This is a genomic window from Halorussus marinus (genome assembly GCF_004765795.1).
In the GTDB taxonomy this organism is placed as follows: Archaea; Halobacteriota; Halobacteria; order Halobacteriales; family Haladaptataceae; genus Halorussus; species Halorussus marinus.
On sequence record NZ_SBIV01000004.1, the window covers coordinates 1 to 108,457 of the forward strand.

At 68.5% G+C, this 108,457-nt stretch carries 120 protein-coding genes, 2 tRNA genes and 1 pseudogene; 62 read left to right on the forward strand and 61 right to left on the reverse strand.

What is annotated here, in order from left to right:
- The first annotated feature begins 175 nt into the window (after positions 1 to 175).
- Positions 176 to 466 carry a hypothetical protein gene (locus tag EPY72_RS09105; protein ID WP_135806235.1) on the forward strand — a complete coding sequence of 97 codons (291 nt, stop codon included), beginning with the start codon at positions 176 to 178 and terminating at the stop codon, positions 464 to 466.
- Here the strand turns inward: EPY72_RS09105 and EPY72_RS09110 are convergent, their stop codons facing one another.
- Positions 467 to 1,132: a hypothetical protein gene (locus EPY72_RS09110; protein WP_210423519.1), complete on the reverse strand. Its 666-nt coding sequence runs from the start codon at positions 1,130 to 1,132 to the stop codon at positions 467 to 469.
- 91 nt (positions 1,133 to 1,223) lie between these two features.
- Between EPY72_RS09110 and EPY72_RS09115 the strand changes: the two genes are divergently transcribed.
- Positions 1,224 to 1,538, forward strand: a complete 315-nt coding sequence (locus tag EPY72_RS09115; RefSeq protein ID WP_135806236.1) for a hypothetical protein — start codon at positions 1,224 to 1,226, stop codon at positions 1,536 to 1,538.
- Here EPY72_RS09115 and EPY72_RS09120 read toward each other — a convergent pair whose 3' ends face one another.
- Both EPY72_RS09120 and EPY72_RS09125 read right to left on the reverse strand, forming a co-directional pair.
- Positions 1,539 to 3,269, reverse strand: a complete 1,731-nt coding sequence (locus EPY72_RS09120) for an adenine deaminase C-terminal domain-containing protein (RefSeq protein WP_135806237.1) — start codon at positions 3,267 to 3,269, stop codon at positions 1,539 to 1,541.
- Positions 3,266 to 4,222, reverse strand: coding sequence for an MBL fold metallo-hydrolase (locus EPY72_RS09125; protein ID WP_134669794.1), 957 nt, complete (start codon positions 4,220 to 4,222; stop codon positions 3,266 to 3,268). The genes EPY72_RS09120 and EPY72_RS09125 overlap by 4 nt, the downstream gene beginning before the upstream one ends.
- 130 nt (positions 4,223 to 4,352) lie before the next feature.
- Here EPY72_RS09125 and EPY72_RS20160 point away from each other — a divergent pair, with 130 nt between their 5' ends.
- Positions 4,353 to 4,586 (forward strand): DUF7553 family protein, encoded by a 234-nt coding sequence (locus EPY72_RS20160; RefSeq protein WP_455429242.1) that lies wholly within the window; start codon positions 4,353 to 4,355, stop codon positions 4,584 to 4,586.
- An 82-nt stretch (positions 4,587 to 4,668) separates the two neighbouring features.
- Positions 4,669 to 4,743 (forward strand) — tRNA-Val (locus tag EPY72_RS09130).
- A gap of 43 nt (positions 4,744 to 4,786) precedes the next feature.
- Here the strand turns inward: EPY72_RS09130 and EPY72_RS09135 are convergent.
- Positions 4,787 to 5,377, reverse strand: a pseudogene (locus tag EPY72_RS09135) (proline iminopeptidase-family hydrolase); the annotation flags it as partial.
- Here EPY72_RS09135 and EPY72_RS20065 point away from each other — a divergent pair.
- On the forward strand, positions 5,309 to 5,536 hold the full coding sequence (locus EPY72_RS20065) for a sodium:solute symporter family transporter (protein ID WP_210423520.1): 228 nt from the start codon (positions 5,309 to 5,311) through the stop codon (positions 5,534 to 5,536). The pseudogene EPY72_RS09135 and the gene EPY72_RS20065 sit on opposite strands and share 69 nt — an antisense overlap.
- Positions 5,537 to 5,557: 21 nt before the next feature.
- The gene (locus EPY72_RS19685; RefSeq protein WP_210423521.1) at positions 5,558 to 5,728 is read left to right on the forward strand and encodes a hypothetical protein; all 171 of its coding nucleotides are present in this window, start codon (positions 5,558 to 5,560) and stop codon (positions 5,726 to 5,728) included.
- 98 nt (positions 5,729 to 5,826) lie between these two features.
- Here the strand turns inward: EPY72_RS19685 and EPY72_RS09145 are convergent, their stop codons facing one another.
- Together EPY72_RS09145 and EPY72_RS09150 are read right to left on the reverse strand one after the other, a co-directional pair.
- Complete coding sequence (locus EPY72_RS09145; RefSeq protein WP_168216017.1) at positions 5,827 to 6,258, reverse strand: DUF5518 domain-containing protein; 432 nt, start codon at positions 6,256 to 6,258, stop codon at positions 5,827 to 5,829.
- Positions 6,259 to 6,417: 159 nt separating this feature from the next.
- Positions 6,418 to 7,362, reverse strand: coding sequence for a CPBP family intramembrane glutamic endopeptidase (locus tag EPY72_RS09150; RefSeq protein ID WP_168216018.1), 945 nt, complete (start codon positions 7,360 to 7,362; stop codon positions 6,418 to 6,420).
- Between the two features lie 432 nt (positions 7,363 to 7,794).
- On the opposite strand from EPY72_RS09150, the gene EPY72_RS09155 reads away from it, so the two are divergent.
- From EPY72_RS09155 to EPY72_RS09165, 3 genes are all read left to right on the forward strand, one after another.
- Positions 7,795 to 8,679 (forward strand): alpha/beta fold hydrolase, encoded by an 885-nt coding sequence (locus EPY72_RS09155; RefSeq protein ID WP_135806240.1) that lies wholly within the window; start codon positions 7,795 to 7,797, stop codon positions 8,677 to 8,679.
- Between the two features lie 133 nt (positions 8,680 to 8,812).
- Positions 8,813 to 9,457, forward strand: coding sequence for a helix-turn-helix domain-containing protein (locus EPY72_RS09160; RefSeq protein WP_134670293.1), 645 nt, complete (start codon positions 8,813 to 8,815; stop codon positions 9,455 to 9,457).
- A gap of 111 nt (positions 9,458 to 9,568) precedes the next feature.
- Positions 9,569 to 10,075, forward strand: a complete 507-nt coding sequence (locus EPY72_RS09165) for a universal stress protein (RefSeq protein ID WP_134669802.1) — start codon at positions 9,569 to 9,571, stop codon at positions 10,073 to 10,075.
- 73 nt (positions 10,076 to 10,148) lie between these two features.
- Here the strand turns inward: EPY72_RS09165 and EPY72_RS09170 are convergent, their stop codons facing one another.
- Positions 10,149 to 11,096 (reverse strand): biotin--[acetyl-CoA-carboxylase] ligase, encoded by a 948-nt coding sequence (locus tag EPY72_RS09170; RefSeq protein WP_135806241.1) that lies wholly within the window; start codon positions 11,094 to 11,096, stop codon positions 10,149 to 10,151.
- Between the two features lie 403 nt (positions 11,097 to 11,499).
- The gene (gene eif1A, locus EPY72_RS09175; RefSeq protein ID WP_134669806.1) at positions 11,500 to 11,784 is read right to left on the reverse strand and encodes a translation initiation factor eIF-1A; all 285 of its coding nucleotides are present in this window, start codon (positions 11,782 to 11,784) and stop codon (positions 11,500 to 11,502) included.
- Positions 11,785 to 12,001: 217 nt separating this feature from the next.
- On the opposite strand from eif1A, the gene EPY72_RS09180 reads away from it, so the two are divergent.
- Positions 12,002 to 12,646 carry a hypothetical protein gene (locus tag EPY72_RS09180; RefSeq protein ID WP_135806242.1) on the forward strand — a complete coding sequence of 215 codons (645 nt, stop codon included), beginning with the start codon at positions 12,002 to 12,004 and terminating at the stop codon, positions 12,644 to 12,646.
- Between the two features lie 12 nt (positions 12,647 to 12,658).
- Here the strand turns inward: EPY72_RS09180 and EPY72_RS09185 are convergent, their stop codons facing one another.
- A complete protein-coding gene (locus EPY72_RS09185; RefSeq protein WP_134669809.1) occupies positions 12,659 to 14,488 on the reverse strand; it encodes an acetyl-CoA carboxylase biotin carboxylase subunit in 1,830 nt (609 codons plus the stop codon).
- Between the two features lie 138 nt (positions 14,489 to 14,626).
- Here EPY72_RS09185 and EPY72_RS09190 point away from each other — a divergent pair, with 138 nt between their 5' ends.
- On the forward strand, positions 14,627 to 15,454 hold the full coding sequence (locus EPY72_RS09190; protein ID WP_134669811.1) for a class I SAM-dependent methyltransferase: 828 nt from the start codon (positions 14,627 to 14,629) through the stop codon (positions 15,452 to 15,454).
- Between the two features lie 67 nt (positions 15,455 to 15,521).
- A complete protein-coding gene (locus EPY72_RS19360) occupies positions 15,522 to 15,680 on the forward strand; it encodes a DUF7987 family protein (protein ID WP_167599414.1) in 159 nt (52 codons plus the stop codon).
- A 15-nt stretch (positions 15,681 to 15,695) separates the two neighbouring features.
- On the opposite strand, the gene EPY72_RS09195 is transcribed toward EPY72_RS19360, so the two are convergent.
- From EPY72_RS09195 to EPY72_RS09220, 6 genes are all read right to left on the reverse strand, one after another.
- Positions 15,696 to 16,772: a S1C family serine protease gene (locus EPY72_RS09195; protein ID WP_135806243.1), complete on the reverse strand. Its 1,077-nt coding sequence runs from the start codon at positions 16,770 to 16,772 to the stop codon at positions 15,696 to 15,698.
- 55 nt (positions 16,773 to 16,827) lie between these two features.
- A complete protein-coding gene (locus EPY72_RS09200; RefSeq protein ID WP_244605554.1) occupies positions 16,828 to 17,157 on the reverse strand; it encodes a DUF8022 family protein in 330 nt (109 codons plus the stop codon).
- Positions 17,138 to 18,682, reverse strand: a complete 1,545-nt coding sequence (locus EPY72_RS09205; protein WP_135806425.1) for an acyl-CoA carboxylase subunit beta — start codon at positions 18,680 to 18,682, stop codon at positions 17,138 to 17,140. The genes EPY72_RS09200 and EPY72_RS09205 overlap by 20 nt, the downstream gene beginning before the upstream one ends.
- 123 nt (positions 18,683 to 18,805) lie before the next feature.
- On the reverse strand, positions 18,806 to 19,192 hold the full coding sequence (locus tag EPY72_RS09210; protein WP_134669815.1) for a DUF7522 family protein: 387 nt from the start codon (positions 19,190 to 19,192) through the stop codon (positions 18,806 to 18,808).
- Between the two features lie 97 nt (positions 19,193 to 19,289).
- Positions 19,290 to 20,258, reverse strand: a complete 969-nt coding sequence (locus EPY72_RS09215) for a sugar phosphate isomerase/epimerase family protein (protein WP_135806244.1) — start codon at positions 20,256 to 20,258, stop codon at positions 19,290 to 19,292.
- A 43-nt stretch (positions 20,259 to 20,301) separates the two neighbouring features.
- Positions 20,302 to 20,802 carry a helix-turn-helix domain-containing protein gene (locus EPY72_RS09220; protein ID WP_134669819.1) on the reverse strand — a complete coding sequence of 167 codons (501 nt, stop codon included), beginning with the start codon at positions 20,800 to 20,802 and terminating at the stop codon, positions 20,302 to 20,304.
- Between the two features lie 105 nt (positions 20,803 to 20,907).
- On the opposite strand from EPY72_RS09220, the gene EPY72_RS09225 reads away from it, so the two are divergent.
- The 3 genes from EPY72_RS09225 to EPY72_RS09235 are packed head-to-tail and all read left to right on the forward strand — an operon-like array spanning position 20,908 to position 22,505.
- Complete coding sequence (locus EPY72_RS09225) at positions 20,908 to 21,327, forward strand: DUF7344 domain-containing protein (RefSeq protein ID WP_134669821.1); 420 nt, start codon at positions 20,908 to 20,910, stop codon at positions 21,325 to 21,327.
- A gap of 12 nt (positions 21,328 to 21,339) precedes the next feature.
- Entirely contained in the window at positions 21,340 to 22,071 is a 732-nt protein-coding gene (locus EPY72_RS09230) for a DICT sensory domain-containing protein (RefSeq protein ID WP_135806245.1), read from the forward strand.
- A 32-nt stretch (positions 22,072 to 22,103) separates the two neighbouring features.
- Positions 22,104 to 22,505: an acyl-CoA thioesterase gene (locus EPY72_RS09235; RefSeq protein ID WP_134669825.1), complete on the forward strand. Its 402-nt coding sequence runs from the start codon at positions 22,104 to 22,106 to the stop codon at positions 22,503 to 22,505.
- A 163-nt stretch (positions 22,506 to 22,668) separates the two neighbouring features.
- Here the strand turns inward: EPY72_RS09235 and EPY72_RS09240 are convergent.
- Positions 22,669 to 22,753, reverse strand: a tRNA-Leu gene (locus EPY72_RS09240).
- Between the two features lie 140 nt (positions 22,754 to 22,893).
- On the opposite strand from EPY72_RS09240, the gene EPY72_RS09245 reads away from it, so the two are divergent.
- Complete coding sequence (locus tag EPY72_RS09245) at positions 22,894 to 23,448, forward strand: DUF420 domain-containing protein (RefSeq protein ID WP_135806246.1); 555 nt, start codon at positions 22,894 to 22,896, stop codon at positions 23,446 to 23,448.
- Positions 23,449 to 23,585: 137 nt separating this feature from the next.
- On the opposite strand, the gene purF is transcribed toward EPY72_RS09245, so the two are convergent.
- The 3 genes from purF to EPY72_RS09260 form a co-directional block, all read right to left on the reverse strand.
- Entirely contained in the window at positions 23,586 to 25,058 is a 1,473-nt protein-coding gene (gene purF, locus EPY72_RS09250) for an amidophosphoribosyltransferase (RefSeq protein WP_135806247.1), read from the reverse strand.
- Between the two features lie 190 nt (positions 25,059 to 25,248).
- Positions 25,249 to 25,422 (reverse strand): 50S ribosomal protein L37e, encoded by a 174-nt coding sequence (locus tag EPY72_RS09255; protein WP_134669831.1) that lies wholly within the window; start codon positions 25,420 to 25,422, stop codon positions 25,249 to 25,251.
- On the reverse strand, positions 25,419 to 25,610 hold the full coding sequence (locus tag EPY72_RS09260; RefSeq protein ID WP_134669833.1) for an LSM domain-containing protein: 192 nt from the start codon (positions 25,608 to 25,610) through the stop codon (positions 25,419 to 25,421). The genes EPY72_RS09255 and EPY72_RS09260 overlap by 4 nt, the downstream gene beginning before the upstream one ends.
- Before the next feature lie 153 nt (positions 25,611 to 25,763).
- On the opposite strand from EPY72_RS09260, the gene EPY72_RS09265 reads away from it, so the two are divergent.
- The 3 genes from EPY72_RS09265 (at position 25,764) to EPY72_RS09270 (ending at position 29,430) form a co-directional block, all read left to right on the forward strand.
- Positions 25,764 to 28,523 (forward strand): AAA domain-containing protein, encoded by a 2,760-nt coding sequence (locus EPY72_RS09265; RefSeq protein ID WP_135806248.1) that lies wholly within the window; start codon positions 25,764 to 25,766, stop codon positions 28,521 to 28,523.
- Between the two features lie 104 nt (positions 28,524 to 28,627).
- The gene (locus EPY72_RS19365) at positions 28,628 to 28,774 is read left to right on the forward strand and encodes a hypothetical protein (protein ID WP_167599415.1); all 147 of its coding nucleotides are present in this window, start codon (positions 28,628 to 28,630) and stop codon (positions 28,772 to 28,774) included.
- Between the two features lie 368 nt (positions 28,775 to 29,142).
- Positions 29,143 to 29,430: a PadR family transcriptional regulator gene (locus tag EPY72_RS09270; RefSeq protein ID WP_134669837.1), complete on the forward strand. Its 288-nt coding sequence runs from the start codon at positions 29,143 to 29,145 to the stop codon at positions 29,428 to 29,430.
- Between the two features lie 42 nt (positions 29,431 to 29,472).
- Here EPY72_RS09270 and EPY72_RS09275 read toward each other — a convergent pair whose 3' ends face one another.
- Positions 29,473 to 30,741, reverse strand: a complete 1,269-nt coding sequence (locus EPY72_RS09275; RefSeq protein ID WP_135806249.1) for an AI-2E family transporter — start codon at positions 30,739 to 30,741, stop codon at positions 29,473 to 29,475.
- A gap of 96 nt (positions 30,742 to 30,837) precedes the next feature.
- Between EPY72_RS09275 and EPY72_RS09280 the strand changes: the two genes are divergently transcribed.
- From EPY72_RS09280 to EPY72_RS09300, 5 genes are all read left to right on the forward strand, one after another.
- Positions 30,838 to 32,097: an MgtC/SapB family protein gene (locus EPY72_RS09280; protein WP_134669841.1), complete on the forward strand. Its 1,260-nt coding sequence runs from the start codon at positions 30,838 to 30,840 to the stop codon at positions 32,095 to 32,097.
- A 90-nt stretch (positions 32,098 to 32,187) separates the two neighbouring features.
- Positions 32,188 to 33,519, forward strand: coding sequence for a class-III pyridoxal-phosphate-dependent aminotransferase (locus EPY72_RS09285; RefSeq protein WP_134669843.1), 1,332 nt, complete (start codon positions 32,188 to 32,190; stop codon positions 33,517 to 33,519).
- 236 nt (positions 33,520 to 33,755) lie between these two features.
- Positions 33,756 to 35,486, forward strand: coding sequence for an ABC transporter substrate-binding protein (locus EPY72_RS09290; RefSeq protein WP_210423523.1), 1,731 nt, complete (start codon positions 33,756 to 33,758; stop codon positions 35,484 to 35,486).
- Positions 35,487 to 35,651: 165 nt separating this feature from the next.
- Positions 35,652 to 36,104, forward strand: a complete 453-nt coding sequence (locus EPY72_RS09295; RefSeq protein ID WP_135806250.1) for a hypothetical protein — start codon at positions 35,652 to 35,654, stop codon at positions 36,102 to 36,104.
- 87 nt (positions 36,105 to 36,191) lie between these two features.
- A complete protein-coding gene (locus tag EPY72_RS09300) occupies positions 36,192 to 37,445 on the forward strand; it encodes an alanyl-tRNA editing protein (protein WP_135806251.1) in 1,254 nt (417 codons plus the stop codon).
- 76 nt (positions 37,446 to 37,521) lie between these two features.
- Here the strand turns inward: EPY72_RS09300 and EPY72_RS09305 are convergent, their stop codons facing one another.
- Complete coding sequence (locus EPY72_RS09305; RefSeq protein WP_135806252.1) at positions 37,522 to 38,751, reverse strand: Cdc6/Cdc18 family protein; 1,230 nt, start codon at positions 38,749 to 38,751, stop codon at positions 37,522 to 37,524.
- Positions 38,752 to 39,629: 878 nt separating this feature from the next.
- On the opposite strand from EPY72_RS09305, the gene EPY72_RS09310 reads away from it, so the two are divergent.
- Positions 39,630 to 40,583: a zinc-dependent metalloprotease gene (locus tag EPY72_RS09310; protein ID WP_135806253.1), complete on the forward strand. Its 954-nt coding sequence runs from the start codon at positions 39,630 to 39,632 to the stop codon at positions 40,581 to 40,583.
- Here the strand turns inward: EPY72_RS09310 and EPY72_RS09315 are convergent.
- The 5 genes from EPY72_RS09315 to EPY72_RS09335 all read right to left on the reverse strand — a co-directional run bounded on the left by EPY72_RS09315 (position 40,580) and on the right by EPY72_RS09335 (position 42,708).
- Complete coding sequence (locus EPY72_RS09315; protein WP_134669855.1) at positions 40,580 to 40,783, reverse strand: hypothetical protein; 204 nt, start codon at positions 40,781 to 40,783, stop codon at positions 40,580 to 40,582. The two genes, EPY72_RS09310 and EPY72_RS09315, sit on opposite strands and share 4 nt — an antisense overlap.
- A 2-nt stretch (positions 40,784 to 40,785) precedes the next feature.
- Positions 40,786 to 41,157, reverse strand: a complete 372-nt coding sequence (locus EPY72_RS09320) for a nuclear transport factor 2 family protein (protein WP_134669857.1) — start codon at positions 41,155 to 41,157, stop codon at positions 40,786 to 40,788.
- Positions 41,158 to 41,232: 75 nt separating this feature from the next.
- On the reverse strand, positions 41,233 to 41,784 hold the full coding sequence (locus tag EPY72_RS09325) for a hypothetical protein (RefSeq protein WP_134669859.1): 552 nt from the start codon (positions 41,782 to 41,784) through the stop codon (positions 41,233 to 41,235).
- Between the two features lie 89 nt (positions 41,785 to 41,873).
- Positions 41,874 to 42,407, reverse strand: a complete 534-nt coding sequence (locus tag EPY72_RS09330) for a cob(I)yrinic acid a,c-diamide adenosyltransferase (RefSeq protein WP_135806254.1) — start codon at positions 42,405 to 42,407, stop codon at positions 41,874 to 41,876.
- A gap of 58 nt (positions 42,408 to 42,465) precedes the next feature.
- Positions 42,466 to 42,708 (reverse strand): glutaredoxin family protein, encoded by a 243-nt coding sequence (locus tag EPY72_RS09335; protein WP_134669863.1) that lies wholly within the window; start codon positions 42,706 to 42,708, stop codon positions 42,466 to 42,468.
- 311 nt (positions 42,709 to 43,019) lie between these two features.
- Here EPY72_RS09335 and EPY72_RS19370 point away from each other — a divergent pair, with 311 nt between their 5' ends.
- Positions 43,020 to 43,187: a DUF7838 family putative zinc beta-ribbon protein gene (locus EPY72_RS19370; RefSeq protein ID WP_167599416.1), complete on the forward strand. Its 168-nt coding sequence runs from the start codon at positions 43,020 to 43,022 to the stop codon at positions 43,185 to 43,187.
- A 309-nt stretch (positions 43,188 to 43,496) separates the two neighbouring features.
- Here EPY72_RS19370 and EPY72_RS09340 read toward each other — a convergent pair whose 3' ends face one another.
- Positions 43,497 to 43,841: a DUF6176 family protein gene (locus EPY72_RS09340; RefSeq protein WP_135806255.1), complete on the reverse strand. Its 345-nt coding sequence runs from the start codon at positions 43,839 to 43,841 to the stop codon at positions 43,497 to 43,499.
- A 397-nt stretch (positions 43,842 to 44,238) separates the two neighbouring features.
- Here EPY72_RS09340 and thrS point away from each other — a divergent pair, with 397 nt between their 5' ends.
- Positions 44,239 to 46,167, forward strand: coding sequence for a threonine--tRNA ligase (gene thrS, locus EPY72_RS09345; RefSeq protein ID WP_134669867.1), 1,929 nt, complete (start codon positions 44,239 to 44,241; stop codon positions 46,165 to 46,167).
- 54 nt (positions 46,168 to 46,221) lie between these two features.
- Positions 46,222 to 46,578, forward strand: coding sequence for a response regulator (locus tag EPY72_RS09350; RefSeq protein WP_134669869.1), 357 nt, complete (start codon positions 46,222 to 46,224; stop codon positions 46,576 to 46,578).
- A 12-nt stretch (positions 46,579 to 46,590) separates the two neighbouring features.
- Here EPY72_RS09350 and gcvPB read toward each other — a convergent pair whose 3' ends face one another.
- The 7 genes from gcvPB to EPY72_RS09380 all read right to left on the reverse strand — a co-directional run bounded on the left by gcvPB (position 46,591) and on the right by EPY72_RS09380 (position 53,446).
- Positions 46,591 to 48,045 (reverse strand): aminomethyl-transferring glycine dehydrogenase subunit GcvPB, encoded by a 1,455-nt coding sequence (gene gcvPB / locus EPY72_RS09355; protein ID WP_134669871.1) that lies wholly within the window; start codon positions 48,043 to 48,045, stop codon positions 46,591 to 46,593.
- A 114-nt stretch (positions 48,046 to 48,159) separates the two neighbouring features.
- On the reverse strand, positions 48,160 to 49,494 hold the full coding sequence (gene gcvPA, locus EPY72_RS09360; RefSeq protein ID WP_135806256.1) for an aminomethyl-transferring glycine dehydrogenase subunit GcvPA: 1,335 nt from the start codon (positions 49,492 to 49,494) through the stop codon (positions 48,160 to 48,162).
- A 127-nt stretch (positions 49,495 to 49,621) separates the two neighbouring features.
- Complete coding sequence (gcvH, locus tag EPY72_RS09365; RefSeq protein WP_134669874.1) at positions 49,622 to 49,999, reverse strand: glycine cleavage system protein GcvH; 378 nt, start codon at positions 49,997 to 49,999, stop codon at positions 49,622 to 49,624.
- A complete protein-coding gene (gene gcvT / locus EPY72_RS09370; protein WP_134669876.1) occupies positions 49,996 to 51,093 on the reverse strand; it encodes a glycine cleavage system aminomethyltransferase GcvT in 1,098 nt (365 codons plus the stop codon). Before gcvT ends, gcvH begins: the two co-directional genes overlap by 4 nt.
- Before the next feature lie 63 nt (positions 51,094 to 51,156).
- Positions 51,157 to 51,333, reverse strand: a complete 177-nt coding sequence (locus EPY72_RS19375; protein WP_167599417.1) for a hypothetical protein — start codon at positions 51,331 to 51,333, stop codon at positions 51,157 to 51,159.
- Positions 51,334 to 51,497: 164 nt separating this feature from the next.
- Positions 51,498 to 51,734: a hypothetical protein gene (locus EPY72_RS09375; protein WP_135806257.1), complete on the reverse strand. Its 237-nt coding sequence runs from the start codon at positions 51,732 to 51,734 to the stop codon at positions 51,498 to 51,500.
- A gap of 122 nt (positions 51,735 to 51,856) precedes the next feature.
- On the reverse strand, positions 51,857 to 53,446 hold the full coding sequence (locus EPY72_RS09380) for a S8 family serine peptidase (RefSeq protein ID WP_134669880.1): 1,590 nt from the start codon (positions 53,444 to 53,446) through the stop codon (positions 51,857 to 51,859).
- Between the two features lie 164 nt (positions 53,447 to 53,610).
- Between EPY72_RS09380 and EPY72_RS09385 the strand changes: the two genes are divergently transcribed.
- Complete coding sequence (locus EPY72_RS09385; RefSeq protein WP_210423524.1) at positions 53,611 to 54,054, forward strand: NYN domain-containing protein; 444 nt, start codon at positions 53,611 to 53,613, stop codon at positions 54,052 to 54,054.
- Here the strand turns inward: EPY72_RS09385 and EPY72_RS09390 are convergent, their stop codons facing one another.
- Entirely contained in the window at positions 54,055 to 54,483 is a 429-nt protein-coding gene (locus tag EPY72_RS09390) for a DUF8009 family protein (protein ID WP_135806259.1), read from the reverse strand.
- A 101-nt stretch (positions 54,484 to 54,584) separates the two neighbouring features.
- On the opposite strand from EPY72_RS09390, the gene EPY72_RS09395 reads away from it, so the two are divergent.
- Both EPY72_RS09395 and EPY72_RS09400 read left to right on the forward strand, forming a co-directional pair.
- Positions 54,585 to 55,436, forward strand: coding sequence for a TatD family hydrolase (locus tag EPY72_RS09395; protein ID WP_135806260.1), 852 nt, complete (start codon positions 54,585 to 54,587; stop codon positions 55,434 to 55,436).
- A 49-nt stretch (positions 55,437 to 55,485) separates the two neighbouring features.
- Positions 55,486 to 56,070, forward strand: coding sequence for a DUF2150 family protein (locus EPY72_RS09400; RefSeq protein ID WP_134669887.1), 585 nt, complete (start codon positions 55,486 to 55,488; stop codon positions 56,068 to 56,070).
- Between the two features lie 36 nt (positions 56,071 to 56,106).
- Here EPY72_RS09400 and EPY72_RS09405 read toward each other — a convergent pair whose 3' ends face one another.
- Entirely contained in the window at positions 56,107 to 56,814 is a 708-nt protein-coding gene (locus tag EPY72_RS09405) for a class I SAM-dependent methyltransferase (RefSeq protein WP_135806261.1), read from the reverse strand.
- A 132-nt stretch (positions 56,815 to 56,946) separates the two neighbouring features.
- Between EPY72_RS09405 and EPY72_RS09410 the strand changes: the two genes are divergently transcribed.
- Positions 56,947 to 59,703, forward strand: a complete 2,757-nt coding sequence (locus EPY72_RS09410; protein ID WP_135806262.1) for a hypothetical protein — start codon at positions 56,947 to 56,949, stop codon at positions 59,701 to 59,703.
- Positions 59,704 to 59,765: 62 nt separating this feature from the next.
- Positions 59,766 to 61,103 (forward strand): hydroxymethylglutaryl-CoA synthase, encoded by a 1,338-nt coding sequence (gene hmgB / locus EPY72_RS09415; RefSeq protein WP_134669892.1) that lies wholly within the window; start codon positions 59,766 to 59,768, stop codon positions 61,101 to 61,103.
- A 43-nt stretch (positions 61,104 to 61,146) separates the two neighbouring features.
- Here the strand turns inward: hmgB and EPY72_RS09420 are convergent, their stop codons facing one another.
- Positions 61,147 to 61,860 (reverse strand): helix-turn-helix domain-containing protein, encoded by a 714-nt coding sequence (locus EPY72_RS09420; protein WP_135806263.1) that lies wholly within the window; start codon positions 61,858 to 61,860, stop codon positions 61,147 to 61,149.
- 106 nt (positions 61,861 to 61,966) lie between these two features.
- Between EPY72_RS09420 and EPY72_RS09425 the strand changes: the two genes are divergently transcribed.
- The 9 genes from EPY72_RS09425 (at position 61,967) to EPY72_RS09465 (ending at position 71,530) form a co-directional block, all read left to right on the forward strand.
- Positions 61,967 to 62,626: a metal-dependent hydrolase gene (locus tag EPY72_RS09425; RefSeq protein ID WP_135806264.1), complete on the forward strand. Its 660-nt coding sequence runs from the start codon at positions 61,967 to 61,969 to the stop codon at positions 62,624 to 62,626.
- Positions 62,627 to 62,651: 25 nt separating this feature from the next.
- Positions 62,652 to 63,191, forward strand: coding sequence for a GNAT family N-acetyltransferase (locus EPY72_RS09430; RefSeq protein WP_368280794.1), 540 nt, complete (start codon positions 62,652 to 62,654; stop codon positions 63,189 to 63,191).
- 174 nt (positions 63,192 to 63,365) lie between these two features.
- On the forward strand, positions 63,366 to 64,247 hold the full coding sequence (locus EPY72_RS09435; protein ID WP_135806265.1) for a glycerophosphodiester phosphodiesterase: 882 nt from the start codon (positions 63,366 to 63,368) through the stop codon (positions 64,245 to 64,247).
- A gap of 65 nt (positions 64,248 to 64,312) precedes the next feature.
- Complete coding sequence (locus EPY72_RS09440) at positions 64,313 to 65,899, forward strand: HAD-IIA family hydrolase (protein WP_210423525.1); 1,587 nt, start codon at positions 64,313 to 64,315, stop codon at positions 65,897 to 65,899.
- Positions 65,892 to 66,680 carry a sugar phosphate isomerase/epimerase family protein gene (locus tag EPY72_RS09445; RefSeq protein ID WP_135806266.1) on the forward strand — a complete coding sequence of 263 codons (789 nt, stop codon included), beginning with the start codon at positions 65,892 to 65,894 and terminating at the stop codon, positions 66,678 to 66,680. Before EPY72_RS09440 ends, EPY72_RS09445 begins: the two co-directional genes overlap by 8 nt.
- A gap of 53 nt (positions 66,681 to 66,733) precedes the next feature.
- A complete protein-coding gene (locus EPY72_RS09450) occupies positions 66,734 to 67,690 on the forward strand; it encodes an NADPH:quinone reductase (RefSeq protein WP_135806267.1) in 957 nt (318 codons plus the stop codon).
- A gap of 31 nt (positions 67,691 to 67,721) precedes the next feature.
- Positions 67,722 to 68,438: an SDR family oxidoreductase gene (locus EPY72_RS09455; RefSeq protein WP_135806268.1), complete on the forward strand. Its 717-nt coding sequence runs from the start codon at positions 67,722 to 67,724 to the stop codon at positions 68,436 to 68,438.
- 184 nt (positions 68,439 to 68,622) lie between these two features.
- A complete protein-coding gene (locus EPY72_RS09460) occupies positions 68,623 to 69,957 on the forward strand; it encodes a sodium-dependent transporter (RefSeq protein ID WP_134669903.1) in 1,335 nt (444 codons plus the stop codon).
- Between the two features lie 238 nt (positions 69,958 to 70,195).
- A complete protein-coding gene (locus tag EPY72_RS09465) occupies positions 70,196 to 71,530 on the forward strand; it encodes a sodium-dependent transporter (RefSeq protein ID WP_135806269.1) in 1,335 nt (444 codons plus the stop codon).
- Position 71,531: 1 nt separating this feature from the next.
- On the opposite strand, the gene panB is transcribed toward EPY72_RS09465, so the two are convergent.
- Entirely contained in the window at positions 71,532 to 72,344 is an 813-nt protein-coding gene (gene panB / locus EPY72_RS09470; RefSeq protein WP_134669906.1) for a 3-methyl-2-oxobutanoate hydroxymethyltransferase, read from the reverse strand.
- Between the two features lie 77 nt (positions 72,345 to 72,421).
- Between panB and EPY72_RS09475 the strand changes: the two genes are divergently transcribed.
- Both EPY72_RS09475 and EPY72_RS09480 read left to right on the forward strand, forming a co-directional pair.
- Positions 72,422 to 72,661: a DUF5822 domain-containing protein gene (locus tag EPY72_RS09475; RefSeq protein ID WP_134669908.1), complete on the forward strand. Its 240-nt coding sequence runs from the start codon at positions 72,422 to 72,424 to the stop codon at positions 72,659 to 72,661.
- A 39-nt stretch (positions 72,662 to 72,700) separates the two neighbouring features.
- Positions 72,701 to 73,261, forward strand: coding sequence for a DUF2238 domain-containing protein (locus EPY72_RS09480; RefSeq protein WP_134669910.1), 561 nt, complete (start codon positions 72,701 to 72,703; stop codon positions 73,259 to 73,261).
- Here EPY72_RS09480 and EPY72_RS09485 read toward each other — a convergent pair whose 3' ends face one another.
- The 3 genes from EPY72_RS09485 to EPY72_RS09495 are packed head-to-tail and all read right to left on the reverse strand — an operon-like array spanning position 73,262 to position 75,419.
- Positions 73,262 to 73,789, reverse strand: a complete 528-nt coding sequence (locus EPY72_RS09485; protein WP_134669917.1) for an HAD family hydrolase — start codon at positions 73,787 to 73,789, stop codon at positions 73,262 to 73,264.
- Between the two features lie 47 nt (positions 73,790 to 73,836).
- On the reverse strand, positions 73,837 to 74,241 hold the full coding sequence (locus tag EPY72_RS09490; RefSeq protein ID WP_134669919.1) for a DUF7522 family protein: 405 nt from the start codon (positions 74,239 to 74,241) through the stop codon (positions 73,837 to 73,839).
- 50 nt (positions 74,242 to 74,291) lie between these two features.
- Complete coding sequence (locus EPY72_RS09495; RefSeq protein ID WP_135806270.1) at positions 74,292 to 75,419, reverse strand: acyl-CoA dehydrogenase family protein; 1,128 nt, start codon at positions 75,417 to 75,419, stop codon at positions 74,292 to 74,294.
- 144 nt (positions 75,420 to 75,563) lie between these two features.
- Here EPY72_RS09495 and EPY72_RS09500 point away from each other — a divergent pair, with 144 nt between their 5' ends.
- On the forward strand, positions 75,564 to 76,052 hold the full coding sequence (locus EPY72_RS09500) for an acyl-CoA thioesterase (RefSeq protein ID WP_134669923.1): 489 nt from the start codon (positions 75,564 to 75,566) through the stop codon (positions 76,050 to 76,052).
- A gap of 56 nt (positions 76,053 to 76,108) precedes the next feature.
- Here EPY72_RS09500 and EPY72_RS09505 read toward each other — a convergent pair whose 3' ends face one another.
- The gene (locus tag EPY72_RS09505; protein WP_135806271.1) at positions 76,109 to 76,879 is read right to left on the reverse strand and encodes a DUF4397 domain-containing protein; all 771 of its coding nucleotides are present in this window, start codon (positions 76,877 to 76,879) and stop codon (positions 76,109 to 76,111) included.
- 208 nt (positions 76,880 to 77,087) lie between these two features.
- Between EPY72_RS09505 and EPY72_RS09510 the strand changes: the two genes are divergently transcribed.
- A complete protein-coding gene (locus EPY72_RS09510; RefSeq protein WP_134669927.1) occupies positions 77,088 to 77,549 on the forward strand; it encodes a DUF7992 family protein in 462 nt (153 codons plus the stop codon).
- On the opposite strand, the gene EPY72_RS09515 is transcribed toward EPY72_RS09510, so the two are convergent.
- Entirely contained in the window at positions 77,546 to 78,406 is an 861-nt protein-coding gene (locus tag EPY72_RS09515) for a DUF7551 domain-containing protein (protein WP_135806272.1), read from the reverse strand. The genes EPY72_RS09510 and EPY72_RS09515 overlap by 4 nt on opposite strands.
- Before the next feature lie 88 nt (positions 78,407 to 78,494).
- On the opposite strand from EPY72_RS09515, the gene EPY72_RS09520 reads away from it, so the two are divergent.
- Complete coding sequence (locus tag EPY72_RS09520; protein ID WP_134669930.1) at positions 78,495 to 78,974, forward strand: FKBP-type peptidyl-prolyl cis-trans isomerase; 480 nt, start codon at positions 78,495 to 78,497, stop codon at positions 78,972 to 78,974.
- Between the two features lie 30 nt (positions 78,975 to 79,004).
- On the opposite strand, the gene EPY72_RS09525 is transcribed toward EPY72_RS09520, so the two are convergent.
- Positions 79,005 to 80,411 carry a sulfite oxidase gene (locus tag EPY72_RS09525; RefSeq protein ID WP_135806273.1) on the reverse strand — a complete coding sequence of 469 codons (1,407 nt, stop codon included), beginning with the start codon at positions 80,409 to 80,411 and terminating at the stop codon, positions 79,005 to 79,007.
- Positions 80,412 to 80,524: 113 nt separating this feature from the next.
- Positions 80,525 to 81,514, reverse strand: coding sequence for a YbhB/YbcL family Raf kinase inhibitor-like protein (locus EPY72_RS19690; RefSeq protein WP_135806274.1), 990 nt, complete (start codon positions 81,512 to 81,514; stop codon positions 80,525 to 80,527).
- Positions 81,515 to 81,618: 104 nt separating this feature from the next.
- Between EPY72_RS19690 and EPY72_RS09535 the strand changes: the two genes are divergently transcribed.
- From EPY72_RS09535 to idsA3, 4 genes are all read left to right on the forward strand, one after another.
- On the forward strand, positions 81,619 to 82,050 hold the full coding sequence (locus EPY72_RS09535) for a hypothetical protein (RefSeq protein WP_135806275.1): 432 nt from the start codon (positions 81,619 to 81,621) through the stop codon (positions 82,048 to 82,050).
- A gap of 69 nt (positions 82,051 to 82,119) precedes the next feature.
- Positions 82,120 to 82,287, forward strand: a complete 168-nt coding sequence (locus EPY72_RS19390; protein ID WP_167599418.1) for an HEWD family protein — start codon at positions 82,120 to 82,122, stop codon at positions 82,285 to 82,287.
- A 201-nt stretch (positions 82,288 to 82,488) separates the two neighbouring features.
- Positions 82,489 to 83,841, forward strand: coding sequence for a ribonuclease J (locus EPY72_RS09540; protein WP_134669935.1), 1,353 nt, complete (start codon positions 82,489 to 82,491; stop codon positions 83,839 to 83,841).
- 1 nt (position 83,842) lies between these two features.
- Positions 83,843 to 84,898 carry a geranylfarnesyl diphosphate synthase gene (idsA3, locus tag EPY72_RS09545; RefSeq protein WP_134669937.1) on the forward strand — a complete coding sequence of 352 codons (1,056 nt, stop codon included), beginning with the start codon at positions 83,843 to 83,845 and terminating at the stop codon, positions 84,896 to 84,898.
- Between the two features lie 114 nt (positions 84,899 to 85,012).
- Here the strand turns inward: idsA3 and EPY72_RS09550 are convergent, their stop codons facing one another.
- Together EPY72_RS09550 and EPY72_RS09555 are read right to left on the reverse strand one after the other, a co-directional pair.
- Complete coding sequence (locus EPY72_RS09550; protein ID WP_210423526.1) at positions 85,013 to 85,417, reverse strand: DUF7344 domain-containing protein; 405 nt, start codon at positions 85,415 to 85,417, stop codon at positions 85,013 to 85,015.
- 108 nt (positions 85,418 to 85,525) lie between these two features.
- Positions 85,526 to 87,490, reverse strand: coding sequence for a bacterio-opsin activator domain-containing protein (locus EPY72_RS09555; RefSeq protein ID WP_135806276.1), 1,965 nt, complete (start codon positions 87,488 to 87,490; stop codon positions 85,526 to 85,528).
- A 112-nt stretch (positions 87,491 to 87,602) separates the two neighbouring features.
- On the opposite strand from EPY72_RS09555, the gene EPY72_RS09560 reads away from it, so the two are divergent.
- Together EPY72_RS09560 and EPY72_RS09565 are read left to right on the forward strand one after the other, a co-directional pair.
- A complete protein-coding gene (locus tag EPY72_RS09560; protein ID WP_134669940.1) occupies positions 87,603 to 89,324 on the forward strand; it encodes a glutamate--tRNA ligase in 1,722 nt (573 codons plus the stop codon).
- Positions 89,325 to 89,501: 177 nt separating this feature from the next.
- Positions 89,502 to 90,713 carry a cyclase family protein gene (locus tag EPY72_RS09565; RefSeq protein WP_135806277.1) on the forward strand — a complete coding sequence of 404 codons (1,212 nt, stop codon included), beginning with the start codon at positions 89,502 to 89,504 and terminating at the stop codon, positions 90,711 to 90,713.
- Here EPY72_RS09565 and EPY72_RS19395 read toward each other — a convergent pair whose 3' ends face one another.
- Complete coding sequence (locus EPY72_RS19395) at positions 90,714 to 90,878, reverse strand: DUF8014 family protein (RefSeq protein ID WP_167599419.1); 165 nt, start codon at positions 90,876 to 90,878, stop codon at positions 90,714 to 90,716.
- 22 nt (positions 90,879 to 90,900) lie between these two features.
- Positions 90,901 to 93,228: a tRNA(Met) cytidine acetyltransferase TmcA gene (tmcA, locus tag EPY72_RS09570; RefSeq protein WP_135806278.1), complete on the reverse strand. Its 2,328-nt coding sequence runs from the start codon at positions 93,226 to 93,228 to the stop codon at positions 90,901 to 90,903.
- A gap of 248 nt (positions 93,229 to 93,476) precedes the next feature.
- Here tmcA and rpl7ae point away from each other — a divergent pair, with 248 nt between their 5' ends.
- Genes rpl7ae through ndk form a run of 4 tightly spaced genes read left to right on the forward strand, consistent with a single transcriptional unit; the run spans position 93,477 to position 94,734 of the window.
- Positions 93,477 to 93,839, forward strand: a complete 363-nt coding sequence (gene rpl7ae, locus EPY72_RS09575; protein ID WP_134669945.1) for a 50S ribosomal protein L7Ae — start codon at positions 93,477 to 93,479, stop codon at positions 93,837 to 93,839.
- Positions 93,840 to 93,851: 12 nt separating this feature from the next.
- Positions 93,852 to 94,076 (forward strand): 30S ribosomal protein S28e, encoded by a 225-nt coding sequence (locus tag EPY72_RS09580; protein ID WP_134669946.1) that lies wholly within the window; start codon positions 93,852 to 93,854, stop codon positions 94,074 to 94,076.
- A gap of 2 nt (positions 94,077 to 94,078) precedes the next feature.
- Positions 94,079 to 94,273 (forward strand): 50S ribosomal protein L24e, encoded by a 195-nt coding sequence (locus EPY72_RS09585; protein WP_134669948.1) that lies wholly within the window; start codon positions 94,079 to 94,081, stop codon positions 94,271 to 94,273.
- Positions 94,270 to 94,734, forward strand: coding sequence for a nucleoside-diphosphate kinase (gene ndk, locus EPY72_RS09590; RefSeq protein WP_135806279.1), 465 nt, complete (start codon positions 94,270 to 94,272; stop codon positions 94,732 to 94,734). Before EPY72_RS09585 ends, ndk begins: the two co-directional genes overlap by 4 nt.
- Before the next feature lie 78 nt (positions 94,735 to 94,812).
- On the opposite strand, the gene EPY72_RS09595 is transcribed toward ndk, so the two are convergent.
- On the reverse strand, positions 94,813 to 94,998 hold the full coding sequence (locus EPY72_RS09595) for a hypothetical protein (RefSeq protein ID WP_135806280.1): 186 nt from the start codon (positions 94,996 to 94,998) through the stop codon (positions 94,813 to 94,815).
- Positions 94,999 to 95,274: 276 nt separating this feature from the next.
- Between EPY72_RS09595 and EPY72_RS09600 the strand changes: the two genes are divergently transcribed.
- Positions 95,275 to 97,650, forward strand: a complete 2,376-nt coding sequence (locus tag EPY72_RS09600) for a penicillin acylase family protein (RefSeq protein WP_135806281.1) — start codon at positions 95,275 to 95,277, stop codon at positions 97,648 to 97,650.
- A complete protein-coding gene (locus tag EPY72_RS09605; protein WP_134669953.1) occupies positions 97,647 to 97,988 on the forward strand; it encodes a hypothetical protein in 342 nt (113 codons plus the stop codon). Before EPY72_RS09600 ends, EPY72_RS09605 begins: the two co-directional genes overlap by 4 nt.
- A gap of 145 nt (positions 97,989 to 98,133) precedes the next feature.
- Here EPY72_RS09605 and EPY72_RS09610 read toward each other — a convergent pair whose 3' ends face one another.
- From EPY72_RS09610 to EPY72_RS09645, 8 genes are all read right to left on the reverse strand, one after another.
- Complete coding sequence (locus EPY72_RS09610) at positions 98,134 to 99,195, reverse strand: methionine synthase (protein ID WP_135806282.1); 1,062 nt, start codon at positions 99,193 to 99,195, stop codon at positions 98,134 to 98,136.
- Positions 99,192 to 100,199 (reverse strand): 5-methyltetrahydropteroyltriglutamate--homocysteine methyltransferase, encoded by a 1,008-nt coding sequence (locus tag EPY72_RS09615; protein WP_135806283.1) that lies wholly within the window; start codon positions 100,197 to 100,199, stop codon positions 99,192 to 99,194. Before EPY72_RS09615 ends, EPY72_RS09610 begins: the two co-directional genes overlap by 4 nt.
- 106 nt (positions 100,200 to 100,305) lie before the next feature.
- Positions 100,306 to 100,881, reverse strand: coding sequence for a HemK2/MTQ2 family protein methyltransferase (locus EPY72_RS09620; protein ID WP_135806284.1), 576 nt, complete (start codon positions 100,879 to 100,881; stop codon positions 100,306 to 100,308).
- A complete protein-coding gene (locus EPY72_RS09625; protein ID WP_244605555.1) occupies positions 100,878 to 102,056 on the reverse strand; it encodes a mechanosensitive ion channel family protein in 1,179 nt (392 codons plus the stop codon). Before EPY72_RS09625 ends, EPY72_RS09620 begins: the two co-directional genes overlap by 4 nt.
- Positions 102,053 to 102,976 carry a 16S ribosomal RNA methyltransferase A gene (locus tag EPY72_RS09630; RefSeq protein WP_134669961.1) on the reverse strand — a complete coding sequence of 308 codons (924 nt, stop codon included), beginning with the start codon at positions 102,974 to 102,976 and terminating at the stop codon, positions 102,053 to 102,055. Before EPY72_RS09630 ends, EPY72_RS09625 begins: the two co-directional genes overlap by 4 nt.
- A gap of 60 nt (positions 102,977 to 103,036) precedes the next feature.
- Positions 103,037 to 103,606, reverse strand: a complete 570-nt coding sequence (locus EPY72_RS09635) for a DUF655 domain-containing protein (protein ID WP_134669963.1) — start codon at positions 103,604 to 103,606, stop codon at positions 103,037 to 103,039.
- 44 nt (positions 103,607 to 103,650) lie between these two features.
- A complete protein-coding gene (locus EPY72_RS09640) occupies positions 103,651 to 104,007 on the reverse strand; it encodes an RNA polymerase Rpb4 family protein (protein WP_134669964.1) in 357 nt (118 codons plus the stop codon).
- A 1-nt stretch (position 104,008) separates the two neighbouring features.
- Positions 104,009 to 104,299 (reverse strand): 50S ribosomal protein L21e, encoded by a 291-nt coding sequence (locus EPY72_RS09645; protein WP_135806285.1) that lies wholly within the window; start codon positions 104,297 to 104,299, stop codon positions 104,009 to 104,011.
- Between the two features lie 190 nt (positions 104,300 to 104,489).
- On the opposite strand from EPY72_RS09645, the gene EPY72_RS09650 reads away from it, so the two are divergent.
- A complete protein-coding gene (locus EPY72_RS09650; RefSeq protein ID WP_134669968.1) occupies positions 104,490 to 105,653 on the forward strand; it encodes a cystathionine gamma-synthase in 1,164 nt (387 codons plus the stop codon).
- Positions 105,654 to 105,738: 85 nt separating this feature from the next.
- On the forward strand, positions 105,739 to 106,368 hold the full coding sequence (locus EPY72_RS09655; protein ID WP_134669970.1) for a VOC family protein: 630 nt from the start codon (positions 105,739 to 105,741) through the stop codon (positions 106,366 to 106,368).
- A 3-nt stretch (positions 106,369 to 106,371) separates the two neighbouring features.
- Here EPY72_RS09655 and EPY72_RS09660 read toward each other — a convergent pair whose 3' ends face one another.
- From EPY72_RS09660 to EPY72_RS09670, 3 genes are all read right to left on the reverse strand, one after another.
- Positions 106,372 to 106,557 (reverse strand): hypothetical protein, encoded by a 186-nt coding sequence (locus EPY72_RS09660; protein WP_135806286.1) that lies wholly within the window; start codon positions 106,555 to 106,557, stop codon positions 106,372 to 106,374.
- Between the two features lie 79 nt (positions 106,558 to 106,636).
- A complete protein-coding gene (locus tag EPY72_RS09665; protein WP_134669973.1) occupies positions 106,637 to 106,903 on the reverse strand; it encodes an elongation factor 1-beta in 267 nt (88 codons plus the stop codon).
- A gap of 2 nt (positions 106,904 to 106,905) precedes the next feature.
- On the reverse strand, positions 106,906 to 107,085 hold the full coding sequence (locus tag EPY72_RS09670; RefSeq protein ID WP_134669975.1) for an HVO_2753 family zinc finger protein: 180 nt from the start codon (positions 107,083 to 107,085) through the stop codon (positions 106,906 to 106,908).
- A 194-nt stretch (positions 107,086 to 107,279) separates the two neighbouring features.
- On the opposite strand from EPY72_RS09670, the gene EPY72_RS09675 reads away from it, so the two are divergent.
- Positions 107,280 to 108,209, forward strand: a complete 930-nt coding sequence (locus EPY72_RS09675) for an FKBP-type peptidyl-prolyl cis-trans isomerase (protein ID WP_135806287.1) — start codon at positions 107,280 to 107,282, stop codon at positions 108,207 to 108,209.
- Positions 108,210 to 108,457: the final 248 nt, after the last annotated feature.

Below are 108,457 nucleotides of genomic sequence, written 5' to 3' on the forward strand. Positions count from 1 at the left end.
GGTGTCGCTTCTCGCTCCATAAACTCTAACTCGATCGAGTCGCTAGCTCCGTTGAGGCGGTCGATTTCTGGCATGGATCACTAGCAAATCGAACCGCCTCATCCTTCATCCTTATCTGAACAGTGCCCCGCCGACCTGCCCCAACCGCTAAGTCCGCGCTCGGCGAACCGACCGTATGGGAATCCTCGAACTACACTTCCACGACGCGGAGTTCAACTGGACGTTCGACGCCGGCGAATCGGAGGGACGGTTGCTCTCGGTGGGTCGCCGAGACCCCGAGACCGTCTCGGACGGCGGCACGGCCCGACCGCCGTCGATGGGCCAGAAGCTCCGGCTCGTCGGGGCGCTCGCGGCGGTCGTCGGGCTCGGCGTCGCGTTCAACCGTCTCCAGCGCCGCCGCGCGCGCAAGGCGGCAGAGGCCGAGGAATCGTCGAGCCGGCGGTTCTCGCTGTCGCGCTCGAAGTGATCAGGCCGTCTCGGTCCCCCACGGACAGGTGACGAGCGCCGCGCCGCCGGCCGGTGTCGGCGGCCTCGCGGTCGCGTCGCTTCTCGTCGTCGCGCCTGCCGTCCCGGTCGCGTCCGTCCCCGGTGTCGGCGACGAAGCAGTTCCGGTAGCGTCGCCCACGATACAGTCGGCGAGATCGCGTCGCTCCGGGCCCTGACGGATCGCCTGCGTCGCGCCGGTTCGGACGTTCACGACCATCGCCTGCCCGCCGTAGCCGTGGGTCTGGTCGCGGCCCCGGACGACCGCGAGCGTCTCGTCGTCGGGGATTTCGACGGTCGTCGAGCGCGTGAACGGCTCGGTGCCGTGGGCGTGCGACAGCTCGCGCGCGCCGAGTTCGGTGCCGTTCAGCGTTTCGACCACCCACCGGTCGGCGTAGCCGTCCTCGCCGTCGTCGTCGTGGTACAGCGTGACGGCGAAGTCGTACGCGCCCGACTCGCGCTCTTTCTCTTCGAGGGTCACGTTCACGACGTTGGCCTCCCCGAGGTCGAGCGACTCGCCCGGAGTGGTGGGTTGGCCGCGCGCGCCGGCGTCTCGACTCGCCGTCGGGTTCTGGACGAGCCCGGCGGCCGCGACGCCCGCGACGGCGACGAGCGCGACCAGCGCCAGCGCCTCGGTCCGGCGATCCATAGCTTGAGTCCGGTACGCCGGCGACTCGGATATAGATTGCCCGACCGACGCCGCCGGTAGGCTTTTCGCCCGGTGGGTCGACGGACCGCCTATGCGCTACTCGGTGTATCTCGTCGAGCACCCCGGCTCGCAGGGCGGCGAGCGCCAGGTCACCTCGCCGGTCGACGGGACCGGCCTCGACTTCTACGAGTCCGGGGTGTGGCTGACCCGCGAGAGCGGCCGGAACTTCTTCCCGTACGAGCAGATCCGGACCATCCGCGAGCACCGCGACGACGGATCCGAGAGCGGGGACGCCGCGAGCGAGAGCGACGATGAGGCGGACGGCGACGACGAGCGGACCGACGGCCGCGGCGAGGACGACGAGTCCGTCCGCGACGACGGCGCGGAGGAAGAACTGGTCGAGTGACTACGGCGCGAGTCCGACGACCTCGCGGTTCAGCACGTCGGCGTAGCCCGAGAACGAGAGTTTGAGCGCCGGGACGCCGGGGAACGTGAGCGTCTGGAGCGCGAGCATCGGCCGCTCGGGCGTCGCGCCGAGCCCCCGGACCGCGCTCTCGACCGCGTTGTAGAGCTTCGCGGTCTCCTCGACTTCGAGGTCCGAACAGACGCCGCCGACTCGGGTCGGGAGTTCCGCGACGACCTCGCCGTCGGCCACCACCGCCCAGCCGCCGCCCATCTCGGCGACGTGTTCGACCGCCGTCCGCATCGCGTCGTCGTGGGCCCCGACCGCGACCACGCCGGTCGTCTCCCAGGTGACGCTGGTGGCGACCGCGCCGCGGTCGAGCCCGAAGCCGGTCAGAAAGCCCGTGAACGCCCGGCCGGGGGCGGCGTCGGGGTGGCGGTCGAACAGCGTCGCCTTCAGCACGTCGGCCGACGGATCCGCGAGGAGGCGGTCGCCATCGACCGGCGGGGAGACGGTGGTCTCGCTCGACAGCAACCCCCGCTCGTACTCGATAGCCCGGACCGCCCCGGCGTCGGCGACCTCGGCGGGCACCCGGAACTGCTCGGGGTCGGCCGAGACGTCGACGGCGTCGTAGAAGCGGTCGGGGTACTCGTGGGTCCGGGGCGCGACCTGCGACTCGCCTTTGTTGTAGACGATCTCGCCCCCGCTGAGGACCGTCGAGACGGTGACGGCTTCGAGGTCGTCGATGAGCACCACGTCCGCGACGCTCCCCGGCGACAGCGACCCGACGCCGTCGAGCCCGAAGTGGCGCGCGGGGTTGAGCGTCGCCATCCGGAGCGCGTCGGCCGGTTCGACGCCCTCCTCGATGGCGCGTCGGACCACCGCGTCCATGTATCCCTCGTCGATGAGGTCGCTGGGCCACATGCCGTCCGAGGACAGCGACAGCTCCGAGACGTCGACGTCGGAGGACGCCTCGCCGATCGCGCCGATGTCGTCGCGGATCGAGCCGTACCGCCCGATGGCGTGGACGCCGTTCTCGACGCGCTCGACGACGCCTTCGCCCGAGATCGCCTCGTGGTCGTCGTCGATGATCGAGGCGAACGCCGCGAGCTTCTCGTCCGAACAGCCTGCGGCGTGGCCAGAGACCGTCTTGCCCGCCTCGCGGGCGCGCTCGTAGAGCAGTTCGGCGGGCGTGTCCCGACCCACCGCGTGGATCCAGTCGGTCTCGCCGACCCCGACCACCCGATCGTCGTCGAGCAGGTCCGCCAGCGCCGCCGCGTCGGCGTCGTCGGCGCGCCGCGGCTCGAAGGTGTCGAGCAGGGGCTGGGGCGGGACGGTCACCCGGACCCGGACCGGGAGGTAGGCGGTAGCCGCGAGGAGCTGTTCGACCCCCTCGGCGCCGAACGCGGGCCCGTAGCCGGTGACCTCCGAGACCACCGTGGTCGTGCCGTGTTCGATCGCGTAGTGGTACGCGCTCTCGAACGTCTGGTGGAGGTCGAGGTGGGTGTGGGCGTCGACGAACCCGGGCGCGACCACGCGGCCGCTGGCGTTGATGCGGCGGGTCTCCTCGCCGACGACAGGGGCCGCGTCCTCGGGGAGGGCGGCGATCTTGTCGTCGACGATCGCCACGTCGCGGGCCTGGAACTCCCCGATCTCGGGCATGAACACCCGACCGCCCGTGATGACCACGTCGGCGGTCCCGTCGCCGAGCGCGACCGGCTGGAGGTCGTTCACGACGAGACCTCCCACACCGCGACCCCGCCCTGCTCGCGGGACGCGATCTCGTCGCGGACCTCCAGCACGTCGAGGTGGCCGACCGCCTCGCTCATCGCCGGGAAGTACTCGGTGGCGGGCAGATCGTCGAACAGTTCGTCCATCACTTCGACCGCGGTGATCGGCCCGGCGGCCGCGACGATCTCCCGGACGTTCTCGGTCCGGTCCTCGTGGGCCGCGAGGACCTCCTCGATCCGGTCGGTGGGGTTCGCGATCTCCTCGCGGTGGCCCGGCAGGAGCCGGTCGAACTCCCGGTCTCGGAGGCGTTCGAGCGATCGATTGAACGCCGGGAGGACCCGCGGGCGCTCGCCGCCGGGCTCGACCGGCGGCTGGAGCAGGGGGTTTGGCGTGATGTCGGGCAGGACGTGGTCGCCGACGATCGCGCGCTCGCCCGACTCGGCGTCGTAGGTGAAGATCGTCTCGCCCCGCGCGTGGCCGTCGACCAGTTCGGCGGTGATCGCGGCGTTCTCGACGGCGACGGTGTCGCCGTCCGCCAGCGTTCGGTCGGTCTCGACGTCGGGGGCCGCCGTGAGATACGACTCGGGGAGGTCGGTGACCAGTTCGGCGGTCGAGGCCGCCATCCCGTGGCGCTCGAAGAACTCGACGAAGAACGATCGCTCGTACTCGAACCGCGCCTCGAAGTCCGCGATGATCTCGGCCGTGGCGGCGCTGGCGAGGACCCGTGCGCCGCTCTCGCGCAGGCGATGGGCCAGTCCGAAGTGGTCCGGGTGCGGGTGGGTGACGACCACCCGTTCGATGTCGGTCGGGCCGAGCCCGCGGGCTTCGAGGGCGTCGAGCAGGCTCGCCCACGCCTCTTCGCTTCCCGGTCCGGGGTCGACCAGCGTCCGTCCCGCGAGGTAGGCGTTGACGGGGCCGACCTGGAACGGCGTCGGTATCGAGAGCCGCGTGAACATACGCCCACTGTGGCCGCCTGCCGATAAACCATTTTTGACACGGCGACGATCGACCGGCTCCGCCCGAAAGTCGACGCCGGGACAAAGTCGATATCTGTCCCTTACGTAAGAACAGAATTATGTGACACCGATGAACAGGCACTTCCGAGACGCGCGATACTACGGGCGACCCACCGCCGAACACCTCTATCGGGGGCTACGGGCGGAACTCCGGCCGGTCGAGCGTCGACGTCGCGGCGCCACCGGCCGCGAACCGCGGGAACCGACCCGGGCCGGGCGGTGGCGCGCGAGGCTTCGAGCGACCGAATCGACGGCCGAACGCCGGGCCCGCCGCGCGGTCCGGCGGGTCCGCGAGCGCGTGTGAGTCCACGCCGTCGCGATCGGCGCCGATATTTCCGGCCGTAAAGTAAGCCTTAAGTCCGGGAAGGGGGAAAGGCTGAGTGCGCGGGTTGGTAGTCTAGTCCGGTTATGACAGCTCCTTCACACGGAGCAGGTCGGCGGTTCGAATCCGCCCCAACCCACTCCTGCTTTCTCGATTGCCGAGCGCTCCGAGCCGGCTCGAAACTACAGTTGATCTGTGAGGAACGACTCCACGACCTCGTAGTGTGCGTCCGGTTCCTCCCAGTAAGGCATGTGGCTACTCTCTTCGAAGACGTGGAGCGTCGAATCCGAGAGCCGATCGGCGATGTCGCGGGCGATCGACGGCTCGATCTCGTCGTACTCGCCCGAGAGCACGAGCGTCGGCGTCTCGATCGCGGGGAGTCGATCGCGGACGTCCCAGTCGCGGAGCCGGGCCGTGTCCAAGAGGACGTACTCGTTGGGGCCCCACATGAGGCCGTAGACGTCGAGGTTGATCCGTTCGAACGTCGAGCGGACGGGAGCGGGGTACTCGTCGGTCCGACACACATGCGCCCGGTAGGCGCCGTCGAGTGCGGCATCGTATTCCGGGGCGCCGTACGCACGCTCGGCCTCGTGTGCCTCGATGGTCTCCCGGTCGTCTTCGGGGAGGTCCTCTAACACGCTCCGCATCGACTCGTACGCGGTCCGGGTGTCGGCTAACGTGTTGGCGAGCACCAGCGCGTCGACGTGGTCGCCGTATTCGAGCACGTACTCCTGGGCGAGCATGCCGCCCCACGACTGGCCGTAGACCGAAAACGACCCTCCGGGGTCGTCTTCACCGTCATCCTCGGCGGATGGGCGGGGATCGGAGCGTCGTTCGGCCCGCTTCTCATCGCGTCGCTGTACTGGGAGCGACTCAACAAGTGGGGCGCGTACGCCGGGATGATCGTCGGGATGTCGACGGTCGCCTTCTGACTGTTTTTCGACGTCGGGATCGTGTACGAACTCGTTCCCGGGTTCGTCTTCTCGGCGGTCGCCATCGTCGTGGTGAGTTTGGCGACCGGGGAGCCCCCCGAAGAAGTCAAACAGGAGTTTCAGGACGCGACGGGCGCTTCGGGCCTCCGGGTCGACGAAACCGAGGCCGTGGGCGCGTCCGGCGACGATTGACGGCGACGCGAGCCTCGCTTCCGGGCGTCCGAAGCGCCGCCGACCCGTCTTCGAGCCTCGCGGAGCCAGAGCGCCGATGCCCCCGTCGTAGCCGGTGTTTACGACCGAGCGGTCGCCGATCGAGTGGTGAGCGCGCTCACTACCCAGCCCCCGAGTCGACCGCACGCGAGGCCGAAAGTCGAGGCGAGAGCGACCACGAGGCCGCCGAACGCGACGAAAGTCCCGACTCCGGACGGGGACGGTATCCCCGTGGCGCCGATGGCGGAACTGACCGTCGCCCTGACCGGCGCGAGCACCGCGACGAGTCCGGCGAGCAAGCCGGCGCGGAGTCCGGCGCCGCCGGCGTCGTTCGAACTGAGCGCGGCCGCGGCGCCCGCGATGAACGCGCCGAGGACCATGATCCCGCCCGCGACGTTCGCCTCGGCGTCCGGGAGTCTGTCCAGAAGAACGGTGAGGGGGATCGAGGCGAGTGCGCCGACGAGCGCGAACCGCCACGCGGGTGGGACGGCCCGAAGACGAGCGAGCGACATGCGTCTCCGAAGAGAGCCGAGATTCGGCATAAAGGCTTCGTCGACGTGAACCGGCCGCTCGTCGACCGACGCGGGTATCGCATCCCGGGGGTAGCTCCAGGAGTCGGTCGCGCGGGTCTCGAATGCGAGCGCGTGTTCGACGTGCGGTGAGACGATGAGCTACGAAGTCGTACTCGTCCTGTCGGCCGCCCACTCCGCGATATCCGCTTTCACCGTGAGTTCCCCACGAGTGAGGTACAGCCAGACCACCAGACAGACGCCCCCGACGAGTACTTTGCCGGCCGTCAGTTCGTACTGACTTACCGAATACGCGACCTGACCGAGAGCCGGTGTCCCCAGTGTCGCTTCGGTCGGTTGCAGTACGACCGCCGGCCAGAGGTTGTACCCGAGGTGGAGACCGAACGGGATCGCCAGCCGACCCGTCAGGACGTAGCCACCACCCCACAGGAGCCCCAACAGCGCACTCGTGATGACGAGTTGGAGGCTTCGTCCTTCGGTGCCACCGCCCCCTTGCACGATGACGTGGCTAACTCCGAACACCAGACTGCTGAACAGGAGAGCGAGCACGGCCGACCGATCTCGGGAGACGCCCCTAGCGCTCAGCCCTTCGGCGAAGTTCTTCAGCATCACACCGCGGAAAGCGAACTCCTCGAACGCGACCTGAAAGACAAAAGCCATCACGGTCACGGCGACCGCGAGCGCGATAACGCTGGGGGCGTCGGCCGGGAACGGAACGGGGGCGGTCAACTCGGCCTCTCCCAGTTGGAGGAGTAGGGCCGTCGGAACCGCGTACGTGAGTCCGCCGATACCGAGTCCGGCAACCCAGTCGGGGAAAGTGCCGAGGCCGTACGCCGAAATCGGCCGCTCGTCGAGTCGTGTCGCGAGCAGGACCACGAGAAGTAGTCCGAGGGCCGAGGCGACTCCGAAGAGCGCGCGGTCCGTTAACGAGATGGCAACGTCGCCGAGTTCAGAGAGGTCGAGTACACTCCGAATGGCCAACAGAATCGCGGTCAACACCAGCGGTTGCACTCCGAAACCAAGACACCAAGGGGCGACTGCCCGCCACGTCGCTCTCACACGCGTATCCTCGTCACCGATCGTCACGCGGCGTAGCGCTCGGCTTAGGGATGACATAGCTAGTCGTGACACTGAGATCTAATATTATTTTATATATTTTTATTCTGGTATAGACTGGGATACAAACTGCCGGACGGTCGGACGCTCGCGACTCCCGGATCCCGACGATCGAAATCGCGCCCCACCCAGATCAAGGGGCTGGCCCGAGTCCCGGAACGCCAGTCCCGACGGTCGTCTGGGCAGATCGGTTCCGATACTCGTCGTCTGGCCGCCGGACCCAAACGGCGGTACAAACGCCCGGAGTGGGCAATCGGCCCGTGTGTTCTACGTGGAAGTTAGATCGGACCGAACGATCGGATTTCAGGAAGCCGGTATACAGACGACCGGAAGCGGCTACATTTAAACCGCCGGATGAATCCGGGAACAGGTCCTCGCCGTCGGCGCGGCTACGATCGAGCAATGACAGTGTCCGAGCCGTCCCGACGCCGAGCGCCGCCGGACGAACCGCGGACCGAGACCGTGTCGCTGGGGCCCGATCGTCACCTCGCCTACGCCGAGTACGGCTCGCCGGACGGCGACCCCGTCGTCTTCCTCCACGGGACGCCCGGGTCGCGCCGACTGGGAGCGCTCTTCGAGTCGACCGCCCGGGACTGTGGGGTCCGACTGCTCGCCCCCGACCGGCCGGGATGTGGCCGCTCGTCGCCGCGACCGGACCGCTCGGTCGGCGACGCCGCCGAGTTCCTCGTGCCCGTCCTCGACGACGCCGACGTCGAGACCGCGGAGTTGATCGCGTTCTCCGGTGGCGCCCCGTGCGGGCTGGCGGCGACCGCGACCCGCCCGGACCGGATCGACGCCGTCGACGTCGTCGCGGGCGCGACACCGCCCGGGTTCGGCGACCGGCCGCCCGCGGTGACGCGACTACTCACCGGAACCGCGACGACTGCACCGACCGTCCTCCGTGGTCTGTTCCGGTGGCAGGCGTGGCTCGCCGAGCGCCTCGACCCGTCGTTCGTGGTCGGGCAGTACACGACCGACGACGCCGAGGCGATCGACGACGCGACCGCCGAGATCGTGGCGGCCGACTTCCTCGAAGCGTTCGCCCGCCATCGCACCGGCGCAGTCACCGAGTTCCGGCACGCGGCGACCGACTGGGGCGTCGACTTCGAGGCGGTCGACGCGCCGGTGAGTCTGTGGCACGGCGAGCGCGACGAGAACGTCCCGATCGACGGCGCTCGGCGCCTCGAATCCGCGCTCCCGAACGCCCGACTCCGGGCGCTCGACGACGCCGACCACCTCCGGACGCTCCTCCACAGCGTCCCGGAAATTCTGCGCGACCGCGAGTGATCGACGCCGTCTCGGCCGGACGAGTCGGCGGTCGGCGGCCGAAGGGCGGTCGGCCGTTCGGAGACGGACGCCGCGAGCCGCCCGTCGACCACGGTGGTTGATGTGTCCCCCGGACGAACGCGAGCCAACGGCGATGAAACGCATTCAGGTCGCGGCCAGCTACCCCGAGGGGCTCGTCCACCCGCTCCATCGGCAGGTCGTCGACGACGACGCGATCACGCGGGCCGAACTGCTGACGTGGAGCCCGACCGCGGACGCGACGACCCTGCTGTGGTGTGACGGCGACCGCGCGGCGACCGAGCGCGCCGTCGGCCGGATCGACTCGGTCGTCGACAGCGCCGTCGTGGCGGACGCCGACGGGACCTACGCGTTCGTCCGGCAGGACGCCTACGAGTTCCCGGCCGCGCTCCTCGACGCCATCGCCGGCGCGCGAGTGGTGTTTCTCCCGCCGGTCGCGTTCCTCGAAACGGGCGAGGTCCGGTTCGAGGCGGTCGGCGAGGCGGCGGCGCTCAGCGCGCTCCACGCGGAGCTCGCCGAGCTCGGGGACCTCACCATCGAACGAGCCACGGAGTTCGAGCGGACACGATCGGCCTCGCGGCTCACCGACCGCCAGCGGGCGGCCCTCGACGCCGCTGTCGCGGTCGGGTACTACGAACTGCCCCGGGAGGGGACGATCGCCGACGTGGCGGCCGTCCTCGAGTGCTCGACGAGCACGGCCGGAGAGCTGGTTCGGAAAGCCGAGGCGGCCGTCCTGTGCGATTACGTCGAGCGGCGATGACGAGAGCGACCGATCGCGGCCGGCCGCTCGGGCCCCAATCGTGTCCCGCGGGTCGGCTCGGACGCCCTGCAAACAGTTAAGGTACGTCGTGTGCTATCATACACCGAACAGATGTACGACCGGATACTCGTACCCACCGACGGTTCGACCGACACCGAACGCGCGGTCGAACACGCCGCCGATCTGGCGGCCGCCCACGACGCGGAGCTACACGCGGTGTACGTCGTCAACGCCGCGACGTTCGCGGGGCTACCGATGGAGACCTCCTGGGAGGGGATCGACGACGTGCTCCGCGGAGAGGGCGAGTCCGCGCTCGACCGGGTCGAGACCATCGCCGACGAGCGCGACGTCCCGGTCTCGGCCCGACTGCTCGAGGGGTCGCCCAGCAGACGGATCGTGGAGTACGCCGAGGACGAGGGGTGTGATCTGGTCGTGATGGGGACCCACGGCCGGGGCGGCATCGACCGCCTGCTCCTGGGAAGCGTCGCCGAGGGGGTCGTCCGGGCGTGCTCGGTCCCAGTGTTGACGGTTCAGGTCGGCGGCGCCGACGGCGAGCAGGCGGCCTCGGAGACCGAGACCGAGTCGTCGCCCGAAGCGGGCAACGCCACCGTCGAGTGATCGCGCGGCGAACGTCGCCTGCCTCCCGAATCGAATTCGCGGTCGGGGCGGGGCGCGCCCAGTCCCGACCGGTTCAGACGGGCCGGAGGTGCTCGCAGTCGCCGGCGTGGACGCGGACCCGGCCGTCGTCGGTGTCGATCACGAGCGCGCCGGGGAACGCCACGTCGACCGCCTCGCCGACGATCTCGTCGTCGCCGCGCTCGACGCGCACCCGCTGGCCGAGCGTGGCGGCCCGCTCGCGCCACGCCTCGACCGCGGCCTCGGGGTCGCGCCGGAGGTCGTCGAACCGCTCCAACAGTCGCTGGACGAAGGCCCGGCGGTCGACCGGCCCGGCCTCGGCCTCGATGCTCGTCGCGCCCTCCGGGAGCGTCTCGACCGGGACGTTGGCGTTCACGCCGACCCCGACCACGACCCACGAGACGCTGTCGGCCTCGCCCTCCATCTCGGTCAGGATGCCCGCGAGCTTCCGACCGCCGCGCTCGCCGTCGCCGTCTCCGTCGCCGACCAGCACGTCGTTCGGCCACTTGATCTCGGCCGGCACGCCCGCCTCACGGGCGGCGTCGGTCGTCGCGACCGCGGCCGCCAGCGTGAGCGCGGGGGCGTGGGCCGCCGGCAGGTCGGGGCCGAGCACCAGACTCACCCAGACGCCGCCGCTCGGGGCCGACCACTCCCGGTCGAGCCGGCCGCGCCCGCCCGTCTGCTCGTCGGCCAGCACCGCCACGTCGACCGCCCCGTCGGTGGCGAGCTCGCGGGCGCGGTCGTTCGTGCTCCCGATGGCGTCGTGGTACTCCACGGAGAAGGGCGCGTCGAGCCCGAACTCGACGGCGGGACCGCCGAACTCCGGGACGCCGTCGAGGTCGTAGCCGGCGCCCCCGCCGGTGATCTCGAAGCCCGCCTCCCGGAGCGCCTCGACGTGCTTCCAGACCGCGTTCCGCGAGACACCGAGGTCGTCGGCGAGCGCGGGGCCCGTGACTGGGCCGCCGGCGATCCGTTCGAGGACGGCGCGACGGGTGTCGTTCATGACGGGTCGTTCGGGCGAACCCACCATGAAGGGTTGGTTTCTCGGTCCGGCCAACCAGAATCGGTACGGCGACTCCGCTGGTCCGTCTCAGTGTCGAGTCCGACCGAACGGAGCTGGTACGCGGAGACGCGAATCTAACAACCACCTATTTGTGGGACGGACGGTACGTCTCCGATATGAATACGGTCTTTCTCGGTATCGCCGTGGCGTTCGCTATCGGGCTACTCTACTCGCTGGTTCGCATCTCGGTGTACGATGACGTTCCGAACTGGCTCGGGTGAAAGCGACGAGGGGGTGCCCGGCCTCGAAAGCTATAGTCGCGACTCGTGGGGCGGGACGAGAGCTGTGACTCACGAGGCGATCCTACGGACGCGGGCGCGTACGGACGGTCAGTGCAGGGCCGTCAGTCGATGTGGCCTTCCTGGCGGAGCTGGTCGGCGTCCTGGTCGGTGTACCGCCACTCGATGTTCGCCTTCTCGTCCTGCCAGTCCCACGGCTCGACGACGACGACGTCGCCCTCGCTGATCCAGGTCCGGTACTTCATTCGGCCGGGGATGCGCCCCATCCGGTTCTCGCCGTCCTCGCATCTGACGCGGACGTGGTTGCCGCCGTTGTGTTCGGTAACCACCGCGAACAGCTCGTCCGAGGAGGGCATACGCAGATTTCGACGTCCAGATTCGTTGCTCACACTTCCACTAAGAACGGCGCACGGTTAAGTCGTTGGCGTCTCTCGGTAGCTCGTGACACGATCCCGAACTGTGGGCCGTCTGAGAGCCGCGGCCGAGCGCGAACGCCGCTTCTCGCGGGGGGTTCTACACACCTTAACGCCGATCGCGGACGGGGACTCGCCTCCCGACAGACGGTAGCAGCCGGGTAACAATACGGGCGGCGTCCGTCCGTCCGGCATGGCTACGCACGAACACCGCCGCCCGAACACCGTCCGCGGGATCGCCGCGGCGCTCGGTCGCATCGTCCTCGTCGTCGCGTTCACCGCGGTCCAGGCCGCCGCGCTCGCGGTCTGGCTCGGGACGGTCCGGGACGCCCCGGTCGGCTCGGGCTCGCTGGTCGTCGGAATCGCGATCCTGCTCGGGGGACTGGTGGTCGAACACGCCCTGACCGATCTCGCGGTCAACGGCCGGGCGGCGACCCTCCCCGACGCCGCGTCGGTCGCGGTCGGCGCGGCCGAGGGCGCACTCTGGGCGCTCTGGCTCGCGGTCGCCGGGCGGGTCGGCGGCGTCGAGGGCGTCCTGTTCGCCGGCGTCGCGCTGGGGGCGACGCTCGTCGTCCACCACACCGTCGAGATCAACGACCTCCGGGGACGGACCCCCTTCGCGGGCGTGCTCAACCTCGGGACGATCGGCATCAGCGCGGTCGAAGCCGCCGGCGCCACCGCCTGGCTACTCGTCGTCACGCGACGCGAGGCGGTGGGTCGACTCCTCGAAGCGGTCGGAATCGGGGGCGTCGAGCCCGCGACCGTCGGAGTCGGACTGCTCGCGGTCGCGCTGTTCGTCGAGCACACCGCCGGCGTCGCGCTCGCGCGCCGGGCGTAGCCCCGACGCGAGCTACTCGATGACGACCAGCACGTCGCCCATGTCGACGCTGTCGCCCTCGCCGACCGCGACCTGCGTGACGGTGCCGCCCCGCGAGGCCACCACGTCGTTCTCCATCTTCATCGCCTCCAGCACGCAGACCACGTCGCCAGACGCGACCTCGTCGCCCTCGGCAACGGTCACGTCGAGGATCGTGCCCTGCATCTCGGCGGTGACGCTCTCGCCCTCGGCGTCGGCGGCCGCGCCGCCGCTCGCTTCGTCGTCGCCGCCGGCGGGCTCGGGCTTCTGGCCGCCGCCGGCGTCGGCGGTGGGGATCGCCGCGGCGCCGCGCTCTTCGAGGTCGACCTCGAAGCGCTTGCCGTTGACCTCGACCGTGAACTCGCGCTCGAGGACCTCCTCGTCGTCGGCCGTCGACTCGGTGTCGGTGCCCCACCGCTCCTGGGCGGCCGCGATCCGGTCCTGATCGAGGTGGTGGTCGAGGTACTTGGTGGTGTGGGTGCCAGCGACGAACGCCTCGTCGTCGAGCATCAGCCGGTGGAACGGGATGATCGTCGGGATCCCCTCGACCTCGTACTCCGCGAGCGCGCGCTCCGAGCGGGCCAGACACTCCTCGCGGTCCGCGCCGTGGACGATTAGCTTGGCGACCATCGAGTCGTAGTCGGTCACCAAGTCGTCGCCCTGCCGGAGCGCGTCGTCGAGGCGCACGCCGATGCCGCCCGGGGGGTCGTAGGTCTCCAGCCGGCCGCCGGTGGCGGGCGCGAAGTCGTCGGCGGCGTGCTCGGCGTTGATACGGAACTCCATCGCGTGGCCCTCCAGTTCGACCTCGTCCTGAGAGAACTGAAGCTCCTCGCCGGCCGCGACCCGGAGCTGGGCCTTCACGATGTCGATCCCGGTCAGCTCCTCGGTCACGGTGTGTTCGACCTGAATCCGGGTGTTGACTTCGAGGAAGTAGAAGTCGGTGTCGGCGCCCAGCAGTTCGCCCGCCTCCCGGTCGGGGTCCTCCTCGACGAGGAACTCGAAGGTGCCGGCGTTGTAGTAGCCCGCGGCGTCGGCGCCCCGCCGGGCCGCCTCGGCGATCCGCTCGCGGAGTTCGTCGGTCAGCGCGGGCGAGGGCCCCTCCTCGATCACCTTCTGGTGGCGCCGCTGGAGCGAGCAGTCCCGCTCGCCGAGATGCCGGACGTTGCCGTGTTTGTCGGCGACGATCTGAACCTCGATGTGGCGGGGGTTCTCGAGGTAGCGTTCGAGATAGACGTTGTCGTTGTCGAAGTACGCCTCGCCCTCGCGCTCGGCCGATTCGAGTTGCTCGTCGGCCTCCTCGGGGCCTCGGACGACCTTCATCCCGCGTCCGCCCCCGCCGCCCTCGGCCTTGATCGCGATGGGGTAGCCGTGCTCGTCGCCGAACTCGGTGACCTCCGCCGGGTCCTCGACGGGGTCGGTGGTGCCGGGCACGATGGGGACGTCGGCGTCCCGCATCGTCTTGCGAGCGTGGGTCTTCTCGCCGAGTTGCTCCATCGAGTCGGCCGAGGGGCCGACCCACGTCACGCCCTCGGTCGCCTCGACTTTCGCGGCGAACTCGGCGTTCTCCGCGAGGAAGCCGTAGCCGGGGTGGACGGCGTCGGCGCCCGCTTTCTCTGCGGCCTCGACGACCGCGTCGTGGTCGAGATACGAGTCGGCCGCCCGGGCGGGACCCACGTTGTACGCCTCGTCGGCGTACCGGACGTGACCGGCGTCCTTGTCGGCCTCGCTGTAGACGGCGACCGTCTCGACTCCCAACTCCTCGCACGCTCGCATCACGCGGACGGCGATTTCGCCGCGATTGGCGACGAGCACCTTGTCGAACATTGTTGCCGGCAAATATTCGGGAGGGATACCTCATTCTGTCGGTTCCCGACGGCGCCGACGCGATCGCTCGCCCGATTGGTCGCCGATCTCACACCACGCGAACGCTTATCTGTCGCTCGCCAGTCAGTCCCGGTGAGGATGACCGACGAGGATCTGGACCCCGAACGGTACTACGACGAGTTCGCCGAGAGCGAGTGGGATCGTCTCGACCGGGACCCCGTGACCCGGATGGAGTTCGACAACACCACCGACTACCTCGCCGACCGGCTCCCCGAGTCGGGACGGGTCCTCGACGCCGGCGGCGGCCCCGGCCGGTACGCCTGCTGGCTGGCCGAGCGAGGCTACGAGGTCGAACACTGCGATCTGAGCCACGAACAGGTCGCCATCGCCCGCGAGAAGCTCGCCGACCGCGGCCTCGGGGACGCGGTGACCTGCCGGCAGGCCGACCTCCGCACGCTCCCGTTCGAAACCGATTCGTTCGACGCCGTCTGCTGTCTCGGCGGCCCGCTGAGCCACGTCGTCGACGGCGACGAGCGCGCCCGAGCGACCAGAGAACTCCGTCGGGTCGCCCGCCCGGACGCCCCCGCCTTCGTCTCGGTGATCGGCCGGCTGGCGATGCTCCGAGACATTTTGACCTTCTCGGTCGAGGAGGCCCACGGCCTGCTCGCGCCCGTCGCGGCCGACGGCGACTACACCGCCGAACGGGTCCGGGAGTTCGCCGACGGCGAGGGGTGGGCCGAGTGCCACGGCTTCCGCGTCGACGAGTTCGAGGCGGAACTGGTCGACGCCGACTTCGAGGTCGAGACGCTGGTCGGACTCGAGAACGTCGCCGCCCGGACCAAACGCGAGCTGTCGGCGGCCGACGACGAGGCGGTCGCGGACGTCCGGGCCGTCGTCCGACGGCTCCGGGAAGACCGGACCGCGGTCGACGTCTCCGAGCACATGCTCGCGGTCTGTCGGGCGTGACCGGCGCCTCGCCGGGACCTGCCCAGCGAGCCGAACGTATTAGTCGGTGGCTCCGAGTAGACCGGACATGGTCTCGCGCGAGAACAAGATCATCGCGGCGTGCGTCCTGCTCACGATTCCGCTCTACTTCGGGGTCGCCGCCGTCGAGGCGCTGCCAGACTGGAGCGGGTACGCCGTGCTGTTCGTCTTCGGCGTCCTCCTGCCGACCGTACTGACCAATCGGTAGCCTCGGCCGAGGCGGTCACGCGCCCTCGCGGTCCGGACGGGACCCGAGTTCGAGGTCGACGGTGCGCTCGCGCCCGTCCCGGAGGACGGCGAGTTCGACGGTCTCGCCCGGCGACGCCCGGAGCGCGAGGTAGCTCCCGAGGTCCTCGGCGGTCGAGAGGTCGGCGTCGCCGATCGCGAGCATCACGTCGCCGCCGACCGGGACCCGGACGCCGTCGATCGTCTCCAGGTCGCTCTCTCGGAGCGTGCCGTCGCTGGGGCCGTCCTCGAGGACGTCGACCGCGATCAGCCCCTCGGAGTCCTCGAGGTCGTTCGCCCGGGCGACCGACGGGGTGACCGGGCTGAACGACACCCCCATGTAGGCGTGGTCGTACTCGCCGCGCTCGATCAGTTCGGGGACGACCCGCTGGGTCAGCGCCGCCGAGATACCGAACGCGATGTTGTCCCCGCCCCCGGAGTTGATCACGCCGACGACCCGGCCGTCGAGCGACACCAGCGGCCCGCCGCTGTTGCCCGGGTTGACCGCCGCGTCGGTCTGGACCGCGTCGGGGATGCGGTAGCCGGTCGGGGCCGGGATCGAGCGATCGGTCCCGCTGACGACTCCCGTCGTGAGCGACCCGTTCAGGTTGTACGGGTTGCCGATGGCGACGACCTCCTGACCGATGGTGGGTTCGCCCTCGATAAAGGGGAGCGGCGAGGCGCTCTCGGGCGTCTCCGCGACCGCGACGGCGGCCAGATCGCTGTGTCGGTCCCGACCGACGACCTCGCCCCGACTCCACTCGTCGCTGGCGAACCGGACCTCCGCGGTCGACGCGCGGCCGACGACGTGGGCGTTCGTGACGACGTGCGAGTCGTCGAACACGAACCCGGTCCCCTGTCCCCCGCCGGTCCTGACGAGAACGACCGAGTCGACGACCTCCCGGTACACCCGGGTGTAGGGGCTCTCGGACGACGCCGAATCGGTCGTCGGGTCGGGACTCGACTGGGTCGCCTCCTGGCCCGGTGCGGAGGCGTTACACCCTGCGAGTCCGGTCCCCAGCGCGGTGGCGCCGAGCGCGAGGAATCGGCGGCGGCTGAACGTCGGATCAGGCATTTCCGTCCGGCCGTTAGGGCTCGCGACTCGTATACTTTGTCGGACGCGCGGAGAGTCAGAACCGATCGGACCGCCCCGAGGCGGTCCACGCGTCGGTCGGCGCGCTCCGGGGGACGCGCCCGTCTCGGCCCGTCAGACTCCGGAGTCGGCCCGCGAACGACCACCGCTTGCCCTCCCACGACTCCTCGTCGGCGTCGGCGGCCGCGGCGGCCGCCTCCCGGGCTCGGAGGTGGGCGCCGATGGCGGCCGCGATGGCCGCGGCCTCCTCGTCGGTCGCGTCGTCGGGGACGGTCAGGGCGCCGTCGAGCGCCGCGGCCTCGTCGGTCGGCGCCCGCCCGTCGTCGCCGGACTCCTCGGCGGGGTCCTCAGAGCGGGATGTTGCCATGTTTCTTGTCGGGCTGGGCGTCGCGCTTGCTCGCGAGCAGTTCGAGGTCCTCGATCAGCCGCGGGCGGGTCTCGGTCGGTTCGAGCACGTCGTCGACGAACCCGCGGTCGGCCGCGGTGTAGGGGTTGGCGAACTCCTCGCGATACTCCTCGATGAGCTCCTCGCGGCGGGCCTCGGTGTCGTCGGCCGCGTCGAGTTCGTCGCTGTAGAGGACGTTGACCGCGCCCTTCGGCCCCATCACCGCGATCTCGGCGGTCGGCCACGCGTAGTTGACGTCCGCCCCGATGTGCTTGGAAGCCATCACGTCGTAGGCGCCGCCGTAGGCCTTCCGGGTGATGACCGTCAACAGCGGCACGGTGGCCTCCGAGTAGGCGTACAGGAGCTTCGCGCCGTGGCGGATGATGCCGCCGTGCTCCTGATCGGTGCCGGGCATGAAGCCGGGCACGTCGACGAAGGTGACGATCGGGATGTTGAACGAGTCGCAAAACCGCACGAACCGGGCGGCCTTCTCGCTGGCCTCGATGTCGAGGGTGCCGGCGTTGACGCGGGGCTGGTTCGCCACGACGCCGACCGACCGGCCGTCGAGCCGCGAGAATCCGATCACCATGTTCTTGGCGTACCCCTCCTGGACCTCGAAAAAGGAGTCCTCGTCGACGACGCCCTCGATCACCCGCTTCATGTCGTAGGGCTTCTTGGGCTGGTCGGGGACCACGCTGGTGAGCGCCTCGTCGCGGCGCTCGGGGTCGTCCCACGGCTCGACCCGCGGCGGGTCCTCGACGTTGTTCTGAGGGACGTACGACAGCAGACGGCGGATGTCATCGAGCGCCTGCTTCTCGTCGGCTTCCGAGAAGTGCGAGACCCCGCTGGTCGACTCGTGGGTCTTCGCGCCCCCGAGTTCCTCGAAGGAGACCTGCTCGCCCGTCACCGTCTCGATGACGTCCGGGCCGGTGATGAACATGTGGCTGGTGTCCTCGACCATGAAGATGAAGTCGGTGATGGCGGGCGAGTAGACCGCGCCGCCGGCACACGGCCCCATGATCGCCGAGATCTGGGGGATGACGCCCGACGCCTCGGTGTTGCGCCGGAAGATCTCGGCGTAGCCCGCGAGCGAGGCGACCCCCTCCTGAATCCGGGCGCCGGCCGAGTCGTTGAGCCCGATGACGGGCGCGCCCACCTCCATCGCCTTGTCCATCACCTTACAGACCTTCTCGGCGAACACCTCGCCGAGCGAGCCTCCGAAGACGGTGAAGTCGTGGGCGAACACGAACGTCTTTCGCCCGTTGACCTCGCCGTAGCCGGTGATCACGCCGTCGCCTTTGATCTGTTTTTCCTCCATCCCGAAGTTGTGGCTCCGGTGGGTCCGGAGCTGGTCGAACTCGTTGAACGTGCCGTCGTCGAGGAAGTAGTCGATGCGCTCGCGCGCGGTCATCTTACCCTTCTCGTGTTGGGACTCGATGCGGTCTTCCCCGCCGCCGAGAAGCGCCTCCTCGCGGAGCTGTCGCAGCTCGTCGAGCTTGTCCTCCATCGTCACGGTCGATCCCTCCGATGGCTACTCATCGGCCGAGTGGAGGACCACGGCGCGGAAAAGCGTTGCTAAAAGGAGGTTCGACGCGGACGGCCGACGGTCTCGCCCGCGCGTTCGGCCCGATCAGGCCGACGTTTCCGTCTCGGCGAGCACGCTCCGGAGCGCCGAGCCAAGCTCCTTGAACAGGTCCATCTCCATCTCGTCGGTGGTCACGAACGCGCCGTGGTCGCCGACGATGACGCGGGTGAGAAACCCCCGGTCGAACACGCGCATCGTGAACTGGTAGTCGCCGAGCTCGGTGTCCTGATACAGCGACTGGGAGTGAAACCCCAGCCGCTCGTTGTCGGCGAACCCCACGAGGTCGGCGTCGGACTCGAGGTCGCTCCGGAGGTAGAGCTGTTGCTCGGCGTCTTCGGTGAAGTACGTCACGCTCCTGAGCTCGTCGCCGACGGCCGTCCGGCACGCGCTCACGAGCTGGTCTTCGAGGTCGGCAGGTGGTGTGTCCGCCATGTTTGTACGTTTCTCCCACAGTCTCAAAAGTGCTTGTGGCGTCGCCGACACGTAGGAATCGGCGCCGGGAGTTTTGATTCGGCCGGGCCGACCGCGTTCAGGTCCAGTGGGCCTCGCCGGGCTGGTCGCGGAACACCGCCCGCTGGAGCAGGGCGACCGCCTTTTCGAGCCCCTCGTTCGAGCTGGTCAGCGAATCCTCGTGTTCGATCGAGAGCGCGCCGTCGTAGCCGATCATCCGCAGGGTGCTCACCACGTCCTTCCAGTGGTCCTCGCCGTGGCCGTAGCCGACCGACCGGAACAGCCACGACCGGTCGGCCTCCTCGTCGTACGGCGCGGTGTCGAGCACGCCCTTGTACCGCGAATTGGCCTCGTAGATCTTCGTGTCCTTGGCGTGGACGTGGTGGACGGCGTCGTGTTCGCCGAGGACGCGGATCGCGTCGGTCACGTCGATCCCCTGCCAGTAGAGGTGGCTCGGATCGAAGTTCGCGCCGACCCGGTCGTTGGTCGCCGCCCGCAATCTGAGCAGGCCGGTCGGCTCGTACACCAGCATGTTGGGGTGCATCTCGATCGCGAGGTCGACGCCCCTGTCGGCGGCGTATTCGGCGACCTCCGACCAGTAGGGGATCGCGACCTCCTCCCACTGGTACTCGTGGGCGTCGGCGTGCTCGGGGGGCCACGGCGCAGTGATCCAGTTGGGCACCTCGTCGTTCGGGCCGCCGGCGGGCAGTCCCGAGAAGCAGGTGACGGTTCCGACGTCGAGCTGGTCGGCGAGCCCGATCGCCTCCCGGAGCTCGGTGTCGGCCGCCGCGGCGGTCTCCTCGTCGGGGTGGAGCGGGTTGTTGTGGGTCGCGAGCGCGGAGATCCGCATCTCGTACTCGTCGAGGCGGTCGGCCAGCTCCCGCTGGGCCGCCTCGTCGTCGAGGTACTCCTCGCGGGGGAGGTGGTCGTCGCCCGGGTGGCCGCCGACGCCGGGCTCGACGGCGTCGACGCCGATGCCGTGGAGGTACGCCAGCGCGTCGTCGAGCGACTCGCCGTACAGCGGTGGTGTGTGAACGCCGATGTCCATACGCCCACTCCACCACGGACGGCGTGAATAAGATTACGGGGCGTCAGGTCTCCTCGACCAGCGTCACGTCGAGGCGCTGTTCGAGCGCCCGCACGACCGATCCGCCGACGTTCGCCTGATTCGCCCGCCCCTGCTCGACAGCGAGCAGGTCGTTTTCCGCGAGGTCGAGTTCCTCGGCTAACTCCTCGCGCTGGAGGCCCTCGTCCTGTCGGGCGCTCTCGACTGCCTCGCCGTAGTCGGCGACCAGATACGGGAGCGGGTCGTCGTCGTAGTTGGTGCCTTTCTCCTCCCAGTGAGTCGAATCGTCGTTGTAGACGCCGCTTGCCTTCGCGGTGTTCCGAGCCGCCCGGCGCTTGCGGTCGCCGTCGGTCTCGCGGCCGGTCGTCTTCGCGTTGTCGTTGTGCGAGTCCGCACACTCCGAGCAGACCCGGAGCTGGGCGCCCGCCACGTTGGCCTCGGTCAGCGAGTCGCTCGACGTGCCACAGAGTTCGCACGCGCCGCTGTCGCCACCGCCGGACGATCCGCCCGTGGAGTACTTCGCCATGAGGGCTATTACGCAGACGACGCATTTGAATACCGGGATTGTGATCGGGTCCCCGCCGCCGGAGTAAGATTCATACCGGTCCCGTTCGTAGTTAGATCGATACGCATGGAACCGGAGGGTTCGACCGACGCCGACGAAGCGGCGAACGAACCGGCGGTGAGCGTCGACGCCGGGTTCGACGCCATCGCGGACGCCAGACGCCGCTACGCGCTCTACTACCTCAGAGAGCGCGAGTCGGCGACGCTCGACGAGCTCGCGACCGTGGTGACCGGCTGGCTCGCCGCGCGGAACGACCCCGACGGTGCCGGGAGTCGGGCCGACCGCGACCGGACGCGGATCGACCTCCACCACGTCCAGTTGCCGACCCTCGCGTCGGCGGGCGTGATCAGCTACGACGACCAGACCGGCGGGGTCGAACTCGAATCCCTGCCGGCGTTCCTCGACGGCGTGCTCGACCAGTCGCTGGCCGACGAGCGGGCCGCCGCAGAGCGCGAACGACGCGAATCGACCGACGAACGGGGGTAAGCCACCGAGACCATGACACTGGAGGCGTTTCTCGACGACATCGCGGCGCGCGAGAAGACGATCACCGTGTACGCGCCCGAGCCCTACGAGCCCCTCGAAGCCCAGTTCGAGACGCGGAACGTCGCGATCGAACACGAACCGCTCCCCGACGACGGCTCGGGCGGGTTCGTCGTGGTGACCGAGGGGGGCGAGTTCGCCGGCTCGGTCGGGATCAACGCGGTCCGGGACCTGTTCGAAGTGCCGAACGGCAACGCGATCGTGGCGACCGACGCCACGCGGGCGCTGATGGATCTGCTCGCGGAGACGACGTTCGTGTCGTTCGACAAGCGCCGGATGCTGGGGGCCACCCGAGAGATCGAAGACCGGGCGTACCGGACCGGGACGGGGACGCTCCGGACGGGGTTTCAACGGTTCGACGCCCTCGCCGCCCAGCGGGAGGTCTACGAGTCGCTGGCCGCCAACTCCAGTCTCGACGTCCACGTCTACGCCCTCCGCGACTGGAGCGCCGAGGTCCCCGTGGCCGAGGGACTCACGATCCACACGCCCCACGCGGCCGAGGTCGGCGCGTTCTGGTTCGTGGTGTTCGACGGGGGCGACGACCCCGAGCAGGCGTGTGCGCTCCTCGCGGCCGAGCGCGACGACGACCCCGGACGATTCCGGGGGTTCTGGACCTACGACTCCGAAGCGGTCGCGGACCTCGACGCCTACCTGTCGGCGGCGTACGGGAGCCCCCGAAAGCGATAGACCGAACTATCGGCGGCGACGAGTGGCGAGCGATGACCGACTACTCGTTCGAGACGCAGATCGACGTCCGGTTCAGAGACCTCGACGCGATGGGACACGTCAACAACGCCGTGTACGCGACCTACATGGAGGAGGCCCGCACCGCCTACTTCGCGGCGGTGGTCGACAGGAATCTCTCGGAGACCCCTTCGGTGCTGGCGAACCTCGAACTCCAGTTTCGCCAGTCGGTCACGCTCGGCGACGACCTCACCGTCGCGGTCCGGGTGCCCGAACTCGGCGAGTCGTCGATCCCGATGGAGTACGAGATGCGGGTCGACGGCGAGGTGGCGGCGACCGGCGAGGCCGTCCAAGTGGTGATCGACCCCGACACGGAGTCGTCGCGACCGATCCCCGAGGAGTGGCGCGAGAAGATCGAAGCCTACGAGGGGCTGTAGCTCGCGGTCGCCGGCCTCGACAGCGGCCGCTCGGCGTTCTGGGCCCTCGACCGAACGTAGCGCTATCGCTCGATACGTAACGTCCGAAGGAATTGTGCGTGGGTGCAGTCCCAAGGGACTCCACCTGCATCGTCCTCGGCGGCGACGCCGCCTCAGTATGCGATGCGTGGGACCGGATTTGAACCGGCGGACCCCTACGGGACAGCGCCCTCAACGCTGCGCCGTTGGCCTAGCTTGGCTACCCACGCTCGCTGTGTCTTACTGCACTCAATCGTAGACGCTACCCGAATAAAAGGCCTTTCGTTTCAACTCCGGGACGGCACGGCTACACACGCCGGCGCGAGCCGACACGGCAAGGCGTATTTGGAACCGGTTCCAACGCCCGACTATGCAACGATTCGTCGAGCGCAACGTCCCCGCCGTCGCCGGGGTGCTGTCGGTGGTCTCGCTCGCGCTGGTGTTCGCCGCCGCGCTTCAGGTCGTCCCCGCGGGCGTGTTGCCGCGGGCGCCCGAGTCCGTGCTCGCGGCCATCCCGCACGTCAACGCCGCGATCAACGCCGTCGCGTTCGTCGTCGTCGCGGCGGCGTGGCGCGCGATCCGACGCGGGAACGTCGAGCGCCACCGGAAGGGGATGGCCGCGGGCGTCGCGCTGTTCGCGGCGTTCCTCGCGCTGTACCTCTACCGGGTCGCGCTTCTCGGACCGACGTCGTTCGAGGGACCGGCGATGATCGAGCAGTTCGTCTACTACCCGATCCTGGCGATTCACGTCGTGCTGGCGGTCGTCTGCGTCCCGCTTTTGTACTACGTCCTGCTACTTGCACTGACTCGCTCGACCGCCGAACTGTCGACGACGAACCACCCGCGCGTCGGCCGGGTCGCGGCGTCGCTGTGGCTGATCTCGTTCGGCCTCGGGGTCGTGGTCTACCTGCTGCTCTACCTCTAGGGGTCGTCTCCGTAGGTCACCACCACCACCACCACCACCACCTCCCGCGCGTCAGCCCCCTCGCGGAAGTGTCGGCCCAACGACGAGGCCCGCGGTAACGATTGGGGCCGGTAGTCCGGGCGGGATTCGGGACGGAACTAATCGTCGGCGCCCGCGACGCCCCCGATCTCGGGCCGGGTGACCTCGCGGTCGGTCTCCTCGCCCTCGACGTCGTAGGGGTACTCGCCGGTGACACAGCCCAGACAGAGATCCGCCTGCGAGCGCCCGAGCGCCTCGGCGACCGCCTCCGTCGAGAGGTACGAGAGGCTGTCGGCCGCGATCGCCTCCCGGATCTCCTCGACCGACTTGTCGGCGGCGATGAGCTCCTCGCGGGTCGCCATGTCGATGCCCATGTAGCAGGGCGCGACGATCGGCGGCGCGCCGATCCGCATGTGGACCTCCTCGGCGCCGCAGTCCTTGAGCAGATCGACGAGCTGTGTCGAGGTCGTCCCGCGGACGATCGAGTCGTCGATCAGCGTGACCGTCTTGCCCTCGACGGTCGACTTGATGGGATTGAGCTTGAGCCGGACCGCCCGCTCGCGCTCGTCCTGCGTCGGCATGATGAACGTGCGACCGACGTAGCGGTTTTTCATCAGCCCCTCGGCGAACTCGACGCCCGACCCCTCTTCCTGTGCGGCCTCGGCGTAGCCGCTCGCGAACGCACGACCCGAGTCGGGGACCGGCATCACCACGTCGGTCTCGATGCCGCCCTCCTCCCAGAGCTGGCGGCCGAGCTCCCGGCGGACCTCGTAGACCAGCTCGTCGTCGATGACGCTGTCGGGCCGGGCGAAGTAGACGTGCTCGAAAAAGCAGTGTGCGGTGTTCTCACGCTCGAACAGCTGATAGGAGTCGAACCCCTCGCCGCCGGGGTGGAGGACGACGAGTTCGCCGGGTCTCACGTCCCGGACGAGTTCGCCGTCGAGGGTGTCGATGGCGGCCGACTCGCTGGCGAGGACGTAGCCGTCTTCGAGTTCGCCGATACAGAGCGGTCGGTTGCCCTCGGGGTCCCGGACGCCGAGGACGGTGTCGTCGTGGGTGATCGTCAGCGAGTACGAGCCGTGGATGCGACCCATGGTCCGCTTGACCGCGCGGACGAGGTCGGATTCGAGGAGGTTGCGCGCGAGGTCGTGGGCGATGACTTCGGTGTCGCCGTCGCTGGTGAACGCGTGGCCCTGCGCGGCGAGTTCCTCGCGGACCTCGTCGGCGTTGACGAGGTTGCCGTTGTGACTCAGGCCGAGCGCGCCGCTCTTGAACGAGACGGTGAACGGCTGGGCGCAGGACTTGTTGACGCTCCCGGCGGTCGGATACCGGACGTGACCGATGCCGGCGCTCCCCCGGAGGTCCGCGATGTCGTCCTCGCCGAAGGCGTCGCCGACCAGCCCCATCTCGACGTGGCTGTGCTGTTGGAACCCGTCGTGGGTGACGATGCCCGCCGACTCCTGCCCGCGGTGCTGGAGGGCGTACAGCGAGTAGTAGAGCGGGCGTGCGGCGTCGCGCTCTTCGAGCGAGACCCCGACGACGCCGCATTTCTCGGTCGGACCCGAATGGGTCGCGTCCCGGCCGTTTGGCATGGACGATTGTAAGGGAGTCCGGTAGTAAAAACCCTCGCTATCGTGTCGAAATCGCTCCTTCTCGGCCGGAATGTGCCCACGTTCGTGGATAGTCCGCCGCGGCGACCGCGTCCCCGAGACCGCGCCCCGGACGACGGAGCCGCGGCTGGCCGATCGATTCACCGAGAAGATGCGCCCGATCCGGCGGCGTCTACTCGCCAGCCTTGCTCTGCCACTCGTAGTCGCGGCGCTTGCTCGACTTGCCGAAGCCGCACGACGAGCACTCTTTCTTCTTGACGTGATACGACTTTTCGCCACAGCGACGACACTTGACGTGGGTCGTCGTGTTCTTCTTCCCCTGGCTCGGGGTGCCTGCACCAGTCATGGGTTAATCGACACGAGGTTGTCGCCGCGTATAATCGTTGTGTCTTCCTCCGCGGTGTCTTCCAGCACGAGATTCATGTGCTGGTCGTAGCCGGTCAGCGTCCCCACGAACTCCTCGCCGCCTTTCAGGCGCACCGTGACCTCCTCGTCGAGGGAGGCCTCCAGTACGTCGAGCGGTCGTCCACTCATACCATTAGCGGCACCCGTCGAACTCTTAAACGTACCGGTAGATGGCTCCCTAAAGTAAGTTTCAGTGGTCAGATTTTTGATGTAATCGGGCGTCGGACGGCTCACCCCGAGGGGACCGTCGGGGTTTTTTACCGGCGGGCATTACGAACGGTCGTGAACGTACGCGGGACGGTCGTAGAGGCCGGCGAGGTCCGGAGCGTCAGCACGCAGTACGGCGAGCGCGACCTCGCGGAGGTGACCGTGCGGACCGACGAGGGACCGGAGTCGGTGACGCTGTGGGGCAAGTGGACCGAGTCGGCCGAGTTGCTCGACGCCGGGATGGAACTGCTCGTCACGGATGTCGAGGAAAGCGAGTACCGGGGCGAGACCACCTACGCGACCGGCTCGGAGTCGTACGTCGTCGTCGAGCCCGCCTTCCTCGTCGACGTGACCGACGTGCGCTCGTGGGTCCAGTGTCCCCGGATGTACTACCTCAACAAGCTCTCGGGGATCCCGCTGGCGTACCCGGTGGTCAAGGGGACCATCGTCCACGAGGTGTTCGGCGACCTGCTTCGGGGCCGGGACCTCGACGAGAGCATCGACGAGCGGGTCGCGGACGCGGGGCTCGAACTCGGCCTGCTGGGTCGGGACCGCGAGGCGGTCGTCGATGAGGTCCGCCAGAACGCCGCCGCGATCGAGGGGTGGCTCGCGCAGGGCGCGCTGACCGAGAGCGACGACTGGCGGAGCGAACAACTGCTGGTCAGCGAGCGGTTCGGTATCAAGGGTCGGGCCGACGCGCTCCGGCGCGGGATGCCCGTCGAGCTCAAGACCGGCAAGAACCTCAAACGCGACCCGCGGTTTCAGGACAAGATTCAGGCCGCCTGTTACGCGCTCTTGCTCCGCGAAAAGGGCGTGCCGGTCGACACCGGGACGCTACTCTACACCAAAAACTCCGCGCTCGACCGGGGCGAGGAGTCGGGGGATCTCTCGCCCGCCAAGGAGTTCTCGGTCGGCGACGGCCTGCTCGACTTCGTGGTCCGGACCCGCAACGAGATCGCGGCGATGGAACACGACTTCGGGGTCCCGACCGGGTACGAAGCCGACGCTGTCTGTGAGTACTGCTTCGAACAGGACACCTGCATGGTGGTATCCGGACGGCTCGATCAGGAGTCGAAGGCGGGACGGATCGGCGACCCGATCCCGGAGGACGAACGCGAGTACTTCGACCGGATGTACCGGCTCATCGAGGCCGAGCGCCGGGCGACCCACGCCGAGTACGCCAAGCTCTGGGAGCAGACCGCGGCCGAGCGCGCCGACGACGACCGGGCGCTCGTCGACCTCGACCCCGCCGGTCGCCGCCAGCTCGAGGGCGGTCGGTGGGAACTGCGCGCGAGCCGAACCGACGGCGCGGTGTCGAAGATCCGGGAGGGCGACGTGGTGCTCGCCAGCGACGGCGACCCCGTCGACGGCCACGCCGAGCTCGGTCGCGTGGAGCGGTTGGACGAGGAGATCGTGGTCACCGCCGACGAGCCGGTCGAGCTCCGGCGCCTCGACGTCTACCCCTCGGAGCTGTCGGCCGACCGGATGCTCACGGCGCTCCACGACTTCCTGCTGAAGGGCGACCCTCGCCGGAAGGACGTGCTGTTCGGGCGGGCCGACCCGGAGTTCGCGGACGGCGAGGCGCGACGCGCCTCGGGGCAGTCGAGCGGGCAACGCCCGCGAGACAACCGGTCCGAGACCTACATCGACAACAACGACGCCCAGAACGACGCGGTCGCCCTCGCGGTCGGCGCCGAGGACTTCGCGCTGGTCCACGGGCCGCCCGGCACGGGCAAGACCTACACCATCGCGCGGACGATTCGCGCGCTGGTCGAGGACGGCGAGCGGGTGCTCCTCTCGGCGTTTACCAACCGCGCGGTCGACAACGCGCTCGAAGCGCTCCGCGATCAGGGCTTCGAGGACATCGTGCGAGTCGGCACCGAGAGCGGCGTCCGCGCGGACATGCAGGACGTGCGCTTAGAGCAGGCCGGCGACCCGGGCGAGCGCGTCGCCGAGCTCCGGGACGCGAGCGTGGTCGCCGCGACGACCGCGACCTGCGGCTCGCGGGTCATGCGCGAACAGCAGTTCGACGTGGCGCTGGTCGACGAGGCCTCCCAGCTCACCGAGCCCAACACGCTCGCGGCGACGAACCTCGCCGATCGGTTCGTGCTGGTCGGCGACCACGAGCAGTTGCCGCCGGTCGTCCGAACCGAGGACGAACCGCCGGACGGTTCGGACCGTCCGAGCGAGGAGGTGCCCAGCGACGCCCCGGGAGCGTCCGGGCTCTCGCGGTCGCTGTTCGAGCGACTCATCGAGCGCTACCCCGAGGCGGGCGTGATGCTCGACCGCCAGTACCGGATGGCCCAGCGGATCCAGGCGTTCTCCTCCCGGGAGTTCTACGACGGCGACCTCCGGCCGGCCTCCGGCGAGGTCGCGGCCCAGACGCTCGCAGACCTGCCGGGCGTCGACGAAACCGCCCTCCCGTCCGAACTCCGGGGCGTCTCGTTCGTCGATCCGGACGGTCGGGCCGACGGCAACACCAACCCCGTCGAGGCCGACCGCATCGCGGAGGCGGTCGAGACGTACCTCGCGGCGGGGGTCGACCCCGACCAGATCGGGGTCATCGCGCCGTTCCGGGCGCAGGTCGCCGAGATCGGCCGGCGCGTGCCCGAGTCGGTGACCGTCGACACCGTCGATCGGTTTCAGGGGTCGAGCAAGGAGGTCGTCGTGGTCTCGTTCGTGGCGACCGGCGATCTCGGGAGTCCGATCTTCGAGGACCACCGCCGGGTGAACGTGGCGCTCTCGCGGGCGAAGAAGGCCCTGGTGCTTGTGGGCGACGAGTCGGCGCTCCGGAGCACGGACCTCTACGCCCGGATGGTCGAGTGGGCCTCCTGACCGGAGCGTCGGCCGACGTACCGACGGGCCCGTTCACGAGGCCGGCGGCCCACGAGGTCCGAGACTCCACCGAACTCATTACCCGCGACCTCCTACGACCGGCCATGAGAGACGAAGACGAGATCCGCGAGCAGTACGAGTTCCTGCAAGAACACCTCGACGACGAGGACATGCGCCACGAGGGAGTCCGAGAAATGTTCACGTACTACAAGCGGGCGCTCGGCTGGGTGCTCGAAGAAGAGCACATTTAGGGAACCGAAATCTCCGCCGGAGATGCCTCGAAAACGTAGGTCAGCCGCGGAACCGGTACGGTTGACCGTGGTCGGTAGTCTTAAGTGGTTACGGGGTTTTGTTGCAAGTGACGCTTCGCTTGGAGGGCCGAAGCGTCAGCGGGGACCAATTCAGGGCGGCAAGCGGTTCGCGGGGCTTTTTCACCCCCGCGCTATCCGCTTTCCTTTCCGTATTCGATTTTCGAGAGCGGACGCGCCGTCGTGATCGCCGCCGACCGTCGTCCGAAGGCTTCGATCGTCAGTCGTAACTGAGTCGGCCGATGCGCCGGGCCGCGATCGCGGGGGCCGTCACCTACTTTTCGCTCGCAGACCTACCTCGGACGTTACCGATGCACGACCTGACGGGATTCCAACGAGACCTGCTGTACGTCATCGCCGGGCGCGACGAACCGCACGGACTCGCGATCAAAGACGAACTCGAATCGTACTACGAGAAAGAAATTCACCACGGCCGGCTCTACCCCAACCTCGACACGCTGGTCGACAAAGGGCTGGTCGAGAAGGGCCAGCGCGACCGTCGCACCAACTACTACACGCTCACCCGTCGGGGAACGCGGGAGATCGAGGCCCGCCGCGAGTGGGAAGCCCAGTACGTCGAGCCGAACGTCGAAGCCTGAGGGCGGGCGCCGCATCTGGCGCGTTCGGCGAGCGAGTCCCGATCACCGATCGTCGGTCGCGTCCGAGGGGGTTTCGGCGTCGCCGTCGCCGGCCTCGGCTCCGTCGTCGCCCTCGTCGGCGGAGGCCGCGTCGGGCGCGTCGGCGGTCGAGACGACGTCGGCGCCCCCGGCCGTCGCCGTCGGATCGGCGGGCTCGAAGAGGTACGTCGGGTCGACCGCCCACGGCCGGATCGGCTCGCCCGCGATGAGTTCGGGCAACACGATCCGGACGAAGTGGATGACAAGCACCAAGATCAGCGGGCCGAGGAAGATGCCGTACCACCCGAACAATAGCGGGCCGAGGATGTACGCCAGCATGACCAGACCGACGTGGAGGTCTCGGCCCGAGACGTACGGTCGGAGCACGAGGTCAGGGATCGAGTCGACGACGACGAACGAGACCGCGAAAAACAGCGCCGGGAACCAGAGGAACTCGGGGGCGCCGACCCCGGTCTCGACGCCGAGGTACCCCGCGACCGGGAAGTAGACGAGTTTCATCCCGACGACCGGAATCAGGCTGGCCGCGCCCGTCAGGAGTCCGATCAGCGTGGGGTACGGCACGCCGAGCCCCGCCGGCGCGAACAGGTTCAGGACGTTGTACGCCGCCGCCCCGATGGTGCCCGTGAACAGCGCGTTCAGGATGTTGCCGAAGAAGATGCTGTTGAAATCGCGGTCGACCGCGGTGGCGTACGCGGCGAACACGCCGCCGTCGTCGGCGAACTGCCGTCGGACGTACCGCGAGAGCCTGTGGTCGTCTCGGAGCAGGTAGAACGCGATGGCGATCATCACGAACAGGTGGAGCAGTCCGATGCCGACGACGCCGACGTACTGGAGCGCCGACAGCCCCACGTCCCGAATGAGTTCGGTGTTCGGGTCCGCGAGGATGTCCTCGGGACGTAGCGCCACCGTCGAGGCGTTGACGTACGGCTGGACCTGCGTCCAGACCCCCGAGATGTCGGCCGGGACCGCCTCGATTTCCCGGAGGCGATCGTACGCGCGAGCGAACTCCTGAAGCCCGATCGCGACGGTGTAGACCACCAACAGCAACACCGGGAGCGCGAGCGCGAACAGCGAGATGGCGGTCGCGACGCTCGGCGGGCCGATCCGCCGGCGGATCCGCCGGTACACCGGCCGGGTGGCGTAGTAGATGAAGATGCCGAACACGAAGGTGCCGACGAACGAGTAGACCACGTAGAAGACCGCCGCCAAGAGCGCGAGGCCGACGATCCACCACGCGGTCCGGGCCCGGTCGATGTCGAGATCGACGTCCATACCACCCAGAGGGTGTCGCCGGGACAAAAATGTTCGCCGAGAGTGAACTATCGCCGGCAGTGAGTTTTTAACCGACCGCGTACTTAGCTTTCCGAAGTGCAGGGTGTCGCAGAAACCGTCGCGTCGGCTCCGCTCGACGACGAAGTCGTGCGTATCGCGATCGCGGGAGCGCTGGGGCTGTTTCTGGGACTGGAGCGAGAGTGGTCCCACAAGCCCGCCGGAATCCGGACGTTCACGCTCATCACCCTGCTCGGGGCGGTGTTCACGCTGCTCGACCGGGACGTGTTGCTCTTGCTCGGGGGCCTGCTGGTCATCGTTCAGGGCGTCCTGCTCGCGGTCAAGGGCCTGACCGGCGAGGAAGAGGAGGGGCTGGCGCTGACGACCTCCGTGTCGATGCTGGTGGGGTTCGGCGTCGGTGCGCTCGTGATGGACGGATACATCATCGTCGGCGTCACGGTGGCCGTGCTGTCGTCGCTGCTGCTCGTGCTCAAGCGCGAACTCCACAGCCTCGCGTGGGGGCTCTCGCGCGAGGAACTCCGGTCGGCGGTCGAGTTCGCGATCCTCGCGTTCGTCATCTACCCGCTGTTGCCCGACCGGGAGTTCGCCTTTGGGGTCCAGCCCCGGGTCGTGTGGCTGATGGTGGTGACAGTCGCGGCCATCGGCATCGTCAACTACGCGGTAGTCGAGACCTACGGCGGCCGGGGCATCGCGGTCACCGGCTTCTTCGGCGGGCTCGCGTCCTCGACCGCGGTGGTCGGGACGATGCTCGATCACGTCAGCCAGCGCCCCGAGGCCGCCTCCTACGGGGTGGCGGCCATCCTGCTGGCCGACGCCGCGATGGCGGTCCGGAACCTCGCGATCGCGCTCGCGTTCACCGTCGGTCGGGACGCTCCGGTGCTGTACGGTGCGGTGTTGCCCCTCGGGGCGGTGATTCTGGGGAGCGTCGCCATCGCGGCCTACACCGCCGAGTGGTCCGAGCAGGTCGACATCGACCTCGAGAGCCCGTTCTCGCTCCGGAACTCCCTGAGCTTCGGCGCCATCTTCCTGCTGGTCATCGTCGCCGGCGCGGTGGCCCAACAGCAGTTTGGCTCCGCCGGGTTCTACGTCACCGCGCTGCTGTCGGGGCTGGTCTCCAGCGCGGGTGTGACCTCCTCGGCGGTGTTGCTCTACATCGGCGGGAACCTCGACTCCCAGACCGCGGTGCTCGGCATCCTGCTGGCGACCGCCTCCTCGATCACGGTCAAGGCCGCGCTCACCCTGACGGCGCCCAATCGGTCGTTCGCCTACCGGGTCACGGCGTGGAGCGGGGTGTTGCTCGCGGGGTCGGCCGTGGCCGCGGTGTTGGCCGTGATGTGAAGTTCGCATCGTCGCTCGGATCTGTTGCAAGTATCACCGGTATCGCAACGAACCAATTCAATTAAAAGGCACCTCTGCAAAGACCACGTCATGGATAGGCACACCGCCGAACCCACGGTCGAGCAGATGCCCGGAGAACGAGCCAAAGCGTGGTCCGAGCACCACCACCAGTTCTCCGCGCCGAGCACGTACGTCTACGACTTCGTCTGGGACATGACAGCGGACGCAGAGGGGCCGTTCTGCACCGACGTAGACGGCAACGTCCTGTTGGACTTCACGAGCCACGTCGCGGCCGCGCCGCTGGGGTACAACAACCCCAAGATCATGGACGAAATCCGCGAGTTCGGCGCGCTCGATCCGCTCAAGATCGCGGGACAGGACTTCTACGCCGCCGGCGGCTGGCCGCCCGAGGACCCCGAGTTCCCCGGTCCGACCCAGCTGATGGACCGGCTGACCGACCTGACGAGCCACTACGACATGGACACCGTCTTCCTGTCGAACTCCGGCGCGGAGGCGGTCGAGAACGCGATCAAGATCTGTTACGCGCAGGGGGGCCACCGCGCGTTCAACTTCGACGGCGCGTTCCACGGCCGCACCCTCGGTGCGCTCTCGCTGAACCGGTCCAAGCGCGCCCACCGGAAGGGCTACCCCGAGATCGGCGGCGTCGTCTCGGTACCGTACCCCTCGACCGACGAGGAGTACGAGCGCAAGTGGCTGACCGACGGCCCGGGCGGCAACGTGGTCGCGGACAAACTCGAACCCTCGCAGGGCGTCATCGACCCCGAGGAGGTCGCCTACCTCATCATGGAGCCGGTTCAGGGCGAGGGCGGCTACCGGGTTCCCCACGATGGCTTCGTCGAGGACCTCGCCGAGATCCGGGCGGAGTACGACGTGAACGTCATCGCCGACGAGATTCAGGCGGGGCTCGGACGGACCGGCGAGATGTGGGGGGTCGACCACCTCGACCTCGAACCCGACGTCATCACGTCCGCGAAGGGCCTGCGCGTGGGCGCGACCGTCGCGAACAAGGACATGTTCCCCGAAGAGACGGGTCGGATCTCCTCGACCTGGGGCGCGGGCGACGTGATGAGCGCGCTTCAGGGCGTGCTCACTCTCGACGCCATCGAGGAGTACGACCTGCTCGACAACGTGGTCACTCGGGGCGCGCAGTTCCGCGAACTGCTCGAAGACGCCGACATGCCCAACGTGGTCGACGTGCGCGGCCGCGGGCTGATGCTGGCGGTGGAGTTCGACACCAAGGATCGGCGTGAGGCGGTCGTCGAAGCCGCGCTCAAGCGCGGTCTGCTCACACTCGGCTGTGGCTACAAGACGCTGCGACTGCTTCCGCCGCTCGACGTGACCGAGCGCGAGATCGAACTCGGCTTCGATCTGTTCGAGTCGGCGGTCCACGACGCCGCGTAGTCGCTGAAACTCGGCCCGTAGTCCGCACCGTTCGCCCGCGGACTGTGGTCCGTGCCGTTCGTTCGCGGACTGTGGTCCACACCGTTCGCTCGCGGACTGTAGTCCGCGCCCTCCGTCGCGGTTGAGATAGGGTCTATCGGCAGTTAACGGACCGCCTCGTCGCTCGTTGGTATAGCGGCCGCATATCTCGAAAGTGGTAGAAATATTGATACGGCCCGAAATTGTCACTCGTTCGCATGCCGGGAAGAGAAATAAACGAGAATCGACGCGATTTCCTGATGAAAGCCGGCGCCGCGACCGGGATCGTGGGACTGACCTCGTTCGCGACCGCGGGCGGGGCGGGGGCACAGGAGACGACGACTCAGGACGGCGACGCCGAGACGACACAGGCGGCCGAACCGGGCGAGCCGCTCCCGACGTACACGTATCTGAACAACGCACAGAGCTACAATCCGCCGCGACACGACGCGATCAACCTCACCGCCAACCAGCTCAACGAGCTCGGACTCGACGTCGAGGTCGAGGTGCTCGAATGGGGGACGCTGTTCAACAGGGTCGACCAGGAGTACGACTACAGCCTCTCGACGTGGCACACGTTCTTCACGGTCGATCCGGTGCTGGAGCTGAGCTCGACCATGGACTCGTCGAACACCGACCCCGGGGAGGGGAATTTCGCCGGCTACACCAACGAGGAGGTCGACGAGCTGATGGACAGCTACCTCGCCGAGCCCGACCCCGACACCCGGGTCGATCTGGTCCACGACCTCCAACAGATACTGATGGACGAGGTGCCCCAGATGCCGATCACCCAGATGCCGGCGGCGGCCATCTGGAACAACAACCAGGTCGACAACTGGCAGCGCAACCTCTCGCTCGGGTTCAACTCCTACTGGACGATGGTCAACCTCGAGATGCAGGACGGGGCGACCGAGCTCAAGGGGTACTGGCCCGAGACGCTCTCGACGATGAACGTGCTGGGTCACAACGACGAGAACAAGCACGTCTACCAGTTCACGGTGATGTACGACACGTTGTTGCGCCTCGACAACAACGGCGAGCTGAACTCCGACGTGAGCCTCGCGACCGACTGGAACCGGGTCGACGAGACCACCATGGAGTACACCGTCCGGACCGGCCACTCGTGGCACGACGGCGAGGACCTCACCGCCGAGGACATCGCGTTCAGCTACAACTACATCACCGAAAACGAGGTGCCGATCTACTCGGTCCAGTCGAACTACATCGACAACGCCGAGGTCGTCGACGAGGAGACGGTTCGGGTCAACATGAGCCAGCCCCTCGGACCGTTCAACACGCTCGTGGCGACCCAGCTCCCGATCATCCCCGAACACAAGTGGGCCGACCGGGACAACCCGAGCCAGCAGAACATCCAGGAGCCGGTCGGTAGCGGCCCGCTCCAGTTCGATTACTGGGAGCAGGGCAGTGAGTTCGGCATGGCGCGGTTCGACGACCACTTCGCGCCCGTCGACTTCGAGCGGCGGTTCTGGCGGATCATCCCGGAGGCCTCGACCGTCTGGGAGAACCTCATCAACGGCGACCTCAACTACGAGCCGTTCGGCCGGATCGACCGCAGTCTCAACGAGAACCAGGAGAACGAGAACATCAGCACGAAGTTCGAAGTGGCGACCTCGTTCTGGCACTTCACGCCGAACGAGCGCGAGCCCGGGTTCGACGACGTCGCCCTCCGGAAGGCGATGGTGAACACGATTCCGCGAACGCCGATCGTCGACCAGATCCTGTTCGGTTTCCCCGAGCCCGGTTCGAACGTCGTCTCGGGGGCGTTCGGCCCGCTCCACACCGACGACGTGACCTCCTACGAGGAGAGTCGCGAGCGAGCGCGGGCCCGGCTCGAAGAGGCCGGCTACACCTGGAACGACGACGACCGACTCCAGTTCCCCGAGGACGGCGGGGACGGGGGCGGCGGAACCACGACCGAGTCGGGCTGATCGAGGACCGCACTGACGGCGCGCGATCTCATTTTTCGGAATCGCGATTCGAGAGACGCTGTTTTCGGCATCGCGATTCGAGAGACGCTGGATTCGCCCGAGCGGCCGGACGCCAGCCGGCCGGTCCGAAGAAGATTGATAACGCCGAGCGTGCACGGTTCGGGCATGCACCACCGGTCAGACACGTCGCTTCGCGCGAGCGCCTCGGGATGGGCCCGTCTGCTCGGTCTGCTCCGGACCCGGACCGCGGGCGCGCTCGGGATCGTCGTCGTGATCGCGGTCGTCGCGCTCCCGCACCCGCTTCCCGAGTACCCGGCGAGCGCGTACGCGCTCGTCGGGACCGCACAGGGCGTCGGGCTCGCGGTCGCGGCCGAGAACCTGCTCCGGCGACCCGCGCGGGGGTTCGACCGGACGCGGGCGAGCCGGAGGGTCGCGAGCGTGGCCGGCGCGGCCGCGCTGTTCGTCGTCGCCATGGCCGCGCTCGGCGTCGACCTCTCGGCGCGCGACCGCACCCTGCTTGCGGCGTTCTGTCTCTCGGGACCGGCGGCCATCGCGGCCCTCGACTACCTGAAAGCCCGCGTTCGGACCGATCTGCGCCGGGAGGGCGCGTCGGGGTGACCGGCCCGGGTGGGTCCGCGAGACGCGAGCGCACGCTGACTGTTCCAACAGTGACGTTTTAGTCGCGCCCGCACCTTCGGCCACGGTATGAGCCAACTCGCGGCACGGGAACCGTACACGACGAGCTTCGAGGCGACGGTCGTCGACCGCGACGGCCGGGCGGTCGTCCTCGACGAGACGTACTTCTACGCCGAGAGCGGCGGCCAGCCGGCGGACCGCGGGACGCTCGCCGGCGCGCCGGTCGCGCACGTCCGGACGCGCGAGGACGGCGACATCGTCCACCGATTGGCCGAGGACACCGACCTCGACGCCGTCCCCGAAGTCGGCCAGCCCGTCCGCGGACAGGTCGACGAGTCGTTTCGCACCTACTGCATGCGAGCCCACACCGCAAGCCACGCCATCTACGGGGCGGGCCGGGAACTGCTCGCGGACCTCGGCTACGGCGGCTTCGACATCGGCGAGCGCAAGGTCCGGGTCGATTTCACCACCGCGACCGACATCGACGACGAGGTACTGGCGGACCTAGAACGGCTCACCAACCGGGCGGTGTGGGATTCACGACCCGTGACGTGGGCAGAGGTTCCCGAGGCGGAGGCCCGGAGTCGCGAGGAGATCGCGTTCAACACCAAGACCGAGGAGGGCGTGATGAGCGAGGCCGACACCGTCCGCGTGGTCGAGATCGAGGGGTTCGACTGGGCGGCCTGCGGCGGGACCCACGTCGAGAACACCCGCGAGATCGGCCCGGTCACCGTGCTCGACCGGTCGAACCCCGGCGAGGGACTCACTCGCGTGGAGTTCGCGGTCGGACCGACCGCCATCCGACGGCGGGCCGAGGACGTGCGGGCGGCGCGGGCGGCCGCCCGCGAACTCGACGTGAGCGTCCCCGATCTGCCGGACGCCGCACGGCAGGCCGGCGAGGAGATCGAGCGACTGACGGCCGAGCTGAACGACGCCAGAGACGAACTGCTGGCGGCGCGGCTCGCGGATCTCGGGGACGAGCCGGTCGAGCGCGACGGTGGCGAGTGGCTGGTCGGCACCGTCTCGCGGTTCGGTCCGAACGAGGTGGCCGACCGCGCGAAGGCGCTGGCGGGCGACGGTGGAGACGCCGGCGGACCCGACGCGTCGGGGGATGCCGAGACGGGCTACGACGCGGTCGTCCTGGCCGGCGAGGACGGCTCGACGTTCGTCGTCGCCGCGACCGCGGGCGATCCCGCGGCCGGCGACGTCGTCGGGGAGGTGACCGACGCCTTCGGCGGCGGCGGGGGCGGACGCCCGACGTTCGCGCAGGGCGGCGGCCTCGACGCGACGCCCGAGGAAGTCGTGGCGTTCCTCCGGGAGTAGCCGGGCGTCCGCGAGCCGGTCGGATCGCGTGATTTCGATGGGCTCACCGCTCGGGCGGTCCGCGAGCGCGCCGGGCTCAGATCCCGAGGTCGGCGATGCGGTCGTCGCGGTGGAGCACCTTCTTGACGATGTCGGGGTCTTCGAGCAGGCGGTGCATCGTGTGGACGCCCCGGCCCCGACCCCGGCCCTTGGTTTCGGAGTCGATCACGTTGAGGAAGTCCTGCTCCTGGAGTATCTCCTGAACCCGGCGCTCCGAGAGGGCGTCGACGTCGAGTTCCGAGGCGATCGACTGGTACTGGCGGTAGATCTGCTGGGTCGGGAACTGCTCTTGGTGGCGGTTCTCGGTCAGGACGGTGAGCGCGAGCAGGATGGCCTTCGCCTGCGTGGGCGCGCCGTCGATCAGCTCCGCGAACCGGTCGGCCTCGGTCTTCTCCTTGGCGGCGTAGACGTGGCTCTCTGTGACCTCGGGGTCGTCTTGCTTGGTCGCGATCCGGCCGGCATTCCGGAGGATGTCGATGGCCTTCCGGGCGTCGCCGTGTTCTTGGGCGGCCAGCGCCGCGGTGAGCGGGATGGCGTCGTCGCTGAGCACGTCGTCCCGGAACGCGTCGGCGCGGTTCTGGAGGATGTCGATGAGCTGGTGGGCGTCGTACGGCGGGAAGACGAGTTCGTCGTGAGCGAAACTCGATTTGACGCGCTCGTTGAGTTCGTCGGGGAAGTCGATCTTGTTCGAGATGCCGATGATGCCGACCGTCGAGTCGGTGATCCGACGGTTCTCGCCCGCCCGCGAGAGTTTCCTGAGCACCTCGTCGTCCTCCAGCATGTCGATCTCGTCGAGGATGACCAGCGTCACGTCGCTGACGGTGTCGATGATGCGCCACAGCCGGTCGTAGTAGTCGCCGGTGCCGAGCCCGCGCTGTGGGACGGTGATGCCAGTCTCGGCCGGATCGTTGAGTTCGCGCCCGATGGTCTTGATGACCGACGCCTCGGTTGTCTGCTCGCCGCAGTCGATGAACGCGGTCTCGACCCCCACGCTCTCGTTGCTGGCCTCGTTTTCGACGCGCTTGGAGACGCTCCGGGAGATGAGCGACTTTCCCGTCCCTGTCTTCCCGAAGATGAAGAGGTGGGTCGGCTCCTGACCGAAGATAGCTGGATTGAGCGCCTCGGCGACCTTCTGCATGTGCTCGTCGCGGCCCACGATCCGGTTCGGGCCGGGGAGGTGAGAGATTCGAAGCAGGTCCTCGTCGGCGAATATCGGTTCGTCGTAGCGAAAGAGGGGATCGCGTTCGGCCGTCTCGTCGGGAACCATCTGTCGGGGCGTTCCTTCGCACCCCGCGACATAAAGGTGGGGGGTAACGTCGCGGATGTATTTCCGGGAGAGAGCCCGGTCTGTCGCCGTCGCGCCAGATATGCCGGCCGGACGCCGACGGCGACTACCCTCGCGGATGTTCTCGTCGGGTCACATTACGGGGCTGTGTCGGCTCCGGCCCGGAACGAGCCCCACAGACTCGGGGTGTCGCGATTCTATTTGTGGGGGTCGACTCTGACTCACGAGGTCGCGATCCCAGTCCGATTCTACGTCCGGTTTCGGAATCGGTGTCGTGGCGGACCGACCGGCCCAGACCGATGGGACGGGTCGGGCGGACACCAGCATCGCGGATGTAAGCCGCGGGGAGCGGGGGACTGAAACCGAGGACGACCACCGAACGGATTCGGCTCGGGGTCCGTCTCGGGCCGAACGGTCGGGGCGACCGGACGCCCACCTCGGTCGCGTTTGTAACCGTCGGACGGTTGGACCGCGAGCCTCTGACGGAAGGTAGCCGGAGACGAAACGTGAGTGTGTCACTCTCTTGCATGCCCCACACACACCACCATCTCGTTTGTAAGAGGATACGACGAGACTAGAGAGAGAACACACACCAGTGTCGCGGATGTAAATATGGCGTGATAGCAAATTTTAGAGCATCTACTCCGAGTATCCGATTCAGAACGGATTCGTCTCGAATTGCCTACAGTTACATCCGCGAGCGAGGTGTCCCCCGAAAGAGCGACCGCACGCTCGATCGGGCGTCGCTTTCCCGCGTCGAGGGACGACCCCCTCGGGCCGAACCGCTTACAAACGCGACACTGGTGTGTGCGTTCGCCCCGTCGGAAACATTTTGACCGCAGAGACCCAACAGTACCGTCGTGAGTCTCTATCGCTCCGTCCGGGCCATCGCCGAGTCGACCGGCGAGGGACCGATCGACTGGGACGCCGTCGCCGAAGCCGCCAAGGCCTCGACCGATCCCGGTTCCATCGAGCTGACCGCGGACGAGCGCGCCGGCTACGCCGCCGACGTTCGCGACGCCCGCGCCCGCGTCCGAGAGGTATCGACCATGGCGTTCGACGTGCCGGACGTAGTCGAAGTCCAGAACCGCCACCATTGGATCGACGCCAACATCGAGACGTTCCGGCGCGTGATGACGCCGATCGAAGAGCACGGCCCCGTGCTGTTCCCCGGCGTCACCCGGACGATCAACACGGGCACGATGTCGGTACTCCTGTCGGTGCTCGCGCGCAACGTGTTGGGGCAGTTCGACCCCCTGTTACTTGCGGAGGGCGACGACCACGCCCTCTACTTCGTCCGGCCGAACATCCGGCAAATCGCCGGGCAACTCGACGTCGAGTACGACCGATTCCGACGCTGGATCGCGTTCCACGAGGTGACACACGCCGCCGAGTTCGGCGCGACTCCGTGGCTCTCGGGGCATCTCGAATCCCGGATGGAGTCGGGCATCGAGGCGCTGGCCAGCGGCGACCTCGACCGGGAGGCGTTTCGGGACCTCGACGCCGCCATGACCGCGGTCGAGGGGTACGCCGAACTCCTGATGGACGAGGCGTTCGACGACGAGTACGCCGACCTCCGCGAGAAGATCGAGGCCCGCCGGCGGGGTCGAGATCCCGTCTCGAAACTGCTCCGCCAACTGCTCGGACTCGGGCTCAAGCGCCGCCAGTACGAGCGCGGAAAGCGATTCTTCGAATCGGTCGCGGCCCAGCGCGGCATCGCGGGCGCGAGCGCGGTGTGGGACCGCCCGGAGAACCTGCCGACCGACGCCGAACTCGACGACCCCGCGAGGTGGCTCGCGCGAGTCGACGCCTAAACCGAGATCCGGACCAGATACGCCAACAGCGCCGCCCCGACCGCGAGCCCGCCCGCGATCGCGGTCGCGATCTCGACGATCGAACCGCCCCCGGAGAGCGTGACCAGCCCCGCCGACACGCCAACCAGCAACACGATCCCGGCCTTCAGTTTGGTCCGCCCGGCTCGGTTCGGATCCTCGTTTCGCGATGGTCCGACCATGCTCAGAGGTCGTGGGCCGCGCTTACGTGCATCTGCGCGAACCGCCACTCGTCGGCGCCGCGTTCGAGCACCCCGCTCCACCGCGTGTCGAAAGACAGGCGCTCGCCGTCGGTCGGCGTCCACGACAGTCCCACCTCGTCGGTGAACCACGCCACCGACTCCCGGTCGGTCGTCCGGAGCCGCCGGCTCTCGACGCGCCACTCGCCGGTCGTCCGAGTCTGCTCGCGCAGTCCGGCCGCGATCGACTCGTAGCCCGCCAGCCGCTCCGAGACGCCGAACTTCACGACGTCCTCGCGCTCGGCGAAGTACGGTTCGAGCGGGTCGCCACGCCTGAGCGCCCGGTAGTACGCCCTCACGGTTTCGGTCGGCGTCATGGAAAGTCGGTTACCGCGGATCCGCTTAAGCCTACTCTTCGCCCCCGGCGGGTCGCCCGGCGTGGTCGGCGCGGGCTACTGGAATCCGCGCCCGACCGAATCGTCGTCGATGAGGTCGTCGAGTTCGGCGTTCAACAGCTCTTCGGCCTCCTCGAAGCGCTCGGAGAGCTCCTCGGCCGAGTCCGGTCGACCGTACTGGTCGTACTCCATCGGTCCGAACGCCGGGCTCTCGAGGGCCTCCATCACGTCGTCGAAGAAGTCGTTGGGCGTGGTCGGCGCGTCGGCGTGGGCCTTGACGACCTCTTCGAGGTGGCGGGCCTTCGACTCGGCGTCGTCCTCGTCTTCGGGGGCGCGCTGGACCGCAAAGCGGCCGCCCGACTCGTGTTCGGGGAGGTACGAGCCGATCTCTTCGTCGAGCTTTCGCGCGACCTTCGCGCCCACGCCCTTGACCTCGTAGGGGTTTTTCGCGTAGGTCTTGAGGTGATAGACGCCCGCACGCGGGTGGCCCAGATACAGATCCTCGCCCACGCCCCCGGCTCTGGTGCCGCCGACCGCGCGCCAGTCGTCGGGGTCGGTGTCGTTTTTCACCACGTCCTCGACGATGTCCTGCCACTCGCGTATCCGCATGCTTGGGCGTGACAAGCCACCGAACGGGGATTAACGTATCGGTCCGAACGGCCGGTCTCGGCTCCCGACGCCCGGACGCCGGCTCGGAGTCAGTACGTCGGCGACTCTTCGGGGACGCCCTCGCGCTGATTGACCGCGCGCGCGAACACGAACAGCGCGTCCGAGAGCCGATTGAGGAACGTCACCGCGGTGGCGTTGACGTCCTCGGCGCTCTCCAGTGCGACGGCCCGGCGCTCGGCGCGCCGGCAGACGGTCCGGGCGTGGTGGAGGTCGGCGCCCGGCTTGCTTCCGGTCGGGAGGATGAACGATTCGAGGGGTTCGAGCTCCTCGTCGAAAGAATCGATCCACTCCTCGACGGTCGAGACGTGTTCGTCCCGAACCGCCGGATCGCCCTCGTCGGGGTCGGGGTTCGCGAAGTCCGCCTGCACGACGTGGAGGACGTTCTGGACCTCCCGGAGGTACTCGTCGACGTCGCCGTGACCGCACGGTCGGATCCGACCGACGAGGGCGTTGAGCTCGTCGACCGTTCCGTACGCCTCGATCCGGGGGCTGGCCTTCGAGACACGGGACATGTCCCGGAGGTCGGTCTGGCCCTCGTCGCCGCGACCCGTGTAGATCTTCATGAGGGGACCTACCGGCCGGCCGCACTTAATTCCGCCCCCGAACGAGCGGCTCTCCGAGTCACTCCGCGAGCGTCGTCTCGACGTACTCCAGAATGCGGTCGCTCTCGCCCATGGTCACGCCGTGCTCCTCGTCGACGAGCACCGGGACGCTCCGTTGGTTGCTGACGCGCTTTACCTCGTCGCGTTCGGAGTGGAGGCCCTCGACCCACTCGGTCTCGTAGTCGACGCCGTTCTCGTCGAGCGCGTCGTGGACCTTCTCGCAGTACGGACAGCCGTCGAGCGAGTACAGTGTGACGGACATACGCGTCCGTTAGGCCCCCCGAGACAAGTAGCTGGCGTCGGACCGCCGAAGACGACCGGCCTGTCGGTCGATTCGACCCCGAACGGCTCCCTTCGCGGAGCCGATCGCTCCCGACGAAATTTATATAGCGATAATAAATTTATCAGAGGAATCGCCACGTCGAGCGAGCCCGTTCACGTACCGCCCGACCCTCGACAGCGGAGCCCGAACGGATTCTAACACCACGGCCCCGGAGAGGCGACGGCCTGTCGTCGCTGACGTCGACGGTCCAAACCAGTATCCTCAAATGCCGCGCGGTTCGACGTTGACCCATGAGTCAGGAACTCGAGTACGAGTGCCCCGAGTGCGGGACCGAACGGACGTTCTATCGGACCGCGAGCACCACCCTCCACCTCGGGGAGAAGACCAAGTGGAGCTGTCCGGAGTGTGACTACCGGTTCGTCCGGATCGACGGCGACATCAACTCTGCCGAAGCCTGAATCCGGCGTCCGCCATCACTGGATCCGAACGAACCGTGTCCGCGAGCGGCGAGCACGCCCCGACTCACGTTTCTCCTCCACGACTCTGTCTCCTGTTTTGGCTCGGCCTGCCAGCGCGTCGCGGGACCGTCGACTGCCCATCGAGGGTCCATCGACGACGATCGGGGCCCGGCACACTGGACTGGATGACGAACAAGTCCGGTCGAATCGCCGGTCGTCGAGCCAGCGTTCGACCCGAACGGCTCTGTTGAAACCTTTCAGATCTGGCTGTGGGTGACGTGCGCACTTCGTGGCGCCAACCAATCACCGCTACGGCTGTTCTGGATTGTCCAAGTGATACAGGAAGTCGTAGTCCCCGACGTTGTCTCCGTTTTCGAGCACGTCCAACATCACCTGTTCGTGTTCTTCGTCGATGGCATGCGAGGATTCCTCGTATGCTTCGTAGACTCGCTCCACGTCCTCTGCTTTCATGTAGTAGATCAGGAAGTCGCCCCCATCCGTGTGTTCGATAAAGGCCGTTTCTTCGTACATTCCCTCGTTTTTCAGCGTTTCAATCGCCTCGGCTTCGCGGTCGCGGACCTCCCGTGCCCACTCCTCGAGCCGTTGGGTCTTGCCCGCCTCTATTTTCTGCTTCGAGAGGACTACATCTACCATACCATCTCTGTAGAATTGACACAACATAGTTCTTATCTAACCGACACGGACGCGCCCTACATCGCGTATATTCGCCCTATAATATCAGAGGGTCGATGTTTCACCGAGGCCGTCCGAACGAATGTCCGATCACGACGCCCGGGGTTCGGGACCCGAGACGGCGGGGACGGTGGACACGACCGACCGCGATTCGATCGCCTGATTACGGAGCAACGGGCTCGGAGCGTGGGACACTCCCAACGAATAAATTATATTTAGATATATAGAATCCGTCGCGTCAAGTTGTTAGACGACATCGGCGTGGCGAGCCCGCGAGCCGACTCGCCTCGGAGACCGCCCCGCGTCGAAAGCTCACGCTTAGAAAGCGTTATCCGTCTGCCCGGACGGAAAAAGAAGTATGAGCGAGATCACTATCTCCCTTCCCGACGGCTCCGAACTGGAGCTTTCGGAGGGGGCGACGGTCGAGGACGCCGCGTACGAGATCGGGCCGGGACTCGGCCGGGACACCGTCGCGGGCGTCGTCGACGGCGACCTCGTGGACAAGGCCAGCGAGCTCCCCGACGGCGCGAACCTCGAAATAGTCACGCCCTCCAGCGACGAGTACGTGGACGTGCTCCGCCACTCGGCGGCCCACGTTTTCGCCCAGGCGCTCGAGCGACTCTACCCCGACGCCAAGCTGACCATCGGCCCGTGGACCGACGACGGCTTCTACTACGACATCTACGGCGTCGACCTCGACGAGGAGGACCTCGAAGCGATCGAGGCCGAGGCCTACGAGATCATCGAGGAGGACCTCGACATCGAACGCTTCGAGCGCTCGCGCGAGGAGGCCTTCGAGGTCTACGACGACAACCGATTCAAGCGCGAGATCCTGGAGACCGAGGCGGCCGACGAGGAGTCGATCTCGTTCTACGAACAGGGCGAGTTCGAGGACCTCTGCAAGGGGCCCCACGTCGAGTCGACCGGCGAGATCGGCGGGTTCGCCCTGCTCTCGATCTCGGGCGCGTACTGGCGCGGCGACGAGGAAAACGAGATGCTGACCCGCGTCTACGGCACCGCCTTCGAGACCGAGGACGAACTGGAGTCGTTCTTGGAGCGCAGACAGGAAGCCGAGGAGCGCGACCACCGCAAGATCGGCCGCGAGATGGACCTGTTTTCGATCCCCGACCACTCGCCGGGTGCGCCCCACTACCACCCCAACGGGATGACCATCCGGCGTGAACTGGAAGACTACATCCGATCCAAGAACGACGAACTGGGCTACGACGAGGTCTGGACGCCCGAACTCAACAAGGCCGAACTCTGGAAGCCGACGGGCCACTACGACACGTTCAAGGAAGCGGGCGAGATGTTCGCGTGGGAGCAAGACGACACCGAGTACGGTCTGAAACCGATGAACTGCGCGAACCACGCCCACATCTACGACGACCAGCAGTACTCGTATCGGGACCTGCCGGTCCGGTTCTCGGAGTTCGGCACCTGCTACCGTAACGAGCAGTCCGGTGAACTCTCCGGACTGCTCCGAGTTCGAGGGTTCACGCAGGACGACGGCCACGCGTTCATCCGGAAAGACCAGATTCGCGGCGAGATCCTTTCGGTCCTCGACGTCATCGACGACATCTACGGTCACTTCGACCTCGACGTCCAGTACAAACTGGAGACGAAAGGCGACGACGCGGTCGGGAGCGACGAAATCTGGGAGCAGGCGACCGACGCGCTCAAAGACGCCCTCTCCTCGGAGGGCCTCGACTACGACGTCGAGTCGGGCGAGGCGGCGTTCTACGGGCCGAAAATCGGCATCAACGCCGTGGACGCGATCGGGCGAGAGTGGACCATCGGCACGGTCCAACTCGACTTCAACATCCCCGAACGTCTCGACCTATCCTACACCGGAAAGGACAACGAGGAACACCGGCCGGTGATGGTCCACCGCGCGCTCCTCGGGACGTTCGAGCGCTTCATGGGGATCATCATCGAACACTTCAAGGGCAACTTCCCGACGTGGCTCGCGCCCGAACAGGTCCGCATCCTGCCGGTGAGCGACGACAACCTCGGGTACGCCAAACAGCTTCAGAACCGGTATCTCGGCGACTTCCGAGTCGAGATCGAGGACCGGTCGTGGACGGTCGGCAAGAAGATCCAGCAGGCACACGACGACAACGTCCCCTACATGCTGATCGTCGGCGACAACGAGGAGGAAGCCGGGACGATCTCGGTCCGCGACCGACAGGAGCGCGAACGCGACGACGTGGACGTGGAGGCGTTCGGCGACCACCTCGCCGAGGAGATCGACGGAAAGGCGACGGACCCGACCTTCCTCGAGTAGCGCGCCCGAACGGGAAATACTTATATTTCGATAGATGAGCGGTTAGGACGACAGATGGCACCGGATCTACTGATCGTCGACGACAGCGACTTTCAGCGCACGATGGTCCAGAAGGCGCTCGAATCCGACTTCGACGTGGTGGGCGAAGCCGCGAACGGTCGCGAGGCGGTCGAGCAGTACGACCGCCATCGACCCGCGGCGGTCACGATGGACATCATGATGCCCGAGATGGACGGCGTCGCGGCCACCGCCGAGATCAAGTCCCGAGACGATCCGCCCGCGGTCGTGATGGTGACCAGCGTCGATCAGCAGAGCAAGATGAAACAGGCCGTCGAGGCCGGCGCGGACGGCTACGTCACCAAGCCCTTCGAGCCCGAAGACGTCCAGTCGGAGCTGGCGTCGGTCCTCTGAACCAATCGCGACTCACTCCTCGTCGATCGCCTGCCACGACAGCCGGAGGTTCCGGGCCGCGTCGGTCTGGTCGATGCGGCGGGCGGTGGTGCGTTCGGGAGCCGCTTCGAGGGTCTCGTCGTCCTCGCCGGCGACCGCGTCGAAGGCGTCGGCGAGCTGATCGAGCGTCTCTTTACTCTCGATCTCGGTCGGCTCGGTCATCAGCGCCTCCGAGACGATCTCGGGCCACTTCGTGGTCGGCGGGTGGACGCCGTAGTCGAGCATCCGTTTCGCCACGTCGGCGGCGTCCTGATCGCCGGCGCTCGCGACGAACTCGTGGTGGAACGGCTCGAACGGGACGTCGTAGTCGATCTGGGAGGCGAGGTAGTTGGCGTTCAACACCGCCTTCGCGGAGGCGTCGTCGAGGCCCTCGTCGCCGAGCCGGGCGATGTAGGCGTAGGTCTTCACGAGCACGAGCCAGTTGCCCTCGAAGCCGTGGACCTTCCCGATCGTGTGTTCGGGCTCGAACCGCTCGTAACGGGCGTCGTCGCCGCTGGCCTCGCGCTCGCGCACCCGGGGCGCGGGCAGGAATTCGGCGAGCTCGTCGGTCACGCCCACCGGTCCCGCGCCGGGGCCGCCCCCGCCGTGGGGCGTCGCGAACGTCTTGTGGACGTTGTAGTGCATGATGTCGAACCCCATGTCGCCCGGTCGGGCGCGCCCGAGCAACGCGTTGAGGTTCGCGCCGTCGTAGTAGAGCAGTCCGCCCGCGTCGTGGACGATGTCGGCGATCTCCTCGATGTCGCGCTCGAAGAGTCCGAGCGTGTTGGGGTTGGTGAGCATGAACAGCGCGGTCCGGTCGCCGGCGGCGGCTTCGAGCGCCTCCAGGTCGACCCGACCGTCCTCGCCCGACGGGAGTTCGACCACGTCGTAGCCCGCCAGCGCGGCGCTCGCGAAGTTGGTGCCGTGGGCCGAGTCCGGGACGATGATCTCGTCGCGCTGCTCGCCCTCGCCGTTCTGCTCGTGGAACGCCTTCGCGACCAGAATGCCGGTGAACTCACCGGCCGCGCCGGCCGGCGGCTGGAGGCTGACCGCGTCCATCCCGCCGATGCGCGCAAGGTAGTCCTGGAGCCCGGCCATCAACCCGAGCGTCCCCTGGAGGCTCTCGTCCGAGCGGTCGTGGTGGACCGCGGCGTCGCCCAGCGCCGCCACGTCCTCGGTGAACTTGGGGTTGTACTTCATCGTACAGCTCCCCAGCGGGTACGGCCCGGAGTCGACGCCGTAGTTCATCTGGGAGAGCCGAGTGTAGTGGCGCGCGAGTTGGGGCTCCGAGAGGGCGGGGAGCTCGAGGTCCTCGCGGGTGAGGTCGTCGGGAAGCGGCGAGTCGACCGCGACTTCCTCGGTGTTCTTCTCGGCGAGGAGCGGCTCGTAGCGGTCGTCGTCCGATTCGGCGTCCGCGTCGTGGGTCCAGCGGGCCTGATCGTATCTCATTTGAGACACCTCGTGTCGAAAATGAGGCTCGAAAGGCGAGCGGAGCGAGCCTTTCGGTGGTTCGGCGAGCGGAGCGAGCCGAAGTTCGACGAGCAACGCGAGTCGAACCGCATGTCAGGCGACCTCCTCGAACGCCGCGACCAGTCGGTCGGCGGCGTGCTCGTTCGCGTCGGTGATACACACCTGCACCCGGTGGTCGTCCACCGCGTGGACCCCGAAGCCCTCGGCTTCGAGGTCGTCGGCGACGGCGGCGGCGGGTCGGTCGGTCCGCGCGACGAACTCCCGGAAGTGGTGGCGGTCGTGGACCGGCGCGCGGACGCCCTCGACCTCGTCGAGGCGGCCCGCGAGGTCGGCGGCGAGCCGGACGCAGTCGTTGGCGAGGTCGACCAGCCCGCCGGGACCCAGAGACGCCGCGTGGATCGCGGTCCGGAGCGCGACCCACGCCTGATTGGTGCAGATGTTGCTCGTCGCGCGCTCGCGGCGGATGTGCTGTTCGCGGGTCTGGAGCGTCAGCGTGTAGCTCCGTCGCCCGGACTCGTCTTCGCTCGCGCCGACGAGTCGGCCGGGGACCTGCCGGACGAACTCCTCGCGACAGGCAAAGAGCCCCAGCCCCATCCCGTAGGCGGTCGGGAGCCCGAGCGCGGCGGCGTCGCCGACCACCACGTCGGCGCCGACCGAGGCGGGCTCCTCGAGGACCGACAGCGCCACGGGGTCCGAGCCGAGACAGAACATCGCGTCGTGGTCGGCCGCGAGGTCGCCGACCGCGTCGAGGCGCTCTTCGACGGTGCCCAACGCGGTCGGGTTCTCGGCGTACACCATCACCGCGTCGCTGTCGATCGCGTCGGCGAGCGCGTCGACGTCGACGTTGCCGTCGTCGGTGTCGAACGTCTCGACCGAGAGGCCGGCGCCGTCGGTGTAGCTTTCGAGGACGTCGCGGCGCGATTCGAGGAGGTAGTCGGGCACCAGCACCCGGTCGCCGTCGGTCGACCGGACGCGCGCCGCGAGTAGCGCCGCCTCGGCCAGCGCGGTCGCGTGGTCGTACATCGAGGCGTTGACGATTTCGAGCCCGGTGAGTTCGACCAGCATCGACTGGTACTCGAACAGCGCCTGGAGGAACCCCTGCGTGACCTCGGGCTGGTACTGGGTGTAGGAGGTCAGAAACTCCGAGCGCTGGGAGATGTGATCGACCAGCGAGGGCACGTAGTGCTCGTAGTGGCCCCGGCCGAGGAACTCGGTCAGATCGTCGTTGCGCGCGAGCAGTCCCCGAACGTGGCGTTCGGCCTCGCGTTCGCTTCTGGACTCGATACCGAACTCGCCGTCGAACGCGACCGACGCGGGAATGTCGAAGAGGTCGTCGACGCCCTCTACCCCGACCGCCGAGAGCATCGCCTCGGTCTCGGCGTCGGTGTGTGAGGCGTACGGCGTTCCCCTCTCGTTTCGTCCGCTCATGTACTCGGGTGTTAGGAGCGTACCGTTTTAAGAGGGTGGTATTCGGTTACGTTCTCCGGTGTTGGCGCCCCAGCGGGCGACGCGAGCGACTCTCGGGGACGGCGAGGACCCCCCGCGAGCCCGGGCGTTATTCGATCTGGTCGCGGTACTCGTCGGCGCTCAGCAGGTCGTCGCTCTCCTCGTCGACCTCGACTTCGAGCATCCAGCCCTCGCCGAACGGGTCCTCGTTGACCAGTTCGGGCTGGTCGTGGAGCGCGTCGTTGATCCCGACGACGGTGCCGCTCACCGGCGAGTAGAGGTCCGAGACCGCCTTGATCGACTCGACGACGCCGAACTCCTCGCCGGCGGTCACGTCGTCGCCCTCGTCGGGGAGTTCGACGAACACCACGTCGCCGAGTTCGTCCTGCGCGAAGTCGGTGATGCCGACCGTCGCGGTTGCGTCTCCGTGGTCGACCCACTCGTGCGATTCGAGGTAGTTCCGGTCGTCGGGTACGTCGAAGCTCATCGGTTCTCACCCAAGAATGGGACCGTGGCTATCTTTGCCTTTTTGGAGTCGCCCCGAACCACCACGCGGACGTTCGTGTCGGGGTCTGCGTGCTCGGTCGCGACGTATCCGAGCGCGATGGGCTCGTTCAGCGTGGGGCTCATCGTGCCGCTCGTCACCTCGCCGATCGACTCGCCGTCGGCGTCGGTGATCTCGTAGCCGTGGCGCGCGACCCCGCGGTCGACGAGCCGAACGCCGACGAACGTCTCGTCGACGCCCTCCGCGTCGACGCGTTCGAGGGCGTCTCGGCCCACGAACTCCGTGTCGAGTTTCACCGTCCAGCCGACGCCGGCCTCGTAGGGGGTGTGCGGGTTCTCCTCTGGGTCGAAATCCTGGCCCGAGAGCAGAAAGCCCATCTCCATCCGGAGGGTGTCTCTGGCGCCGAGCCCGCAGGGCTGACACTCCAGCGCCGACCAGACCGTCTCGGACGCCTCGGCCGGGACGATCAGCTCGAACCCGTCCTCGCCGGTGTAGCCCGTCCGGGCGACCCAGCACCGCGCGCCCGCGACCGTCGCGTACCGCCCCTCGAACTTCGAGAGGTCGGTGACCGACTCGTCGGCGAGGTCGGCCACGAGCCCCGGGGCGTCGGGGCCCTGCACCGCGAACATGCCGTAGTCGTCGGTGACGTTCTCGACGTCGGCGTCGAGGTCCCACTCGTCGCGGTGGGCGGTCCACCGCTCTTCCATCTGCTCGTCGTGGCCCGCGTTCGGGACGAAGAGGAACTCGGCGGACTCGCCCTCGGGGAGGCGGTAGACGACGGTGTCGTCCAGAATCGTCCCCTCGTCGTCGGTGATCATCGAGTACTGGGAGTCGCCCCGGTCGAGCGCGGTCACGTCGTTGGTGGTGAGCCGCTGGAGCAACTCGGCGGCGTCGGGCCCCGAGACCTCGATCTCGCCCATGTGGGAGACGTCGAAGACGCCGGCCTCCTCGCGGACCGCGCGGTGTTCGTCCTGTATCGAGTCGAACTCGACGGGCATCTCCCACCCGCCGAACTCCGTGAACGACGCCCCGCGCTCGGCGTGTACCTCGCGCAACGGCGGCTTTCGAAGGCTCATGCTCCAGCGTTCGGACGCCCGTCACGTAATGGTTTGTCTTCCGGGCGTTCGTCGCCGATCCGGTCAGGCGGGCTCGACGACGATCTGGCCGTCCCGGAGCTTGTAGACGAGCCTATCGCCCTCCTCGACTGTCTCGCCCGCGGCCTCGAACTCCTCGCGGACCGCCTTGATGAGGCTGATTCGCCACCGCTGGGTGACTGTCGTCGTCCCGAGTATCTTCTCGTCTGGGTCGTCGCTCATCTACTCGCGTCTTACCGGACGGTGCGGTTATGGATTTTTAGCTATTTCGACTATAACGACTACTCGCGTCCCGGACCGAACAGTTCGCCCCTCTGATGCAGGCGAGTCCCGCGAAGGGGCCGAGCACGTCGGTCCGGGGGACGACATCCGGAAGTCGACGACGCTTACGGCGAGGCGGGGGTCGCGTGGCGCACGAGCAGGTCGGCGGCGGTTCCGTCGACGTCGGTGCTCGCACAGTCAGGACACTGCACCGCCACCGACCAGTCGCCGCGGGTCGAGAACGCGGGCCCCTCGGCGTCGCGGTCGGCGACGCCCCCGGTCGAGTCACCGAGAACCGCGAGCGCGAACTGAGCGAGCAGAACGAACGTGCCGTCGTGGCCGCAGTTGTGACAGGTCGGCATGGTCAGACCCGGCGGCCGAGTTCGGGGCGCCGGGGCTCGGAGGTGGTCGCGCGCTCGTACTTGAACGTTCGGCGCGACATCGCACCGTCTCGGGGTCGCCGACGGCGCGTGCGCGTCGAGCGTTACTGGAACTCGGTGATCGTCAGGGTGTACTCGCCCGCCCCGGTGTAGGAGTCGACGTCGATCTGCATCTCCGTCGAGTCGTCGGGGGCGTCGATGGTGATCGACTCCTGACTGTCGGTGCTGGTCGAGGCGTAGTCGTAGTCGCCCGACGAGGCGTTCTCGGTCGTCCCGGTGTTGACGTAGAGGTCGAAGTCGGCGTTCGACGGCCCGTCGAGGACGACCTCCACCGTGGTCGGGTCGCTGTACTCCCACGCGTAGCTGTAGTCGTCGTCGTCCCAGAAGCCGCTGAGGCTCGCGTCGACCGACTCGGTCGTCGAGTCGCCGCTCTCACCGCCGTCACCGCCGTCGCCACCGCCAGCATTTGCAGGGTCGGTCGTGACCGCGGCGTAGGCGTCGACCTGTCCGCTACCTTGCTGGTCGGCCGAGAGGCCGACGTCGGCGGCCGTGTTCTTGAGGTGGGTGCGGAGTTCGGTGGGCGTCAGGTCCCACTTCGCGAGGGTCAGCCCCGCGACCCCGGAGGTGACCGGCGTCGCCATCGAGGTGCCCGAGAGCGTCTCGTAGGACCCCCGGGTCTCGGTGGTCGTCGAGAGCACGTCCACGCCGGGGGCACAGAGCTCGACGCTGTCGCCGTACTGGGAGAACGACGCGAGGTTCTCCTCGGAGTCGACCGCCGACACCGCGACGCACCCGCTGTAGGCGGCGGGGTAGCTCACGCCGCGCGAGCCGTCGTTGCCCGCGGCCGCGACGACGAGGCTACCGTTGGAAGTCGCGTACGACACCGCGTTTTTCATCGTGTCGGTGTAGCCGCCCCCGCCCAGCGAGAGGTTGATCACGTCGGCGCCCTGGTCGGCCGCCCACTCGACGGCGTCGGCGATGTCGGCGGTCGACCCCGAGCCGTTCTCGTCAAGCGCGCGGCCGTTGATGAGCGCGGAGTTACCCTGACCGGCGACGCCGGTGTCGTTGTCGACGGTCGCCGCGGCACAGCCCGAGACGTGGGTCCCGTGGTACTCGTCTCCGGGCGCGTCGGGGTACGGATCCGAGTCGGCGTCGACGAAGTCCGAACCCGGGTCCGAGGCGTAGTTGTCCGCCAGATCGGGGTGGTCGTACTGCGCGCCGGTGTCGACCACCGCGATGGTGACGTTCGAGTCCCCGAACGTGGTGTCCCACGCCTCGTCCGACCGGACCTGCTGGGGCGCGTACTGGTCGCCGAACTGCGGGTCGCTGGGCGCGGCGAGCGCCTCGTGGGTCGCGTTCGGTTCGGCGTACTTGATCCCGTCTTTCTTGGTGATGGCCTCGATGAAGTTCTCGCGGGCCACGTCCGCGGCGTTGCTCGGGAACTTCACCGCGACGTACCGGAGCGTCTCGTTCTTGTGGACGACCTCCGCGTTGCCCGGGACGTAGGAGGTGACTTTCTGCTCTATGTCGCCGGCGCCGGCCGAGACGCCCACGAGGATCTCCTCTTTTTTCGGGCCGGGATCGCGGCCGGGGGTCGCGGCCGTGACGCCGCCGAGCGCGGCGGTCGCGCCGGCTACGCCGGCCGCCTTCACGAACGAACGCCGATCGAGTCGAGGTGTGCTGTCGTCTGTCATGCTACAAAATTCACGACACAGAGATATTATTTAAATTTTATTGTATAGAAATTTTCTATAATTTTTTCTAGATAAGGTGTGAGTGTATGTCTCGGGCGCTTCCGTAGCGCGCCCGTCGGCGCCGGACCGCCACCGCTATGGCGGGAGGCGAGCTATCGGGGGGTATGCAACCGTTGCGTTCGCTCCTCTCGGGGGAGGCCTCCGTCGCGCTGTTCGTGGACGGGCCCAACGTCCTCCGCGACGAGTTCGACGTGGATCTGGACGACGTGCGTGCGGCCGCCGAGGAACTCGGCCAGCTTGCGGTCGCGCGGCTCTACCTCGACGAGCACGCTACCCCGGGGCTGATTCAGGCGGCCGAAGCCCGCGGCTTCGAGGTGACGATTACCAGCGGCGACGTCGACGTGAAACTCGCGGTCGACGCGACGGAGTTCGCGCTGACCGAGGGGCTCGACGCGCTCGCCATCGCTTCGCGGGACACCGATTTCAAGCCCGTCTTAGAGAAGGCCGCCCGCAACGGGGTCCGCACCGTCGCGATCGCGCCGGGCGAGCACGGCCGATCCGACGCCCTCCGGAACGCCGCCCACGAGGCTCACGTCATCGAGGAGTAGCTATCCCAGCGGTTTGACCGCGACCGCGTGCGTCCCGTCGTCGACCCGGAGTTCGACCGACTCGACCACCGCGTCCGCGACCGTCGCGCGCCACGCCTCGACCGCCTCGACGTGGCGCTCGCGGTGGCGCTCGACCGAGAACTCGGCGTCGGGGTCGGTCCGGAGCTCGTCTTCGGTGTCGTCGGGCGTGGGGTAGTCGGGAATCCGTTCTTCCTCGATCAGTCGGGCGGGATCGATGTGGAACGCGTCGGCCCCGCCGTCGGGCTCGGGGGCGTCGGCGACGTGGAGTCGCGCGCGCATCCGGCCCGAAAACGGCGGGGTCACCCGGAGGACGGTCGGGCGGTCGCTCCGCCGTCGGGCCTCGTAGGCCGACACCACGTCGTCGATCGTGACCGCGAGCGAGCGGACGTTCCGCGGGTCGGTGCTCATGTGGGCCCGTGAGTGTTGCTTGCCCTTGAGTGTCGCGCCGGTCGTCGACCGGGCGCCCCGAACCGTCGGCGTTTTTCCCGCTCGGTCCCGGAGACGACACCATGGACGAGGACCTCGGCACGCCGGTGGTCGACAACCACCTCCACCTCGACCCCGAACACGGCCGCGGGCTGGAGGCGGTCCGGGAGTTCGCGCGCAGCGGCGGCACCCACCTGCTGGTGGTGAACAAGCCCTCGTGGCTCCTCGGCGTCGAGCCCGACGCCGGCGAGGACTTTCGACCGGTGTTCGAGACCACGCTCGACGCGGTCGCGAGCGCGAGCGAGATACTCGACGGCCGGGCGTGGCCCGTGCTCGGCGTCCACCCCGGGCTCGTCTCGAAGCTGGTCGAAGACCGGGGGTTCGCGCCGGCCGAAGCCCGCGACCTGATGCGGGCGGGTCTGGAGTGTGCGGCAGAGTACGTCGCCGACGGTTCGGCGCTGGCGCTCAAGACCGGCCGCCCGCACTACGACACCACCGAGGCGGTGTGGGAGGCCTCGAACGCCGTGCTCCGTCGCGGACTCGAACTCGGGGCGGCCAACGACTGCGCGGTCCAGCTCCACACCGAGGCCAGCGAGGACCTGACCGAGATCGCGGCGTGGGCCGAGGAGGCGGGGCTCGCGCCCGAGCGCGTCGTCAAGCACTACGCCGCCGGCCGGCTCGCCGGGCCGACGCCGAGCGTGATGAGCGAGAAAGACCGGCTCGAACGCGCGGCCGACCGCGGCGAGCCGTTCCTGATGGAGACCGACTTCGTCGACGACCCCGACCGGCCCGGCGCGGTGCTGGGGCCAAAGACGGTGCCCCGGCGGGTCCGGTGGCTCCTCGACGCGGGCGAGGGCGAGGCGGTCCGAAACGCCCACGTCGAGACGCCTCGACGGGTGTACGGCGTCGACACCGAGGCGACCCTCGATCGGTAGGGCGAGCCGAGCAGAAAGGCATATGGGTCGGGCAGCACTCGGAGTTGATATGAGCGCGCCTCCGGAGGAGTTTTACTCCGACGAACGCTGGCAGAACTGGCTCGACCGCATCCGGGACGAGGAGATCGATCCCGAGAACGAGGACTCGGCCCGGCTCCTGTTGAACCTCCAGGACGACGTGGCCATCGCGGTCGCCAAGATCGTGACCGCGTACGACGACGACGCGGTCGGCGAGGAGGAGGCCCTCGAGGAGCTGACCGACATCCGCGAGATCGTCCTCGCCGAAGTCGACTTCGAGGACGACGAGAAGGCGATGCTGATCGACGGCGTCCAGACGAGTCTGGTCTGTGTCTTCTATGCCGCCGAGGAGTACGTCGCACAGGGGCCGGCCGACGAAGCCGGCGTCGAGGAGTACGTCCTCGAAGCCGGCCGGGCCGAGGAAGCCGAGGACATCGACTCGGCGCTCGGGCTGGTGGCGGCCGCCGGGACGCGCATCATCGACGGCGACGAACTCGACATGTCGGTGACCGAGGACCTCGAGTACGGGCTGGTGACCGAGTGGGTCAACGGACTCGACAGCCTCCAGAGCGCGATGAGCGACCCGGAAGTCGTCGAAGAAGAAGACGACGACTGACGGCCAGCGTTTTCGCCGCGCGATCCGATCGGACGGTCACGCTTTCTCCAGCCGCACCACCCACTGGACCGGCCGGTCCGATCGGGGGTATCGCACCTCCGCGACCGTCCACGGCGTTCCGACCGCGGCCGCACGGAGCCGGTCCGGGCTGAACAGCCTGAACAGCAACGTCTCGCCGACCTCGTCCTCGTAGACGCAGTGGTAGACGCGGTAGGCCAGCCCCGGTGCGGGGTCCTCGCGGTAGCCGAACGTGTCTGCGGTCGCGTCGCGTTCGGGCGCGTAGCCGTCGATCACTGCGGTCGCGTCGGGCGCGGTCACGACCGCCAGATCGCTCAGGAACCGCTCGACCCCCGCCATCGACCCCGCGAGTTGCACCTGGGTCCCCCTGGCGTACGCCGACCGGAACCGGTCGCGCTCGAACTGCTCGGGGAGCGAGAACATGTCGGCCCGCCGGGCGTCGACGACCCCGCGGTCGCGCATCGTCGCCACGAGGCGGTCGCTGACCTCGATGGCCACCGTCTCGAACCGGTCTTGGAAGTACAGCGCGTCGCGGCCCGCGCCGGCGCCCATGTCGATCAGCGGCCCGTCGAGGTGCGATTCGAGCCACTCGTCGCCCTCGAACTCGCCGAAGTACCACCGCTCGATCGGGTGCTCGCGGGTTCGTTCGCCGTCGCGGTCGACCAGCGGTGCCTCGCGCTCGCCGCGGTAGTGGTCTCGAATCGCGCGACCGAAGGGATCGGACATGCGATCGTGGTATCGGATCGCAATTGTAATAAGATTGTAACGAGTGTGCGTATCATTCGCGTCCGACGCCCGCGAACCGTCGCGGCCGTCGCAGACGCTATTTTTAACTACCTCGCCTGAAAGGGGCCGGTAGTGCGATTCCGAGCCGACGACCGCGGGGTGACGGTTCAGATCGGGGCGGTGTTGCTGTTCGCCATCCTGATCGTGCTCGTCTCGACCTATCAGGCCACGGTCGTGCCCCAGCAGAACGAACAGGTGGAGTACAACCACAACCAGCGGGTCCACGGCGAGCTTCAGGAGCTTCGCGACGAGGTCTACCGGGCCGCCGCGACCGGAACCGGCGGCTCGGCGACGGTCTCGCTGGGGACGCGGTACCCCGAGCGCGCGCTGTTCGTCAACCCCGAGCCGCCGTCGGGGCGGCTCGCGACGAGCGCCGACGCGAGCCTCCGGATTCGAAACGCGGCCGCGACCGGCGAGGTCGGCGACTACTGGGACGGGACGGCCCGGCCGTACCCGACGCGGGGACTGACGTACGAACCCCGGTACAGCGTCTATCAGGACCCGCCGACGACGGTGTACCGCAACGGCGTCCTCTACAATCGGTTCGCGGACGCGACCGTCACGCTCGCGGGCCAGCGGCTCGTGCAGGGCGACCGCATCTCGGTCGTGACCCTCGACGGGACCGTCTCCGAGTCCACCAACGGCGTCGCGAGCGTGAACGTCCGGCCGGTCAGCGCCACGACGCGGACGGTATCGGTCCAGAACAGCGCCCCGGACGAGGACCTCACGATCGTCGTCCCGACGCAACTCGACACCGGCGAGTGGGAGGGGCTCTTGGAGGGCGAACTCGACGAGGACGGGACCGACCCGGACAAACACGTCTCGGCGGTCGAACCGGTCGCGGGCGAGGACGCGGTCCGCGTCGTCCTCGAACCGGGGACCTACGATCTCCAGATGGCCGAGGTCGGCGTCGGCTCGGACGCGTCCGAGACGTCCCCGACGTACGCCGTCGACGTGGACGGGGACGGCGCCGTGGTACGCGAAGACGGGACCCGACGCGTCGTGGTGGAAGTCCGCGACGAGTACAACAACCACGTCAGCGGCGTCGACGTGACGGTGACGACCGATCCCTCGAAAGGGAGACTCTACGACGCCGAGACCGGCGACGAGTCCGACCAGACGGTCCGGACCGACAGCGACGGCCGGGCGACGTTCGTCTACGAGCCGACGGCGGCAGTCACCGGGACCGAGACCGACTCGTTCGCGCTCGGCTTCGACGGCCCGGACGACGACGACGTCGCCGGGTCGAAAGACACCGAAGAAGCGACCTACGAGGTCGAGGTGTCCGGCTCAGGCGGCGGTGGCGGTGGAGGCGGCGGACTGTCGGGGCGACTCACGTACAACGAGGACGCGGTGGCCGACGACGGGCCCGACGACGGAACTACGCCCGGCGGGATCAACTTCAGCGTCACGAACGAGTACAATCAGTCGGTCGCGATAACCGACATCAGAATCGAACCCGCCGACGCCGACATCGACGTGCTCGCCGACCGAACCACGGGCGAGGGCAAGTTGATAAGCGAGGTGTTCGTCGACGGGACCGAACGCGACGGCTACGTCGACTTCAGCAGTCTGGGGTTCCCCGGCGGGCAGGACGGCACCGCAGTTCCGGACGCCATCGACCTCGACCTCGACGGGCGCGCGAACGACGGCAATCCCGTCGTGTCGTCCGACGATGAGGCGTCGATATATCTCTACGAGTTCTTCACGGATTCGAACGACGCGTCCAACGTCGACATGAACGGCGAGGCGGTCTCGATCACGATCCGCTACCGACTCGAAGACCGAGCCCCCGGCGACAGTCAGGCGGTCGGGGAGACCGAGTTCACCGTCACGCCCGGCAGTGACGGCGGCGACGGCGGCGACGGCGGTAGCGGGAACCTCACGTACGCCGGCACGTATCGAACGGTAGAAGGCACCGAGGCGGGCGTCAGCTCGGTCCTACAGGTCGACATCCGGAACGAGCTCGCTGACGCGGTCGACGTGACCGCGGTGAAGGTGAACGACACGACGGGCCCCGCCCAGCAGATCTGGGAGAGACGAGCAGGCCTTGCCGAAGTTGAGATAGACACGAACGGTGATGGCTCTCCCGAAGGCTCCGCGGACAGCGCCGAAGGCTACGCAATTGGCGATCGGATCGATCTCACCACATCGGCATCGATGGATGGCGGCAGTGTCGCGGAGGTGAAGTTTGATGAATTCCAAAAAGACAATTCCCCCTCGATATTCGGAGGCGACCCGGTGGACATGACCAACAGGGAAATCACGATGACGGTCTACTACGAGACGGCGGGCGGCGAGACGAGGACGACGACCTTCACGGTCGCACGCGACGGCGGCGGAGGGGGAACGTCGGATAGTGACCAACTCTCCGCAGTCTCCAGTTCGACACCGACCGGAGAAAGCGATACCCTCCAGTTCGACATCGAGAACACCGGTGAATCAGATGTGACCGTTAGCGCGTTCAGCATTAATATCCCCGCCCGCCAGAACAGCAACGTCGAACAGGTCGACAATATCGATCGCTCTCCTGGAAACAACGAGGTCGAAATAACGGGTGGTGGTACGGACGGTCAAGCGAACCCGGATGATCCACCGAACCAAGCCGGATTCGCTACAGACGGGACGACGTACAGTCTCGATACTGATGCAGTGCTTAACGGTGGAAACACGGCGAAGGTTGAGATGGGCGCGTTCAACGACGGCAATGTACAACTCACGTACGAGATCACAGATAATTCGGACAACGCAGACATCACAGCTTCGTTCGTTCTCTCGGACGGGTCCACGAAGCGCGTTCATTTCCGGGTTACCAACGTGAACTCGTGAATTCGACGACCGTCGAACACGCTATCGACAAAATCTTATAGCGCCTTCCCGCAGAGACGTGTATGACAGCCGTCGGTATCGACGCACTCGAAATCTGGACCGGGAAGCTCAAGCTCGACTTGCCGGGGACGTTCGCGCCCCAGAAGGGCGAGGACCCCGAGAAGTACACGAAGGGACTGGGGCTCAACGCGAGTTCGTTCCCCGACGCCCACGAGGACATCGTCACGATGGGTGCGAACGCCGCAAAGCGCCTGATGGAGCGCAAGGGGCTGGCCCCCGACGACATCGGTCGCATCGACGTGGCGACCGAATCGGCGTTCGACAACTCCAAGCCCGTCTCGACGTACATCGCGGGCTGTCTCGAGCAGGTGTACGACGGCGACTTCCACCACGCCAACAAGGGCGAGCGCAAGTTCGCCTGCATCGCGGGCACCCAGAGCCTCGACGACGCGTACAACTGGATCAAGGCCGGCCGGAACCGGGACCGCGCGGCGCTCGTGATCGCGACCGACACTGCCCTCTACGCCCGGGGCGACCCCGGCGAGGCCACGCAGGGCGCGGGCGCGGTCGCGATGCTCGTCGACGAGGACCCGGACCTCGTGGAGCTCTCGACCGAGCAGGGGTACGGGAGCGCCGACGAGACCGACTTCCTCAAGCCGAACCAGCAGTTCCCGAGCGTCGACGGCAAGCGCTCGATGCAGGTGTACCTCGCGCGGATGCGCGAGGCGGTCGAGGACTTCGAGTCGATCTCGGACCCGACCCACCCCGAGGACTTCGCGTACATCCCGTTCCACACGCCGTTCCCCGGCATGGTCCGGAAGGCCGGACTGCTCGGCTACCGCCACATGATCCGGAACACGCCGATCGAGGAGTCTCTCGCCGAGGAGATCGGGCTCCAGCCCCGCGAGGACGACTACGCCGACCGCGAGGCCTACGAGGAGGCCATCCGCGAGCACATGGACGAGCTCAAATCCACCGACGAGTACCGCGAGTGGTACGGCGAGGTCATCGAACCCACCCTCGCCATCTCCCGGGAGGTCGGCAACTGGTACACCGGCTCGGTCCACATCGCCCGGGCGGCCGCGCTCAAGAGCGCCGCCGAGTCGGGGCGGGACCTCGCGGGCGAGCGCCTGCTCGTCGGCTCGTACGGGAGCGGCGCGCAGGCCGAGATCCACGCCGAGACGGTCGCCGACGACTGGGCCGAGGAGATCGACGAGCTGAACGTCGACGAGCAGATCGACGAGCGATACGACCTCTCGTTCGCTGAGTACGAGAAGGTCCACGATCGGCACAACCACGACAAGACGATCGACATCGAGGACTTCACGGTCCCCGAGGAGGAGTTCGTGTTCACCGGCTGGGGCCGGATGAACGAGCGGACCTACGAGTACGTCGAGTAAAGCGTCCGAACCGCTATTTTCCCATCAGTGGGTCGTCGACGGATCAGGGGATCTCGCGGAGCGCGTTTAGCACGTCGTCGATCGGCTCGTCGGTGACCGCCAGCGCGAAGCCGTCGAGTCGAGCCATCTTCGGGGCGTGCTCCCAGAGGTCCTCGCGGTCGAGGCCGTGGAGCACCACGGCGTGGGGCGTGGGGTTGACCACGCGCATCGCGACCAGCGGCGACTCCCCGCGGGTGACGTTGGTGAACACGAGCGCTCGGCTCGTGCTCTGGCCGTAGAGCCGGTAGAACTCCTCGCTGGAGAGGCGCGTGATCGCCTCGATGCTGTCGATGACGGTGTGGCCGGTGACGTGGTCGTGATCGCCGTCGGTGAGCGGGGTCGCGCCCACCGCGTCGTAGAACCGATCCAGCGAGACCGCGGTGGGGTACTCCCGGAGGTCGCTCACGATGTCGCTCTCGAAGCCCGCCGAGAGCACCCGGGCGTGCTGGCGGATGCGGTCGCCGCCCCGGCGCTCGTCGATGTCGAGCAGGCCGGAGACGATCCGGGCGACCACGCCGATGCCGGGGCTCTCGCGGCGACCGCTCTCGTAGTCGCTGACGACCGACGACGAGACGTCGAGGTGGTCGGCGAGGTCGGTCTGGGAGACCCCGAAGTCGGTCCGCCACTTCCGGAGGGTCGCGCCGGGGTCGTCGCTGAGGGTTATCTCGCCCGCGATGCGCTCGGCGAGCTGTCCGCGGGGGTCGTCGGGATCCGACATGCTCCCGACTCCGGGGGTGAGCCGCAAAAGCGTATCGAAACCGGGGTTCGACGTTCGCCGAACACGCCGGGAAACTGATATTGGGCCTCGGGGACAACCGACACGCATGCCATCGACGCTGGTGCACGTCGCGCTGGCGGGGCTGGTCGGCACCGCCCTGCTCGCCGAGGAGTTCGACGCCCGCGCGATCGCAGTCGTGATGGCGGCCACCGCGTTCGTCGACCTCGACGTGTTCGTCGGCCTCGTCGTGGCGGGCACCCATCGGGCGGCGTTTCACACCCTGCTGGTGCCGCTCGCGCTCGGCGCGGTGCTGTACTACGACGTCCGACTCCGCGAGCGCTCGCGGCTCGCGGCCCGGTGGGAGACCCGGGGCGTCCGCGTCGCGTGGGTGAGCGTCTTCGCGGTGGCGGTCGCCGGCATCGGGCCGGACCTGTTTCTCAACGGCGTGAACCTCTTTTACCCGGTCCACGACCAGTTCTACGAGCTCACCGGGCGGGTGATCTACTCCGACCAGCGCGGGGTGGTCCAGACGTTCGTGGACCTCGACTTCGACTTCCTGACCGAACCCGCGGCCCGGGCGACCGACCAGACGGTGCGGACGACCGACAACACCCACTACCGGACCGGGGTCGATCCGTCCCGGGGCGAGACCACCGAGGACGTCGAGCGCATCTTCTACATCGTCACCTCCGGCGAGCGACTCCTGCTCGCGCTGACGGGCTACGCGGTGGTCGGCCTGCGCCTGCGCGAGGAGCGGCGGAACTAACACCGAGCGCCGTCAACCCCGGAGCATGGCCGACACAGACGTGACCGTCCGACCGTACGATCCCGACCGCGACGCCCGCGACCTGTGGGACCTCAAGCGCGGGTTCGAACTCGGGCTCGGGTCGGGAACCGGCGGCGACGACAAGCGCGCGAAGTACGAAGGGAAGCTCACCGACGAGTACGGCGAGCGGTACCTCGACTGGGCGTTCTGGTGCGTGAAACACGAGCCCCGGTGCGTGACGGTGGCCGACGCGGGCGACGCCGGAGGGGGCGACGCGGACGCCGACGCCGACGCGCTCGCGGGCTACGTCTTCGTCCTGCCCCAACAGCTCGCGATGATCTGGGACGCCGCGGTGCTCAACGAGATCTACGTCCGGCCCGAGTTCCGCGGGACCGGCGTCGCGGACGACCTGATGGACGCCGCCGTGGGGCTGGCCCGCGATCAGGACCTCCCGCTGGAGAGGCTCGTGCTCGACGTCGACCGGGAGAACGACCGCGCGAAGGCGTTCTACGATCGCCACGGCTTCGACCACTGGGGCGAGATGGTCGCGAAGGACCTGTCGTAGCCGGTCGCCGAGCCGCCCCGAGAACGGCTACGAACCGCTCTGAGAGCTACGCGCCGTTCCGTAGCACTATTTATATTCGGAAAGAAACCTTGAAGTCACGCTTGTGCCAACCTCCGGACGAGGGTGGCGACGACGCCGGGTCGGCGACGGCTCGGGCGTCGCACCGATCACACAATGTCTGGCACGACCGGCACGACGGACCGACGAGCACCGAACCGACCGACTCCCGACCTCATCGCCCACCGCGGCTTCGCCGGCGTCTGCCCCGAGAACACGGTGGCGGCCGCCGAGCGCGCCGCGACCGGCCTCGGCCGCGGCGAGCCGCCCGCGATGGTCGAGATCGACGTGATGGCGAGCGCCGACGGCGAGCTCGTGGTGTTTCACGACGAGCGCCTCGGCCGGGTGACCGACGCTCCCGACCGGCTCGCGGGCCAGTACGTCTGGGAGACTCCCTACGAGACGCTCGCCGAGCTCGAGGTGCTGGGAACCGGCGAGCCCGTCCCCCAGCTCGACGCGGTCCTCGACGCGATCCCCCCGGAGGTCGGCGTGAACGTCGAGTTCAAGAACCCCGGGACGGCCGCGATCCGCCCCCGCGAGAACCTCCCGCCGGGCGACCGCGAGGCCGAGACCGACCGCTGGCGCGCGTTCGCCGAGCGAGTGGTCTCGACGCTCGACGACCACGACAACGACGCGTTGATCTCGTCGTTCTCGGAGGGCGCGCTCGCGGCGACCCGGGCGGCCGACCCCTCGGTGGCGATCGCCGCGGTGTTCGCCGAATCGGTCGCCGACGGAATGGAGGTCGCCCGCCGGTACGACTGCGAGGCGATCCACGTCCCGTGGAACATGGTCCCCGGGACCGAGCTGTTCAACGCCGAGTACGGCTCGCTTGGCCCCTACGAGCCGGTCGACCTCGTGGAGGTCGCCCACGAGGAGGGCCGGCGGGTCAACGTCTGGACCGTCGAGCGCTGGTATCAGGCGACCCAGCTCCGGGCCGCGGGGGTCGACGGGCTGATCGCGGACTACCCCGGTGTCCTCGGCTTCGGCGACGGCGAGTAATTCGAACGTGTGGCGGGGCCGGTAGGATTATGGATCGATACGTTGCGGTATTGAGCACTATATCCATGAAGGGAGTGATTCTAGCGGCTGGTATCGGGTCCCGTCTACGGCCGCTCACGCTTCACGAGCCGAAAAGCTGTGTTACCGTCGCCGGCGAGCCGGTGCTCGGCCGACAGTTGCGCGCGTTCGACGACGCCGGCGTGAGCGACGTGACCGTCGTCGCGGGCTACCTCGCCGACGAGACGCGGGCGCGCTGTGAGGCCGTCTCGGTCGACCGGCCCGACCTCGAGGTGAGCGTCGTCGAGAGCGAGGTGTTCGCCAACACCGACAACATGTACTCGCTGTCGCTCGCCCGCGAGGCGGTCGCCGGCGAGCCGTTCGTGCTCGCCAACGGCGACGTGGCCTTCGAGCCCGACCTGCTCGCGGACCTCGTCGACGCCGACGCCGACAGCGCGGTGGCGTGCGACCGCGCGACCTTCTCCGAGGAGGCGATGAAGGTCACCGTCGACGACCGCGGGCTGGTGAGCCACATCGACAAGGCGGTCCCGGAGGAGGTGGCCCACGGCGTCTCGACCGACGTCTACCGGTTTTCCGCATCGTTCTCCTCGATGCTGTTCGACGAGATCGCCCGGACCATCGACCGGGAGGGCGACTTCGGCGACTGGACCGAGGCCGCCATCGACCGACTCGTCCGCGACCGCGACCACGACCTGGCGACCGCCGACGTCACCGGCCGCGAGTGGGTGGAGATCGACGACTTCGCGGACCTGACCGAGGCCGACCTCCGATTTGCCGGGCTGTCTGCCCTCGACGAGAAGGAGGCGGTGTTCTTCGACCTCGACGGGACGCTCTACCTCGACGACGACCTCGTGGCGGGCGCCCGCGAACTCGTCGAGTTGCTCCGCGACCGCGGGGTCGCGGTGTACTTCCTCTCGAACAACTCCTCGGGGTGGAAAGACGAGTACGCGAGCAAGCTGACGAAGCTGGGCGTCCCAGCCGACCCAGACAGCGTGTTGCTCTCGACCGACGGGGTGATCCAGAACCTCGTGGAGGCCGACCCCGGCGAGGTGTTCGTCCTCGGAACCGACGCGATGCGCGAGGCGGTGGCGGCGGCGGGCGTCTCGGTCGGCGACGACGACCCCGACACCGTGGTGGTGGGCTTCGACACCGAACTCACCTACGAGAAGGCCCGGCGCGCGACGCTCGCGATTCGGGACGGCGCGACCTTCCTGCTGGCCCATCCGGACGACGTCTGCCCGACCGGCGAGGGGTTCGTGCCCGACTGTGGCGCCATCGGCGCGATGATCGGGCGCGCGACCGACCGGTCGCCCGAGCGGGTGTTCGGCAAGCCGAACGCCGAGATGCTCGACCACGTCCTCGACGCCGAGGGGTACGCCCCGGCGGAGGTCGCGGTCGTCGGCGACCGACTGGCGACCGACGTGGCGCTCGCAGAGAGCGTCGGGTGCGAGTCGGTGTGTGTGCTCACCGGCGACGCAACCCGGGTCGAGGTCGAGACCAGCGACATCGAGCCCACGCTCGTCGCCCCGAGCGTGGCCGACCTGACCCGGTTCGTCGCGGCCGACACGTCCGCCGAGCGGGGCGACGCCGACGCGCCGGTGCCGTCGGTCGAGGGCGGTGAAACCGGTGACTGAGGGGGTCCGAATCGGGTACGTCACTCAGACCCACACCGGCGAGGTCGGGTGGCGCGAGGCGATCGACGCCGGCGCGGCGATCGGCTTCGACTACGTCGAACTCTACATGGACGGGGCGACCGAACGGACCGCCCTCGACGCCGGGGCGGTCGCCGACGCGCTCGACGACGCGGGGCTCGATCTGCTGGTCCACCTCCCGTTCGCGGACCTCGACCTCGGGACGCCCCGCGACCGAGTCCGGACGGCGTGTCTCGACGAACACCGCGCCTGTCTCGATGGCGCCGCCGAGATGGGCGCCGAGAAGGCCGTCTTGCACGCGAGCTCCGACGCCTCGCCCCCCGAGTGGGCGTTCGACGAGATCCGGCCCCGCCTGTTCGAGGCCGTCCGGGAACTCGACGCGGCCGCCGCCGACCGGGACATCGAGCTCTGCGTCGAGAACCTCCCGGGCGTCCGCTTGACAGTCCACGACTTCGAGGCGGTGTTCGCCGAGACCGACGCCGCGATGACGTTCGACACCGACCACGCCCGGGTCGACGGGCTGGACGCCGAGGCCACGGCCGCGTTCCTCGACGACCACCGCGATCGGGTGAGCCACGTCCACGTCAACGACGCCCGAGAGGCCCGCGACGAGCACGTCCCGGTCGGTTCGGGCACGACCGACTTCGAGACCGCGCTTTCGCCCCTCCGGGACGGCTGGACCGGCACGCTCTCGGTCGAGGCCTACACCTTCGACGACGAGTATCTGGCGCTCAGCAAGGAGAAGCTGGACGGCTACCTGTGACGCGGGTCGCCGCGAGGTCGACCTTTATCTCGGCGCCGCCCCTACGTCGCGGTATGAGAGCCGTCCGATACCACGAACACGGCGGGCCGAACGTCTTGCAAGTCGACGACGTCGAGCGTCCCGACCCCGGCCCCGAGGAGATCCGGGTCGCGGTCGAGGCCGCGGGAGTCAACCCCGTCGACACCTACTTTCGGGAGGGAGGCTACGAGCCGCCGACGCTCCCGATGATCCCTGGATCGGACTTCGCGGGCGTCGTCGACGCGGTCGGCGAGCGCGTCACCGAGTTCGGCGAGGGCGACCGCGTCTTCGGCACGGGACTCGGAAACGACCGGCAGGGGACGTACGCCGAGTACGCCGTCGCACCCGCCGACCGGGCGGCCCGCCTGCCCGACGAGGTCGGGTTCAGCGAGGGCGCGGCGGCCGCGCTCGTCGGCGTGACCGCGTGGCGGGCGCTGGTCGACCACGCCGGCCTCGACCCCACCGAGACGTGTCTGGTCCACGGCGCCAACGGCGGGGTCGGCCACGTCGCGGTCCAGATCGCCGGCGCGGCGGGCGCGACGGTGCTCGCGACCGCCTCCGAGGAGTACCACGACGAACTCCGCGAACTGGGGGTCGACGCGCCCCTCGACTACGGCCGGGAGGATCTGGCCGAGGCGGTGATCGAGGCCGGCCGCCCGGACGCGATCTTGGACCACCGACTCGATCAGTACCTCGACTTCGACGCCGAGGTCGGCACGCAGGGGGTCCGGGTCGTCGGCATCGGCAACACCCGGCCCGAAGCCGGCTTCGAGAACGTCGCGGTCGCCCGCGGCAAGGAGATGCGACTCCACCTGATGAGCATGTACAACACGCCGGACATGGCCGCGGTGTTACGAAAGCTCGCCCACCTGCTCGCGGCGGGCGACCTCCGGCCCCGCGTCTCGCGGCGCTACAAGCTCTCGCAGGCCGGCGACGCCCAGAAGGCGGTGTTGAGAAACAGTTTCTTCGGGAAGCTGGTCGTGCGACCCTGAACATTAACTGCCGAGCGACCGTCCACGGGGTATGGACGTCAGCTTCGACTTCACCGACTCGGTCGCGCTGGTCACCGGCGCCAGTGGCGCGCTCGGCGCCGCGGTCTGCGAGGCGTTCGCCGACGCGGGCGCGACGGTCGCCGCGGCGGACGTGGTGGCGCCCGACGACGGCGAGGCGGGACTCGATACGGGCGGGGCCATCGACTTCTATCGCGGGGACTTCACCGACGAGCGCGAGGTCGAACGGGTCGTCTCGGAAGTCCTCGCCGACCACGGTCGCCTCGATTGTCTCGCCAACGTCGCGGGGACCTGGAAGGGCGGGGCGCCGATCGAGGACACCGACGTCGAGACCTTCGAGACGCTGTTCGACGTGAACCTCAAGACGGCGTTTCTGGCGAGCAAGCACGCGTTGGCCCACCTGCGCGAGCGCGACGGGCGCGGCGCGATCGTCTCGGTGTCGGCCCGGTCGTCGCTCGAAGGCGGCGAGGGCGACGGTCCGTACCGGGCGTCGAAGGCGGGGGTGCGACTCCTGACCGAGACCATCGCCGCCGAGAACGCCGGGGAGGTGCGGGCCAACGCCGTCATGCCGAGCGTCATCGACACGCCGGCGAACCGCGAGATGATGCCCGACGCCGACCACGACGCGTGGGTCGATCCCGCCGACATCGCCGAGGTGGTCCTGTTTCTCTGCTCGGACGCCGCGAGCGTAACCAGCGGCGCGGCGGTCCCGGTGTACGGCGAGGCCTGAGGCGACCCCGGCCGACCGAGATCCCCGCCGACCGACCGTGAGAGCCCCGTTCGGTCGGCCATTGACCGTTCGTCCATTTCGGCCGACATGAACGGCGGTTACTGAAAATACTGTCGGCAAAAATCGCCACAACGCGAACGAACCGTGGCGTTTATGCAGTGTGGTTTGGAAGCCAACGCCACACATGGCACAACGAGAGACGTGGACGAGTCGGATCGGTTTCATCTTCGCCGCCGTCGGGAGCGCGGTCGGCCTCGGGAACATCTGGTCGTTCCCGTTCCAGACGGCTTCGAACGGCGGGGCGGCGTTCCTCGTCGTCTATCTGGCCGCGGTGTTCCTCATCGGCTTCCCGACCATGATGATCGAGTTCGTCATCGGTCGGCGCGGCGAGAGCAACCCCGTCGCCGCGTTCAAGTCGATCGGCCACGGCGAGTGGTCGTTCGTCGGCGGCCTCGGCGTGTTCTCGTCGCTGGTGACCCTGGCGTTCTACAGCGTCATCGGCGGGTGGGTCCTCAGCTACATCGTCGGGAGCCTCAGCGGCGCCTACTTCGGCGACCCCGCGACGTACTTCGGGTCGGTGTCGACCGGGAACGTCGCCATCGCGGCTCACGCCGTCTTCATGGCGATCACCATCGGCGTGGTCGCGGCCGGCGTCACCGGCGGCATCGAGCGCGCGACCAAGTTCATGATCCCCGCGATCCTCATCCTGCTCGTCGGCCTCGGCGCGTGGGCCACGACGCTCGACGGCGCCGCGGCGGGCTACGAGTACTACCTCTCGCCGGACTTCGGCGTCATCGTCGACAACTTCGCGTCCATCGTCCCGCCCGCGATGGGACAGGCGTTCTTCACGCTGTCGCTCGGGTTCAGCGTCATGATCGCCTACGCCTCCTACCTCGGGCGCGACGACAGCCTGCCGGCCGACGGCGGGGCGATCGTCGTGGTCAACACCCTCGTCGCGCTGCTGGCGGGGTTCGTCGTGTTCCCGCTCCTGTTCGCGACCGGCGGCGTCGAGGGCGCCGGCGGCGGTGCGGGCACGGCGTTCATCGCCATCGCCGGCGCGTTCGGCACCCTCCCCGCGGGCGGGATCCTCGGGGCAGTCTTCTTCGTCGTCCTGCTGTTCGCGGCCCTCTCGAGCGCGATCAGCCTCCTCGAAGTTCCGGTGTCGTTCGTGAGCGAGAACTACGGCTACGGCCGCACGACGACCGCCGTCGCGATGGGCGTCGGCATCTTCCTCCTCGGCGTCCCGACGACGTTCGGCACGTCGTGGCTCAACTTCTACAACGACGTGGTGTTCAACCTCCTGCTCCCGATCGCGGTGCTGTTGCTCGCGGTGTTCGTGGGCTGGGTCGCCAACACCGAGGCGATCGACGAGATCGAACTCGGCTCGTCGTTCGGCCCGTCGTTCGCCACGGGGTGGCTCTGGTGGGTCCGCATCGTCGTCCCCATCGCGGTCATCGTGACCCTCTACCTCGGCGTCGACTCGCTGTACTCGGGCATCGTCGCCGGCGACTACTTCTAGTCGCCTGAGGGCGACCGCGGTTTTTCGAATCGTCGGACCGATCGAGTAGCCGATGCTACGAATCGACGCGTCTCCCGCGTCAGCCGACGGTTCTTTCTACGAATCGTAGCCGGTATCGCTGATTGACGGGGTTTGGGATCCCGAAAAATCCGGATATACGCCCGAGAATTATTATATTTTCCAACCTACGGTTCTAAACTCGAAACTCTCTTACCCGCGGACTGTCGAGTGTGGGCCAATGACACGCGAATCGTGGCGGACCCGCGTCGGCTTCATCCTCGCCGCCGTGGGAAGCGCAGTGGGATTAGGTAACATCTGGCGGTTCCCGTGGATGACCGCCGAGAACGGCGGGAGCGCGTTTCTGGCGGTGTACCTCGGGATCATCCTGCTGGTCGGGGTGCCGGGCCTGCTCGCGGAGTTCGTGATCGGGCGACGCTCCCAGCGCAACCCGGCGGGCGCGCTCTTTCGGCTCTCCGGGTCGAAGTCGTGGGGCGCTGTCGGCCTGTTCGGGGTCGTGACCGCGCTCGCGTTGCTGTCGTTTTACAGCGTCGTCGGCGGGTGGATCTTCCGGTACTTCCTCGCGAGCTTCACGGGGTCGTACTTCGGGTCGCCCGGCGCGTACTTCGAGGGGATCAACTTCGGCATCGAGGCGCTTGGGTTTCACGCCGCCTTCCTCGGGGTGACCGCGTTCATCGTGCTCGGTGGGGTCCGGGACGGCATCGAGAAGGCGACGAAGGTGATGATGCCGGCCATCCTCGCCCTGCTGGTCGCGCTCGCGGGGTGGGCGATCACCCAGCCGGGCGCCGACGCGGGGCTCGCGTTCTACCTCGACTTCGACGCCGCGTACCTGCGGGCGAACCTCTTGGACGTGATCGGCGCGGCCGCCGGACAGGCCCTCTTTACGCTCTCGCTGGGTGCGGGCACCATGATCACGTACGCCTCGTACCTCGGCGACGACCGGGACCTCGCGGTCGACGGCAGTACGATCGCGGTGCTGAACACCGGCGTCGGCGTTCTGGCGGGGCTCGTGGTGTTCCCGCTGCTCTTTACCACCTTCGGCGAACTCACCGGTCCCGCGGCGGCCGGCGGCGGGCCCGGCGCGCTGTTCGTCTCCATCGCCGGGGCGTTCGCCCAGCTCCCGCTCGGGGGCGTGATCGCGGTGGCGTTCTTCGGAGTCGTCTCGCTGGCGGCGCTCTCGTCGTCGATCAGCATGCTCGAAATCCCGGTCGCGTACCTCGTCGACGAACACGGCGTGAGCCGGCGGACCGCCACCCTCTCGCTGGCGAGCGTGATCCTGTTCACCGGGGGCGCGAACGCGCTGAATCCCGCGCTGTTCGACTTCGTGGCGAGCACGCTCGTCGATCTGATGCTGACCGCCGGGCTGGTCGGATTTCTGCTGTTCGTCGGCTGGGTGCTCGGCGCCGACGCGCTCGCGGAGTACGCCACCGGCGCGGGCGCCCGGTCGCGGTCGGTCGGCCCGGCGTGGCTCTGGTCGGTCCGGACGATCCTGCCGCTCTTCTTGCTCGGGACGCTCGCGGTGAATCTGCTGGCGCTGGCGGGCGTCTCGCTGTGAGTCAGTAGAGGTCGTCGATCGCGTCCTCGTCGTAGCTGTGTTCGTCGGCCGGGAACTCCCCGGACTCGACTGCGTCGCGGAACCGCTCGACGGCGCCCTCCATCTCGGCGCGCACGTCGCCGAACTGCGTCGAGAACGGGGGCGTCCGGTCGCTCAGCCCGAACACGTCGTTGAGCACGAGCACCTGCCCGTCGGTGTCGGGACCCGCGCCGATGCCGATCGTCGGGATGTCGAGGGCCTCGGTGATCTGGGCCGCCACGTTCGCCGGGACGTGTTCGAGCACGAGCGCGAACGCCCCCGCCGCCTCGTGGGCCGTCGCGAGATCGAGGAGTTCGCCGGCGCTCTCCTCGTCGGTCCCCTGCCGGGAGTACCCCCCGAGCTGGTTCACGCGCTGGGGCGTCAGCCCGAGGTGGGCCATCACCGGAATCCCCAGATCGACGAGGCGCTCGGTCACCTCGACGGTGTGGGGGCCGCTCTCTAACTTGACCGCGTTGGCGTCTGCCTCCTTCAACATCCGTCCGCAGTGCTCGATGGTCTCGCTCTCGTCGACGCCGTAGCTCAGGAACGGCATGTCGGCAACTACCAGCGCGTCGTCGGTGGCGCGGGCGACCGCCGCGGTGTGGCTCCGGATCTCCTCGACGGTGACCGGGAGCGTCGAGTCGTAGCCAAGCACCGCGTTGCCCAAGCTATCGCCGACCAGGATCACGTCGACGCCCGCGTCGTCGACGATCCCGGCGGTCGGCGCGTCGTAGGCCGTCAGCATCGTTATCTCCTCGTCGTCGTCGGTCGCCGCGAGGTCCCGAACGGTTGTCATACCGAGTGGGTCGCGGGCGCTCGGTTAAACGTATTCGGTTCCAAACCGTTAAGCCACCCGCGTCCCGCGTTCCACGCGTGCCCGAACCAGTCGAGAGCCACGACCCCGAGGGCGTCGACTACGGGTGGGTGATGCAGACCACCTTCGTCCTCACCATCGTGGTCGGGGCGCCCGTCGTCGCGTTGCTCGCGTTCGCCACCGGCGTCGCGCTCCCGACCTGGGAGTCGCGGGTGTCGTTCGCCGTCCGGGTCGGCGCGCTGGTCTGGTTCGTCGTCGCGGTGTCGGTGTTCGCCTACGCTCGGCGCGCCGAAGAGTGAGGTATTTCGGTTTACCGCCCGTACTGTCCGATCAGACACATGGCGAGGCTGACCACTGCGGCCCGGGCGGTCGAGCGCGCGATCAGGTGGGCGATCGTCGCGGTGTTCGGCGCGGGAATCCGCCGCCGGAGCCCCGGCGCCGTCGCGAACGCCGTCCTGACGCTGGCGGTCACGTTCGTCCCCGACCTGCTCGAACGCCGGTACGCCGTCGAGTTCCGGCCGTGGCAACGGGTCTACGCCGGGATCGCGATGCTCGCCCACGCGGTCGGCATGCTGGGTCCCTACGACGACGTGGGGTGGTGGGACCACGTCACCCACACCCTCTCGGCGACGTTGCTTGGCGGGATCGTCCACGTCGCGGCCCGGCGTCGGGGCCGCGACCCCGAGCGAAACGTGATCGGGGTCGTCGCCTGCGCGGGCGTCCTCTGGGAGCTTCTGGAGTACGCGATCCACGCGGTCAGCAGACGGCTCGGCGTCGAGCCGCTCTTGATCCCCTACAGCGCCCGTGACACCGCCCTCGATCTCGTGTTCAACGTCGTCGGCGCGCTCCTCGTGGTCGCGTTCGGCGACCGACTCCTCGAGAACTTCGGCCGGGAGTGATCAGACCCACTCGAAGCGCGTCCCGGCCGCCTCTGCGGTCTCCTCGTCGCTGGCCGAGTCGCCGACGAACAGCACGTCCGCCGGCTCGACCCCGAGGTCCTCGACCGCCGCCAGTAGCGCTCGGGGATGGGGCTTTCGCTCGGGGACGGTCCCACGGCCCACGACGCTGTCGACGCCGTCGGCGAGGTCGTGGGCGTCGAGCGCGATACGGACCGCCGACTCGTGGTTGAGCGAGCAGATCCCGACCGGCACCTCGCGGGCGAGAAGCTCGTCGGCCAGCGGGAGCCGCGTTGGGGCGCGGGCGCCCTCGCGCTCGGCCGCGGCGATGAGTTCGTCGGCTTCCTCGCCGACGCCCGCCGCCTCGGCCGCTTCGAGCAGCGACCACGCGCTCAGCGGCTCGGCGTCGACGCCCTCCCGTTCTAACAGCGCTTCGAGGCGGCGCTCGACGTCCGCCCAGTCGACGTCGAGTCGCACCACTGTCCCGTCGAGGTCGTACACCACGGCCGCGGGCGCGTCGTCTCGGGTCACGCTCGCCGATAGGGCCACCGACGCGAAAAGCGTTCGGCCGGCGCCGATCAGTCGATCGCGTCCTCGACGGCGGTCACCAGCGCCGTCACGTCGGCCTCGGGGTCCGTCGAGAAGAACAGTCCCTGCGAGCCGACGAGAACACGCAGGACGGTGGCGTGTTCCATCACGGTCACGAACGATCGGACGTCGCCGGCCGCCCGGAAGAGTTCGCCGAACAGGTCGGTCTCGGTGAAGTCGATGTGGACGTACGAGTGGACCTCCTCGAAGTGAGACTCCATCGCCGCGCGGTCGTCGTACAGCGCCATCGTCGCCTCGTCGGCGTACAGCGTGTGAAACTCGGATTCGGTGTACTCGACGCAGATGTGAACGGCGTCTCGGTCGACCTCGCGGGCCGCGGCGAGCGCCGCTTCGGCGTCGAAGTCCACGAGTCGGGACTCCTCGGACACGACCATCTCGTTCACGCCGATTCAGTCTATAATGATAAACGTGGCGGTACTGCCGGTCAGCCCAACACGTTCCGCGCGATGACCTTCTTCTGGATCTCGGAGGTCCCCTCGTAGATGGTCGTGATCTTCGAGTCGCGGTAGAGCCGTTCGACGTCGAAGTCGGTGGTGTAGCCGTAGCCGCCGTGGATCTGGACCGCCTCGTTGGCGACGTCGACCGCGGTCTCGCTCGCGAAGTACTTCGCCATGCTGGCGGCCAACTCGACGTCCTCGCCGCGGTCGTCTTTCCGGGCGGCGTCGCGGGCGAGCAGGCGCGCGGCCCCGAGCCGTGTCCGCATGTCGGCGATCTTGTGCCGGATGGTCTGTATCTCGGCGATCGGCTGGCCGAACTGCTCGCGCTCGCCGGCGTACTCGACGGCCTCGTCGAGCGCCGACTGGGCGAGCCCGACCGACTGGCTCGCGATCCCGATCCGGCCGCCGTTCAGGATGTGGAGCGCCGCCGACAGCCCCTTGCCCTCCTCGGTCAGCCGGTTCGCGGCGGGAATCCGCACGTCGTCGAACACCAGCGACGTGGTGTCGCTCGCCCGGAGCCCGAGCTTGTCCTCTTTCTTGCCGACTTCGAGGCCGTCGGCGTCTTTGGGCACCACGAACTGGGTGACCGACCGGGGGTCGTCGCGGTCGGTCTTGGCGAACAGGACCACGACGCCCGCGCGCTGGCCGTTGGTGATCCACTGCTTCTTGCCGTTGAGGACGTACTCGTCGCCCTCGCGTCGCGCTTCGGTGGTCATCTCGGCGGGGTTCGAGCCCGCCTGGGGCTCCGAGAGCGCGAACGCCCCGACCGGCCGACCGTCGACCATCTCGGGGAGCCACCGCTCGCGCTGGTCGTCGTCGCCGAACTCCGCGATGCAGGAGGTCGCCAGACAGTGGACCGACAGCGCGGTCGCGACCGACAACATTCCGTAGGCGACTTCCTCGTTGACGAGGCTGTAGGTGAGCCGATCGACGTCGAGGCCGCCGTACGCCTCCGGAACGGTCATCCCGGTCAGATCGAGGTCGGCGAGCCCGTCCCAGACGTCCTCGGGGAACGTCTGGTCGCTGTCGGCCTCGGCGGCGGTCGGGCGGATCTCCTCGACGGCGAACTCCCGAACGACGTCCCTGATGGCTTCCTGCTCGTCGGAGAGGTTCATACCCGACGTGTCGGGCGGTGCGTGGAAAAAGTTGCCTCTTTTCGGGCGGCGGACTCGCCGCGCGCCGGGCCGGCGGGCGTCCCGGAGTCGCCGATCAACCCCGAGGCGAAAGCGACATCCGACGGGCGAGCGAACCGCTCTCCGATGGCAGAACGCGCCACGCTGTTGGACTCGTACACCGAGATGACCGAGATGCTGCTCCCGAACGACACCAACAACCTCGGCCGGGCGCTCGGGGGCGCGGTGCTCCACTGGATGGACATCTGCGGCGCCATCTCGGCGATGCGGTTCTCGAACTACCAGTGTGTCACCGCCTCGATGGACCACGTCGATTTCATCTCCGCGATCGACCTCGGCGAGGTGGCGGTGATCGAGGCGTACGTGTTCAACACCGGTCGGACCAGCGTGGACGTGAAAGTCGACGTCCGCGCGGAGAACCCCCGGACCGGCGAGGAGCGAAAGACCACCACCTCGTTTTTCACCTTCGTCGCGCTCGACGACGACGGCACGCCGACGCCGGTGCCGGATCTCGACTGCCCGACCGACAACCAGCGAGCGCTACGCGAGGACGCCCACGAGCGGCGCCGCGAGCAACTCGAGGCCGCCGCCGAGCGGATCGAAGCGGGCGAGTAGGCGCCCGGACCCCGAGTCGCTCCTCTGCGACTCGCCGAGGTGTGAATTCGGCGCGGCTACGCCGCGACCGGCGCGGTCGCGTTCATCGTCGTCTGGTTGCCGCCGGTGTCCTGAGCGACGATCAGGTCGAACGGCGTGTCGGCGGCCGCCTCGTCGGGCGCGAGGTAGCCCGCCGCGAACGCGGAGTAGGTGCTCGCGCCCTCGACGGTGACGTCGAAGGTCGTCAGCACCTCGCCGTCGTTGCCCTCGGTCGCGGGCCGGACTTCGAGGGTGTAGTCGCCGGCCGGGACGGTTACGTACCCGGTCGCGTTCGGGAACGTCGCGTTGTCGTACAGCACCGCGCCCGTGCTCTCGACGGTCACGTCGACGGGCCCGGCGTCGGGCGAGACGTGGACCAGCCGAACCGACGCGTTCTCCTCGCTCGGGTGTTCGGGGTCGTCGACGTAGATCTGGGGCGCGAACGTGTCCTGGCTCACCTCGCCGGCGGCGGCGACGGTGTAGCTCGTGTCGGCCTCGACCGTGATCGTGTCCTCGAAGACGACGGTCTCGTTTTCGGACGTCTGGATGACGACCTCGTGGTCGCCGGCCTCGAGTTCGAGGTAGTCGCTCACCGCGCCGAACTCGACGCCTTCGAGGACGGCGTCGCCGTCGACCAGCACGTCCACCGCCGGCGCGTCCGGCGACATGTGGGCCACCCGTACCTCGGCCGTGCCGTCCTGGCTCGCCGCGACCGCGGCCGTGCCGGCCCCGGCGAACCCGATCAGTACCACAGCGGCGACCGCCAGCGTCGCCGCGTTCCGGATCGACTGCGTCTGTTTGTCACACATACTGCGGGCGGGGCTGAGGACGAACCGGAAATAAAGCGTCGGGACCGTCCACGGCCGTAATCGGCGGTGTCTCGCGCGTATTTCGAGTTACGGCCGAGTAGTCTCGGCTTTCGCCCCGTCGAGCCGTCGACGCGCCCGCCCGGCGGGGGCGAGTCGGCGCGTGGCGCCGACGGGCACCTTTTTGCGGTCGGGCCGCGTACCGCGACCCATGTCACTCGACGTCGACGCGCCGTCGCCGCCGTCGCTCTCCACGAACGTGGACGCCTCCGAGTACGAGGACGCCGACGTGCAGGGCGACGACTACCGCCGCGACGAGCTCGAAGCGTACCTCGAAGACGGCGCGTGGATCGACGCGTTCGACGAGTGGGCCGCCCACACCGACCTGACCGACGAGGAGTACGCCATCGTCCGGGACCTCGAAATGTTCGCGGAGTACGACTTCTTCTGGGACTCGTTCGCCGACCGGGTGGGCTATCACGCCCCCGGAATCCCCGAGGACTGGAAAGAGCGGAGCTACCACCCGGAGATCGACTCGTGGAACATCGTCTCGGGCATCAACGCCGCGATGACCGAGTTCGGCCAGATCGTCTGCGACGTGCTCGAAGACGCCTACATCGACTGGGAGGGCGAGTACGAGGCCCCCGACGACCTGCCGGACTTCGAGGTCTAATCCTCTGCGGGCACCGCGTTCGCGAGGCCCGCGGCCCGGTCGCCGCCCGCGGTGACGACGCACCGCCACGCGCCGTCGCCGACGGGACGCGCGTCGGTGACCGCCACGGTGCGCTCGGGGCGGTGACGGAGCAGTTCGACGGCCAGCGGGAGGGTGGGTAGCCGCCGGCCCGTCAGATCGAAGGCGTACTCGTCGAGGGTCACCGTCCACGAGCGGTCGGGACCGCCTTCGGGGTCGACCGGCCGTGCGTCGATCGCGTAGTCGTCGACCAGCGAGAGCCCGTCGAAGCGGTCGAGGGTCGCGGCGACCGGGTCCTCGCTCGACCGGGGCCCGAGCCGGTCGGCCGCGGCACGGAGCACCTCGTCCTGTCGGTCGGGGCCGAGACGGTCGTCGATCTCGGTCGCCATGGTGGCGAGCAACACCAGACAGAGGTCGTCGGGATCGACGACCGCCTCCGCCGAGTGGAGGTAGGCGTCCATCGCCGCGCGCTCGACCGCCCGCTCGTCGAGCGCCGTCAGGGCCTCGAACACCGCGGCCGCCACGTCGTGACAGAAGTCCAGCGTGGTCCCCGCGCCGGTCGACGCCGACCGCTCGACGATCGGGGAGTCGCGCAGACCCGGGTCCTCGGAGACGACCAGATCGTAACACGGGAGCCGGGGATCGTACTGCCTGAGCTCCGCCCGGTAGGCCGCCGCGGCCCGCGCGGCCTCCTCTGCGGTCGCCCGGTCGGGGAAGCGCTTGCCCGCCACCGGGACCGGGCGCTCGCCCGTCCGGGCGCAGGCGACGTAGTAGCGCCCGCCGTCCTCGTGGTCGTCGGCGATGCGTTCGCGCAGGTCTCTGAGGGTGGTGCCGACCATTTTAGGCTAGCCTAAACAAAGGAGCGATAAATACGTTCGGGGTTGGCGGCCCCGGAGACTCAAGGGGATCGGCGTCGTGTGCGGTCGTATGGCATCCGAGGGCGAGATCGCGGTCGTCCACTTCACCGGACGGATCGCGGACGGCGAGGACGCCGGGAAGGTGTTCGACACCACCGACGTCGACGAGGCGCTCGACGCGGGCGTCTACCACGACCACCGCGACTACAAGCCGCTTGAGTTCCGGGTCGGCGAGGGGAAGGTGATCGAGGGACTCGACCGGGCGGTCCGGGAGATGGAAGTCGGCGACCGACGGACGGTTCGGCTCGACCCCGCGGAGGCGTTCGGCGAGTACGACGACGAGCGGGTCGCGGAGTTCCCGCGGACCGAGATAGAGAATCGAAGCGACGCCACCGCCGCGGTCGGAGAGCTCGTCCGGGCCGACGACGGCGAGACCGGCTGGATCACCGCGGTCGGCGACGAGACCGTCTCGGTCGACTTCAACCACGAGCTCGCGGGCGTCCCGGTAGAGTTCGAGATCCGACTGCTCGACGTCCGCGACGACGGCTGAACGGCGGTCGGTCCCGCCGTGGTCGGCCCGCTACGACGAGGTCGTCGTGGCCGCGGTCTCGGTCTCGGCCTCGCCGTCCCCGGCGGCCTCGACGGTCACCTCGACGCCGTGGGGCTCGTAGGCGTTGTTGCAGTACCCGCCCTGATTCCACGGGAACTGATCGTCCTCGATCGACACGAGCTGGGCGTCGGGATCCGAGACGGTGGCGGGCTGGGTCCGGCCGTTCGCGTCGGTCGCCCGCGAGTACAGCGTGTGCGAGCCCGGCTCTGCGTCCCAGACGTACCGGAACTGGCGCCACGAGTAGGGTGCGTCGACCGGTCCGAAGAACTCCGCCTCCGACCAGCTGTCGCCCCCGTCGGTCGACACCTCGATCGCGTCGACCTCGTCGTCGCCCGCCCACGCGACTCCGATCACCTCGACGCTGCCGCCCGGACCGGGCTCGACGGTCGCGCCCGCGCCCGGATAGCCGATGAGCGACTTGACGAGCTGGTCGTAGACGTACGGGTGGCGGATGTCCGACGACTCCATCTGGTCCCGGACGTCGAAGGCGTCGATGCGCTCGAACTGCTCGGTCTCCTCGTCGATCGGCGTGAGCCGGTAGGAGTACTGCTGCCAGTGGGTGTAGAGGCGCTGGTCTTCGGTCTCCCACTCCTCGCCGAACACCATGCGGTCCATGACGTGCATCCGGTCGACCCACTTGACGTTGTTGTTGCCGTACCACCCGGGAACGAGCAGTCGGACCGGGTAGCCGTGGTCGTCGTTCATCGGACTGCCGTTCATCTCGTAGGCCAGCAGGCAGTCTTCGAGCACCTTCTCCATCGGGATCGACCGGGTGAAGATGTCCTCGCCCTCCGGGGCCTCCCCGCCCATCACCGACAGCCACGTCCCCTCCTGTGTGTCGGCGCCGTAGGCCTCTAACACCTCGCCGACCGGCGTGCCCGTCCAGACGGTGTTGCCGACCGCGCCGAACGTCCACTGGTTGCCCCCGACCTGCGGGTCGAAGTACGACCGACCGTTGCCCGAACACTGCATCGTGTGAGTCACCGTCTCGGTCGAGTAGTCCCGCCGGATCTCGTCCACCGAGACCTCGACCTCCTCGTCGACCATCCCGGTGAGCGAGACGGTCCACTCCTCGGGGTCGATGTCCGGCGTCGGGTAGTGGTTGCGGATGTAGTGTTCCTCCCGGGGCGTGATGTAGCTCTCGTAGGTCGCCCGCGCGGCCGCCTCGGCGTTCTCGGGCTCCTCGGAGATGATCCGCAGTCCCGGGTACTCCGATTCGAGGTCCCCCTCGTCCTGTGTCGTTCGTCCGCCGACGTTGCCCGACAGCACCCCGACGCCCGCAAGCGCGCCGGTCGCCATCATGAACTGCCGTCGGTCCAGATACCGCCGTCGTCCGGTTTCTCGGTCGGTGCTCTCGTCCCCCGTGTCCCCCGTCATACACCGCCACACCGGCGCCCGCGACAATAAGTCTCAGTGTCTCGTGGCCGTCATACGCCGGTTAATGGAATCGGACGCGCGACCGAACTATTCGGCGAGGACCGCCCGCCGAACTACTCGACGACGACCTCTCCGACCATCCCCTGATCGGCGTGGGGCACGCAGACGTACGTGTACGTCCCCGGAACGGTGAAGGTGTGCTCGTAGGTCTCGCCGACTTGCAACACCATGAACGACCTGCTCGCCTCGTAGGAGGCGAACGGGTCGGCGTCCGCCGGGATCGACACCTTCGGGTCGGCCTCGGGCTTGGCGCTGACGTTGTGGCCCTCGCTCTCGGCGGTCCACCGCACGGTGTCGCCGACCGAGATCTCGACCTGATCGGGGACGAACTTGAGGTAGTCGCCCTCCGGGCCGACCGCCACCTCGACGACGTCGCCGGCCGAATCGGTCGCGTCACCGGACCCGTCGTCGGCGGTCGTCTCCCCGCCGGCGCCCTCCTCGGCGCGCTCGTACTGGCCGACGTACCGGGTCCGCGAGATCGCCCGCGGCACCGCGGCCGCGAGCACTTCCTCGTACCCCGCGCCGGGATCGAGGCCGAGCGGCTCTTCGAGCGCATAGAGGGTGAACAGGTAGGTGTGGCGGGGGTCCTCCCGCGGCGGGCACGGGCCGACGTACCCGAGTTCTCCGGTGCCGTTCGCGCCCTGACGCGCGCCGTCGAGCGCGTCGACGGTCTCGCCGGCCGGGACCTCGGCCGGGATGCGCCCGGCGTCGGCCGGGACGTCCCACAGTAGCCAGTGGACGAACGGCGGGTCGGGCGCGTCTGGATCGTCGACCACCAGCGCGAGCGACTCGGCGCCGTCCGGCACCGACTCGATCCGGAGCGGCGGCGAGCGGTTCTCGCCGTCGCAGGTGAACGCCGGCGGTATCGACCCGCCGTTCTCGAACGCGGGGCTCCGAAGCGAGAACCCCGTCTCGGTCGCTGTCCCCGTCTCGCCGTCTGTCGTGGTCTCTTGCTCGCCGCGGCTCCGACTGGCTCCGACGCTCCCGACGACCCCCATCGACGCGGCCCCCGCGGCCGAGCGCAGCAGCGTGCGTCTGCGCATGTGGCTCGGCTTCGACGGTGCCCGGTAAATAGGTGCGGGCCGGCCGTCGCGCGCGACCGACCGCACCCGAACGTATATTCGGCCTGCCGCGGATAGCGCCCGATATGAACCGGCGTCAGTTCCTCGCGGCGGCGTTCGCGACTGCTGGCGCGCCCGCGGTGTCGGGGTGTGCAGGCCTCGCCCCCGGCGGTGAGTCCTACGACGTCGGGGTCGAGACCGTCACCGTCGACGGACGCGAAAAGCGCCTCGTCGCGATCACGCCGACGGGCGATAGCCGACTGGTGAAAGGCGCCGAGATCGTCGTCGACGCCGGCGCGGTTCGGTTCGCGTACACCTCGACGATGAACCACGACGACACCGTCTATCTGGTGTATCGGCCCTCCCGGAGCCCGCCGCGGTTCACGATCGCTCGCGGGCTCGACGACGACCTCGCGGTGTACGGGCTCGACGACATCGGATTTCGGATCGAGGCGGTCGAGATCACGGCTCGCGGGACCACCGCCCGGTACGAACTCGCGTCCGGCTCCCGAGCGTGAGGTGGGGTCTCCGGCAAACCCTGATGCAGGGGACTATTTTAAGTCCCCGTGCCACCTTCTCTCACAAACATGGCCGAACTCGACCCGCCAACGAAACGCGAGTGTCACCGGTGCGGTCGGCGGGAAGTGTGGGACGCCGACGCCGCGAACTGGACGATCGCGAACGGCAACGCCGGAGAGCCCTTCTGCATCCACGAGTGGGACATCACGGGCGCCTACCAGCCGGTCACCGAGTGACCGCTCCGTAGCGATCCCGGCAGTTTTTATTACCGGGACGCGTAAGGCCCGCATAGACCGATCGCTCGCGGATTCGTGGGTCGCCACCGCGGGCTCCCGCCGACGGCTGTGAGACGCCGCGGCCGGGATCCCGACGCCGCGGGCAGGTTTAGGTACGTACGGACGCCACGGAACGTGGCTTTGCGTACAACAGGTGAAACTATGGAAATCGAAATTGCAACCATCGGCGGTTACGAAGAAGTCGGCCGGCAGTGTACTGCGGTCCGCGCGGGCGAGGACGTTGTCATCTTCGACATGGGGCTGAACCTCTCGAAGGTCCTGCTCCACGACAACGTCGAGACCGAGAAACTGCACAGTCTGGACCTGATCGACATGGGCGCGATCCCCGACGACCGCGTCATGTCCGAACTCGAAGGCGACGTGCAGGCGATCGTGCCGACCCACGGTCACCTCGACCACATCGGCGCGATCAGCAAGCTCGCCCACCGGTACAACGCGCCGATCGTCTCGGCCCCGTTCACGATCGAACTGGTGAAACAGCAGATTCAGGGCGAGCAGAAGTTCGGCGTCGAGAACGACCTCGTGAAGATGGAGGCCGGCGAGACGATGTCGATCGGCGACTCCGGGCAGGTCGAACTCGAGTTCGTCAACGTCACCCACTCCATCATCGACGCGATCAACCCCGTCCTCCACACCCCGGAGGGCGCGGTCGTCTACGGCCTCGACAAGCGGATGGACCACACGCCGGTCGTCGGCGACCCCATCGACATGAAGCGGTTCCGCGAGATCGGCCGCGAGGGCGAGGGCGTCCTCGCGTACATCGAAGACTGCACCAACGCGGGCCGGAAGGGCCGCACCCCCAGCGAGTCGGTCGCGCGGCGTCACCTCGAAGACGTCATGACCTCCGTCGAGGACTACGACGGCGGCATCGTGGCGACGACGTTCTCCAGCCACATCGCCCGCGTCAAGAGCCTCGTGGAGTTCGCCCAAGACATCGGCCGCGAGCCGGTGTTGCTCGGGCGCTCGATGGAGAAGTACTCGGGCACCGCCGAGCGACTCGACTTCGTCGACTTCCCCGAGGACATGGGGATGTTCGGCCACCGGAAGTCGGTCGACCGCACGTTCAAGCGGATCATGAAGGAGGGCAAGGAGAACTACCTCCCCATCGTGACCGGCCACCAGGGCGAGCCCCGAGCGATGCTCACCCGGATGGGCCGAGGCGAGACGCCCTACGACCTGGAGAACGGCGACAAGGTCATCTTCTCGGCCCGCGTCATCCCGGAGCCGACCAACGAGGGCCAGCGCTACCAGTCCGAGCGCCTCCTGAAGATGCAGGGCGCACGCATCTACGACGACGTCCACGTCTCGGGCCACCTCCGCGAGGAGGGCCACTACGAGATGCTGGACGCGCTCCAGCCCCAGCACGTCATCCCGGCCCACCAGGACATGAAGGGCTTCTCGCCGTACGTCAACCTCTGTGAGAGTCAGGGCTACAAGCTGGGCCGAGACCTCCACGTCACGAGCAACGGCAACCTCATCCAACTCGTCGAGTAACATGACCGACGCGAGCGCCGAGACACTGGAAGCACAGGTGGTGGGGGCCGTCGAACAGCGACGCGAGCAGGTCAACGACGCCATCGTCGCGGACCTGCCGGTCGCCGAGCCCGAGCGGCTCTACGAGGCCGCCCGTTACCTGCTCGATGCGGGGGGCAAGCGGCTCCGGCCCACCGTGCTGTTGCTGGTCGCGGAGGCGCTCGCGGACGTCGACCCCGAGGCGGCCGACTACCGGTCGTTCCCCGACATCGACGGTCGCCCGGTAGACATGATGGCCGCGGCGGTCTCGATCGAGGTCATCCAGTCGTTCACGCTGATCCACGACGACATCATGGACGACGACGACCTCCGGCGCGGCGTGCCGGCGGTCCATCGGGAGTACGACACCGAGACCGCGATTCTGGCCGGCGACACCCTCTACTCCAAAGCGTTCGAGATCCTGCTGAACGCCGACGCCCCGGCCGACCGCGTGGTCGAGGCGATGGACGTGCTCGCGACGACCTGCACCAAGATCTGCGAGGGTCAGGCCCGCGACATCGAGTTCGAGAGCCGGCTCGACGTGCTCCCAGACGAGTACCTCGACATGATCGAGCACAAGACCGCGGTGCTGTACGGCGCGGCCGCCACCATGCCCGCGATCCTGTTCGGCGCCGACGACGAGACGGTCGAGCAACTCTATCGCTACGGCATCGACGTCGGTCGGGCGTTCCAGATACAGGACGACGTGCTCGATCTGACCGTGCCGAGCGAGCAACTCGGCAAACAGCGCGGTAGCGACCTCGTGGAGAACAAACAGACCATCATCACGCTCCACGCCCGCGAGCAGGGCGTCGACGTCGACGCGCTGGTCGAGACCGACGACGTCGAGGCGGTCACGGAGGCCGAGATCGACGAGGCTGTCGCGGCGCTCCACGACGCCGGGAGCATCGACTACGCGAAACAGAAGGCCCAGGAGCTCGTCGAACGGGGCAAGGGCCGGCTCGAAGTGCTCCCGGAGAACGACGCGCGCGAACTCCTCGAAGGTATCGCCGACTACCTCGTCGAGCGCGGCTACTGATCGCGCTCGCACCGCTCGGCGTCGGGGCGTCTGAGAAGATTCGCCGCCGCGGCGCCGGCGATGGAGGGCGACGGTCGGCGCCGCGGCGGGCACGAAGCGTCGGCGGGGACCGACTCAGTCGGCGTCGAACTCTTTGAAGTGAGTGTGTTCGAGGTACTCCTCGAGCGTGGGCTGGCGCCAGTACCGGACGACGTCGCTTCGCTCGTCGTAGTCGACGACCTCGGCGTCCGCGAGCCGCGGCAGGTGCTTCTCGCGGAGCGCGTCGCCGATGGCGCTCCGGCGCTCGTCGGTGAGCGCGACGTCGTCGGCTCTGGCCTCCCACAGCGCCACATCGTCGGCGAGCGCCTCGACCTCGGCGAGGCCGTCCTCGGTACTCGTCAGCGCGTAGAGGGCGTACCGGCGGCGGCTCTCGGAGAGGAGCTCGAACAGCACGTCGAAGGGCGGCGTCGCGACTGCTCGACCACTGCGGAGAACGTGGTCGTCCTCGGATGTCCCGGCACGGACTGTATCGTCACTCATTGCGGGTGACCACCACCTTCTCCTACCGCCAGGACGGTCAACAAACCCATGCCTCAATAATTAGGTAGTTGCGGAGAGCGTGTCACGCGGCTAATATCACGCGAGTACTCAGTCGAGGAACGTCTCGACCAGTTTGCGCTGGGCGGCCCGGAGGTGCTGGTGGAGCGTCGGCGAGGAGACCCCAAGCGAGTCGGCGACCTCCTCGGCGGTGCTCCCGCGGGGGTAGTCGTAGTAGCCCGCAAAGTAGGCCGCCCGGAGCGCGCTTCGCTGTTTTTCGGTCAGTTCCTCGGTCAACGTTCGCCGGAACTCCCGGGCGGTGTTGACCGGTCGATTGGTCTCGCGCTTGCTCACCAGTTCCGCGTCGGGGTACGACCGGCGCAACTCTTCGACGACCGAGCGGACGTCCAGATCGTGGGGCGCCTCGGTCCGCACCCGGACACCCCCGAAGTCGGCGGACGCCGACGTGACGACGGTCCCGGCGTTGACGAGGTGTTCGACCGGCGAGGACTCGTGGACGATCTCCAGTAGGCATCCGTCGTCGTCGGTGACGACGCGGCTCTCCGCGACCGACGCCGCATCCCGGAGCCGGTCGCGGACCGCCGACGCCGAGGCCCCTTCGACCGCGACGTACTCCAAAAGCCGGTCTTCGGCGGCCGGAACGAACCCCTCGAGCCGACACCGACAGTCGAGGGCCGCCGGGAGGACGCCGAACACCGAGTTCGAGTCGGGGAGCCGAAACTCGAGTTCGACGGCGGTGTCCGAGAGCATCAAGTTCCGGTTTTTGACCGCGTTGATCGCGAACGCGACGACCTCTCCGAGCGTTTCGAGCGCAGTGAGCTCCCGGTCGCCGAACGTGTCGGTGCACGCGCCGCTGATCCCCAGCACGCCGTGGTTGGTGTTACCGTAGCTCAGCGGCACCAGCACCGCAGAGACCATCCCGAGTTCGCGCATGCACTCGCGTTCGCGCTCCGAGAGGCGGTCGGCGTCGGCGGCGTCCGCGATGACGACCGACTCGCCGTCGCTGACGACCTGCGAGAAGGCGTTTTCGGACTCCGGGCGGGCGCTGGTCGCCGCGACGAGCCGGTCGACGGCGTCGCGGTCGGCGCCGACGACGACGCTCGGGGTCGTCCGCTCGTCTTTGACCCACGGGCCGGCGACCCACGCGAACTGATAGAACTCCGAATTGGCGAGCCCCTCACAGACCGACCGCTCGATCTCCTCGCGGGAGGCCGACTCGACCAGCGACTGGAGGATCCGGTTTATGAGGTCGTTGATCCGGGTGAGCGTCCCGAGCTGGTCGTTTCTGATCGCGAGCTCGCGTTCGTTGGCGCGGCGATCGGTCACGTCGCGGGCGACCCACACGACCGCCCGGCGCCCGTCGACCGGTTCGGCGAGCGGCGCGACCCGTCCCTCGAACCACCGCTCGCCGTCGTCGGTCTCGATCTGATACTCGACGGTCTGGACGTCGCCGCGCTCCAGCGTGGCCCGGATGTGATCGACGAATCGGTCCGCGGTCTCGTCGGCGAAGGCGTCGTGGACGTACCGGCCGACGAGCGACTCGGGTTCGTAGGTCTTCAGTTCGGCCGTTCCGGGACTCGACAGCACCTCCAGATACCGGCCCGCCTCGTCCAAGACGAACGCGACGTCCGGGAAGGCGTTGGTCAGCTCGCGGAGTCGGTCGCCGGGCAGACCGGGCTCGGACGCGCCGGCCGCTCGCCGGATCCGCTCACACAGCTCCTCGCCGCCGGCCGACTTCGGCAGGTAGTCGGTCGCACCCGCCCCGAGGGCGTCGCTGGCGACGGTCTCGCTCCCCGAGTCGGTGAAGATCACGAACGGGAGATCGGGTCGCTCGGCCCGGACCGACGCGAGCAGGTCGATCCCGTCGGTCTCGGGCAGGTCGTACTCGCTGACGACGCAGTCGATCCCGCCGTCGGTGAGCCGCTCGCGGGCGGCCGCCGCCGAGTCGACCCGTTTGCCCGTCAGGTCCGGGGCGTCCGCGACCGGCGCCGGCGGCGGTTCGGCGTCGACATAGAGGAACTCGATCCCGGTCGCCGTTCGGTCGCGATCTGTCACGCGTTAGCGAAACGTGCGCCTCGATACACCTAAGCGCCCCGGTTAGCGCGCCGACACGTCGATCGATCCGAATCCGGTTCAGTTTTCCCCCGGACGCGCGAAACGGACCCCAATGGACGACGAACTCCGAGACCGGATCGAGACGGAGGCCGAGAAGCACGCCCTCGTCAACGCGGTCAAGCACGGTAGCGAGGCCGACGTGGGCGCGATCATGGGGCCGCTGATGGGCGACAACCCCGACTTCCGCCAGCACGGCGACGAGATCCCCGGCGTCATCGGGCCGGTCATTTCGCGGGTCAACGGCCTCGACCCCGACGAGCGCCGCGACCGCCTCGCGGACCTCGCGCCCGACTGGCTCGCCGAGATCGAGAGCGACGACGAGGACGACAGCTTACTGCCCGACCTGCCGAACGCCGAGGAGTACGATCAGGTCCGCATGCGGTGTGCCCCGAACCCCAACGGGCCGTGGCACATCGGCCACGCCCGGATGCCCGCGGTCATCGGCACCTACGCCGAGGAGTACGACGGGGAGTTCATCGTCCGGTTCGACGACACCGATCCCGAGACCAAGCGCCCGCTTCTGTGGGCTTACGACGAGATCCTCGACGAGATCGACTACCTCGGCTTCGAGCCCGCCGAGGTCTACCGCGCCAGCGACCGGCTCGAGACGTACTACGACCACGCCCGTCGGCTCATCGAGAAGGGCGGCGCCTACACCTGCTCGTGTCCGGCCGGGGAGTTCTCGGACCTGAAGAACGACGCCGAGCCGTGTCCCCACCGCGACAAGGACCCCGAGACCACGATGGCGGAGTTCGAGTCGATGGTCGACGGCGAGTACGAGTCGGGCGAGATGGTGCTCCGGGTGAAGACCGACATCGAGCACAAGAACCCCGCGCTCCGAGACTGGGTCGCGTTCCGGATCATCGACACGCCCCACCCGCGCGAGGCGGCCGAGGACGACCGGTGTTGGCCGATGCTCGACTTCCAGTCGGGGGTCGACGACCACCTGACCGGCGTCACCCACATCATCCGGGGGATCGACCTCCAGGACTCGGCGAAGCGCCAGCGGTTCGTCTACGACTACTTCGACTGGGAGTACCCCGAGGTCATCCACTGGGGCCACGTTCAGGTCGACGAGTACGACGTGAAGATGTCGACCTCCACGATCGGAGAGCTCATCGAGGCCGGCGACCTCGACGGCTGGGACGACCCGCGGGCGCCGACGCTCCCGAGCGTCGAGCGCCGGGGCATCCGCGGCGAGGCGCTGGTCGAGGCGATGGTCGGGCTCGGCACCTCCACGAGCAACGTCGATCTGGCGATGAGCACGGTGTACGCGAACAACCGCGAGCTGATCGACGACGAGGCCGACCGCTACTTCTTCGTGCGCGAGGACCACGCCGACTTCACGCTCGCCGGCGAGCCCCCCGAGACCGCGAGCCCGCCGGTCCATCCCGACCACGAGGACAGGGGCACCCGCGACATCGACCCCGGCAACCGGGTCCGCATCGAGGAGCCCGACGTCCCGGCCGACGGCGAGCGCGTCTGGCTCAAGGGGTTCGGCTGCTTCCGGCGCGACGGCGAGACCTTCGAGTACGCCGGCGACGACATCGCCGCGGTCCGCGAGGAGGGCGTCGACGTGATCCACTGGGTGCCCGCCGACAGCGCGACACTCACCCGGATGCGGACCATGGACGGCGACGTGATCGGCTACGCAGAGCCCGGATTCCGGGAGGCCGACCCCGACGAGGTGGTCCAGTTCGAGCGCGTCGGGTTCGCCCGGGTCGATCGACAGGAGGCCGACGACGAGACGGTCGCGTACTTCGCTCACGAGTGAGCGCCGGCTGACGGCTCCCCGCGTTCGTATTCCGACGCGCGGCCGCTAAACCCATCCAAACAGTAATAGCCGTGGCTCCGGTGCGTACGCGTGGCAGTTCCGGGTCGGGGCCGTGCGTTCGCCGACCGCGGTGTCGTCGCTCGCCCGGTCCCGGACGGATGCCGGGGGGAAAACGACATGAGCGACAACCGATCCGAAGCGAGTGGAGGGGGCGTGGAGCGACGCGAGTTCGTCCGGGGATGTGGCGCGCTCGCCGCGTTCGCGGCCGCGGGCGTCTCGGCGGGGGACGTGACGGCGCAGTCCGACCGGCCCGAGGGCGACCTCGAAGCGCTCCTCGAAGAGATGCCGAGAAACTGGGGCCGGTGGGGCGAGGACGACGAGCTCGGCGCGTTGAACTTCCTCGGGAGCGCGGAGGCACTCGCCGGCGTTCGAGCGGCGACGCGGGAGGACGCGACCGGGATCGAGACGTTCACGCTCCAGACGTCGATGACCGGCGAGGTGGACCGCGACCCGATCTTTCCGACGCGGACCGTCGCCCGGCGCACCAACGCGCAGGACGAGCGATCCTACCGAGAGGGTGAGGCCGAGCCGTCGGCGGGCGGGCTCAAGTTCTCCGACGACCGGTTCGTCAACTCGCTGTACCCGCAGGGGACGACCCACGTCGACGCGCCCGGCCACGCGTGGTACGGCGACCGGATCTACAACGGGTTCGACGCCGAGACCACCGCGGCGACCAAGGAGTTCGACGAGCCCCTCGAAGGGTGTGGGGGCGAGTCGGTGTCCGAAACGCGCGGGCTCGGGCGAGCCGACGTCTCGCACGTCGCGGACCACGGCATCGTCGGCCGCGGCGTCCTCCTTGACGTCGGGCGGGCGATGGGCGGGGCCGGCGATCGACTGGAACCCAACGCCTGCATCTCGCGCGCGGACCTCGAACGCACCGCCGACGAACAGGGGGTGGCGCTCGGACCCCGCGACGTGCCGGTGATCCGGACCGGCTCGGTCGCCCGCGCCCGCGACGACGACCCCGAACACGAGTGGGCGCCGCTCGAAGAGCCGGGGCTGTGCTACAGCGAGGGGCTCGTCGAGTGGGTCCACGAGATGGAGTTTCCCGTCATCGGCGGCGACACGCTGAGCGTCGAGAAGAACGTACAGATCATCGACGGCGAGGAGTATCTGGTGCCGCTCCACGGTGCGTTCCACCGGAATCTCGGCGTGCCGTTCGCCGAGGTGCTGTGGCTCGAAGACCTCGCTGAAAGCGCGGCCGCCGACGGCGTGTACGACTTCCTGTTTACGGGCGCGCCGATCAACATCGAGCGCGCGACCGGCGCGATGATCAATCCGGTCGCGATGAAAGCCACGACGCCCGAGAGCGCCGACGAGTCGGAGTGATCAGAGCCACGAGTCGCCGTCGGCGTCGAGGGGCTCGGCGACCACGCCGTCGCGCTGGACCAGCGCGCGGGCGTGAGCCACACACACCTCGCGGTTCTCGGCCCACGGGACGTGGAGCCTGACCGCGGCCGGCGCCTCGCAGTCGTCCTCGGCGCACTCGGGCACGCCCGACCGTACGGGGTGGCGCCTAATCGGTGTACCGCCGCTTCTCTTCGAGGGCCGCCTCGGTGCCGTACCGGTCGACCAACGGCTCGTAGGCGTCGCCGAGCGCGCGCATGCACTGGCCCGCCGAGTGATAGCCGAGTTCGTCGGCGACCGCGCGCCACGGGTGGCCCTGCAACACCTTCCGGACCAACAGGCGCTCGTGGCGGGCCGAGAGCGCCGGCGCTCGGTCCGCGGCGTCGACGAAGTACCGGAGCGCCACTCGCCGGAAGGGACGGGGCGCGGCGTCGTAGAGCCCGGGGCCGTAGGCGCTGGCCGCGACCGCCCGCCAGTCCCACGCCGAGAGGTCGAGTCCGATCTCGGCGTCGAGCGACCCCAACAGCTCCCGGACCACGTCGGGATCGGCGTCGCGAAGCGGGTCGGCCAGCATCGACCCGATCCGGGAGCCGAGCCACCCCGCGTGGCGGTCCCGGAGCGCCCGGCCCGCCTCGGTGAGCGGGTCGAGCATGAGCGCGGAGTACTCGCCGCTCTCGTCGTTGCGCGTGGTCGAGAGCTGGACCGCGCCGTAGCCGTTCGCGCGCCAGAACCGGAGGAGTTCCGGAGTCGCGCCGTAGCCGACCCCGAGCCAGTCGAGTTCGCCGTCGAACTCCGAGCGCACCGCCGACAGCAGTCGCGAGCCGAGCCCGCGCGACCTGACCGCGTGGTGGGTCGCGATGCGCATCACCCGCAGTCCCTCGGGGGCGCCGGCCGACTCGTCGCGGAGCTGGGAGGTCAGCACGTCGGGGAGCATGTTGCCCCGAACGCGCCCGCCCTCGTACATGTGTTCGCGGACGTCCGCCGGAAGGCCGCCCTCGCGGGCAAGCAGTGCGACCGCGACGACGTGGCCCGCCCGGTCGGACGCGGTCGAATCGTCGGTGACGAGCGCCCGGACCGCGAGGTTCGGGGCGTCGAGGAGCCGCGCGAGGTCGGCGGGCTCGGTGCGGTAGTGAGCCAGCACGAGCAGGCCGAACGCCTCCCGAAGCAGACGCTCGTCGGCCAGCAGGTCCTGGGGGCCGAGCGCCCGATACGAAACCGACCCGGGAGTGGCCGACTCGACCACCGGATCGACGGCGGGCGCGGCGTCCAACAGCAACGCCCGGAACGCCCAGACCTCGACCGGGTCGCCCGGGGCGTACCGGATCGGCTCGTCGAGTCGGGCCTCGGTCACCTCGTGGCGGCTCTCGGCGAGTCGGTCTCGGAACCGGACCGAAAACCCCCGGCCTGCGCCTTCGTAGCCCCGGACCGTCGTGGTGAACGCGACCCGGTCGGCCGCCAGAAACCGTTCGAGCAGTCGGACCGAGAGGGCGGCCGCCTCGTCGACGATCACCGCGTCGGGGTCGCCGTGTAGGTCGGCGGCGTCGGTCGGCGTCTCGAAGCGGACGCGCCCGCCCTCGGCGGTGCGGACGTCCCGCGGCGGGTCGCCGTCGGAACTTCGGTCCGACGAGGATCGCGACTCGCCGAGTCGCTCACCCCGGTCGGTCTCGACGCCGCGGTCGAGCGCCCCGAGCAGGCCGCGAGCCCGGACGAACACCTCGCGGGCGCTCCGGTACTCCGGCGCCGTGACCACCACGTCCGCGCCCTCGGCGGCGAGCGCGCCGGCCGCGATGCCCGCCGCGCTCGATTTCCCCCTGCCCCGGTCGGCCTCCGCGACGACCGCGTTGTCGTCGGCTCCGAGCGCTTCGAGCGCCCGGACCACGTCGACCTGATCCGCCGTGAGACACGCCTCGTAGGCGGCCGCCGGGAAGCTCCGGTCGGCGGGCACCCCCGGCGGGTCGTCGGCGGTCGCGAGCCGCGGGGCCGGCCGGGTCAGCCCGTCGCGCTCGACGGTCCCGTCGGCGGCGTCGACGACGGCGACGCCGCGGTGGACTCTGAGCGTCTCGGCGAACCGTCGTCGGAACCGTCCGGTCACGTCGTCGAGGTCGGCCGGCGGCACCGCGAGGCTCCTATCGAAGTCGGTCCGGCCGTCGGCGAACGAGTCGAGCCCGGGCAACAGGAGGACGAACAGCCCGCCGCCCTCGATCGCGCCGACGACCCGACCGACCGCGTTCGGTCGGAAGTCGGCGTGACAGTCGAGCACCACGCACTCGCGGGTGGTTCCGAGCAGTCGGTCGGCGCGCTTCGGGCCGACGCGCTCGCAGTCGAGGTGGCCGGTCCCGACCAGCGCGGTCGCCTCGCGGTCGATATCGGCGGCGTCGAGCGCTCGGTCGGCCGCCTCGTAGCAGGCGTCCCGGTCGCCGGTGAGCGCGAGCAGTCGGCGCTCGTCGGTCGCGGCGGCTTCCCGGCGGAGCGTGGCGGCGACCTCGGCGAGAGTCATGGCCGAGGGTAGTTCCGAGACGGGTATGGGCGTTGCGACTCCGACCCCCGATCGCGCGAACCGCGGAGGGCGGGAATGAGTCGGCGACCCGTGGCGCGCCGTCCCACGCCGTGCGGGTATTTGGAAGCGCTTTTAAGGGGTGACGAACTATCAAGTCGTACAACCTGCGCGCGGTTGATGATGCTCCTAGCCGCACAGGACCACTCCGGCAGGGGAGCCTGAGCCGACGTGCAGGAGGTGAACAACCAATGCCAGTGTACGTAAACTTCGACGTCCCAGCCGACCTTCAGGACCGCGCCGTCGAGGCGCTCGAGGTCGCCCGAGACACAGGTAGCGTCAAGAAAGGAACCAACGAGACGACCAAGGCGATCGAGCGCGGCAACGCCGAGCTCGTCTACGTCGCCGAAGACGTCCAGCCCGAGGAGATCGTCATGCACCTCCCGGAGCTCGCCGACGAGAAGGGGATCCCCTTCGTCTTCGTCGAGACCCAGGACGACATCGGTCACGCCGCCGGGCTGGAAGTCGGCAGCGCCGCCGCGGCCGTCGTGGACGCGGGCGAGGCCGACGACGACGTGGAGGACATCGCCGGCAAGGTCGAGGAACTTCGGTAAGGTGGTTGAGTCATGAGTGCAGAGGAAGCTGAAGAAGGCTCCACGCCCGCCGAAGTGATCGAGATCGTCGGCAAGACGGGGATGCACGGCGAGGCCATGCAGGTCAAGTGCCGCATCCGCGAGGGCGAGAACCAGGGCCGCATCATCACGCGGAACTGCCTCGGCCCCGTCCGGGAGGGCGACGTGCTCCAGCTGCGCGAGACCGCCCGCGAAGCCGACTCCATCGGAGGCCAATAACGATGCCCCAGACCAGAGAGTGTGACTTTTGCGGGTCGGACATCGAGCCCGGCACCGGGACGATGTTCGTCCGCACGGACGGCACCACGATCCACTACTGCTCCGCGAAGTGCGAAAAGAACGCCGACCTCGGCCGCGAGCCCCGCGATCTGGAGTGGACCGAGGACGGCGGCGGCGCGGGACGCACCGAACAATGAGCGAGACCGAGCGCACCTTCGTGATGGTCAAGCCCGACGGCGTCCAGCGCGGCCTGATCGGCGAGATCGTCTCGCGCTTCGAGGACCGCGGCCTGAAGCTCGTCGCCGGGAAGTTCATGCAGATCGACGAGGAGATGGCCCACGAACACTACGGCGAACACGAGGGCAAGCCCTTCTTCGAGGGGCTCGTCGACTTCATCACGTCCGGCCCCGTCTTCGCCATGGTATGGGAGGGCCAGGACGCGACCCGACAGGTCCGCACCATGATGGGCGAGACCGACCCCGCCGAGTCCGCCCCCGGCACGATCCGGGGCGACTTCGGGCTCGACCTCGGTCGGAACGTCATCCACGGCTCGGACCACGAGGACCCGGGCGCCAACGAGCGCGAGATCGAGCTGTTCTTCGACGACGACGAACTGGTCGACTACGAGCGCGTCGACGAGACGTGGCTCTACGAGTAGCGTAGCGTTCGGTTCTCCGATTTCGTTTTTCGCGGCCGCCGACTTCGACACCGACAGGACACCCGCCGAGGCGACGTCTCAGCCCTCGAACGGGCGCTCGTCGACCCGGACGCTGTCGACGATGACGTCGCCGTCGGGGCGCTCGACGTCGGGCAGTTCGTCGGCCCGGACCGCGAGCCGGCGCGAGCAGTCGACGCTGACGATCCGGCGGTCGCGCCGGGGCCCAACCAGCGGGCGCTCGGCCTCGACTTCGGCCTCGTACACCCGGAAGGGGTAGGCGATCGCGCCGCCCCTCCCAGACGTAGTAGGCGATCAGCACGACGAAGAAGACGGCGTACGGTCCGACGACGCCGAGTCAATCGAGCGTTCCCATTGCGGTCATTACCGGTGAAAACGTGGTCGGACGTCGTATGTTTCTGTTTCGGTCCGGTCGAACGAACCCGAGGGCGCGGGGTCGAGCCGTCGCGGTGGACGATTCAACATGGAACAACCCACGCGCGGTGGAACAGACGTTTTATGCGCAGTGTGCGAGATGTTCGTATGGACACCAATACCACGCGGCGAGCGCTACTGGCCGCCGTCGTCGGGGGCGCGGCCGCCGCCGGGTCGCTGGCGCCCGTGCGGGGGTATCTCGACCGGTTCGCGCCGTTCACCGGCCGGGCGTGGGGCGACGCGACCGACCCGACTGACCGACGCGTCGAGAGCCCTTACGGGGCGGCCGACGTCCGGTACGACGAGTACGGCACCCCGCACGTCTCGGCCGACCGAGAGCGTGCGCTGTACTTTGCGGTCGGCTACGTGCAGGCCGCCGACCGGCTCTTTCAGATGGACCTCCAGCGGCGGGTGATGACCGGTCGGCTCTCGGAGGTGGTGGGCGAGGCCACCGTCGACTCCGACGAGTTCCACGTCCGGATGGACTTCGCCGGCGGCGCGGAGGCGAACCTCGAACTGCTGGAGGGCACCGAGACGGGCCGGGCCGTCGAGGCGTACGCGGAGGGGGTGAACGCCCACATCGAACGCGAGTCGCTCCCCGTCGAGTTCGGACTGCTCGACTACGAGCCCGATCCGTGGTCGCCCGCCGACACGATGCTCATGGAGTCTCAGATCGCCTGGTCGCTGACCGGGAGCTTCCGGACGCTCGAACGCGAACTGATCGCGTCCGAGCTGGGCCCCGAGGCGGTCGCGGAGCTGTATCCCGCCCGCCTCGACCACGACGCGCCCATCATCCGCGACGGTACCGGGGGCGACCGCCTCGCGGGCCGACCCGTCGAGCCGCGGGGAGAGTTCGCGGACGCCGACCTCCTCCGGTGGCTCTCGTCGTTCGAGAGCCCCCGGGGCGTGGGGTCGAACAGCTGGGTCGTCTCGGGCGAGTTCACCGCGAGCGGTCGGCCGCTGGTCGCCAACGACCCCCACCTCGCGCTCTCGGCGCCGCCGGTGTGGTACGAGATGGACCTCCGGACCGACGACCTCGACGTCCGCGGGGTCACCTTCCCGGGTGTCCCGTTCGTCGTCATCGGCGAGAACGACGCCGGCGCGTGGGGGTTCACCAACTCCGGCGCCGACGTGATCGACTTCTACACCTACGAGACCGACGACGCGGGCGAGCGCTACCGGTATCGGGGCGAGTGGCGCGAGTTCGAGACCGACGAGCAGACCATCCGAGTCGCCGACGGCCCGGACCGGACGGTCACGGTTCGGAAGACGGTCCACGGCCCGGTAATCGAACGCGAGGGCCGAGAAGTGGGGGTCGCGTGGACCGGCCACACCGCGACCGCCACCTCGCGGGCGATCCGAGGATACAACCGGTCGGACGGGATCGAGGAGTTCCTCGCGGCCACCCGTCGGATGGACCTGCCGACCCAGAACGTGGTCTACGCCGACCGCGAGGGCAACAGCCTCTACTACGTCACCGGCCGGATCCCGCGCCGGACCATCGACGGCGAGCAAGTCCGGGGCACTCGCGTGTTCGACGGGTCGGCCGGGGAGGCCGAGTGGGAGGGGTTCGAGCCGTTCGGCGTCTCCTCGTGGGAAGGGTTCGTCCCGTTCGAGGAAAAGCCCCACGTCGTCGATCCCGACTACCTCGGCACCGCCAACCAGCGCATCGCCGACGACCCGGACCACTACATCGGCGAGGCGTACAGCAGTCCGTACCGGGGCCAGCGCCTCTACGAACTGCTCGACCGGCGGGCCGCGAGCGACGAGCCGATGGACGCCGAGTTCATGCGCCGGATCCAACGCGACACCTACTCGAAGCGGGCCGAACAGGTGGTCGGCGACCTCGTCGCGGCCGTCGAGGGCCGCGAGGGGCTCGAAGCCCCGGTCGGGACGCTCCGGGACTGGGACTGCCGGATGGACCGCGATTCGCGGGGCGCGCTCGTGTTCTCGCGGTGGTTCGACCGCTTCCGCGAGGAGGCGTTCGCCGACGCGTTCGAACGGGCGGGTCTCGGCGAGCGCTACTACCCGAACGACTGGGTGCTTGCGACCCTCCCGGCCGACAGCCGGTGGTTCGGCGAGGGCGGCCGCGAGGCGGCGATGGTCCGGGCACTCCGGGCCGCCGTCGCCGACCTCGACGACGGGGCGACCTACGGCGACCACAACACCACCGCCGCGATCACCCACCCGTTCGACCAGTCGTTCCTGAACTACCCCGCCTACGCCACCGACGGGTCGGCGTACACGCTGAACAACTTCCGAGCCGAGTCGGCGGTCGGGAGTAGCTGGCGGATGGTCTGTCCGATAGCGAGGGACGCCGAGTCGGTGTGTATCCTCCCGGGCGGCAACTCGGGCGACTACTTCTCCGAGCACTACGACGACCAGCTCCGGCTGTGGGCCGACGGCGAGTACAAACCGATGGGCCGGGACCCCGGCGGCGAGGTCGACGTCCGGTTCGACCCGAGCGAGGGGGAGAACCGATGAGCGTGGCCCGCGCGTGGTTGACCGAGATCCGGACGAACCGCCGCGAGCGGTGGTTCGCGCTGGCGGCGGCCGCGGTCATCGCGGTCGGCGCGGCCCAGATCCACTGGTACGGCTTTCTCGTCGGGGGCGCGCTCGTCGGGGCGGTCTCGAAGACCCTCTCGCGGGCGGTGGCCGCCGGGCTCGGCGTCGGGCTCCTCTCGTGGGGCGTCTTCGCGGCGACGGTGGCCGCCAACGGCGCGTTCTCTCAGTACGCGGCGACCGGGCAGGCGTTCGGGCTCAGCGTCGCGATCCCGGTGGTCGCGGCCGGCATCGGATCGCTGGTCCGAGGAGTGGTCTGAGCGGGTCACTGGTCGGGGAAGCCCTCCGTAGGTTCAAGTGCGAAACCGGCACCAAGACTGGTCGTGCTCTGAGTCCGGCCGGGGCGTCCCAGCCGGAGCGCGGCGCGCGAGGGCCCGGACCTCGCGAGCGCGCCGCCTGTCGGCCCTAATCGTCGGCGGTCACGGCCGACCGCTCGACGTCAATCTCGCCGGCGTCGAGCTCTCGCTCGACCTCGCGGGCGGCCAGAACCAGATTCTCCATCTTCTCGTAGGCCACCTCCCGCGGCAGGAGCTTCAGCCCGCAGTCGGGGCTGACGGTGAGCTGTTCGGCCGGGACGACTTCGAGGCCCTTCTGGATGTTAGCCTTGATCTCGGGCACCGTCTCGACGTCCGCGACGTGGGCGTCGACGACGCCGAGCGCGAGGTCCGCGGTGAACTCGGGGTCTTTGAACACGTCGAGCTGTTCGTAGTCGCCGTTCGCGAGTTCGAGGTCGAACTCGTCGACCGGGAACTCGAGGATCTCGGGGTAGATTCGGGAGTAGTCGCCGTAACAGACGTGGAGCCCGATGCGCACGTCGTCGGGGATGCCCGCCGCGATGCGCTCTAAGCACTCGCCGACGATGGCGTGGTCGCCGGGGGTGGTCGCGAGCGCGGGCTCGTCGATCTGGACGTACCGGGCACCCGCCTCGACGAGCTTCTCGACTTCCGTGTTGACCAGATCCGCGAGGTCGTGGGCGAGCGACTCGGTGTCGTCGTAGGCCTCGTTGAAGCTCCAGTTCGCCAGCGTGTACGGCCCCGTGATCGGGACCTTGACGGGGCGGTCGGTGACGCCGGCGGTGAACTCGTACTCGTCGACCAGCCACGTCTCGTCGTACTCGACGTCCGAGACGACCGACGGCTTGTCGAAGGTGTTGTGGCCCCACACCTTGACCGGCCCGTTGAACTCGTAGCCGTCGATGCGGTGGGCGAAGTACTCCACCATCTCGTTGCGCCGCATCTCGCCGTCGACCACGGCGTCGAGGCCCGCTCGGACGTGCTCGTCGGTGATGAGCCGCGAGGCGTCGTCTTTGGCCTCCTGCCACGCCGCCTCGTCGAAGTCAGCCGACTCGTCCTCGTAGAGGTCGCGGGCGCGGTCGACCCACTTGGGCTTGGGGTACGAGCCGACGACGGTCGTCAGCAGGAAGTGGTCGTTCGGGTGGTCGTCGTGCCGGAACTGCTCGCGGGTCATGCTTTCACCTCCGCGACCTCGGTCGCCTCGCCGAGCGCGGCGAGTTTCTCCCGGAACGTCGAGTACGGCAGGTAGAACAGTTCGGTGTTGGTCGTCAGGTAGATCGTCTCGAAGTCGGCGGCGGGCGTGTTCGATTCGAGCCAGTCGGCCCGCTCGGCGATCTGTTCGGCGTCCTCTACGAGCGTGTTCTGGCCGTCGACGAACCCGGCCGCGATCGAGTCTTTCGTGCCGTACTCGTTGATGTTGTAGAGGTTGTCCTCGTGGTTCGCGACGAAATCGTATCCCACGGCGTCGAACTCGGCGTCGAGGAGGTGGGCGTGTACCTTCTCCTCCAGTGCGCCCCAGTAGGTGTGGACGATCACGTCGGTGCCGTCGGGCGCCGCGGTCGTCACCGCGTCGATGGCGGCGCTCGCGCGCTCGCTTTCCTCGTCGCTCGGCGGGTTCTCGACCAGCGAGGGTTCGAGGACGAACAGGGTCTCGATCTCGGGGAACGCCGCGACCTCGCTGGCGAGGAACTCGCCGACGGCCGCGAGGAACTCGGCGTCGTCGCCGTAGTGTTCGTCGGTCGCGAGGTCCGCCAGCGAGTACGGGCCGGGGACGACCGCCTGCAGTGAGTCGGCGTCGGCGAACGCGGTCGCGGCCTCCAGTTCGGCCGCGATGTCGCCGTCGAAGCCGAGTTCACCGGCGACCGCCGGGTCCCGATAGAAGTTGTTGTTGTCGTAGTACCGCACGATGCCCCGGGTCTCGACGTTGTCGTGGACCGCCAGCGGGTGGGCGAGCATGTCGTCCCACCGGAGTTGCCCCTCGACGATCCGATCGAGGCCCGCGTCTCGCTGGTGGTCGATCACTTCCTCGCGAGCACGCTCGTACACCGCGGTCACGTCTTCGCCCTCGTCGCCGTCGACGAGGTCGTGTTTCTGGTGGCCCTTCAGGTCGGCGAGGTCGTCTTTCGCCCAGTCGGGAAGCGGATACACTCCCGGTGTCGTAGCGACGCGCTCTGTCATACTACCCCGTCCTACGGAATGCCGACGCTTAATATTTTCTACTTCGGAAATAACCGAGGTTCATAGGCATACGGTACCTATTCGCAACCGACCCGGGGCGAGCGGCTCACCGCACGAGCTTCAGCGCGGTCAGCGTCTCGAAGGGGAACGAGTCGTCCCGGAGCGCGGCCGCCGAGAACCCCTCCTCGGCCGCGAGTTCGACGACCTCGTCGACGCCCGCGAGACTGCTGACCAGCACGTAGACCGCGCCGCCGGGCGCGAGCACGCGCCCGACCGAAGCCACGAACGGTTCGACCACGTCGAGGCCGTCTTCGCCGCCCGACAGCGCGACTTCCATCCAGTCGTCGCGCTCGTCGGCCGGATCGGTCGGGAGGTACGGCGGATTGAACACCACCGCGTCGAACGCCTCCTCGCGGAACGGCCCGACGAGGTCCGCGCGGACCGCCTCGACGCCCCGATCGCGAGCCTGCGCGCAGGCGTGGGGGTTCAGGTCCGAACCGACGACCCGGGCGCCGGTCTCGGCCGCGATCCGGGCCGCGACGTATCCCGAGCCGGTGCCGACCTCCAGCGCGAGCGACGGCGAGTCGAGGTCCGCGATCGCGGCGTCGGCGAGCAGCCGGGAGTCCTCGGCCGGCTGGTAGACCTCGGTCTCGACGTCCCGGCGGTCGGCGAGGTCGGTCACTCCGGGCTCACCCCGTCGGCGTTCCCACCGGGGTCGTCGCCCCCGCCGTCGGGCGCCGCCTCGGCCACGGCGGCCGACTCACCCGCGACCCGGAACCCGCCCGACTCCTGGCGGCCGGTGAGTTCGCGCTGGGGGAACGGGATCTTGACGCCCTCGCGATCGAAGGCCGCCTTGACCGACTTGACGACGGCGGTGCGGGCGCGCCACCGCCGTCGAGAGCTCGGCTTGTCGATCCAGAACCGGAGCCCCAGAACGACCGCGGAGTCGCCGAACCGCTGGACGACGACCTGCGGGGTCGGCACCGACAGGATCTCGTCGAGTCCCTTCATGGCGTCGGTGGCGAGGGCCGTCGCTCGCTCGACGTCGGCCTCGTAGTCGATCCCCACCTCGACCTCGATCCGGAGCCGGCCCTTCCGGCTCTTGTTGATGATCTTCTCGCCGCTCACGATGTCGTTAGGGATCATCACGTACTCGCCGCTGAACGTCTGGATCCGGGTGTTGACGATGGAGATGTCGGTCACGATCCCCTCCTCCTCGGCGACCTCGACCCAGTCGCCGATCTCGAACGGCCGCGAGAACATCAACACGAACCCCGCGAGCAGCGACCCCAGCGTCTGTCTCGCCGCCATGCCCACGATGATACCGAGGAACCCCGCCCCGACCAGCAGGCCGCTGAGGTCGACGTTCCAGACCGTGCCGATGATGATCGAGCCCGCGCTGAGATACACCGTCAACTGCGCGACCCTGAACACGATCTCGCTCTGGTGTTCGGTGATGGTGTCGTGACCGTCGGTGAACCGGTCGATCGCCCGACCGATGACGCCGCTTGCGACGTATGCGCCCGCCGCCACCGCCAGCGCGACCAGGATCCGCGCGCCGGTGCCGACGAAGTCGCTGACCTGCGTGAGCACCGTCGCGGCGTCGGTCGCGAGCCCCCACAGCACCAACAGCGCGACCGCCGATCCGAAGACGATGGCCGCGATGGTCACTGTCAGGGCGACGTCGGCGACCCGATTGTGAAACCGGTCGTGGAGCCTCGGGCGGAGATACCGCGCCGAGAACACCGCGGTCGCGACGCTGAGCACGATGAGTGCGCTCACCGCGAGGCGGAGTTGGGCCGTGTCGAACTGCCGGAGCTGGTCGGCGATCGCGACCAGATCGACGGCGCCGCTCACATCGAGTCACCCCTGCCGTGCTCGTCGGCGGCGCGGGCCATCGCGGCGAACGTCGCGGGCGCCACCGTACCCGCCCGCTTGCCGAGCACCGAGGGGTCGAGGTCGGTCGCGCCGTCGGCGATGGCGTCGACCACCGCGTCGGCGTCGTCGAGCCCCGAGATGTGGGCGGTGTTCCGGATCGCGTTCCGGAGGGTCTTGCGGCGCTGGGTGAACACCGCCTTCACGAACCCGAGGAAGAACGCCTCGTCGTCGACCGCGTAGTCGGGCTCGCGGGGCGTCGTCCGCACGACCGCGCTCTCGACGTCCGGCGGCGGGGAGAACGCCTCTTTCGGGACGGGCTCGACGACCTCGACGTCGGCGTAGTGCTGGGCCGAGACCGAGAGCCGGCCGTAGTCGTCGGTGCCCGGGTCGGCGGCCATCCGCTCGGCGAACTCCCGCTGGAACATCAACACGAGCGGTCGCCCGCGGGGGAGCAGTCGGAACGCGATCTCGCTGGAGACGCCGTACGGGAGGTTCGAGACGGAGGCGGTGAACTCGGGGAGTTCGACGTCGAGCGCATCGCCCGCCACGACGTCGAGCCGGTCGGCCGCGATCTCGTCGGCGAACTCCTCGCGGAGGAACGCCGCGAGGTCCGGATCGCGCTCGATCGCGGTCACCCTGTCGGCGACCGCGAGCAGTCGGTCGGTCAACGCGCCCGTCCCCGGCCCGATTTCGAGGACGTGCGACAGGTCGACCCCGTCTGAGGACTCGGACGCTCGATCGTCGGAGCCGCGTCGGGCCCCGCTCACCGCGTACTCGGGGAGCCGATCGAGCACCCGGTCGTCGACGAGGAAGTGCTGGTCGCGGTCCGGGTTCCCGCGGACGCCCGCCCGACGGAGCAGGGCGTCCGGGTCTCTGGGCTCGGAATCCGAGATAGTCATTACGACCGGGTAGATACCGGAAAAGGGTAAACCCACCGAGTCGCCACCGGCCCGGCGGCGTTACTGGTCCTCGCGACGAACGAACGTCCGGTACTTCAGGTCCTCTTCTTGGAGCTCTTCGAGGACGCGCTCGACGAGCACCTCCTTCGGGTTGTGGAGCCCCGACACCCGCTCTTCGAGGTCCTCGAAGCTCTCGAAGGGCTTGCGCTTTCGCTCTTCTAAGATGTTGTTGCGGAGTTTCTTCCCGATGCCGGGCAGGAGGTTGAGCTGGTGGAGCCGTAGCGTGATGGGCTGGGCGTCGTTGTAGAAGTCCACGAATCGCCGCTCGTCGGCCTCCACGATCGCTCGGATGGCGTGTTCGAGCTCCTGCTGGGCCGCCCCCGAGAGGTCCTCGTTGTCGATCTCCCGGACGCTCGCCACGTCGTCGGCCGACGCGTCGGCGTCGAACCGGTCGGTGATGGTGAGGTGAACGTCCTCTGCGAGCGTGACTTCGAACAGCCGGAAGTCCTCGACGCCGACCGCGTAGGTCAGCGGCGGCTTCTGGTGTTGTGGCCGATTGTCGTCGGCGCGGCCGTTGGGGAGGTAGTCGAGGACGACTGCCGGCACCTGCTCGTCGTTCCGTTCGCTCATTGATGTCCCGTACGGCGACAGATTACTTAAAGAGTAGGTGGCGCTCAGTCGTACTTCGCGACGACGTTGAGGATCTCGTCGAGCTCGTCGCCCGAGAGGGTGTAGCGCTCCTGGGCGAACACCGCGCGCAGTTCGTCGCGGTCTTTCGGGAGGAGGTCGGCGATCTTGTACGCCGTGGGCTCGTCGATCTTCTCGAGGGCCTCCAGCTCGTCGACGAGCTCCCGGGACTCCTCGGGGTCGAGCACCGCGAACCGGTTGACGTGCTCGATGGCGCGCGCGAGCTCGTAGCGCATCTCGCGGTCCTCGTCGAGCGCGCGCTCGTCTTCGATGTCCGCGAGCAGCTCTTTGGCCTCCGCGGTCGTCAGGTACTCCTCGTCGAGCTTCTCCTTGAAGATGGTCATGCTATTCCTGCGCCTTCAAATGGGCGGGGGTGGCGATGACGGTCTTGTCCTTGCCGCCGTCCGTGATCCGGATCTTGTAGGCTTCGCCCTGCATGCCTTCGATCTCGCCCGTCTTCCCGCCGAATCGCGGGTGGAATCGACCCTTCTCGACGCTGGGGTCGATCTTGAGGTGGACCTTCTGGCCCTCCTCGAACTGCTGGACGGCGCGCTGGGGCGGCGAAGTTCCGCTCTCCCGGGGACTGTTCGAGAGTTTGTCGCGAGTGCTGTGGTAGGGTCCGTTCGAGCTCGGCATAGTCGTACGACCTCTTTGTCCTGTCGGCGTTATAAATGCCGCGTTCCTCGGCTCGGTCGACCGCTCGCACGACTCTGACTGCCGGTCGAGCCGTCCCGGCCGGCGCGCTCGCGGTTGCGGACCGACGAGCGCGCTGGCCCGCGCTGCCGAAAGGACAAGAGTAACCTACGGGCCGTGCGTGGGCCCGAGCATGGACGACGACCAGTTCCGATTCGAGACGCGCTCGATCCACGCGGGCCAAGAGCCCGACGAGGAGACCGGCGCGCTGATGACGCCGATCCACGCCAACTCCACCTACGTTCAGGACGCGCCGGGCGACCACCGCGGCTACGAGTACTCCCGGACTGGCAACCCCACCCGGACGGACCTCGAAGCAAACGTCGCCAGCCTCGAGAACGGCGAGTACGGGCGGGCCTTTTCGAGCGGGATGGGCGCGATCAACACCGTGCTCAACCTCCTCGAAGCCGGCGATCACGTCGTCGCCAGCGAGGACGTCTACGGCGGCACCCACCGCATCTTCACGCAGGTGTACGAGCAGTACGACCTGGAGTTCGACTTCGTGGACATGACCGACCTCGACGAGACCGAGGCCGCGATGCGCGCGGAGACCGAACTGGTCTGGGTCGAGACGCCGACCAACCCCCTGCTCAACGTCGTCGACATCGCGGCCACCGCCGACCTCGCCGACGAGTACGATGCGCTCTCGGTAGTCGACAATACGTTCGCGACGCCGTATCTCCAGCGACCGCTCGATCTGGGCGCCGACGCGGTCACCCACTCGCTCACCAAGTACATGGGCGGCCACTCGGACGTGGTCGGCGGCGCGCTGGTGACCGACGACGAGGACCTCGACGAGCAGTTCGGCTTCTATCAGAACAGCGTCGGCGCGACGCCCGGCCCTCACGAGTGCTTTCTCGTCCTGCGCGGGACCAAGACCCTCCCGGTACGGATGGACCGCCACTGCGACAACGCTCGGGAACTCGCCCGGTGGCTCGCCGACCACGAGGCGGTCGACCGCGTCTACTACCCCGGCCTCGAATCCCACCCGGACCACGAGTTGGCGGCCGAGCAGATGGACGACTTCGGCGGCATGGTCAGCTTCGAGCTCGATGCCTCGCTCGAGGAAACCGCCGACGCCGTCTCGGCGACCGAGGTGTTCACTCTCGCAGAGAGCCTCGGCGGCGTCGAGAGCCTGATCGAACAGCCCGCGACGATGACCCACGCCGCGATCCCCCGCGAGGAGCGGGAGGCCGCGGGGCTCCGCGACGGCCTGATCCGGGCGAGCGTCGGCATCGAGAACGTCGAGGACCTGAAGTCCGACTTCGAGCAGGCGTTCGCGGCCGCGCTGGAGTAGCCCCCGACGTTGGCTCGAACCGGCTCTCAGCCGGTGACACCGGCGTTACCTGACACCTATTTGGATGGGCTTCCTACCGACAGCTATGTCGAACGAACGCAGATCCGCCGACGACTTCGAGATCACGCCCGAGCGACCCGACAGCCCGATCCGGACCACCGGTACCGACCACATCACGCTCATCGGGAGCAACGCCGAGGAGACGATCCACTTCTACCGTGACGTCCTCGGCATGCCGCTGGTGCTCCGCCAGCCGAACCTCGACGACCCCTCCCAGACCCACCTCTTTTTCGACACCGGCGACGGTCGCATCATCACGTTCTTCGTGAAAGGCGACCGCGACTCCCACCGCGGCCCCCAGCGGGCGGGCGTCGGCGCGGTCCACCACCTCTCGTTTAGCATCGCCCCCGAGGAGTTCGTCGAGGTCCGCGAGGCCCTCGACGAGGAGTGGCGCGGCTACAACGAGTTCGACCGGGGCATCTTCCACTCGCTGTACACGCAGGACCACAACGGGCTCGTCATCGAACTGGCGACCGACAAGTACGACATCCCCGACGACCGCCGGGGCGAAGTGCTGGCGACCGCCCAGCGGCTCCGCGAGGAAGACGGCGTCGACTACGCCGAGGAACGCCACCTCGAAGCCGCGCTCGAGGAACTCGGCGTCGACGCCGAGAAGTTCGAGCTCCCCGACGCCCCGACCGGTTCGGGCGTGTAGTTACTACTGCTGTTGCTCGGCGGCGCGCTTGAGTATCTGTGGGACGACCGCGATTTCGAGGACCGCCATCCCGAGGACGAGCAACCGCATCGTCCCGTCGAGGAACGCGAACGCGACGATCACGAGTATCGCGGCGCTGCTGGCGGCCATCCCGTACCGGACGAGCGGCGTTTCGAGCGGATTGCCCATACGCCGACCCACCGGGAGCTATCAGTTAATTGTTATCCTTCGGAGCGTCGACGAACCGCGAGAAACCGCGACCGACCGCTTATATCCGACCGACGTTCTCGACTTCGACGCTCTCGACGCCTTCGACCGTCGAGAATCCCTCCTCGACCGCTTCGGTCCCGCCCGTGTCGTCGGGGACGATCACGGTCGGGAGCAAGGCGACCAGCCCGAACGCGACGTCGTCGCGCTCGAAGCCGTTGATCTTCGCGCCCTCCGGGAGCGACTCTTCGAGTCGGTCCTGGAGTTCGTCGAGGTCGATTTCTGGGCTCTGCGGCATGACCTTGATTTTTGCGGCGACCTTCCCCATAGTTACGGACCCATGAACCCGCAGTCGGGACACTCGTAGAGGTTGCTCTGCTTGCGGCACTTCGCACAGCGGTAGATCTGCTGGCCGCAGTCCGGGCACTTGAACGACGCGGCGTTCGTGCCGGAGATGTTGATTCCGCAGGAGACGCACCGGCGCGCCTGCCTCTGTTCGGTCTGGCTCATACCCCTTCGTACCCGTTCACGGCTTTTAATCGCTTCGAAACGCCCCACCGGGTCCGGCGTCGCCCCGCGAGGCGTCGAACGCCCGGATTCGCCGCCAGCCCGCCGCCCGCTACTGATTCGACCCCGATTTGGGGCCGTATTGCCGAGAAACACGAAACGTGATTCTTAAGGGGCGAACGAGCGACGTTTCGGGTATGAGTGAAGAAGAAGAGACTGACGTAGCCGACGAGACGAACGAGGACGCGGACGCCGAGGGACTCCAGAGCGGCGACTTCGTTCGCCTCGATTACACCGCGCGCACCGTCGAGGACGGCAACATCGTGGACACGACCGACCCCGAGGTCGCCGAGGAGGAGGGCCTCGACGACGAGGAGGGTCGCGAGTTCGAACCGCGCGTCATCGTCCTTGGTGAGGGCCACATCTTCGAGAGCGTCGAAGAGGCCGTCATCGGCGGCGAGGTCGGCGACGCGGACGAGGTCACCATCCCCGCCGAGGAGGCGTTCGGCGAGTACGACCCCGATCAGGTCAAGACCGTGAGCGCGGACAAGATCCCCGAAGACGAGCGCTACCCCGGCGCGCACGTCGACATCGACGGCCAGCACGGTCACGTCGAGACCATCATCGGCGGCCGCGCCCGCGTCGACTTCAACCACCCGCTCGCGGGCGAGGACGTCGAGTACGACTACGAGGTCGTCGGCGAGGTCGACGACCGCGTCGAGAAGGCCCAAGGACTCATCTCGATGTTCCTCGACGCCGACCTCGAGATGTGGATCCAGACCGACGAGGTCGAAGAGGAGACGGTCGTCGAGCCCGACGACGAGGACGCCGAGCCCGAGACCGAAACCGAGACCGTCGAGAAGGAGACGCTGTACATCGAGAGCACGCCCCAACTGGCGATGAACCAGCAGTGGATGTTCCAGAAACAGCAGATCGCCCAGAACGTGATGGACCAGCTCGACCTCGACCGGGTCATCGTTCAGGAGACCATCGAGGGCGGCGCCATGGGCCCGATGGGCGGCATGATGGGCGGCGGCATGGGCGGGGCCGACCTCGAAGAGGCCCTCGACGACGCCGACGTCGACGAGGACGAGATCCTCGAAGAGCTCGAAGAAGCCGACGAGTAACCCGACGCGCCGTCTCGCCGTCCGGCGAGAGACGCCGAATCGACCGACGACTCGTTTTCTGGGACGCTCGTTCGCGAGCCGCGGCGCTCGACGGTCGGTACCGACGGGGCTCGCCCGGCGGACCGAAGGCCGTCAGGGCGACCGTCCGGAGGCCAAACGACCGAAGACAGCCTGAAGACCGAACCGACAGCGCGAGACCGCGCGAGGGCCGAACGAAAGGGGGACCGCTCGGGTCGACGGTGGCCGTC

Bases quoted from the DNA above. Each gene is read 5' to 3' on its own strand.
- EPY72_RS09505 (WP_135806271.1), bottom strand. From the start codon at position 76,879: ATGTGTGACAAACAGACGCAGTCGATCCGGAACGCGGCGACGCTGGCG.
- EPY72_RS09515 (WP_135806272.1), bottom strand. From the start codon at position 78,406: ATGGTCGGCACCACCCTCAGAGACCTGCGCGAACGCATCGCCGACGAC.
- EPY72_RS09440 (WP_210423525.1), top strand. From the start codon at position 64,313: ATGAAGGGAGTGATTCTAGCGGCTGGTATCGGGTCCCGTCTACGGCCG.
- EPY72_RS09550 (WP_210423526.1), bottom strand. From the start codon at position 85,417: ATGAGTGACGATACAGTCCGTGCCGGGACATCCGAGGACGACCACGTT.
- EPY72_RS09450 (WP_135806267.1), top strand. From the start codon at position 66,734: ATGAGAGCCGTCCGATACCACGAACACGGCGGGCCGAACGTCTTGCAA.
- EPY72_RS09315 (WP_134669855.1), bottom strand. From the start codon at position 40,783: ATGGTCGGACCATCGCGAAACGAGGATCCGAACCGAGCCGGGCGGACC.
- panB (WP_134669906.1), bottom strand. From the start codon at position 72,344: ATGACAACCGTTCGGGACCTCGCGGCGACCGACGACGACGAGGAGATA.
- EPY72_RS19690 (WP_135806274.1), bottom strand. From the start codon at position 81,514: ATGCGCAGACGCACGCTGCTGCGCTCGGCCGCGGGGGCCGCGTCGATG.
- EPY72_RS09635 (WP_134669963.1), bottom strand. From the start codon at position 103,606: ATGAGCGAACGGAACGACGAGCAGGTGCCGGCAGTCGTCCTCGACTAC.
- EPY72_RS09270 (WP_134669837.1), top strand. From the start codon at position 29,143: ATGCACGACCTGACGGGATTCCAACGAGACCTGCTGTACGTCATCGCC.
- EPY72_RS09565 (WP_135806277.1), top strand. From the start codon at position 89,502: ATGAGCGACAACCGATCCGAAGCGAGTGGAGGGGGCGTGGAGCGACGC.
- EPY72_RS09495 (WP_135806270.1), bottom strand. From the start codon at position 75,419: ATGAACCTCTCCGACGAGCAGGAAGCCATCAGGGACGTCGTTCGGGAG.
- EPY72_RS09580 (WP_134669946.1), top strand. From the start codon at position 93,852: ATGAGTGCAGAGGAAGCTGAAGAAGGCTCCACGCCCGCCGAAGTGATC.
- EPY72_RS09460 (WP_134669903.1), top strand. From the start codon at position 68,623: ATGGCACAACGAGAGACGTGGACGAGTCGGATCGGTTTCATCTTCGCC.
- EPY72_RS09260 (WP_134669833.1), bottom strand. From the start codon at position 25,610: ATGAGTGGACGACCGCTCGACGTACTGGAGGCCTCCCTCGACGAGGAG.
- EPY72_RS19360 (WP_167599414.1), top strand. From the start codon at position 15,522: ATGGTCTCGCGCGAGAACAAGATCATCGCGGCGTGCGTCCTGCTCACG.
- EPY72_RS09225 (WP_134669821.1), top strand. From the start codon at position 20,908: ATGGAACCGGAGGGTTCGACCGACGCCGACGAAGCGGCGAACGAACCG.
- EPY72_RS09300 (WP_135806251.1), top strand. From the start codon at position 36,192: ATGAGCCAACTCGCGGCACGGGAACCGTACACGACGAGCTTCGAGGCG.
- EPY72_RS09435 (WP_135806265.1), top strand. From the start codon at position 63,366: ATGTCTGGCACGACCGGCACGACGGACCGACGAGCACCGAACCGACCG.
- EPY72_RS09480 (WP_134669910.1), top strand. From the start codon at position 72,701: ATGGCGAGGCTGACCACTGCGGCCCGGGCGGTCGAGCGCGCGATCAGG.
- EPY72_RS19370 (WP_167599416.1), top strand. From the start codon at position 43,020: ATGAGTCAGGAACTCGAGTACGAGTGCCCCGAGTGCGGGACCGAACGG.
- EPY72_RS09330 (WP_135806254.1), bottom strand. From the start codon at position 42,407: ATGAAGATCTACACGGGTCGCGGCGACGAGGGCCAGACCGACCTCCGG.
- hmgB (WP_134669892.1), top strand. From the start codon at position 59,766: ATGACAGCCGTCGGTATCGACGCACTCGAAATCTGGACCGGGAAGCTC.
- EPY72_RS09105 (WP_135806235.1), top strand. From the start codon at position 176: ATGGGAATCCTCGAACTACACTTCCACGACGCGGAGTTCAACTGGACG.
- EPY72_RS09390 (WP_135806259.1), bottom strand. From the start codon at position 54,483: ATGAGCACCGACCCGCGGAACGTCCGCTCGCTCGCGGTCACGATCGAC.
- thrS (WP_134669867.1), top strand. From the start codon at position 44,239: ATGAGCGAGATCACTATCTCCCTTCCCGACGGCTCCGAACTGGAGCTT.
- idsA3 (WP_134669937.1), top strand. From the start codon at position 83,843: ATGACCGACGCGAGCGCCGAGACACTGGAAGCACAGGTGGTGGGGGCC.
- EPY72_RS09245 (WP_135806246.1), top strand. From the start codon at position 22,894: ATGCAACGATTCGTCGAGCGCAACGTCCCCGCCGTCGCCGGGGTGCTG.
- EPY72_RS19365 (WP_167599415.1), top strand. From the start codon at position 28,628: ATGAGAGACGAAGACGAGATCCGCGAGCAGTACGAGTTCCTGCAAGAA.
- EPY72_RS09405 (WP_135806261.1), bottom strand. From the start codon at position 56,814: ATGTCCGATCCCTTCGGTCGCGCGATTCGAGACCACTACCGCGGCGAG.
- EPY72_RS09340 (WP_135806255.1), bottom strand. From the start codon at position 43,841: ATGGTAGATGTAGTCCTCTCGAAGCAGAAAATAGAGGCGGGCAAGACC.
- EPY72_RS09220 (WP_134669819.1), bottom strand. From the start codon at position 20,802: ATGGCGAAGTACTCCACGGGCGGATCGTCCGGCGGTGGCGACAGCGGC.
- EPY72_RS09660 (WP_135806286.1), bottom strand. From the start codon at position 106,557: ATGGGCAATCCGCTCGAAACGCCGCTCGTCCGGTACGGGATGGCCGCC.
- EPY72_RS09605 (WP_134669953.1), top strand. From the start codon at position 97,647: ATGAGCGTGGCCCGCGCGTGGTTGACCGAGATCCGGACGAACCGCCGC.
- EPY72_RS09385 (WP_210423524.1), top strand. From the start codon at position 53,611: ATGCAACCGTTGCGTTCGCTCCTCTCGGGGGAGGCCTCCGTCGCGCTG.
- gcvPB (WP_134669871.1), bottom strand. From the start codon at position 48,045: ATGAGATACGATCAGGCCCGCTGGACCCACGACGCGGACGCCGAATCG.
- EPY72_RS19390 (WP_167599418.1), top strand. From the start codon at position 82,120: ATGGCCGAACTCGACCCGCCAACGAAACGCGAGTGTCACCGGTGCGGT.
- EPY72_RS09535 (WP_135806275.1), top strand. From the start codon at position 81,619: ATGAACCGGCGTCAGTTCCTCGCGGCGGCGTTCGCGACTGCTGGCGCG.
- tmcA (WP_135806278.1), bottom strand. From the start codon at position 93,228: ATGACTCTCGCCGAGGTCGCCGCCACGCTCCGCCGGGAAGCCGCCGCG.
- ndk (WP_135806279.1), top strand. From the start codon at position 94,270: ATGAGCGAGACCGAGCGCACCTTCGTGATGGTCAAGCCCGACGGCGTC.
- EPY72_RS09615 (WP_135806283.1), bottom strand. From the start codon at position 100,199: ATGACAGAGCGCGTCGCTACGACACCGGGAGTGTATCCGCTTCCCGAC.
- EPY72_RS09655 (WP_134669970.1), top strand. From the start codon at position 105,739: ATGTCGAACGAACGCAGATCCGCCGACGACTTCGAGATCACGCCCGAG.
- EPY72_RS09215 (WP_135806244.1), bottom strand. From the start codon at position 20,258: ATGGACATCGGCGTTCACACACCACCGCTGTACGGCGAGTCGCTCGAC.
- EPY72_RS09170 (WP_135806241.1), bottom strand. From the start codon at position 11,096: ATGAACGACACCCGTCGCGCCGTCCTCGAACGGATCGCCGGCGGCCCA.
- EPY72_RS09375 (WP_135806257.1), bottom strand. From the start codon at position 51,734: ATGCCGACCTGTCACAACTGCGGCCACGACGGCACGTTCGTTCTGCTC.
- EPY72_RS20160 (WP_455429242.1), top strand. From the start codon at position 4,353: ATGAACAGGCACTTCCGAGACGCGCGATACTACGGGCGACCCACCGCC.
- rpl7ae (WP_134669945.1), top strand. From the start codon at position 93,477: ATGCCAGTGTACGTAAACTTCGACGTCCCAGCCGACCTTCAGGACCGC.
- EPY72_RS09585 (WP_134669948.1), top strand. From the start codon at position 94,079: ATGCCCCAGACCAGAGAGTGTGACTTTTGCGGGTCGGACATCGAGCCC.
- EPY72_RS09395 (WP_135806260.1), top strand. From the start codon at position 54,585: ATGGACGAGGACCTCGGCACGCCGGTGGTCGACAACCACCTCCACCTC.
- EPY72_RS09185 (WP_134669809.1), bottom strand. From the start codon at position 14,488: ATGTTCGACAAGGTGCTCGTCGCCAATCGCGGCGAAATCGCCGTCCGC.
- EPY72_RS09290 (WP_210423523.1), top strand. From the start codon at position 33,756: ATGCCGGGAAGAGAAATAAACGAGAATCGACGCGATTTCCTGATGAAA.
- EPY72_RS09650 (WP_134669968.1), top strand. From the start codon at position 104,490: ATGGACGACGACCAGTTCCGATTCGAGACGCGCTCGATCCACGCGGGC.
- EPY72_RS09400 (WP_134669887.1), top strand. From the start codon at position 55,486: ATGAGCGCGCCTCCGGAGGAGTTTTACTCCGACGAACGCTGGCAGAAC.
- EPY72_RS09665 (WP_134669973.1), bottom strand. From the start codon at position 106,903: ATGGGGAAGGTCGCCGCAAAAATCAAGGTCATGCCGCAGAGCCCAGAA.
- gcvPA (WP_135806256.1), bottom strand. From the start codon at position 49,494: ATGAGCGGACGAAACGAGAGGGGAACGCCGTACGCCTCACACACCGAC.
- purF (WP_135806247.1), bottom strand. From the start codon at position 25,058: ATGCCAAACGGCCGGGACGCGACCCATTCGGGTCCGACCGAGAAATGC.
- EPY72_RS09380 (WP_134669880.1), bottom strand. From the start codon at position 53,446: ATGACAGACGACAGCACACCTCGACTCGATCGGCGTTCGTTCGTGAAG.
- EPY72_RS09110 (WP_210423519.1), bottom strand. From the start codon at position 1,132: ATGGATCGCCGGACCGAGGCGCTGGCGCTGGTCGCGCTCGTCGCCGTC.
- EPY72_RS09210 (WP_134669815.1), bottom strand. From the start codon at position 19,192: ATGGCGGACACACCACCTGCCGACCTCGAAGACCAGCTCGTGAGCGCG.
- gcvH (WP_134669874.1), bottom strand. From the start codon at position 49,999: ATGAGCTTCGACGTACCCGACGACCGGAACTACCTCGAATCGCACGAG.
- EPY72_RS09160 (WP_134670293.1), top strand. From the start codon at position 8,813: ATGAAACGCATTCAGGTCGCGGCCAGCTACCCCGAGGGGCTCGTCCAC.
- EPY72_RS09285 (WP_134669843.1), top strand. From the start codon at position 32,188: ATGGATAGGCACACCGCCGAACCCACGGTCGAGCAGATGCCCGGAGAA.
- EPY72_RS09630 (WP_134669961.1), bottom strand. From the start codon at position 102,976: ATGACTATCTCGGATTCCGAGCCCAGAGACCCGGACGCCCTGCTCCGT.
- EPY72_RS09520 (WP_134669930.1), top strand. From the start codon at position 78,495: ATGGCATCCGAGGGCGAGATCGCGGTCGTCCACTTCACCGGACGGATC.
- EPY72_RS09295 (WP_135806250.1), top strand. From the start codon at position 35,652: ATGCACCACCGGTCAGACACGTCGCTTCGCGCGAGCGCCTCGGGATGG.
- EPY72_RS09115 (WP_135806236.1), top strand. From the start codon at position 1,224: ATGCGCTACTCGGTGTATCTCGTCGAGCACCCCGGCTCGCAGGGCGGC.
- EPY72_RS09205 (WP_135806425.1), bottom strand. From the start codon at position 18,682: ATGGAGGACAAGCTCGACGAGCTGCGACAGCTCCGCGAGGAGGCGCTT.
- EPY72_RS09540 (WP_134669935.1), top strand. From the start codon at position 82,489: ATGGAAATCGAAATTGCAACCATCGGCGGTTACGAAGAAGTCGGCCGG.
- EPY72_RS09645 (WP_135806285.1), bottom strand. From the start codon at position 104,299: ATGCCGAGCTCGAACGGACCCTACCACAGCACTCGCGACAAACTCTCG.
- EPY72_RS09275 (WP_135806249.1), bottom strand. From the start codon at position 30,741: ATGGACGTCGATCTCGACATCGACCGGGCCCGGACCGCGTGGTGGATC.
- EPY72_RS09600 (WP_135806281.1), top strand. From the start codon at position 95,275: ATGGACACCAATACCACGCGGCGAGCGCTACTGGCCGCCGTCGTCGGG.
- EPY72_RS09125 (WP_134669794.1), bottom strand. From the start codon at position 4,222: ATGTTCACGCGGCTCTCGATACCGACGCCGTTCCAGGTCGGCCCCGTC.
- EPY72_RS09335 (WP_134669863.1), bottom strand. From the start codon at position 42,708: ATGTCCGTCACACTGTACTCGCTCGACGGCTGTCCGTACTGCGAGAAG.
- EPY72_RS09455 (WP_135806268.1), top strand. From the start codon at position 67,722: ATGGACGTCAGCTTCGACTTCACCGACTCGGTCGCGCTGGTCACCGGC.
- EPY72_RS09230 (WP_135806245.1), top strand. From the start codon at position 21,340: ATGACACTGGAGGCGTTTCTCGACGACATCGCGGCGCGCGAGAAGACG.
- EPY72_RS09675 (WP_135806287.1), top strand. From the start codon at position 107,280: ATGAGTGAAGAAGAAGAGACTGACGTAGCCGACGAGACGAACGAGGAC.
- gcvT (WP_134669876.1), bottom strand. From the start codon at position 51,093: ATGAGCCTTCGAAAGCCGCCGTTGCGCGAGGTACACGCCGAGCGCGGG.
- EPY72_RS09155 (WP_135806240.1), top strand. From the start codon at position 7,795: ATGACAGTGTCCGAGCCGTCCCGACGCCGAGCGCCGCCGGACGAACCG.
- EPY72_RS09430 (WP_368280794.1), top strand. From the start codon at position 62,652: ATGGCCGACACAGACGTGACCGTCCGACCGTACGATCCCGACCGCGAC.
- EPY72_RS09425 (WP_135806264.1), top strand. From the start codon at position 61,967: ATGCCATCGACGCTGGTGCACGTCGCGCTGGCGGGGCTGGTCGGCACC.
- EPY72_RS09305 (WP_135806252.1), bottom strand. From the start codon at position 38,751: ATGGTTCCCGACGAGACGGCCGAACGCGATCCCCTCTTTCGCTACGAC.
- EPY72_RS09200 (WP_244605554.1), bottom strand. From the start codon at position 17,157: ATGGCAACATCCCGCTCTGAGGACCCCGCCGAGGAGTCCGGCGACGAC.
- EPY72_RS09510 (WP_134669927.1), top strand. From the start codon at position 77,088: ATGTCACTCGACGTCGACGCGCCGTCGCCGCCGTCGCTCTCCACGAAC.
- EPY72_RS09610 (WP_135806282.1), bottom strand. From the start codon at position 99,195: ATGACCCGCGAGCAGTTCCGGCACGACGACCACCCGAACGACCACTTC.
- EPY72_RS09670 (WP_134669975.1), bottom strand. From the start codon at position 107,085: ATGAGCCAGACCGAACAGAGGCAGGCGCGCCGGTGCGTCTCCTGCGGA.
- EPY72_RS09195 (WP_135806243.1), bottom strand. From the start codon at position 16,772: ATGCCTGATCCGACGTTCAGCCGCCGCCGATTCCTCGCGCTCGGCGCC.
- EPY72_RS09350 (WP_134669869.1), top strand. From the start codon at position 46,222: ATGGCACCGGATCTACTGATCGTCGACGACAGCGACTTTCAGCGCACG.
- EPY72_RS09420 (WP_135806263.1), bottom strand. From the start codon at position 61,860: ATGTCGGATCCCGACGACCCCCGCGGACAGCTCGCCGAGCGCATCGCG.
- EPY72_RS09165 (WP_134669802.1), top strand. From the start codon at position 9,569: ATGTACGACCGGATACTCGTACCCACCGACGGTTCGACCGACACCGAA.
- EPY72_RS09560 (WP_134669940.1), top strand. From the start codon at position 87,603: ATGGACGACGAACTCCGAGACCGGATCGAGACGGAGGCCGAGAAGCAC.
- EPY72_RS09235 (WP_134669825.1), top strand. From the start codon at position 22,104: ATGACCGACTACTCGTTCGAGACGCAGATCGACGTCCGGTTCAGAGAC.
- EPY72_RS09525 (WP_135806273.1), bottom strand. From the start codon at position 80,411: ATGACGGGGGACACGGGGGACGAGAGCACCGACCGAGAAACCGGACGA.
- EPY72_RS09145 (WP_168216017.1), bottom strand. From the start codon at position 6,258: ATGTCGCTCGCTCGTCTTCGGGCCGTCCCACCCGCGTGGCGGTTCGCG.
- EPY72_RS09490 (WP_134669919.1), bottom strand. From the start codon at position 74,241: ATGGTCGTGTCCGAGGAGTCCCGACTCGTGGACTTCGACGCCGAAGCG.
- EPY72_RS19375 (WP_167599417.1), bottom strand. From the start codon at position 51,333: ATGAGCGACGACCCAGACGAGAAGATACTCGGGACGACGACAGTCACC.
- EPY72_RS09500 (WP_134669923.1), top strand. From the start codon at position 75,564: ATGGCAGAACGCGCCACGCTGTTGGACTCGTACACCGAGATGACCGAG.
- EPY72_RS09180 (WP_135806242.1), top strand. From the start codon at position 12,002: ATGGCTACGCACGAACACCGCCGCCCGAACACCGTCCGCGGGATCGCC.
- EPY72_RS09465 (WP_135806269.1), top strand. From the start codon at position 70,196: ATGACACGCGAATCGTGGCGGACCCGCGTCGGCTTCATCCTCGCCGCC.
- EPY72_RS09320 (WP_134669857.1), bottom strand. From the start codon at position 41,157: ATGACGCCGACCGAAACCGTGAGGGCGTACTACCGGGCGCTCAGGCGT.
- EPY72_RS09255 (WP_134669831.1), bottom strand. From the start codon at position 25,422: ATGACTGGTGCAGGCACCCCGAGCCAGGGGAAGAAGAACACGACGACC.
- EPY72_RS09325 (WP_134669859.1), bottom strand. From the start codon at position 41,784: ATGCGGATACGCGAGTGGCAGGACATCGTCGAGGACGTGGTGAAAAAC.
- EPY72_RS09190 (WP_134669811.1), top strand. From the start codon at position 14,627: ATGACCGACGAGGATCTGGACCCCGAACGGTACTACGACGAGTTCGCC.
- EPY72_RS09640 (WP_134669964.1), bottom strand. From the start codon at position 104,007: ATGACCATCTTCAAGGAGAAGCTCGACGAGGAGTACCTGACGACCGCG.